The 115,343-nt window shown below is 43.4% G+C and carries 106 protein-coding genes, 2 tRNA genes, 3 rRNA genes and 2 pseudogenes (1 of these 113 running past the window's edge); 65 read left to right on the top strand and 48 right to left on the bottom strand.

The features are described 5' to 3' along the window. From FZ941_RS06650 to FZ941_RS06640, 3 genes are all read left to right on the top strand, one after another. Nucleotides 1-232: the final stretch of an AraC family transcriptional regulator gene (locus FZ941_RS06650; RefSeq protein ID WP_187418398.1), read on the top strand. The gene continues 713 nt to the left of window position 1, outside the view; 232 of the gene's 945 nt are visible here — the last part of the coding sequence; the start codon falls outside the window, past its left edge; the stop codon is at nucleotides 230-232. Nucleotides 233-340: 108 nt separating this feature from the next. Beyond that, nucleotides 341-2,578 (top strand): alpha-galactosidase, encoded by a 2,238-nt coding sequence (locus FZ941_RS06645; RefSeq protein ID WP_148887290.1) that lies wholly within the window; start codon nucleotides 341-343, stop codon nucleotides 2,576-2,578. Nucleotides 2,579-3,469: 891 nt separating this feature from the next. Further along, complete coding sequence (locus FZ941_RS06640; protein ID WP_148887289.1) at nucleotides 3,470-4,366, top strand: haloacid dehalogenase-like hydrolase; 897 nt, start codon at nucleotides 3,470-3,472, stop codon at nucleotides 4,364-4,366. 34 nt (nucleotides 4,367-4,400) lie between these two features. On the opposite strand, the gene FZ941_RS06635 is transcribed toward FZ941_RS06640, so the two are convergent. Continuing rightward, nucleotides 4,401-5,591, bottom strand: coding sequence for an ROK family transcriptional regulator (locus FZ941_RS06635; RefSeq protein WP_148887288.1), 1,191 nt, complete (start codon nucleotides 5,589-5,591; stop codon nucleotides 4,401-4,403). Between the two features lie 207 nt (nucleotides 5,592-5,798). On the opposite strand from FZ941_RS06635, the gene FZ941_RS06630 reads away from it, so the two are divergent. The 6 genes from FZ941_RS06630 (at nucleotide 5,799) to FZ941_RS06605 (ending at nucleotide 13,828) form a co-directional block, all read left to right on the top strand. Next, entirely contained in the window at nucleotides 5,799-6,110 is a 312-nt protein-coding gene (locus FZ941_RS06630; protein WP_148887287.1) for a PTS sugar transporter subunit IIB, read from the top strand. 8 nt (nucleotides 6,111-6,118) lie between these two features. After that, nucleotides 6,119-6,436: a PTS lactose/cellobiose transporter subunit IIA gene (locus FZ941_RS06625; RefSeq protein WP_148887286.1), complete on the top strand. Its 318-nt coding sequence runs from the start codon at nucleotides 6,119-6,121 to the stop codon at nucleotides 6,434-6,436. A gap of 13 nt (nucleotides 6,437-6,449) precedes the next feature. Continuing rightward, nucleotides 6,450-7,802, top strand: a complete 1,353-nt coding sequence (locus tag FZ941_RS06620) for a PTS sugar transporter subunit IIC (RefSeq protein ID WP_148887285.1) — start codon at nucleotides 6,450-6,452, stop codon at nucleotides 7,800-7,802. 1 nt (nucleotide 7,803) lies between these two features. Continuing rightward, on the top strand, nucleotides 7,804-9,591 hold the full coding sequence (locus FZ941_RS06615; protein WP_148887284.1) for a beta-galactosidase family protein: 1,788 nt from the start codon (nucleotides 7,804-7,806) through the stop codon (nucleotides 9,589-9,591). A gap of 4 nt (nucleotides 9,592-9,595) precedes the next feature. After that, complete coding sequence (locus FZ941_RS06610; protein ID WP_148887283.1) at nucleotides 9,596-10,525, top strand: aldo/keto reductase family oxidoreductase; 930 nt, start codon at nucleotides 9,596-9,598, stop codon at nucleotides 10,523-10,525. A 273-nt stretch (nucleotides 10,526-10,798) separates the two neighbouring features. Next, on the top strand, nucleotides 10,799-13,828 hold the full coding sequence (locus FZ941_RS06605; protein WP_148887282.1) for an AAA family ATPase: 3,030 nt from the start codon (nucleotides 10,799-10,801) through the stop codon (nucleotides 13,826-13,828). Nucleotides 13,829-13,906: 78 nt separating this feature from the next. Here FZ941_RS06605 and hutG read toward each other — a convergent pair whose 3' ends face one another. The 8 genes from hutG to FZ941_RS06565 form a co-directional block, all read right to left on the bottom strand. Beyond that, entirely contained in the window at nucleotides 13,907-14,896 is a 990-nt protein-coding gene (gene hutG, locus FZ941_RS06600) for a formimidoylglutamase (RefSeq protein WP_148887281.1), read from the bottom strand. A gap of 141 nt (nucleotides 14,897-15,037) precedes the next feature. Further along, nucleotides 15,038-16,579: a histidine ammonia-lyase gene (hutH, locus tag FZ941_RS06595; protein WP_187418392.1), complete on the bottom strand. Its 1,542-nt coding sequence runs from the start codon at nucleotides 16,577-16,579 to the stop codon at nucleotides 15,038-15,040. Nucleotides 16,580-16,584: 5 nt separating this feature from the next. Next, nucleotides 16,585-17,937, bottom strand: a complete 1,353-nt coding sequence (locus tag FZ941_RS06590; protein ID WP_148887279.1) for an APC family permease — start codon at nucleotides 17,935-17,937, stop codon at nucleotides 16,585-16,587. Nucleotides 17,938-18,012: 75 nt separating this feature from the next. Then, on the bottom strand, nucleotides 18,013-18,612 hold the full coding sequence (locus FZ941_RS06585) for a HutD family protein (RefSeq protein WP_148887278.1): 600 nt from the start codon (nucleotides 18,610-18,612) through the stop codon (nucleotides 18,013-18,015). A gap of 12 nt (nucleotides 18,613-18,624) precedes the next feature. Further along, nucleotides 18,625-20,298, bottom strand: a complete 1,674-nt coding sequence (locus FZ941_RS06580; protein WP_148887277.1) for a formate--tetrahydrofolate ligase — start codon at nucleotides 20,296-20,298, stop codon at nucleotides 18,625-18,627. Between the two features lie 66 nt (nucleotides 20,299-20,364). Further along, complete coding sequence (locus FZ941_RS06575; protein ID WP_148887276.1) at nucleotides 20,365-20,991, bottom strand: cyclodeaminase/cyclohydrolase family protein; 627 nt, start codon at nucleotides 20,989-20,991, stop codon at nucleotides 20,365-20,367. Between the two features lie 14 nt (nucleotides 20,992-21,005). Further along, nucleotides 21,006-21,905 (bottom strand): glutamate formimidoyltransferase, encoded by a 900-nt coding sequence (gene ftcD, locus FZ941_RS06570; protein ID WP_101771756.1) that lies wholly within the window; start codon nucleotides 21,903-21,905, stop codon nucleotides 21,006-21,008. Between the two features lie 114 nt (nucleotides 21,906-22,019). Continuing rightward, nucleotides 22,020-24,050 carry a urocanate hydratase gene (locus tag FZ941_RS06565; RefSeq protein WP_148887275.1) on the bottom strand — a complete coding sequence of 677 codons (2,031 nt, stop codon included), beginning with the start codon at nucleotides 24,048-24,050 and terminating at the stop codon, nucleotides 22,020-22,022. Between the two features lie 195 nt (nucleotides 24,051-24,245). Here FZ941_RS06565 and hutI point away from each other — a divergent pair, with 195 nt between their 5' ends. After that, nucleotides 24,246-25,511: an imidazolonepropionase gene (hutI, locus tag FZ941_RS06560; protein WP_148887274.1), complete on the top strand. Its 1,266-nt coding sequence runs from the start codon at nucleotides 24,246-24,248 to the stop codon at nucleotides 25,509-25,511. A 136-nt stretch (nucleotides 25,512-25,647) separates the two neighbouring features. Here the strand turns inward: hutI and FZ941_RS06555 are convergent, their stop codons facing one another. The 4 genes from FZ941_RS06555 to sstT form a co-directional block, all read right to left on the bottom strand. Further along, a complete protein-coding gene (locus FZ941_RS06555) occupies nucleotides 25,648-26,067 on the bottom strand; it encodes a hypothetical protein (RefSeq protein WP_148887273.1) in 420 nt (139 codons plus the stop codon). Beyond that, the gene (locus FZ941_RS06550; RefSeq protein ID WP_148887272.1) at nucleotides 26,048-26,956 is read right to left on the bottom strand and encodes a phosphodiester glycosidase family protein; all 909 of its coding nucleotides are present in this window, start codon (nucleotides 26,954-26,956) and stop codon (nucleotides 26,048-26,050) included. Before FZ941_RS06550 ends, FZ941_RS06555 begins: the two co-directional genes overlap by 20 nt. Further along, nucleotides 26,953-28,002, bottom strand: coding sequence for a bifunctional glycosyltransferase family 2/GtrA family protein (locus tag FZ941_RS06545; protein ID WP_148887271.1), 1,050 nt, complete (start codon nucleotides 28,000-28,002; stop codon nucleotides 26,953-26,955). The genes FZ941_RS06550 and FZ941_RS06545 overlap by 4 nt, the downstream gene beginning before the upstream one ends. A gap of 323 nt (nucleotides 28,003-28,325) precedes the next feature. Further along, nucleotides 28,326-29,543 carry a serine/threonine transporter SstT gene (sstT, locus tag FZ941_RS06535; protein ID WP_148887270.1) on the bottom strand — a complete coding sequence of 406 codons (1,218 nt, stop codon included), beginning with the start codon at nucleotides 29,541-29,543 and terminating at the stop codon, nucleotides 28,326-28,328. 163 nt (nucleotides 29,544-29,706) lie between these two features. On the opposite strand from sstT, the gene FZ941_RS06530 reads away from it, so the two are divergent. The 9 genes and pseudogenes from FZ941_RS06530 (at nucleotide 29,707) to FZ941_RS06485 (ending at nucleotide 38,950) form a co-directional block, all read left to right on the top strand. Continuing rightward, entirely contained in the window at nucleotides 29,707-30,579 is an 873-nt protein-coding gene (locus tag FZ941_RS06530) for a mechanosensitive ion channel family protein (RefSeq protein WP_148887269.1), read from the top strand. Nucleotides 30,580-30,907: 328 nt separating this feature from the next. Beyond that, complete coding sequence (locus FZ941_RS06520) at nucleotides 30,908-31,807, top strand: YafY family protein (protein WP_148887358.1); 900 nt, start codon at nucleotides 30,908-30,910, stop codon at nucleotides 31,805-31,807. A gap of 60 nt (nucleotides 31,808-31,867) precedes the next feature. Continuing rightward, nucleotides 31,868-32,481: pseudogene (locus FZ941_RS06515) on the top strand (GyrI-like domain-containing protein). 12 nt (nucleotides 32,482-32,493) lie between these two features. Continuing rightward, on the top strand, nucleotides 32,494-33,045 hold the full coding sequence (locus FZ941_RS06510) for a ClbS/DfsB family four-helix bundle protein (RefSeq protein ID WP_148887268.1): 552 nt from the start codon (nucleotides 32,494-32,496) through the stop codon (nucleotides 33,043-33,045). 195 nt (nucleotides 33,046-33,240) lie between these two features. Continuing rightward, entirely contained in the window at nucleotides 33,241-34,275 is a 1,035-nt protein-coding gene (hrcA, locus tag FZ941_RS06505; RefSeq protein WP_148887267.1) for a heat-inducible transcriptional repressor HrcA, read from the top strand. A gap of 38 nt (nucleotides 34,276-34,313) precedes the next feature. Beyond that, nucleotides 34,314-34,859 carry a nucleotide exchange factor GrpE gene (gene grpE / locus FZ941_RS06500; RefSeq protein WP_148887266.1) on the top strand — a complete coding sequence of 182 codons (546 nt, stop codon included), beginning with the start codon at nucleotides 34,314-34,316 and terminating at the stop codon, nucleotides 34,857-34,859. Nucleotides 34,860-35,201: 342 nt separating this feature from the next. Beyond that, a complete protein-coding gene (gene dnaK / locus FZ941_RS06495) occupies nucleotides 35,202-37,031 on the top strand; it encodes a molecular chaperone DnaK (RefSeq protein WP_148887265.1) in 1,830 nt (609 codons plus the stop codon). 334 nt (nucleotides 37,032-37,365) lie between these two features. Next, nucleotides 37,366-38,499 (top strand): molecular chaperone DnaJ, encoded by a 1,134-nt coding sequence (gene dnaJ / locus FZ941_RS06490; protein ID WP_148887264.1) that lies wholly within the window; start codon nucleotides 37,366-37,368, stop codon nucleotides 38,497-38,499. A 49-nt stretch (nucleotides 38,500-38,548) separates the two neighbouring features. Continuing rightward, nucleotides 38,549-38,950: a GNAT family N-acetyltransferase gene (locus FZ941_RS06485; RefSeq protein ID WP_148887263.1), complete on the top strand. Its 402-nt coding sequence runs from the start codon at nucleotides 38,549-38,551 to the stop codon at nucleotides 38,948-38,950. Between the two features lie 88 nt (nucleotides 38,951-39,038). Here FZ941_RS06485 and rnjA read toward each other — a convergent pair whose 3' ends face one another. Both rnjA and FZ941_RS06475 read right to left on the bottom strand, forming a co-directional pair. After that, nucleotides 39,039-40,721 (bottom strand): ribonuclease J1, encoded by a 1,683-nt coding sequence (rnjA, locus tag FZ941_RS06480; protein ID WP_148887262.1) that lies wholly within the window; start codon nucleotides 40,719-40,721, stop codon nucleotides 39,039-39,041. Nucleotides 40,722-40,724: 3 nt separating this feature from the next. Further along, a complete protein-coding gene (locus FZ941_RS06475; protein ID WP_045497905.1) occupies nucleotides 40,725-40,955 on the bottom strand; it encodes a DNA-dependent RNA polymerase subunit epsilon in 231 nt (76 codons plus the stop codon). A gap of 286 nt (nucleotides 40,956-41,241) precedes the next feature. Between FZ941_RS06475 and tsaB the strand changes: the two genes are divergently transcribed. The 7 genes from tsaB to FZ941_RS06440 all read left to right on the top strand — a co-directional run bounded on the left by tsaB (nucleotide 41,242) and on the right by FZ941_RS06440 (nucleotide 46,070). Beyond that, nucleotides 41,242-41,928, top strand: coding sequence for a tRNA (adenosine(37)-N6)-threonylcarbamoyltransferase complex dimerization subunit type 1 TsaB (tsaB, locus tag FZ941_RS06470; RefSeq protein WP_148887261.1), 687 nt, complete (start codon nucleotides 41,242-41,244; stop codon nucleotides 41,926-41,928). Then, the gene (gene rimI / locus FZ941_RS06465; RefSeq protein WP_148887357.1) at nucleotides 41,925-42,377 is read left to right on the top strand and encodes a ribosomal protein S18-alanine N-acetyltransferase; all 453 of its coding nucleotides are present in this window, start codon (nucleotides 41,925-41,927) and stop codon (nucleotides 42,375-42,377) included. The genes tsaB and rimI overlap by 4 nt, the downstream gene beginning before the upstream one ends. Continuing rightward, entirely contained in the window at nucleotides 42,367-43,377 is a 1,011-nt protein-coding gene (gene tsaD / locus FZ941_RS06460; RefSeq protein ID WP_148887260.1) for a tRNA (adenosine(37)-N6)-threonylcarbamoyltransferase complex transferase subunit TsaD, read from the top strand. The genes rimI and tsaD overlap by 11 nt, the downstream gene beginning before the upstream one ends. A gap of 9 nt (nucleotides 43,378-43,386) precedes the next feature. Further along, on the top strand, nucleotides 43,387-44,082 hold the full coding sequence (locus FZ941_RS06455; protein ID WP_148887259.1) for an AzlC family ABC transporter permease: 696 nt from the start codon (nucleotides 43,387-43,389) through the stop codon (nucleotides 44,080-44,082). Beyond that, entirely contained in the window at nucleotides 44,072-44,395 is a 324-nt protein-coding gene (locus FZ941_RS06450; protein WP_148887258.1) for an AzlD domain-containing protein, read from the top strand. Before FZ941_RS06455 ends, FZ941_RS06450 begins: the two co-directional genes overlap by 11 nt. Before the next feature lie 113 nt (nucleotides 44,396-44,508). Then, entirely contained in the window at nucleotides 44,509-45,225 is a 717-nt protein-coding gene (locus tag FZ941_RS06445; RefSeq protein ID WP_262366280.1) for a hypothetical protein, read from the top strand. A 104-nt stretch (nucleotides 45,226-45,329) separates the two neighbouring features. Beyond that, nucleotides 45,330-46,070 carry a MerR family transcriptional regulator gene (locus FZ941_RS06440; protein WP_148887257.1) on the top strand — a complete coding sequence of 247 codons (741 nt, stop codon included), beginning with the start codon at nucleotides 45,330-45,332 and terminating at the stop codon, nucleotides 46,068-46,070. Nucleotides 46,071-46,097: 27 nt separating this feature from the next. Here the strand turns inward: FZ941_RS06440 and FZ941_RS06435 are convergent, their stop codons facing one another. The 4 genes from FZ941_RS06435 to FZ941_RS06420 all read right to left on the bottom strand — a co-directional run bounded on the left by FZ941_RS06435 (nucleotide 46,098) and on the right by FZ941_RS06420 (nucleotide 49,366). Continuing rightward, nucleotides 46,098-46,553 (bottom strand): 8-oxo-dGTP diphosphatase, encoded by a 456-nt coding sequence (locus FZ941_RS06435; RefSeq protein WP_148887256.1) that lies wholly within the window; start codon nucleotides 46,551-46,553, stop codon nucleotides 46,098-46,100. A 9-nt stretch (nucleotides 46,554-46,562) separates the two neighbouring features. Next, the gene (locus tag FZ941_RS06430) at nucleotides 46,563-47,084 is read right to left on the bottom strand and encodes a DUF1697 domain-containing protein (protein ID WP_148887255.1); all 522 of its coding nucleotides are present in this window, start codon (nucleotides 47,082-47,084) and stop codon (nucleotides 46,563-46,565) included. A gap of 13 nt (nucleotides 47,085-47,097) precedes the next feature. Then, nucleotides 47,098-48,279, bottom strand: a complete 1,182-nt coding sequence (locus FZ941_RS06425; RefSeq protein WP_148887254.1) for an NAD(P)/FAD-dependent oxidoreductase — start codon at nucleotides 48,277-48,279, stop codon at nucleotides 47,098-47,100. A 160-nt stretch (nucleotides 48,280-48,439) separates the two neighbouring features. Further along, nucleotides 48,440-49,366, bottom strand: a complete 927-nt coding sequence (locus tag FZ941_RS06420) for an aldo/keto reductase family oxidoreductase (protein WP_148887253.1) — start codon at nucleotides 49,364-49,366, stop codon at nucleotides 48,440-48,442. Nucleotides 49,367-49,640: 274 nt separating this feature from the next. Here FZ941_RS06420 and rpsO point away from each other — a divergent pair, with 274 nt between their 5' ends. From rpsO to FZ941_RS06370, 9 genes are all read left to right on the top strand, one after another. Continuing rightward, nucleotides 49,641-49,910 carry a 30S ribosomal protein S15 gene (rpsO, locus tag FZ941_RS06410; protein ID WP_001018251.1) on the top strand — a complete coding sequence of 90 codons (270 nt, stop codon included), beginning with the start codon at nucleotides 49,641-49,643 and terminating at the stop codon, nucleotides 49,908-49,910. A gap of 487 nt (nucleotides 49,911-50,397) precedes the next feature. Next, on the top strand, nucleotides 50,398-50,811 hold the full coding sequence (locus tag FZ941_RS06405; RefSeq protein WP_148887252.1) for a YjdF family protein: 414 nt from the start codon (nucleotides 50,398-50,400) through the stop codon (nucleotides 50,809-50,811). A 221-nt stretch (nucleotides 50,812-51,032) separates the two neighbouring features. Beyond that, nucleotides 51,033-52,844, top strand: coding sequence for a glutamine--fructose-6-phosphate transaminase (isomerizing) (gene glmS, locus FZ941_RS06400; protein WP_148887251.1), 1,812 nt, complete (start codon nucleotides 51,033-51,035; stop codon nucleotides 52,842-52,844). A gap of 629 nt (nucleotides 52,845-53,473) precedes the next feature. Further along, complete coding sequence (locus tag FZ941_RS06395) at nucleotides 53,474-54,472, top strand: uroporphyrinogen decarboxylase family protein (RefSeq protein ID WP_148887250.1); 999 nt, start codon at nucleotides 53,474-53,476, stop codon at nucleotides 54,470-54,472. Between the two features lie 15 nt (nucleotides 54,473-54,487). Then, nucleotides 54,488-55,372 (top strand): transporter substrate-binding domain-containing protein, encoded by an 885-nt coding sequence (locus FZ941_RS06390; protein WP_148887249.1) that lies wholly within the window; start codon nucleotides 54,488-54,490, stop codon nucleotides 55,370-55,372. 21 nt (nucleotides 55,373-55,393) lie between these two features. After that, complete coding sequence (locus FZ941_RS06385) at nucleotides 55,394-56,086, top strand: amino acid ABC transporter permease (protein ID WP_148887248.1); 693 nt, start codon at nucleotides 55,394-55,396, stop codon at nucleotides 56,084-56,086. Between the two features lie 3 nt (nucleotides 56,087-56,089). Beyond that, entirely contained in the window at nucleotides 56,090-56,776 is a 687-nt protein-coding gene (locus FZ941_RS06380) for an amino acid ABC transporter permease (RefSeq protein WP_005591155.1), read from the top strand. Nucleotides 56,777-56,788: 12 nt separating this feature from the next. Further along, the gene (locus FZ941_RS06375) at nucleotides 56,789-57,553 is read left to right on the top strand and encodes an amino acid ABC transporter ATP-binding protein (RefSeq protein ID WP_005591154.1); all 765 of its coding nucleotides are present in this window, start codon (nucleotides 56,789-56,791) and stop codon (nucleotides 57,551-57,553) included. Between the two features lie 433 nt (nucleotides 57,554-57,986). Continuing rightward, nucleotides 57,987-60,098, top strand: coding sequence for an ATP-dependent Clp protease ATP-binding subunit (locus tag FZ941_RS06370; protein ID WP_148887355.1), 2,112 nt, complete (start codon nucleotides 57,987-57,989; stop codon nucleotides 60,096-60,098). A gap of 153 nt (nucleotides 60,099-60,251) precedes the next feature. Here FZ941_RS06370 and FZ941_RS06365 read toward each other — a convergent pair whose 3' ends face one another. From FZ941_RS06365 to FZ941_RS06355, 3 genes are all read right to left on the bottom strand, one after another. Beyond that, nucleotides 60,252-61,124 carry an AraC family transcriptional regulator gene (locus FZ941_RS06365; RefSeq protein WP_148887247.1) on the bottom strand — a complete coding sequence of 291 codons (873 nt, stop codon included), beginning with the start codon at nucleotides 61,122-61,124 and terminating at the stop codon, nucleotides 60,252-60,254. Between the two features lie 212 nt (nucleotides 61,125-61,336). After that, nucleotides 61,337-62,554: a tyrosine-type recombinase/integrase gene (locus tag FZ941_RS06360; RefSeq protein WP_001291569.1), complete on the bottom strand. Its 1,218-nt coding sequence runs from the start codon at nucleotides 62,552-62,554 to the stop codon at nucleotides 61,337-61,339. Between the two features lie 81 nt (nucleotides 62,555-62,635). Then, nucleotides 62,636-62,839 (bottom strand): excisionase, encoded by a 204-nt coding sequence (locus FZ941_RS06355; protein WP_075227091.1) that lies wholly within the window; start codon nucleotides 62,837-62,839, stop codon nucleotides 62,636-62,638. Between FZ941_RS06355 and FZ941_RS10775 the strand changes: the two genes are divergently transcribed. Next, a complete protein-coding gene (locus FZ941_RS10775; RefSeq protein WP_001845478.1) occupies nucleotides 62,823-63,074 on the top strand; it encodes a hypothetical protein in 252 nt (83 codons plus the stop codon). The genes FZ941_RS06355 and FZ941_RS10775 overlap by 17 nt on opposite strands. Before the next feature lie 225 nt (nucleotides 63,075-63,299). On the opposite strand, the gene FZ941_RS06345 is transcribed toward FZ941_RS10775, so the two are convergent. After that, a complete protein-coding gene (locus FZ941_RS06345; RefSeq protein WP_000857133.1) occupies nucleotides 63,300-63,530 on the bottom strand; it encodes a helix-turn-helix domain-containing protein in 231 nt (76 codons plus the stop codon). Next, a complete protein-coding gene (locus tag FZ941_RS06340; protein WP_000804885.1) occupies nucleotides 63,527-63,949 on the bottom strand; it encodes a sigma-70 family RNA polymerase sigma factor in 423 nt (140 codons plus the stop codon). Before FZ941_RS06340 ends, FZ941_RS06345 begins: the two co-directional genes overlap by 4 nt. A 504-nt stretch (nucleotides 63,950-64,453) precedes the next feature. Between FZ941_RS06340 and FZ941_RS06330 the strand changes: the two genes are divergently transcribed. Beyond that, entirely contained in the window at nucleotides 64,454-64,807 is a 354-nt protein-coding gene (locus tag FZ941_RS06330) for a helix-turn-helix transcriptional regulator (protein ID WP_001227347.1), read from the top strand. 59 nt (nucleotides 64,808-64,866) lie between these two features. Here FZ941_RS06330 and FZ941_RS06325 read toward each other — a convergent pair whose 3' ends face one another. The 10 genes and pseudogenes from FZ941_RS06325 to FZ941_RS06280 all read right to left on the bottom strand — a co-directional run bounded on the left by FZ941_RS06325 (nucleotide 64,867) and on the right by FZ941_RS06280 (nucleotide 75,306). After that, nucleotides 64,867-65,034 carry a cysteine-rich KTR domain-containing protein gene (locus tag FZ941_RS06325; protein ID WP_000336323.1) on the bottom strand — a complete coding sequence of 56 codons (168 nt, stop codon included), beginning with the start codon at nucleotides 65,032-65,034 and terminating at the stop codon, nucleotides 64,867-64,869. A 118-nt stretch (nucleotides 65,035-65,152) separates the two neighbouring features. Beyond that, entirely contained in the window at nucleotides 65,153-67,072 is a 1,920-nt protein-coding gene (tet(M), locus tag FZ941_RS06320) for a tetracycline resistance ribosomal protection protein Tet(M) (protein ID WP_000691736.1), read from the bottom strand. A 15-nt stretch (nucleotides 67,073-67,087) separates the two neighbouring features. Further along, nucleotides 67,088-67,135 (bottom strand): annotated as a pseudogene (locus FZ941_RS10900) (hypothetical protein); the annotation flags it as partial. Nucleotides 67,136-67,448: 313 nt separating this feature from the next. Then, nucleotides 67,449-68,384, bottom strand: a complete 936-nt coding sequence (locus tag FZ941_RS06310) for a conjugal transfer protein (RefSeq protein ID WP_001224320.1) — start codon at nucleotides 68,382-68,384, stop codon at nucleotides 67,449-67,451. After that, nucleotides 68,381-69,382, bottom strand: coding sequence for a lysozyme family protein (locus tag FZ941_RS06305; protein ID WP_000769868.1), 1,002 nt, complete (start codon nucleotides 69,380-69,382; stop codon nucleotides 68,381-68,383). The genes FZ941_RS06310 and FZ941_RS06305 overlap by 4 nt, the downstream gene beginning before the upstream one ends. Beyond that, nucleotides 69,379-71,556, bottom strand: coding sequence for a CD3337/EF1877 family mobilome membrane protein (locus tag FZ941_RS06300; protein ID WP_064276871.1), 2,178 nt, complete (start codon nucleotides 71,554-71,556; stop codon nucleotides 69,379-69,381). Before FZ941_RS06300 ends, FZ941_RS06305 begins: the two co-directional genes overlap by 4 nt. Before the next feature lie 2 nt (nucleotides 71,557-71,558). After that, entirely contained in the window at nucleotides 71,559-74,006 is a 2,448-nt protein-coding gene (locus FZ941_RS06295) for an ATP-binding protein (RefSeq protein WP_002368314.1), read from the bottom strand. Further along, nucleotides 73,990-74,382, bottom strand: a complete 393-nt coding sequence (locus tag FZ941_RS06290; protein WP_025186755.1) for a conjugal transfer protein — start codon at nucleotides 74,380-74,382, stop codon at nucleotides 73,990-73,992. Before FZ941_RS06290 ends, FZ941_RS06295 begins: the two co-directional genes overlap by 17 nt. An 88-nt stretch (nucleotides 74,383-74,470) precedes the next feature. Then, complete coding sequence (locus FZ941_RS06285; RefSeq protein ID WP_000342539.1) at nucleotides 74,471-74,968, bottom strand: antirestriction protein ArdA; 498 nt, start codon at nucleotides 74,966-74,968, stop codon at nucleotides 74,471-74,473. 116 nt (nucleotides 74,969-75,084) lie between these two features. Continuing rightward, the gene (locus FZ941_RS06280) at nucleotides 75,085-75,306 is read right to left on the bottom strand and encodes a hypothetical protein (RefSeq protein ID WP_001009056.1); all 222 of its coding nucleotides are present in this window, start codon (nucleotides 75,304-75,306) and stop codon (nucleotides 75,085-75,087) included. Between the two features lie 179 nt (nucleotides 75,307-75,485). Between FZ941_RS06280 and FZ941_RS06275 the strand changes: the two genes are divergently transcribed. After that, nucleotides 75,486-76,733 carry an ISL3 family transposase gene (locus FZ941_RS06275; RefSeq protein ID WP_000019067.1) on the top strand — a complete coding sequence of 416 codons (1,248 nt, stop codon included), beginning with the start codon at nucleotides 75,486-75,488 and terminating at the stop codon, nucleotides 76,731-76,733. A 256-nt stretch (nucleotides 76,734-76,989) separates the two neighbouring features. Here the strand turns inward: FZ941_RS06275 and erm(B) are convergent, their stop codons facing one another. The 9 genes from erm(B) to FZ941_RS06220 form a co-directional block, all read right to left on the bottom strand. Continuing rightward, on the bottom strand, nucleotides 76,990-77,727 hold the full coding sequence (gene erm(B), locus FZ941_RS06265) for a 23S rRNA (adenine(2058)-N(6))-methyltransferase Erm(B) (RefSeq protein WP_148887245.1): 738 nt from the start codon (nucleotides 77,725-77,727) through the stop codon (nucleotides 76,990-76,992). A gap of 124 nt (nucleotides 77,728-77,851) precedes the next feature. Further along, complete coding sequence (locus FZ941_RS06260; protein ID WP_001814874.1) at nucleotides 77,852-77,935, bottom strand: 23S rRNA methyltransferase attenuation leader peptide; 84 nt, start codon at nucleotides 77,933-77,935, stop codon at nucleotides 77,852-77,854. A gap of 48 nt (nucleotides 77,936-77,983) precedes the next feature. Further along, entirely contained in the window at nucleotides 77,984-78,151 is a 168-nt protein-coding gene (locus tag FZ941_RS06255; protein ID WP_000502600.1) for an MLS leader peptide, read from the bottom strand. Continuing rightward, entirely contained in the window at nucleotides 78,141-79,361 is a 1,221-nt protein-coding gene (gene mobT / locus FZ941_RS06250; protein WP_148887244.1) for a MobT family relaxase, read from the bottom strand. Before mobT ends, FZ941_RS06255 begins: the two co-directional genes overlap by 11 nt. A gap of 22 nt (nucleotides 79,362-79,383) precedes the next feature. Continuing rightward, nucleotides 79,384-79,536: a hypothetical protein gene (locus tag FZ941_RS06245; RefSeq protein WP_000879507.1), complete on the bottom strand. Its 153-nt coding sequence runs from the start codon at nucleotides 79,534-79,536 to the stop codon at nucleotides 79,384-79,386. 2 nt (nucleotides 79,537-79,538) lie between these two features. Next, entirely contained in the window at nucleotides 79,539-80,924 is a 1,386-nt protein-coding gene (locus FZ941_RS06240; protein WP_000813488.1) for an FtsK/SpoIIIE domain-containing protein, read from the bottom strand. A 28-nt stretch (nucleotides 80,925-80,952) separates the two neighbouring features. Further along, nucleotides 80,953-81,339: a YdcP family protein gene (locus FZ941_RS06235; protein WP_148876440.1), complete on the bottom strand. Its 387-nt coding sequence runs from the start codon at nucleotides 81,337-81,339 to the stop codon at nucleotides 80,953-80,955. A 15-nt stretch (nucleotides 81,340-81,354) separates the two neighbouring features. Next, nucleotides 81,355-81,669: a YdcP family protein gene (locus FZ941_RS06230; protein ID WP_071408137.1), complete on the bottom strand. Its 315-nt coding sequence runs from the start codon at nucleotides 81,667-81,669 to the stop codon at nucleotides 81,355-81,357. Nucleotides 81,670-82,244: 575 nt separating this feature from the next. Then, nucleotides 82,245-82,595, bottom strand: coding sequence for a hypothetical protein (locus tag FZ941_RS06220; protein ID WP_148887243.1), 351 nt, complete (start codon nucleotides 82,593-82,595; stop codon nucleotides 82,245-82,247). Nucleotides 82,596-82,883: 288 nt separating this feature from the next. On the opposite strand from FZ941_RS06220, the gene FZ941_RS06215 reads away from it, so the two are divergent. The 9 genes from FZ941_RS06215 to FZ941_RS06175 all read left to right on the top strand — a co-directional run bounded on the left by FZ941_RS06215 (nucleotide 82,884) and on the right by FZ941_RS06175 (nucleotide 91,100). Continuing rightward, complete coding sequence (locus tag FZ941_RS06215) at nucleotides 82,884-83,342, top strand: CtsR family transcriptional regulator (RefSeq protein WP_148887242.1); 459 nt, start codon at nucleotides 82,884-82,886, stop codon at nucleotides 83,340-83,342. A gap of 4 nt (nucleotides 83,343-83,346) precedes the next feature. Next, a complete protein-coding gene (locus tag FZ941_RS06210; RefSeq protein ID WP_148887241.1) occupies nucleotides 83,347-85,776 on the top strand; it encodes an ATP-dependent Clp protease ATP-binding subunit in 2,430 nt (809 codons plus the stop codon). 14 nt (nucleotides 85,777-85,790) lie between these two features. Next, nucleotides 85,791-86,231 carry a GNAT family N-acetyltransferase gene (locus tag FZ941_RS06205; RefSeq protein ID WP_005591148.1) on the top strand — a complete coding sequence of 147 codons (441 nt, stop codon included), beginning with the start codon at nucleotides 85,791-85,793 and terminating at the stop codon, nucleotides 86,229-86,231. A gap of 84 nt (nucleotides 86,232-86,315) precedes the next feature. Then, nucleotides 86,316-86,798, top strand: coding sequence for an ECF transporter S component (locus tag FZ941_RS06200; protein WP_148887240.1), 483 nt, complete (start codon nucleotides 86,316-86,318; stop codon nucleotides 86,796-86,798). Further along, nucleotides 86,782-87,183 carry a DUF4430 domain-containing protein gene (locus FZ941_RS06195; RefSeq protein WP_125383461.1) on the top strand — a complete coding sequence of 134 codons (402 nt, stop codon included), beginning with the start codon at nucleotides 86,782-86,784 and terminating at the stop codon, nucleotides 87,181-87,183. Before FZ941_RS06200 ends, FZ941_RS06195 begins: the two co-directional genes overlap by 17 nt. Before the next feature lie 178 nt (nucleotides 87,184-87,361). After that, nucleotides 87,362-88,420, top strand: coding sequence for an AAA family ATPase (locus FZ941_RS06190; RefSeq protein ID WP_005591145.1), 1,059 nt, complete (start codon nucleotides 87,362-87,364; stop codon nucleotides 88,418-88,420). Between the two features lie 21 nt (nucleotides 88,421-88,441). Continuing rightward, a complete protein-coding gene (pnuC, locus tag FZ941_RS06185; RefSeq protein ID WP_005591144.1) occupies nucleotides 88,442-89,257 on the top strand; it encodes a nicotinamide riboside transporter PnuC in 816 nt (271 codons plus the stop codon). A 57-nt stretch (nucleotides 89,258-89,314) separates the two neighbouring features. After that, nucleotides 89,315-90,103 carry an NUDIX hydrolase gene (locus FZ941_RS06180; protein WP_125383460.1) on the top strand — a complete coding sequence of 263 codons (789 nt, stop codon included), beginning with the start codon at nucleotides 89,315-89,317 and terminating at the stop codon, nucleotides 90,101-90,103. A 235-nt stretch (nucleotides 90,104-90,338) separates the two neighbouring features. Continuing rightward, entirely contained in the window at nucleotides 90,339-91,100 is a 762-nt protein-coding gene (locus FZ941_RS06175) for a hypothetical protein (protein ID WP_125383459.1), read from the top strand. Between the two features lie 55 nt (nucleotides 91,101-91,155). Here the strand turns inward: FZ941_RS06175 and dusB are convergent, their stop codons facing one another. Together dusB and hslO are read right to left on the bottom strand one after the other, a co-directional pair. Next, nucleotides 91,156-92,133, bottom strand: a complete 978-nt coding sequence (gene dusB, locus FZ941_RS06170) for a tRNA dihydrouridine synthase DusB (protein WP_148887239.1) — start codon at nucleotides 92,131-92,133, stop codon at nucleotides 91,156-91,158. After that, on the bottom strand, nucleotides 92,120-92,992 hold the full coding sequence (gene hslO, locus FZ941_RS06165) for an Hsp33 family molecular chaperone HslO (RefSeq protein ID WP_045497810.1): 873 nt from the start codon (nucleotides 92,990-92,992) through the stop codon (nucleotides 92,120-92,122). Before hslO ends, dusB begins: the two co-directional genes overlap by 14 nt. Nucleotides 92,993-93,218: 226 nt before the next feature. Between hslO and FZ941_RS06160 the strand changes: the two genes are divergently transcribed. Both FZ941_RS06160 and trxA read left to right on the top strand, forming a co-directional pair. Then, nucleotides 93,219-93,440 carry a DUF4649 family protein gene (locus FZ941_RS06160; RefSeq protein ID WP_125379903.1) on the top strand — a complete coding sequence of 74 codons (222 nt, stop codon included), beginning with the start codon at nucleotides 93,219-93,221 and terminating at the stop codon, nucleotides 93,438-93,440. A gap of 14 nt (nucleotides 93,441-93,454) precedes the next feature. Further along, nucleotides 93,455-93,769, top strand: coding sequence for a thioredoxin (gene trxA / locus FZ941_RS06155; protein ID WP_062006260.1), 315 nt, complete (start codon nucleotides 93,455-93,457; stop codon nucleotides 93,767-93,769). A gap of 89 nt (nucleotides 93,770-93,858) precedes the next feature. Here the strand turns inward: trxA and FZ941_RS06150 are convergent, their stop codons facing one another. Continuing rightward, nucleotides 93,859-94,527 (bottom strand): MIP/aquaporin family protein, encoded by a 669-nt coding sequence (locus FZ941_RS06150; RefSeq protein ID WP_148887238.1) that lies wholly within the window; start codon nucleotides 94,525-94,527, stop codon nucleotides 93,859-93,861. A 221-nt stretch (nucleotides 94,528-94,748) separates the two neighbouring features. Between FZ941_RS06150 and FZ941_RS10770 the strand changes: the two genes are divergently transcribed. Then, entirely contained in the window at nucleotides 94,749-95,093 is a 345-nt protein-coding gene (locus FZ941_RS10770) for a hypothetical protein (protein WP_148887237.1), read from the top strand. A gap of 86 nt (nucleotides 95,094-95,179) precedes the next feature. Here FZ941_RS10770 and pepF read toward each other — a convergent pair whose 3' ends face one another. Next, nucleotides 95,180-96,976, bottom strand: coding sequence for an oligoendopeptidase F (gene pepF, locus FZ941_RS06140; RefSeq protein ID WP_148887236.1), 1,797 nt, complete (start codon nucleotides 96,974-96,976; stop codon nucleotides 95,180-95,182). A gap of 212 nt (nucleotides 96,977-97,188) precedes the next feature. Between pepF and FZ941_RS06135 the strand changes: the two genes are divergently transcribed. The 8 genes from FZ941_RS06135 to FZ941_RS06100 all read left to right on the top strand — a co-directional run bounded on the left by FZ941_RS06135 (nucleotide 97,189) and on the right by FZ941_RS06100 (nucleotide 107,469). Continuing rightward, nucleotides 97,189-98,967 (top strand): SEC10/PgrA surface exclusion domain-containing protein, encoded by a 1,779-nt coding sequence (locus FZ941_RS06135; RefSeq protein WP_148887235.1) that lies wholly within the window; start codon nucleotides 97,189-97,191, stop codon nucleotides 98,965-98,967. Between the two features lie 295 nt (nucleotides 98,968-99,262). Then, the gene (gene pnp / locus FZ941_RS06130; RefSeq protein ID WP_148887234.1) at nucleotides 99,263-101,461 is read left to right on the top strand and encodes a polyribonucleotide nucleotidyltransferase; all 2,199 of its coding nucleotides are present in this window, start codon (nucleotides 99,263-99,265) and stop codon (nucleotides 101,459-101,461) included. Nucleotides 101,462-101,549: 88 nt separating this feature from the next. Continuing rightward, nucleotides 101,550-102,167 carry a serine O-acetyltransferase gene (gene cysE / locus FZ941_RS06125; protein ID WP_148887233.1) on the top strand — a complete coding sequence of 206 codons (618 nt, stop codon included), beginning with the start codon at nucleotides 101,550-101,552 and terminating at the stop codon, nucleotides 102,165-102,167. A 124-nt stretch (nucleotides 102,168-102,291) separates the two neighbouring features. Beyond that, nucleotides 102,292-103,056 carry a nucleoside phosphorylase gene (locus tag FZ941_RS06120; RefSeq protein ID WP_148887232.1) on the top strand — a complete coding sequence of 255 codons (765 nt, stop codon included), beginning with the start codon at nucleotides 102,292-102,294 and terminating at the stop codon, nucleotides 103,054-103,056. Nucleotides 103,057-103,064: 8 nt separating this feature from the next. Next, a complete protein-coding gene (locus FZ941_RS06115) occupies nucleotides 103,065-103,607 on the top strand; it encodes a dihydrofolate reductase family protein (RefSeq protein WP_148887231.1) in 543 nt (180 codons plus the stop codon). Continuing rightward, nucleotides 103,604-104,947, top strand: coding sequence for a cysteine--tRNA ligase (gene cysS / locus FZ941_RS06110; RefSeq protein ID WP_148887230.1), 1,344 nt, complete (start codon nucleotides 103,604-103,606; stop codon nucleotides 104,945-104,947). The genes FZ941_RS06115 and cysS overlap by 4 nt, the downstream gene beginning before the upstream one ends. Beyond that, nucleotides 104,940-105,332: a Mini-ribonuclease 3 gene (locus FZ941_RS06105; RefSeq protein WP_002905373.1), complete on the top strand. Its 393-nt coding sequence runs from the start codon at nucleotides 104,940-104,942 to the stop codon at nucleotides 105,330-105,332. The genes cysS and FZ941_RS06105 overlap by 8 nt, the downstream gene beginning before the upstream one ends. A gap of 289 nt (nucleotides 105,333-105,621) precedes the next feature. Beyond that, nucleotides 105,622-107,469: an APC family permease gene (locus FZ941_RS06100; protein WP_148887229.1), complete on the top strand. Its 1,848-nt coding sequence runs from the start codon at nucleotides 105,622-105,624 to the stop codon at nucleotides 107,467-107,469. A 79-nt stretch (nucleotides 107,470-107,548) separates the two neighbouring features. On the opposite strand, the gene FZ941_RS06095 is transcribed toward FZ941_RS06100, so the two are convergent. Further along, entirely contained in the window at nucleotides 107,549-108,514 is a 966-nt protein-coding gene (locus FZ941_RS06095) for an aromatic acid exporter family protein (protein ID WP_148887228.1), read from the bottom strand. Nucleotides 108,515-108,771: 257 nt separating this feature from the next. Between FZ941_RS06095 and rpoE the strand changes: the two genes are divergently transcribed. The 7 genes from rpoE (at nucleotide 108,772) to FZ941_RS06055 (ending at nucleotide 115,340) form a co-directional block, all read left to right on the top strand. After that, nucleotides 108,772-109,362: a DNA-directed RNA polymerase subunit delta gene (rpoE, locus tag FZ941_RS06090; protein WP_015604416.1), complete on the top strand. Its 591-nt coding sequence runs from the start codon at nucleotides 108,772-108,774 to the stop codon at nucleotides 109,360-109,362. A gap of 187 nt (nucleotides 109,363-109,549) precedes the next feature. After that, entirely contained in the window at nucleotides 109,550-110,032 is a 483-nt protein-coding gene (locus FZ941_RS06085; protein WP_148887227.1) for a sigma-70 family RNA polymerase sigma factor, read from the top strand. A 293-nt stretch (nucleotides 110,033-110,325) separates the two neighbouring features. After that, nucleotides 110,326-111,872 (top strand): 16S ribosomal RNA (locus tag FZ941_RS06075). A gap of 53 nt (nucleotides 111,873-111,925) precedes the next feature. Continuing rightward, a tRNA-Ala gene (locus FZ941_RS06070) sits at nucleotides 111,926-111,998 on the top strand. Nucleotides 111,999-112,124: 126 nt separating this feature from the next. Then, nucleotides 112,125-115,022: ribosomal RNA gene (locus FZ941_RS06065) — 23S ribosomal RNA — on the top strand. Between the two features lie 100 nt (nucleotides 115,023-115,122). Beyond that, a 5S ribosomal RNA gene (rrf, locus tag FZ941_RS06060) occupies nucleotides 115,123-115,238 on the top strand. The 16S, 23S and 5S rRNA genes sit together here with 2 tRNA genes alongside, the layout of an rRNA operon. A 29-nt stretch (nucleotides 115,239-115,267) precedes the next feature. After that, nucleotides 115,268-115,340: transfer RNA gene (locus FZ941_RS06055), tRNA-Val, on the top strand. The last annotated feature ends 3 nt before the right edge of the window (nucleotides 115,341-115,343 follow it).

Here is a 115,343-nt window from a genome sequence, read left to right as displayed (position 1 = left end):
ATCTCGGCTTTTCAAGGATGAAGTAGGCAAGGGAATTAAGGAGTACAGTAATGATTTGCGGCTCAATATGGCAGCTGATTTGCTGACGAGCAGCCAGCTTTCGGTGGAAGAGATTGCTAGTAAGACAGGCTTTGCCGGAACACAGAGCTTTTCAAAAGCTTTCAAGAAGGCGCGTGGCCAGTCGCCCTTGAATTTTCGCAAGGCTAGCTCTCATCTGGGGCAGGAGTTGTAAAAAGTCACATTTGGATAAATAATACTAGAGAGAAAGGCTTACCAAAAGGGAGAGCCTTTTTTATAATGAAAGGAGAAGCATTATTGCAGACTGCGAAAGGAGAAGGCTATGAACAAGGCGAGTATTTTGTTTAACGAAGAGTGCAGACAATTTCATCTGACTAACGATGAGATTTCTTATATCTTTCGGGTTTCGGAGGATGGTAAACTCTTGCAGCTTTACTACGGTGCGGCTGTACCGGAGCGGGATTATTCTTATTTGGTGGAGCTGCAGCATCGGCCCATGACAACCTATCGGAAAGAAGGGGATTTACGCTATTCTTTGGAGCATGTGCGGCAGGAATTTCCAGAATACGGCACGACAGATTTTCGTCATCCCGCTATCTGTCTGCGGCAGGAAAATGGCTCACGTATTACTGACTTTGTCTATGTCAGTCATCGGATGATAGATGGTAAGCCTGCTTTAGAGGGGCTGCCAGCTACTTATACTGAGGTTCAAATGGAGGCTAAGACTCTTATTCTAACTCTGCGAGATGCGGTGACAAAAGTAGAAGTTCAGCTGTTTTATACGATTTTTGCTGATTGGCCGGTTATCGCTCGCTCTAGCAAAGTGATTAATCAAGGCAGGGAAACCTGCTATTTGGAATCCCTAGCCAGTCTGTCGCTGGATCTGCCAGATGCTGATTATGACTGGTTGCAGCTATCAGGAGCATGGGCTCGGGAACGCCATATCAAGGAGCATCCGCTTCAGCAGGGGATTCAGTCCATTGAGTCAACTCGTGGTATTTCCAGTCCTCACCACAATCCCTTTGTGGCTCTTAAGCGACCGGAAACGACTGAGTTTTCAGGCCCAGTGCTAGGAGCGGCCTTGGTGTACTCAGGCAATTTTCTCATTCAGGCTGAGGTGGACACCTATGATGTGACACGGCTGCAGCTATGTATCAATCCTTTTGGTTTTGAGTGGAAGCTGGCTGCGGGCCATTCCTTTACCAGTCCAGAAGCTCTGCTGGTTTACTCTGATCAGGGGCTCAACGGCATGAGTCAAGTCTTTCATCAGCTATTTCGTCGACGTCTATCTAGGGGTTACTGGCGCGAGCGAGCGCGTCCTGTTCTCATCAATAACTGGGAAGCTACCTATTTTAACTTTAGTGAGGATAGGCTACTGGATCTTGCTGAAAGGGCTCAGGAAGTAGGAGTCGAGCTCTTTGTGCTAGATGACGGCTGGTTTGGCCAGCGGACTAATGACCGCGCTGGGCTGGGTGATTGGTTTGTCAATCCAGAAAAGCTGCCGCGGGGGCTGGGCTCGCTAGCAGAGCGAATTCACGGTTTGGGCATGCAGTTCGGTCTTTGGTTTGAGCCGGAAATGGTCAATAAGGATAGCCAACTCTATCGAGCTCATCCTGACTGGCTGCTGGCAGTGCCAGATAGACAGCCCCACCATGGTCGGAATCAGTTTGTTTTGGACTATTCTCGGCCGGAAGTAGTGGACGAGATATTTGAACGTCTATCAGCGGTTATCGAAGGAGCGCAGCTTGATTATATTAAATGGGATATGAATCGCCCTCTGACGGATGTCTTCTCAGCTGCCTGGCCAGCTGATCAGCAAGGAGAGATTTTTCACCGCTATGTCTTGGGTGTTTATGACTTGTATGAGCGTTTGATTAGACGGTATCCGAGACTGTTATTTGAGTCCTGTTCTTCAGGTGGAGGCCGCTTTGATCCAGGTATGCTCTACTATGCTCCTCAAGCTTGGACCAGCGATGACTCAGATGCGATTGAGCGCTTGAAAATCCAGTACGGGACCAGCCTTCTCTATCCGCTTTCGTCCATGGGGGCTCATGTCTCCATCGTGCCCAATCACCAGACCAATCGTCTGACTCCGTTGAAGACGCGGGGCAATGTCGCCTTTTTCGGTTCCTTTGGCTATGAGCTGGATCTTAATAAGCTAAGTCCAGAAGAATTGACTGAAGTCAGGAAACAGATAGCTTTTTACAAGTGCCATCGAGAGCTGATTCATAATGGAACTTTTTATCGACTGCAGTCGCCATTTAAGGAAGATGGGCAGACAGCTTGGATAGTTGTCAGTCAGGATCAGAACACTGCACTTTTAGGAACTTTCAAGATTCTCAATCAAGTCAATCGCTCTCATCAGCGTTTGCAACTGAAAGGACTGGCTGTGGATAAGGTCTATCGGCTAGAGGGGCGTAGCTATACTGGGGCTGAGCTTATGCGAGTTGGGCTAGTTACCACGGACGCTTCCAGCGGTCAGCTACTGGAGGATTCTGAGCAAGAGCCAAGCTATGACTTTGATTCCAAACTCTGGCTGTTTGAAGCAGAGGATGAGTAGATGGCACGATTAATTCTATCTAGAAGAGATCATTGGTCCATGATCTTAATATCTAGGAATAGAAATGAAAAATTTATATTTGTGTAGTATGGTCAGGCCTTTTTAACTTCAGATGCCTGATTCAGAAGCTCGTGGTCTTTTGGGAATACTGTTTACTAATAGACCAATTGAGTCTAGCATCGTGAATTGTTGAGTATCATTAGATAAGATTTGGTTCTAAACTTAACCGATTTGTGTATACTCTCCATACATCATCAGAGATTTTTAGTTGTTTTGTATTTATTATAATGACAAACTATAGCATAGGAAAATGAGCATCTCCAACTGCGGGAATGCTCATTTTTTAGTATTGGAAATTAGCATTTGCCCATTCCCTTTTGGATTAAAATTAACGATAGATTTTATAGCAGATTAGTTTTGTACTTTCTTTTTTGCGAAGTATCCGTTGTCTGCACTCAACACACTGCTAGTAAAGACCGTAGAGGGTAGAACTATAGCTACAAAGCCTGTTGCCACGTACTAGTCAGTTATACCCACTGTTGTGGAGTATCCAGATAGATTGATAATACCATAAATCTCACTCTTTCCTATTGAGGTTGGAAGATTGAACACACCGTCAACTATATTGATTACTACAATAAACGAATTAAAATCGAACTAAAAGGTTTAGTCTTGTATAGCGCTGAACAAAATCTTTGGTTTAAATAAAAAATCTGATTTTTTAGGGCTAGTACACTCTGTTTTAATTTTTTTATTCACTCAATAGTAAAACGTTTACATTCACAAATAAAAGTGTTATACTTAATTGGTAATAAAATATAAATAAAAAAGCTGTACAATGAGAATTAATCCATGATAATTAACATAATATAAATAAAAAGAGGTAGAAATATGGTAAAGAGATTTATTAGCTCTAATACATCAGAAATTTTAAGTATGACGGCCCTTGAACTGAAGCAAAGCATTAAAGCCAGCGAAGGACGTATCATTTTATCAGAAAATGTGGCTTTTAAGGAATCTTATATCGGAGATATTACGAATTCTGAGATGGCTAGAGCTTTTGGTGCAGACCTGATTTTGCTAAATGGTATCGATCTCTTCAATCCTTATGTGGATGGTTTGACTGGGAAAGGAAACTTTGTAGAGGAACTACATCACTTAGTCGGACGCCCTATCGGTGTCAATTTGGAACCAATTGATACACAGGCACAAATGGCTGAAGATCGCCAAGAAATTAACAAAGGTAGACAAGCTAGCGTTGCAACTATTCAGGCAGCAGAAAAATATGGTGTAGATTTTATTTGCTTGACAGGAAATCCAGGAACAGGGGTGACCAATCAGGCGATTATCGATACGATTCGAGTAGTGAAAGAGTATTTTTCAGGCTTGCTCATTGCTGGAAAAATGCATGGTGCAGGAGTAGATGAGCCAGTGGCGGACTTAGATGCTATTGATGAATTTATCGAGGCAGGAGCAGATATTATCCTAGCTCCAGCTGTGGGAAGTGTCCCAGGATTTGATGATGCAGATTTAAAGCAAATCGTTCAATTGGCACATAAAAAAGGTGCTCTTGTAATGAGCGCTATTGGAACGAGTCAAGAAAGTTCGGATACAGATATTGTTAAGCAAATGGCAATTCGAAATAAAATTTGTGGTGTAGATATTCAGCATATAGGGGATTCGGGGTACGGCTGCCTTGCCCCAGTAGAGAATATATTTGCCATGAGTAAAGCGCTTCGTGGTCAGCGTCATACTATTTCGATGATTGCTCGTTCGATCAATCGTTAAATATGTCAATTAAAAATGAGAGCTATAAAGGCTCTCATTTTTTTTTGTTAAGAAATGCTGCATTAATGCAAAGGCTGGTTGCAGCTCTGGCGACATTCAAATAAGAATATGGTTTGATGGTAATCTCAGGCTGTTTTTGATGTGGAAACAGCTGCACCATATGTTGCAAGTAAGAGAGAATCTGTTCTGCAATTATAGGATAAGAGAAGATTTCGCCATCTAAGTAAATACGCTCCATATCGATGAGTTGGCATAAATTAGAAATTGAAATAGCTAAATATTTACAGGCGGTATTGATCAACTCAATACTACCGAGATCTCCCAATTTGTAAGCTGTAAGAAGTATGTTGAGGTTGATGTCACTAGAATCAGCCACTAAGGTTCTAAGTAGAGAAACACGGGAAGAGTGATAGAGCAGACTTGCTTTGTTAATTAAGGCACTTTCGCTGGCATAGACTTGCAGGCAACCATTTTTGCCACAAGGACAACGTTCACCTTCAGGATTGATGATCGTATGCCCAACTTCTCCAATCAGGAAATTTTCTTGACTATAGATACTTCCATTATACATATACGAACAATGAATGCCTCGTGCAACATGATACACGATGAAATTACTATCTGTTGAATGATAGGTAAAGAGCCGCTCTGCCAAGGTGAGGCAATGAGATTTGTTGCCAAAGTACACGGGAACATCAAAAGTATCCTGTATTCTTTTTAAGTTGATATTTTCCCAAAGCGGATTTTTAGAGATGATTTGCTGGCTTTCATCTAATTTGACATGTCCAGGTAGGCCGATTCCAATTGCTGATATAGAAATATCCTTATGCTTTTGTAAAAAATGTTGGATAAGTTGAATGATTTTTATATCACTAGGGCCTTCTTGATGCTCCAGGTAGTGCGTATGCCATTCGCTAGCCAAAATCTCACCTATATTATCAGTAATCACTAAAGCAAGATACTTTTCAGAAATTTCAAAACCTAAATAGAAGTGTTGTCGAGAAGTGATGTCTAGTAGAGTTTTTTTACGTCCGACACTATCATCATCTAATTCTCCTAGTTCATGAACCAATCCTTCTTTGATGAGTTCGTTGATAATATTACCTGTCGTAGCAGGAGTAATATGTGTTTCTTTTGAAATATCGATACGAGAAATAGGTCGTTTTGCATATAACTGGTCTAAAATTGTTGCTCTAATTTCAGCTTGTTTTCGGGTTAATGTCATATTTTTTACCTCAGCTGATATATTATCAAAAAATAATTAAAAATTCAACATGAAAGCGTTGACATTTTTGGATCGTCGGTATATAATATTTATAGAAAATTAATAATAAACTTATAAAAACAAAAAAACAGCTTTTTTATTTACATATTACAAACAATGGGTTTGTTTTAATTTTTTAAATACCTAATTATTTAGGAGGAAAAACATATGGCTACAAAAGAAATTATGCTAGTCTGTGCTGCAGGTATGAGTACCAGTCTCATGGTAACTAGAATGCAAAAAGCAGCGGAAGAAAAAGGGTTACTGGTAAACATTTTTGCAGTTCCAGTGCCAGAAGCAGAGAGTTATCTAGCGGAACACCAAGTTGATGTTGTCTTATTAGGCCCTCAGGTGCGCTATCTATTGGATAGTTTTAGAGAAAAGTCAGCAGCTACTCCAGTAGATGTCATTCCCATGACAGATTACGGTATGATGAAGGGTGATAAAGTGTTAGAGCTAGCTGAGTCTTTGATGCAATAGGAGGATGTATGGACGGACAATCATCTTTAGAAGTTGCAATGCAGTTAATCATGTATGGCGGAGAGGCTAAATCTTGTGCTTTAGAGGCTATTACAGCAGCGAAAAAACAGGAATTTAATGAAGCTACAGAAAAACTCTCTCAAGCTCAGGCAGCGCTCTTAGAAGCGCATCATGCACAGATGGATATGCTGACTAGAGAGGCACGGGGAGAAAAAAATGAAATTAATTTATTTATGATTCACGGTCAAGATCACTTAATGACAAGCATCGCTTTTGTTGATTTAGCTAAGGAAATCGTTGCTCTATACCAAAAAATAGAAAAATAAGGAGAAGACTATTATGAGTAATTTTGTGGATAAATGGCAAGCACGCCTGATGCCGATTGCTAATAAAGTAGGGAATCAAAAGTTCCTCGTTGCTCTTAGAGATTCCTTTATTGGAACAATGCCAGTCATTATGACAGGTTCATTTGCTTTAATGTTAAATGCTTTTCTGTCAGATCTTCCAGGTCAATTTGGTTGGACTTGGATCACAAGTACTTTCCAGTGGTTGATTGACATCAACTGGTTAGTCTTCAAGGGAAGTATTCCAATTGTTGTTCTTTTGTTCTTGTTTACCTTTGGTGTGAACATTGCTCGAATCTACAAAACAGATAAGGTATCAGCTGGGCTGGTGGCGGTCGCTTCTTATGTTATTACGATTGGTGGTTCTATCACAAAGACATTTGAGTTGGCATCAAATAGCCAAGCAGTTGGCAAGGCAGTTGAGAAACTACCAGAGTTCAAATTAACTGGTAATAGTCTTGCAGTGACACTTAATAGTGTGATTCCGGGTGACCAAATTAGTGCCCGTGGGTATTTTACAGCAATTTTAATTGGTTTTGTTTCTGTTATCATTTTTTGTAAAGTCATGAATCGTAACTGGACAATCAAGCTTCCAGATTCTGTTCCACCTGCAATCATGAAGCCATTCTTGTCTATCATTCCAGCTGCGATTGCTATGTATGTCATCGGTATTGCGACTTATATCTTCAATACTGTGACTGGAGAGTTAATGATCAACTGGATCTATAAAGTCCTTCAAGCACCGCTTCTTAGCATGTCGCAAAGTTTCTGGGCTGTCTTGTTAATTGTATTTTTGAATAAGATTTTCTGGTTCTTTGGGCTTCATGGTGGTAATGTCCTAGCACCGGTCATGGCTAGTCTATTTGGTGTTACTATGCTTGCAAACTTAGAAGCTTTCCAAGCAGGACAAGCTATTCCATATATGTGGACAGATAACTCATTTGGTGCTTTTGTTTGGTTTGATGCGATTGGTGTTGCAATTGCAATTCTTTGGCAAGCTAAAAATAAACATTATCGCGAAGTAGCAAAATTGGGTATTTTCCCAATGATCTTCAATATCGGTGAGCCTGTGATGTATGGTCTGCCAATTGTACTGAATCCAATTATGTTCATTCCGTATGTAGTGACGCCACTTCTGATGGTGACTGTCTCTTACTGGGCAACTGCATGGGGACTTGTTGCGCCTGTTACTCAGAACGTAACGTGGGTAATGCCTCCTGTCTTGTATGGATTCTTTGCGACAGCCTTTGACTGGAGAGCAATCGTTCTATCACTCATTAATATCGCCGTCTCAACCATTGTTTACTTGCCATTTGTTAAGATGGCTGACAAACAACAGGAGCAATAATATGACAAATTTTGAAATACGTGATGAATTTTATCTTGATGGGGAGCCTTTTAAAATTTTATCAGGAGCTATTCAATATTTTCGTCTGCATCCTAATCAGTGGAGAGAAACACTTCATAACTTAAAAGCGCTAGGTTATAACACTGTTGAGACCTATATTCCTTGGAGTTTGCACGAACCACAAGAAGGGCAATTTGTAACAGACGGTCTACTTGATTTTGAAGCTTATTTTGATCTTGTACAGGAAATGGGCTTTCATCTAATTGTTCGTCCGACCCCATATATCTGTGCAGAGTTTGATTTTGGTGGAATGCCACCATGGCTACTCAATTATCCTGGTATGCGTTTCCGCGTAAATGATGTCTTGTTTTTAGAAAAAGTTAGTCGTTTTTACGATTGGCTCTTTCCAAAGCTCTTGCCTTATCAGTTTACAGAAGGCGGTCCTATTCTCATGATGCAAGTGGAGAATGAGTATGGTTCTTATGCGGAAGACAAGGAATATATGCGCAACATTGCGAAAATGATGCGAGATCGTGGAGTCAGTGTTCCTCTCTTTACATCAGATGGAACTTGGATCGAAGCCTTGGAATCAGGTACCTTGATTGAAGATGATATCTTTGTGACAGGGAATTTTGGATCACAAGCGAAGGAAAATACAGATAATTTACGTGCTTTTATGGAGCGTCATGGTAAAAAATGGCCGCTTATGTGTACAGAGTTCTGGGATGGTTGGTTCAGTCGTTGGGGCGAAGAAATTGTCCGCCGAGATGCTGAAGATCTCGCGCAGGATGTAAAAGAGATGATGCAGATCGGTAGTATGAATCTCTTCTTGCTACGTGGAGGAACAAACTTTGGATTTATCAGTGGCTGTTCTGCTCGGAAGACAAGAGATTTACCACAAATTACCTCCTATGATTTCGATGCACCGGTTACAGAATGGGGTGTGCCAACAGAGAAGTATTATGCTGTCCAACGAGTGACACATGAACTTTTTCCAGAATTGGAGCAAATGGATCCAATTATTCGTAATGCTAGAGCTTATGGAAGCTTTCCTGTCGAAGGAACAGCAGATCTTTTGGATGTAGCTCCACAGATCACAGAGGAAATTGTACACGATTATCCACAACCAATGGAGCGAATTGGACAGAATCATGGTTACATCCTTTATCGTTCAGATATTAAGAATCAATATCACGAAGAGCGACTGAAAGCATTAGAAACTCACGATCGTTGTCATTTCTATATCAATCAAGAGCACTTAGCTACTCAGTATAGAGAAGAGCTGGGAGATGAAATGCTCTTCTCTGCTGATACAGAGCGTATTCAAATCGATGTGTTGGTAGAAAATATGGGACGTGTCAACTATGGGTACAAGTTGAATGCACCTAGCCAGTCTAAAGGTGTAAAAGGTGGTATCATGATCAACCACCAATTCCGTAAAGGTTGGAAACACTATGCTTTGAAGTTTGATGAGGCTATGTTGTCTAAGCTAGAATGTACAAATCCTGTTCCACAAAAAGTAACATCACCTGTTTTCTATAAATTTAATGTAAAATTAGATGAGATAGCAGATACTTTTATTGACTGTTCACAGTATGGTAAAGGTTGTATCAGTGTCAACGGCTTTAATCTAGGACGCTATTGGAGTCAAGGTCCGATTCAATATCTGTATATTCCGTCAGGATTTCTGAAGGAAGAAAATGAGTTTATCGTCTTTGAGACGGAAAACGTAAAAGTTGAAGAACTGTCCTTGGTTGATCAGCCGGTATTTAAAGAAATGGGGTTGTAAAACAATGAAATATATCAGCGTTGGAAATGAACTGGAACAAGCTAGCCAATTGGTCTTTGGCTGTATGCGGATGGCTGAAAAGTCTTCAGATGAAATTGTAACTGTGTTGAAGACTGCTCAGGAAATCGGTATTAACTTCTATGATCACTCCGATGTTTATGCAGGTGGTGAGTCAGAAGCTAAATTTGCTAAAGGTTTGAAAGATGCGGGAATTTCACGTGATCAAGTGATCATTCAGTCAAAATGTGGCTTGCGAGATGTGCATACGAATTATCATTTTGATTTTTCAAAAGAGTATATCATTGACTCAGTAGAAGCCAGTTTGAAACGCCTACAGACCGATTATATGGATGTCTTACTCTTACATCGTCCAGATGCTCTGGTCGAGCCAGATGAAGTAGCAGGAGCATTTGATCGTTTGCATCAAGCTGGAAAAGTGCGTTACTTTGGAGTTAGCAATCAAAATCCTTACCAAATCGAGCTTTTACAAAAGAGTGTCAAGCAGCCATTGATTGTCAATCAGTTGCAGTTTGGCCCAGCTCATACGCCTATGATTGATCAAGGTCTTAATGCTAATATGCACAATTCTTTTGCCATCAATCGTGATGGAGGCGTCTTGGATTATTGTCGATTGAAGGATATTACTATCCAGCCATGGTCGCCATTCCAAGTTGATTTGGCACAGGGATTATTTATGGATCATCCTAAATATGTAGAATTGACAAAGACACTTAAACAGTTTGTAGAGCAGTATCAAGTTTCCTTTGAAGCGATTGTCCTTGCTTGGATTTTACGGCATCCAGCAAATATGCAACCAATCATCGGAAGTATGAATCCAGAGCGAATCCGTTCAAGTGCAGAAGCATTTAAAGTAGATTTGCCACGTGCAGAATGGTACAAAATTTATAAAAGTGCAGGGAATGCCTTGCCATAAATATTTCCCCCCATTTTAAAGAAGCGAATTGTGAAAATGGTTTGCTTCTTTTTATCTGTTAGAAAAATTAGCTCTTTGTTAACTATTCGGCGCTTCTTCTTTATTAAGGAAGTTTCAGCGACAGTTATTTTCCTACAAACTTTACGTAGCTCTTATGGAATTTTTTTCTACAGGGGTTTCCATTACAGAAATGACAGAGTCGTTCTTTTCTTGCTTGCTAAAATGTCTTATTTTGTTTATATTAGTTTTATAAGCTTTCTTGGAGGCGTTTACATGACTGAAGATCGTTTGAAGTTGAAATTGCTGGGAAGTCCGAGTGTCTTTCTCAATAAAGAGGAAGTCTTTTTTCCTTTTGCTAAAATCAATGCTTTGCTCTATTATCTCCATATCAATGGAGCAGTCAATCGGGAGGAGATTGCGGGGATCCTCTGGGAAAATAAGGATAATCAGACCGCCAAAAAGAATCTGCGGAATACCATTTATCAGGCTAACAAGCTATTGGGTGGAGAATGGATTGTCGCTCCCAACCGTACTGTGCTATCGCTTAATCCCGAGTGTGCGATTGAAAGCGATGTAGAACTTTTCACGGACCATCCAGCGGAGTATCTGTCGCTCTATCAGGGTGATTTTCTGCAGGGCTTCTATCTCAAGGACAGTGAAGCCTTTGACTATTGGGTGTCCAAGATGCGGACGCGATATGAGCAGCTCTATATCCAGGCTTGTTACCAAAAGTTGGAAAAAGATCCATCGAATTTGGAGGAATCAGAGCGAAATCTGCGCCGTATGATCAGCATCGATGAGTTTGATGAAAAGAATTATCATCTGCTGATGAAGCTCTATCAGGAGAATGATCGACCTGGTAAGGTAATTGAGACTTATTATAAATTGGTCAATCTCTTGGACAAGGAATTGGGCATTAGTCCGAATGAAGCAATTCAACAGCTGTATCATGAAGTGATGGCCAAGGATCGCAGTGAGCGTAAGATCAAGCAATTTTTACGTAATACAGACCACTTCTTTGGCCGAGTGGGTGAAATCAAGCATTTGGAATCTTATTTTTCTAAGATTTTAGAGAGGCAAGAACCTCGTGCGCTGCTCTTAGTCGGGGGTACTGGCATCGGTAAACGGACAGTAACTCGACAGGTACTGGCTAATCAGACTAAGTATTTCCAGATTGTTATGGCAGAGTGCTTCAAGGAAGAAATGACGGTTGGATTGCAGCCTTGGCGCAGTCTGCTAGATGGCTTGGGCGACTTAGTCATTCAGCATCAGATCCTTTCGACCAGCCAGTGGCAGGTTATTTTGGATAGTTATTTTCCGATGATGGCAGGTGAAGCTTCGGATCGTGAGCTGAATACGGATCGTCTGGCTCGGTTTGTGCTGGATATTTTGCAAAAGATTTCTAAGAAAAAGGCTTTGGTGATCTTGGTTGAGGACTGTCACTGGATGGATGAGGCTAGTGTGGCTGTTTTAGAGCAGGTTATGAACCATTTGAGGGATTATCCAGTAGCCTTTGTGTTGACTAAGCATCTGAGTACGCCACCTTATCTTGGACGTTTTTTCAATCGCTTATTGCTTCGTAGCCAGCTAGACTGCATTGAGCTGCAGCCGCTGGATTTTAAGTCTAGTGTGGCGTATTTGCAGGTCCAGACTGGACAGTTAACCATATCTGAAGAACGGCTTGAGGCTATTTATCGGGTCAGTCAGGGCATTCCTTTCTTTCTGTCGGAGTATGCGGAGCAGCTTTTGCGAGGTGAGAAATTCCAGCCATTGACCTCAGCTATTAAAGCAAAACTATCTCTGAAATTAGGCTATTTGAGTAGCCAGAAGGAGGAATTGGTTGACTATCTGGCTTGCTTTAGTTCCCCTGCTTCGGTGGCGCTCTTAGCTCAGTTGCTAGGCCTATCTGTGGAAGAAGTGGTTGAAATTGCGGAAGGTTTTGGGCAAAAACAGCTTTCAATAGAAGAGGAGCAGGAGGAATTGGCTTTACGATTCAGCCAGGAGCTTTTGCGGATTTATGTCTATGATCGCTTGCCGCTTGCTAAGAAGCGAATGCTACATCACCAGATTGCCCAAGGAATGGAAGACCAGCTGGGAGACTCTCTCTATCATGCTCAGCTGCTCAATGAAATCGCCTATCACTACAGGATGTCCAAGCAGCCGATTAAGTCTCTGGAGTACGAGCTGCATTATCTTGAGGATACCTTGCAGTTTCATCATGAGCTCTTTCCGATTTATTCACGGGAGTTTGGCTTTATCGAAAAGACGGATGATAGCAATCAGTCCGCAGTTTTGGACCAATTTGATCGTATCCGTCGGGAAATAGAAGGATTAGAGAGAAAACACCAGAATCACAAAGATTTTCAGTTATTGGTTCTCCGCTTTCTCTATCTGGAAGGGCGTTATGCTATCCGGACGGGGAATTACCAGCAGGGAATGGACAACATCCAGCAGGTGATTGCTTCTGCTAGAGAGTTGCAGCAGATGGAGTTTCTCCTAGAAGGCTATCGGCAGATGATCTACTATTGCATCCAGACGGAGAATATCCCTGAGATGCGCTATTATACGGAGTTGGCTCTAGATGCTTCAGTTCAGGCCAATAATCATGAAGCTATTGCGATGAATCTTCGACTTAAGGGACTGTATCATCTCATGATTGGAGATGAGGAGCAGTCACTCCGCCATCTTTACCAGTCTATCGATTGCTTTAGTTTGACGGCTTCGTTGCGCTCAAAGTATTCGATTCAGATTGCGGCGGCTCTAGATTATCTGGCAGAGATTGAACAGATTCGTGGGAATTTCACGACAGCGCTGGCTCATCAGAAAGAGGCGATTGAGTTGACGGAAAATAAAACAGCAGAGCCTTCGATTTTTGCTTTCTATATAGGCTTGGGTCTGACTTATTATCAGCTAAAAGATTATGAACAGGCGGAGCGAATCTTGCTGAAAGCGAAAGCAGCCCTGAGGTCGCTCAGCTTTCCTTGGAAGGAGACCCAGCTGGAAGTTTATTTGGCCTTGATTGGCTGCGAGAAGGGAGATTATCAGCCGGTGCTTGATCTGCTTCGGAAAAAGGATAGTCTCATCAGTCGCTATGGCAATCCGCGGGACAAGGGCTTGATCTACTATCTGATGGCTGTGATCAAGTATCGCCAGCTGGCTGGCAGCTTGCAAGAAGCTGGTTTTGAAAATTTATTAGCTCAGGACTTTGAAACTTATTATGAAACAGCCAAAAGTCAGCTCAATCCCTACCGGGATCGTCATCAACTAAAGGAATTAGAAAACTTACGCCGTACCTTGTCTTAAGAATTGAACACAAATAAAAGAGGATGAAAGCAATGTTCATCCTCTTTTGATGTTTGCAATGAAGTTTTTAAATGCCTATCAGTCATGGGCTTGCGCCCAGACTTGGGTCAGGTAAAAGACAAAACTGGCCGCTAGATTAGCCGTATGGTTGTCTATATCGTGAGGGGGAGAGACTTCGACGATGTCAAAGCCAATTAGTTTGCCTGACGCAGCGATGTGCTGGAAGACCAGCACAGCCAGATTGGGATCTACCCCCAGTGACTGGATGGCACTGACACCAGGAGCGGCGCCAACTGCAAAGCAGTCAATATCAATGGTTAAATAAACCTGCTCCTTATCGGCTAGAAAAGCATCAACTACCTTGCAGACTTCCTTGTAACTCATTTGGTAAATATCCATTCCAGTCAGGAACTGGATGGCCTTGGATTTGGCTACAAAGTCAAAGAGAAAGAGATTGTTATTGTGCTCCTGAATCCCTAGGATGAGGTAGTTAAAGATCTGTTTCTGAGCTAAGGTGTCATCGAACATTTGACGAAAACCGGTACCGGAGTTGGGACCCGTCTGATCGTAGGGGCGTAGGTCAAAATGGGCATCCATATTGATCACAGCTAAGTTTTGGTCAGGATTTAGTGACGACTTGAGCCCCAGATAGTTGCCGTAGGCTGTTTCGTGGCCGCCGCCTAGAACGATGGGTCGGAGATTAAGCTCTCGCAGGCGTTTGACTGCTCGTGCCAAGCTTTGCTGCAGTTGTTCCAGAGAGCGGTTAGGCCCGTCAATATCGCCAACGTCAAATACTCGAACGTTTCTACCTAGATGCCAAGGAAGTTTGGCCAGCTGAGTTCGGATAGCTTGTGGTCCTTCGACAGCCCCCACTCGGCCGTTATTGATATAGACACCCTTGTCGCTCTTGAAGCCAATCAGGGCAAAGTTCACCCCTTCAAAAGGAGTTAAGCTAAGATCATTTAAGTCCAGAAACTTAATGACCATGCCCCACTTAGCAGTATATAGATTGTCTTCTGGACCTCGCTGATAGTAACGGTTGTCTAGCTGATAGTAATCTTCTAACATAATTTTGTCCTTTTCCATAACGATACTTGCGACTTTATTATAAGAGTTTCCGCTAGGCCTGTCAATGGCTTTTGGCGGGAAAAGAAGCCCAGCTGCATGAGAGCGGGCTTCTTATGTTAGCTTTTTACAGAGGCATCAGCTTTAGAACTGAATGCTCAAGTCCACAGCCTTTTCAACAGCTGCTAGGAATTCATCGCTTTCAATCAGCTCAGAAGCCTTGTTGAGTTCTTCATAGATCTCGATGTCCTTATCAAACTCGATAAAGCGGATATGCTGACGGAAGAGGTCGTAGGCTGGCTTGGTTCCTTTACCAAGTTCATGGTTTTCTGGTTTCAGATCCAGAGCTTGGCAGGCTGCCATGATTTCTGTTGCCACGATGCGGCGAGAATTCTTGAGAATTTCAGCTGCCTTGCGTGCTGCAGTAGTTCCCATGCTGACAAAGTCTTCTTGGTTTTCACAAGATGGGATGGAGTCTACGCTGGCCGGATGAGACAAGACCTTGTTCTCAGAAGCAAGCGAAGCACAAGCATACTGAGTAATCATAAAGCCAGAGTTGAGTCCTGGATGTTTGACTAAGAAGGATGGAAGCTTGCTCAGTTGGCTGTTGACTAGACGTTCTACACGACGCTCGGATACATTGCCGATTTCAGAAATAGCGATGCCGAGGAAGTCAAATGGCTGAGCCATTGGTTCTCCGTGGAAGTTACCGCCTGAGATGACATGGCCTTCCTTGGTGATGATAGGGTTGTCTGTAACAGAGTTGATTTCAATCTCAACCTTGGTCTTGACATAAGCTATAGAGTCCTTGCTGGCACCATGAATCTGCGGAATACAACGCAGGGTATATGGGTCTTGGACCCGCTGTTGAGTGGCTACGGTTGTATTGCCACTGCCTTCTAGAAGGTTGCGGATATTGCGGGCTGTAGCCAGCTGTCCGCTTTGAGGACGGATGGTATGTAGGTCTTCTTCAAATGGACTGGTAATACCATTGTGGACCTCCATGGAAAGGGCACCAGCGACATCTGACAATTTAAGCAGCTGGATGGCATCGTAGGTAGCCAGAGCTCCGATACCTGTCAGGACAGTCGTTCCGTTAATCAGTGCCAGCCCTTCCTTGGCTGCTAGAGCAATTTTCTCGATGCCGGCCTTGTCCAAAGCTTCTTGTCCAGAGAGCAATTGGCCTTGATAGTAAGCGCGGCCCAGTCCTAACATAGGCAGAACCATGTGAGCCAGCGGTGCCAAGTCGCCAGAGGCACCGAGAGAGCCCTTTTCTGGAATAAATGGCACGACGCCTTTATTGAGCAATTCCAGAAGTTTTTCGACAGTAGAGAGACGGATACCAGAATAGCCCTTGACCAGAGAATTAATCCGAATTAACATGATAGCACGAACTGCATCTTCAGGAAGAGGATCGCCAAATCCTGAAGCATGGGTGCGAATCAAGTTTTCTTGCAGCTGAGTCGTATCTTCTGGCGAGATGCTGACATTGCAGAGGGAGCCAAATCCAGTCGTAACGCCGTAGACCACCCGCTTTTCGCGGACGATGTCATCTACGATTTTACGGGAAGCTTCTACAGCTTTCTTAGCTTCTTGGTTGATTTCGCAAGTGGCTCCATGACGAGCTACTGCAATGACATCTTCTAAAGTAAGGTGTTCGCCATCCAAATTGATTACATGTGTCATAAGATTCATTCTCCTTTTTGTTCAAGAACTTTATTTTTACAAATCAGTACTATGTAGATATAGTAGACTGCGCTGGCGACAAGGACACCGATGAGACCATAGACATAGTTCATTGGATTTTCACCCCAAATCATGACGAGGCTGACTAGAACTGCCAAAATTGGAATGACTGGACCAAATGGAACTCGGAAGACCACTTTCTTATCTGGATATTTCTTTCTCAATACCAATACGGCTAGAGCAGTTGGGATGTATTGGAAGAAGCGGAAGACTACGCTGAGAGCCGCTAATACTTCAAATGTTCCTGTAAAGAGTAGGGCGATGGCCAAAAGTCCGGAGATAATAATGGCAATTACAGGGGCGTTTTTAGCGTTGGTTTCGGCGATTTTTTTAGGCAACAAACCTTCATCTGCAATGGCTGCACCATAACGTGGGACCATGATAGATTCCCCAATGTTAAGTCCAGCAATAGAGATCAGCGCTCCGATAGAAACAATCCATGCTCCAGCAGGGCCAATCATTTCGACAAAGGCGTCTTGTACAGAGGCATCAGTTTGTAGGATTCGGCTGCCTAACATGGCGATAGTTCCTGAGATAATTAGCATATAGAGAACAGAGACAATACTGATAGAGCCCAAAATAGCCCGAGGCACATTCTTTTCTGGGTTGCGCATTTCACCAGCAACGATAGACATGGTTTCAAAACCGATGAAACCGTAGAAAATGTAGATAGCTGTACTAGAGATGGCTTTCATGATATCCACGCCAGGTTCTAGCTGAAGAAACGGAGTGAAGTTTCCTTTGTCAATTCCTCCTTTGATGAAGAAAATTGCACATAGACTGAAAGCGACAATTGGGATGAGCTTGGCTACGGTTGCGGTCAAGGTGAACATTTTGGAGGTCTTAAGACCTGAGATATTCATCAGACTGAGTAGGATAATCAGGCTCACACTGAGTAAAAGTTCATAGGGGGCAAAGGATTTAAAAGTAATGACAAAAAGTCTCGCAAATCCTGCTGCCATTGCTGACCAAGCGATGATGGTAACCGCCCAGCCTAGGAAGCCAACATTAAATCCGACAAAGTCCCCAAAGGCTGCTTTGGAATATTGGAAGGCTCCGCCGTTTTTATTAAAATAACCAGCAGTTTCTGCTAAGCAGACGGCTAAGAGAATAACGAGGAGGGCAGTTCCCAGCATGACAGCTAGAGAAGCAGGACCCAGTCCTTTATAAATCTTTTGAGGCAGGAGGAAAATTCCTGAACCGATAACAGCATTGATACCATAGAGAGTAGCGCCAGAAAAGCTGAATTTCGCATTTTCTCGCTCTTGTTCTTGTGCAGTGAGTTTAGTCGCATTCATAATAATGTTTCTCCTTTAGAGATGTGGGATCCTTTCCAAGTAAAGATAGAACGATGATAGGACATCCTTGTATCTTTACTTAGTAGGGATATGGGTCAAACCAGCCCATATAGCAAGGGGAGCACACTTTGGCTGGTTACTCGAAAACATTATTTGCAGCTCAGTTTCCTGAGCCTCTTTTTCCACTATCAGAAGTTGCCCTGTCTCTAGGTTAAGCGATGGCAGGCCTGTTCCTGTCACCATCAAATCACTCAAGGCATAGATAAATTGAATTGCTTCATCTTGACTAAGCTCTTCTCTATCTGAGATGGCAAGCATCTGTCCCTGATAATGGTCGCTGTAGATTAAGTTAAAGTCGGTACAAGTCCCACGACTTGTGATAGAATCACTCCCTTCGAAAAAATAGGGGGTAAAGGGAGCTAGAACCGTTTCCTCCTGCCGGCTGGCATTGTGGAGATGAAGTGTCTGGTCCAGGCTCATGAGAATGCGGTGAAAGCCGCTGAGGTCAGAAAACTGACTTTCAGCCAACTCCACAGTCGCTGTTGAGAGCCGATAGTCAAATTCCCGCTTGCCATAGTGGCCAGTTGGCGGGGAAAGATAAAGTTGTTTTGTCTTTCCCCCTGACCAATCGGAAACTTGAAAATCGTTTGCACTTAAAAGGGTTATATTTGTCATTTTTGGTATTTATTAGAACAAACCGCTGATATTGCCATCTTTGTCGACGTCAATCTTTTCGCTGGCTGGCACCTTAGGCAATCCTGGCATGGTCATGATTGCACCAGTCAGAGCAACTATGAAGCCTGCACCAGCAGAAACTTTAAGCTGGCTGATCGTCACGACAAAGTCTTTAGGAGCGCCCAGTTTCTTAGCGTCGTCTGAGAAAGAATACTGCGTCTTAGCCATGCAGATAGGATAGTTGGAGAAGCCTAGCTCTTCCAGTTGCTTGAGCTCGCGTTTAGCAGCAGGAGTCAGGCGAACGCCCTTGCCACCGTATACTTTGGTGACAATTTTGTTGAGCTTGGTCTCAATGGAATCCTCTTCATTATATACAAATTGGAAGTGATTGTCTCCTTCGGCCAGCTCCACGACTTTTTCAGCCAATTCTTTACCGCCAGCTCCGCCATTCGCCCAAACTTCGGAAATTACTACGTCAACTCCGCGTTTTTGGCAGGCGTCATAAACTGCTTGCAATTCTGCTTCGGTATCCAGCGGGAATTTATTAATAGCAACGACAGCTGGCAGTCCATAAACATCTTGAATGTTTTCCAGATGTTTTTCCAAGTTTGGCAGACCATCTACAACGGCTTGGACATTTTCTTCAGCTAGGTCGCTCTTAGCCACACCACCGTGCATCTTGAGAGCGCGGATGGTAGCAACCAGAACTACAGCTGATGGGCAAAGACCAGATGTACGGCATTTGATATCGATGAATTTTTCAGCACCGAGGTCAGCACCGAAACCAGCTTCTGTGACTGCATAGTCGGCATATTTGAGAGCCAGCTTGGTAGCTAGGACACTGTTACAGCCATGGGCAATATTGGCGAAAGGTCCGCCGTGAATCAAGGCTGGCGTGTGTTCCAGGGTTTGAACCAAGTTTGGATGGATAGCGTCTTTGAGCACAGCCGCCATAGCGCCACCAGCTTTCAGATCCTTAGCAGTTATTGGCTTACCTTCAAAGCTGTAACCAATAATGATTTTTTCCAAACGGTTCTTGAGGTCGGTAATATTTTCTGACAAACAGAGAATAGCCATAACCTCAGAAGCAACTGTAATGTCAAACCCATCTTCACGTGGAACACCATTGACCTTGCCCTGCAGGCCATCCACAATGTGGCGCAACTGCCGGTCATTCATATCCACTGCCCGCTTCCAAGTGATGCGGCGAGAATCAATGCCTAAGGCATTGCCATGGTGGATGTGGTTGTCAATGAGGGCTGCCAGCAGGTTGTTGGCAACACCGATGGCATGAAAGTCACCAGTGAAGTGGAGGTTGATATCCTCCATGGGCACAACTTGAGCGTGCCCACCGCCAGCAGCTCCGCCTTTGATACCAAAGACAGGTCCGAGTGAAGGTTCCCGCAGAGCGATAACGGCTTTTTTACCGATAGCAGCTAGAGCATCGACTAATCCGACAGAAGTCGTGGTCTTGCCTTCTCCGGCTGGTGTCGGAGAAATAGCTGTCACGAGAATCAGTTTGCCGTCTGGCTTGTCTTTTAAGGCTTCTAGTTGGCCGGCACTGATTTTTGCCTTGTAATTTCCATAAAGAGACAGGGCGTCTTCAGCAATTCCTAGCTTTTCTGCCACTTCTTTGATGGGCTTCATTTGAACCGAATTGGCAATTTCAATATCTGATAAAACCATATTGTTACCTCTTGAGAAGAGGAAGTCCATTCACAGGAAAGAGTGAGCTTCTCTTCCGTTTATTTATTAGACAATTTTCAAAATTTCTTGATAAATTTCATCGGCTAGAGCGCAGCCTTTTTGCAGGAGCTCTTCACCCTTGCTGCGGTAGTCTGCGACGAATGCTTCATCCTTGACGCCTGACAGGTTGATGAGGACATTGAGCCAAGCACCTTGCAGGCCAGCCTTAAGGTTGAGAGCTGCTACCCCCAAGTCGCTGGCAGCATTGGTATTGGACTTGCCGACGGCCTTTTGAGTTGTTTGCAAGGCAGCCAAAATATCTTCCATCATACCATAAGGTGACTTGGTCGCTTCCTTGAGGGCTTGTTGCATAGCTTCCCGACGGGCAGCCTTATCTTCCTCAGTTTCCTTAGGCATATCAAAGACAGCGGAGACTAGATTGAAGGCTTCAGTGTCCTTGTCGATAGCTGCGAGCAGGCCTTCTTGCAGGCGGGCACTTTCTGCATGGACTTGAGCAATTTCTGCTTCAAATTCTGCGTATTTTTTCTTGCCAAGGGTCAATTCACAGACCATCTTGGTCAGGGAAATTCCGTTCGCTGCGGAAAGAGCAGCGGCAGAGCCGCCTCCTGGTGCAGGAGCATCTGAGCCGAGTACTTGGGCAAATTCTGTCAAGCTTAAATCTACTAATTTCATGGATTTCTGTCCTCCTAGCCCAGCAAATGGTTTTCCAGAACTTGCTTGCCGTAGTCAAAGTCTTCGATTTGCAGATAGTATTCTGCTGCGTCAATCAGAGCCTTAGCTGGCGCCAAACCAATGACTTCTGAGCCGAGGATTCCAACTCCGTAGCGTTTGGCTTCAAAGCGAACAGTTTCAAAAACACGATAGAGTGGGAATTTTTCCAGATTGACCATGTTGATAGAAACCTGGGCAATGTTGCGGTCTTCCAGCATAACACCGATCGCTTTACAGTACTTGTAGCCACCGCTTGATCCACGGATAATTTTGGCAATATTGTTGGCAATTTCTAGATTGTCTGTATCCAAGTTGATGTTATAGGCGATGAGCGGCATTCTAGCTCCGACAGCAGTGACACCAGCAGTTGGGTGAATCTTTCTTTCACCGTAGTCAGGAGCCCAGTCAGCTTCCAAGAGTTTTTCTGGCATGCCTTCGAACTGCCCTTTACGAACCTTAGCCAAGTTCTTGCGCTCAGGACGAGTCGCTGCATCTTCATAGAGGAAGATTGGAATACCGAGCTCACGGTTGATCCGCTCAGATACAGTCTTCGCAATTTCTACGCATTCCTCACTTGTGATGTCCTTGATCGGTACAAAAGGCAGGACATCAGTTGCGCCCATACGAGGGTGTTCACCCTGGTGCTTGGTCAAGTCAATATTTTCAGAAGCGTATTTAACTAAACGGAAGGCAACTTCCTGAATGTTTTGATCATCACCGACCAAGGTAAAGACGCTGCGGTTGTGGCTGGCATCAGAAGAGTGGTCCAAAAGTGTCACTCCTGGTACGCTCTTAGCTGTTTCCACTAGACCGTCAATGACCGCTTGGTTGCGACCTTCAGAAAAGTTAGGAATACATTCAACAATTTTTGCCATAAGATATTACCTCGTGTTATATGTTATTAAAATTACAAAGTGAATAAAGTGGAACTTCCAGCTGAGCTAGATGTGAGATCTAGCTCAGTTCAGAAGTTGGGGGACAAGTTTTTTCTATTCGAACAACTTTTTAACAGATTCTTTGACCAAATCTTCGTCAGTCAGGTACGGAATGGTAATGTGATCTGTTCCTTGGTGGAGACGGTTGTACTCGATAGCCGTTTCGATAGCATGCTCATTACGTGCCCAGTTACGACGTGCAACTCCGCCGATTGTATCCCAAGCGATAGCAGATTTGATGATTTCATCAATGCGTTCGCTACCGTCTAGTACCAAGCCAAAGCCACCGTTGATTGCTTTACCGATACCAGTTCCGCCACCGTTGTGGAGAGCTACCAGACTCATACCACGAGCGGCATTACCAGCGTAACATTGCACAGCCATGTCACAGGTAACATTAGAACCGTCCTTAATATTGGAAGTTTCACGGAATGGAGAATCGGTACCAGATACGTCGTGGTGGTCACGGCCGATCATGACAGGACCAATCTTGCCTTCGCGTACTAATTCATTGAACTTGAGGGCGATATTGACGCGTCCCATACAGTCTTGGTAGAGAATCCGAGCCTGAGTTCCAACAACCAACTGGTTCTTTTCTGCATCGCGGATCCAGTTATAGTTATCGCGGTCTTGATAGCGGCGGTTAGGGTCGATCACTTCCATAGCTGCGTGGTCGGTAGCGACTAGGTCTTCGTGCTTGCCGCTCAGACATACCCAGCGGAAAGGACCATAACCATAGTCAAAGAGCATTGGCCCCATGATATCTTCTACATAAGATGGCCAGATGAAGCCATCTTTGTCGTCAAAGCCATTCTTAGAAATTTCCTTGATGCCAGAGTCATAGACTGCCTTCATAAAGGCATTACCATAGTCAAAGAAGTAGGTGCCGTTGTTAGTCAAGGTCTTGATTGCCTTGAAGTGACGTTCCAAGGTTTCGTCAACCAACTTAGCAAAGGTTTCCTTGTCTTCAGCTAGAAGACGAGTTCGCTCTTCAAAGCTGATACCAGCCGGACAGTAGCCGCCGTCATAGACATTGTGGCAAGAAGTTTGATCAGAAAGCAGATCTACATGGATATTGTTCTCGTTGACATATTCTAAGAGGTCTACAATGTTACCATGATAGGCGATAGAAGTGGATTCGCCAGCTTCCAGAGCTTTTTGAGCCAAGTCAATTGCTTCTTTTGGACTTTCGGCTAATTGGCTAATCCAGCCTTGGGAGTGACGAGTTTCAATCCGAGATTGGTCTACTTCAGCTATGATTGCCACAGCTTTAGCAATTTCAGCTGCTTTCCCTTGAGCTCCACTCATGCCACCCAGACCAGAAGAGATAAAGAGTTTACCAGTCAGGTCGCCGTCATCAGCTACACCTAGTTTCAAGCGCCCAGCATTGAGGAGGGTGTTGAAAGTACCATGGACGATACCTTGAGGGCCAATGTACATCCAGCCTCCGGCTGTCATTTGACCATAGTTGGTCACGCCCATTTCTTCCGCAATTTCCCAGTCCTTCATATTGTCGTATTCACCAACCAAGAGACCATTGGTGATGATGACACGCGGAGCTTCTGGTTTAGATTTGAAAAGTCCGAGCGGGTGGCCAGATTCCACGACCAAGGTTTGATGGTCTGTCATGACTTCCAAGTATTTCTTGATCAGGTTGTACTGCATCCAGTTAGCGCAGACAGATCCAGTTTCTCCATAGGTAACCAATTCATAAGGATAAAGGGCGATTTCAAAGCTCAGGTTATTGTCAATCATAACCTGCATAGCTTTGGCTGCAATACAGTTTCCTTTATACTCGTCAATTGGTTTGCCGTAGATGCGTTCTTTTGGACGCCAGCGGTAGCCATAAATCCGTCCGCGAGTTTTTAGCTCTTCCAAGAATTCTGGGATCACTTCCTCATGAAATCTCTTTGGAATATAGCGAAGGGCATTTTTTAGAGCAATTTCGGTTTGAGCTTGAGTCAAACGGAAGCCCCGGTCAGGTGCGCGACGGATACCTTCTTGGAAAACTGTTTTTTCAGGTAATACATCGTCTAATTTGACGGTCATTGCTGCCGCAATATCTTGTTCGCTGTAGAATGACATGTTTATTTCCTCCTTGTAAAATAACTTAAGATTTGACCTTATTTTATAACAGCGCCGTCAGTACAAAGTCAAGAAAATATTTCTAAAGATAAAAAATATCAATATATCTAATATATATTGGTTTTTGACTATAATTTGACGATAGTGTATTATGATGGAAAGCGAATAAGTTGGAAAATGAATGGAGGAACAAGCATGACTGCTGATTTACTATTAACTCACTTTAATCAAGTCTTCTGTCCCAAGGACCTCGGACATCCCCTTTTTGGTGAGGAGATGAAGGAGGCTCAGGTCTTGGAGGACGGTTACATTGCAGTCAAAGACGGAAAAATCCTAGCAGTTGGCAGTGGAGAGCCAGATGCCAGTCTGATTGGACCAGATACTAAGATTCAGTCTTATGAAGGCAAGATTGCCACACCTGGCTTGATTGATTGTCACACTCACTTGGTCTACGGTGGCAGCCGGGAACATGAATTTGCCAAGAAATTAGCCGGTGTCCCTTATCTGGAGATTCTTGCTCAAGGCGGCGGAATTCTCAGTACAGTCCGGGCGACAAGAGAAGCTTCTTTTGAGACTCTCTACGATAAGTCCAAGAGACTGCTGGACTATATGCTGCTGCATGGGGTGACGACTGTCGAGGCCAAGAGTGGCTATGGTCTGGACTGGGAAACAGAGAAGCGCCAGCTAGATGTCGTTGGGGCTCTGGACCGTGACCATGATATTGATTTAGTTTCAACCTTCATGGCTGCCCACGCCGTTCCACCAGAATATAAGGGACGCTCTCAGGAATATCTGGAGCTCATCGTCGAGGAAATGCTGCCTCGGGTAAAGGCAGAAAATCTAGCTGAATTCTGTGATATTTTCTGTGAAAAAGGGGTCTTTACAGCTGACGAGTCGCGCTACTTGCTTTCTAAGGCTAAGGAAATGGGCTTCAAGCTTCGTATCCATGCTGATGAAATCGAGTCTATCGGCGGAGTAGATGTAGCAGCTGAACTTGGGGCAACGAGTGCAGAGCACTTGATGGTAGCGACCGATGAAGGTATTCGCAAGATGGCGGAAGCTAAAGTTATCGGTAATCTCCTACCAGCAACTACCTTCAGTCTGATGGAAGATACCTATGCACCAGCTCGCAAGATGCTGGAAGCTGGTATGGCCATCACTCTGACTACCGACAGCAATCCAGGCTCCTGCCCAACAGCTAACCTGCAGTTCGTCATGCAGCTAGGCTGCTTTATGATGCGCCTGACGCCAGTGGAAGTCCTTAACGCTGTAACTATCAATGCGGCCTACTCAGTTAACCGCCAAGATAAGATTGGCAGCTTTGACACTGGCAAGCAGGCGGACATTACTATCCTAGACGCTAAGAATATCGACTATCCACTTTATTTCTTTGCTACCAACCTGACCCATCAGGTTTATAAAGCAGGTAAGTTGGTTGTTGATCAGGGTAGAATCGTCTAATCTTACAAGCCGATCCCATTTCCACTTGATGGCAAAGATTTTCTTAGAAGTTCTATTGTTGATTATAGAAAAAGCAGATTTGTGTTCAATAAAGGTCGTGGCTTAAACACCACGACCTTTCTGTTTTTTTATGAGATTAGGATATTGAGCTGGTCTCTTTATCTTCCCACACACTGCGCGTAAAGACCATGGAGAATAGTGCCAGAGACACAAAGCCTGCTCCTACGTACCAGTAGGGCATATCCAGTGTCGTGGATCGTCCAGATAGATTGACAATGCCACAAAAGAGCATGCCGGCTGTCATGGCGGCTACAGCTGAGTTCCAGAGGTTGAGGCTGAGCCGAGAGAGATTGGGAATTATTTTCATGAAGAGCAGGAGGAGGCTGCCTCCAACGAGAGGAAGGGCAAAGAGATAGTGCATATGGATAGATGTTTCCCCAAAGCTGAAGGATTCATAGATTCTGCTGAAAGCAAAGAAGAAAAGCGTTAGCAGCATGTAGGAAACAGCTGTTTTTTTGAAACGTTTTTTGCTGGGATTAGTAACCGATGTAGACAATGTCGCTCACCGCCCTTTCTGAAATATTTCCGTTGGTGGTAGGCTTGTTGATGACCTGACCGTTGAAGTACATAGTGGATGAGCCGCCGCCGTCAAGGTTATAGGCGGTCTTGACGCCATAAGATTTCATGACTTCAGCCATTTCATAGAGGGAAAGTCCCTGACTTTCTGAAGTGCGTCCGTCTGAAACGATGATGATATAGTGGTTTTCATCAATGATACTGATAGCTGTCCGTGGATTGGAAGCCATGGACTGGCCGACTTCGGACTTGGTATCAACGACAATCTCACTATTTTCTACAAGAGCTGGGCCGAAGGCTAGGAGATTGACCACACCGTCTTCGACCAGCTGGTTGGCAGAGATTTCATTTTCGTAAATAATTTTAAAAGAGCCGTCTTTGTAAATGGCCAAGTCCCCATTGCTGGCGTCCTCTCGGACGGTATCACGGTAGACAACACCATTACGGATGACATAGCCGGTAGAATTAGCCCCGTAGTAGTCGCCATTGACCGCTAGGATAGCATTGTTGTTGGCGGCTGTTTCCGAAGTTTTGGCGGTGACATTGGTTCCGTAGGTGTTGTTGGCGAGGGCTGTTTTCAAGTATTCAGCGGAGCTGACGGTTACATCGGCAACATAGACTTGAGTATTATTGACGGTCTTTTCAGTCAGGGTGATCGAGATGTTATCGTCTGAATAGCTGGTATCTGTCACTGTGGCTGTTTCAGTAGCCTTGCTGGCAGACTCGGCATTGGATGATGAAGCGGTGCTTGAGACTGTGGAAATAGTCTCTGCAATGACGAAGGTTTTCAGCATGGAGTAGCTGAAGGAAGCTGTCAGAAGCAGTCCGAAAATGGAGGCGTAGGCATAGCCTTTCTTTAAAAATTTCATGATGCGGTGTGTGTCCTTTCCTTAAAAATAAATCTCTTCTGTACCATCCAAGAGACGATGAAGAGCAGCAGTCCGACGATGATCTTGGCAAGCAGAAGATTGAGGCCAAAGACCGCGTAGAAGAGGCGGATCAGCAGTGTGTCTAGGATAAAGAGCACCAGAGCTAGGCTGAAATAGCCAGTTCCTGTCTTGAGTATACTGTCGTCATTCTTAAAGACCAGTTTTTTATTGGTCGAGTAGTTGAAGACCGAGCTGGTCACTCGGGCAACCCCGTTAGCTAAAAGAATTCTCAGGCTGGTTGGCACAGCAGCTAAAAACAAGAGAGCCAGTGCGTAGACCATATAGTCGACGACGAAGCTGCTGAGAGAGGTTAGGGCAAATTTGAAAATATTTTTATAAATCATGAGTCCGTCTCTAACAGGTCGGAAGTGCGAACCTTCATTATCATTGATATAGACTGTCTCAATGGGCACTTCCAAAATTGGATATTCCTTACTGGCCTCTAGGAGCATGTTCATTTCATACTCATAGCGCTGCCCCTCTACCTTTAGCATAAATGGAATCATATTGGTCGTAAAGGCCCGCAAGCCTGTCTGAGTATCGGAGACTCCCACCCCAGTCTGGAGCTTGAAGAGAGACCGAGTCAGGCTGTTGCCGAAGAGGCTGCGCAGAGGCACCTTGCCAGTAAAGGCGCGTGCGCCCAAAATCAGCTGGTTGGGATTTTCAGCAGCCTTGGTTGCTACACGGAAAATATCCCAGACCTTGTGCTGGCCGTCCGCATCTGCTGTGATGACCGTTCCGTATTGACCCAGAGACTGGATGTAGGTGAAGGCAGTTTTCAGCGCCTGCCCCTTGCCTTGATTGTTCTCGTGATGGAGGACAGTCGCATATTGTTCAGCCTTTTCAAAGACTGTCTGGCGCTTGGCTGAGCTACCGTCATCGATGACAATGATATGAAAATCGCTCTTGCTCTGAATTTTTTGAATCAGTTTAATCAAATTATAATCGGGCTCGTAAGCCGGAATCACTAGATAGTCCATATCCATACCTCTTTCTTAGATGATTTGTAGAAAGTATACAGATTGCAGCTTAAAAATTCCTAATATAAGTTAGTTTTAAGAAAATATTAACATTTCTTTAAGGAAAGAGTGAGGAAAGTATCTCGTAGGACAAAATAAAAAACTGAGAGTGGGACAGAAATCGGTCATTCGTTAGAATTCGATTTCGTCGTCCCACCTCCGCACAGTTGAGTAGGGCTGTAAAAGCTGATGAAATCAGCGTAGTAGAGCCTACTCAGCCACTGCATCTTGCTCGACAATCCAAAGACAATTGAGGAGCTAGGACTTTTGTCCCAGCCTCAGTGCTTTGTTTAATAACGTTTTTCTTTAGGCCAGGTGCTCATTTCAGCAACAGCTGTAAAAAGCACGTCTGTGGATGAGTTGAGGGCAGTTTCGCAAGAGTCTTGGATGGCGCCGATAACAAAACCAACGCTGACGACTTGCATGACCAGATCGTTTGGGATGCCAAAGAGGCTACAAGCCACAGGAATCAGGAGAAGCGAGCCTCCAGCCACTCCAGAAGCACCGCAGGCGGAAATGGCCGCAACGATACTGAGCACCAAGGCTGTTCCGAAGTCTACCTGAATGCCAAGAGTGTTGGCTGCTGCAAGGGTCAGTGTATTGATTGTCACCGCTGCTCCCGCCATGTTGATAGTTGAGCTGAGTGGGATAGAGACGGAGTAGGTCTCAGTATTGAGTCCCAAATCTCGACAAAGTTTCATATTAACAGGGATATTGGCAGCAGAACTACTGGTGAAAAAGGAAGTGACACCACTGACTTTTAGACAGCGCCAAACCAGTGGATAAGGATTTTTTCGAAGAACGATGGAGACGATCAAGGGATTGACGACCAGAGCGACCAGAGCCATGGAAGCCAATAGTAGGAGCAGGAGCATGCCGTAGCTCTTGAGCGCCTCAAATCCTTTGTCAGAAATGGTCGTGTACACCAGCCCTAAAATACCAAAGGGAGCCAGATTGATAATCCATTCGACAATCTTTGAAGTAATATCTGCCAGTGTTTTCAAGAGTTCTTTGCTATGCTGACTGGCCTCTCGCATGGCCACCCCAAAGACAACTGCCCAAGACAGAATCCTGATATAATTGGCCTTGGTCAGGGCGTTGATTGGATTATCGACAAGATTGAGGAGGAGATTGCTCAGAACCTGGCCGATGCCTTCTGGTGGACTGACTTCTGAGCTGGCAGCAGTCAGCTCGATGGTCACAGGAAAGACATAGTTGGTGAGGACAGCGACAAGGGCAGCTGCAAAAGTCCCTATTAGATAGAGGATAATGACGGTTTTCATATTGCTTTTCTGCCCTTTTTGGTGCTGAGAGAGGGCATTGGCAACGAGGGTAAAAACGAGCAGTGGTGCGATAGCTTTTAGGCCACCGACAAAGATTTGTCCTAGTAGGCTAATGGCGCTGGCTTGTGGGAAGATGAGGGCCAGCAGGGCGCCTGTGACAATTCCAATGGAAATCCGTTTGATAAGATTGGCGCGATTCCAAGCAGAAAGAATTCGATGAAACATAGGAGATCCCTTTCTAAAATAAACTGCTTTCCATTATACGCTAGAGGTCGTATAAAATTAATGTTTTTTGGTATACTCTATACAGAATAGGGCCGCTTTGATGATTATCCCCCGCCCTTTGTGGTATAATGAATAAAATTTTTGTATCTCATGGGAGGAAAGAATGACAGCTAATGGGAATGTTTTTACGCGCTATTTCCAGCAATTTGACTGGTCAGCTATTCTGGATGATGTGTTTTCGAAATTCGTCTCCTTGGTCTTTTTGTGTTTACTATTTTGGGTAGCTAAGAAAATTCTCCATCTCTTTGTGACTAGACTGATTGCGCCATCTTTGAAATTATCTCGGCAGGATGAGGCTCGGCAAAAGACCATTACACGTCTGATTGAGAATTTGCTCAATTATGCCCTTTATTTTCTTTTGTTCTACTGGATTTTATCCATTTTGGGCATGCCGGTCTCAAGTCTTTTGGCTGGGGCAGGGATTGCCGGTGTTGCCATTGGAATGGGGGCGCAGGGCTTTCTGTCCGATCTGGTCAATGGTTTCTTTATTCTCTTAGAGCATCAGTTGGATGTAGGGGACAATGTCCGCTTGACCAATGGTGCTATCAAGATTGCAGGAACAGTTGTCAGCGTCGGAATTCGGACTACCCAGGTCCGTGATGCGGACGGAACTCTTCACTTTGTGCCCAACCGAAATATTACCGTTGTCAGCAATCTTTCTCGTGGCGATATGCGGGTTTTGATTGATATTCCTATCTATGCTGAGACGGATTTGGATGAGATTTATCGGATTATTGCTGCTGTCAATCAGGAAGCCGTGCCAGAGCATCCAGAGATTATGAAGGAGCCTGATATTCTAGGACCGCAGATGACTGCTAACGGCCAGTTTAATTTTCGGGTCAGCTTGACAGTAGAGGGCGGCATGCAAACCAGTATCTACCATATTTTTTATAGGCTCTACCATGAAGCCCTGCTAAAAGAAGGAGTGGCTCTGCCAACCTTGGCCCCAGTTACAGGAAATAATGGCAAAGTTTAGCAGTGATCATGGAAACAAAAACAAACAACATCTATTAAAAATAAGATTTCTAATCACTAAAAGAGGCTGGGACGAAAGTCCTAGCCTCTCAATTGTCTTTGGATTGTCGAGCAAGACGCAGTGGTTGAGTGGGCTCTACTAGGCTGATTTCATCAGCTTTTATAGCCCTACTCAACTGTGCGGAGGTGGGGCGACGAAATCGAATTTTAACGAATGACCGATTTCTGTTCCACTCTCTTTTTCATTACAGCTTATCCGAGGTCTAACCTGTCTAAATATGACATGCTATGGCAAGTATTGTATAATAGGAAGAGGAGAAGGAGCAAGCATACAGAATAATAGACTATTTCGGATATTGTACTACATTTTGGAGAGAGGGAAAGTGACTGCAACGAAGCTGGCTGAGAAATTCGAAGTTTCGGTTCGGACCATTTATAGAGATGTGGACTCTCTAAGTAGCGCTGGGATTCCGATTTATACCACGCAAGGAAAGGGTGGCGGCATAGAAATCGCAGAGGATTTTGTCTTGCGGAAGTCCTTACTGACAGCGGAGGAGAAAGAGCAAATCATGGCGGCTCTGCAAGGTTTGGACAGCACCAGTCAGCTTTACCAGAGTGACCTTCTCACAAAACTTTCAGCGCTATTTCAAGTCAAAAATCCCAACTGGATCGAAATCGATTTTAATCACTGGCAAAATGATAAAGCATATGAAGAAACCTTTCATCAATTAAAAACTGCGATTCTAGGCAAGTACCTTGTTTCTTTTTCTTACTTGGCTAGCGATGGACAGGAGACAAATCGCCGTGTCAAGCCTGTCCGTTTGTTCTTTAAAAGTCAGAATTGGTACCTCTATGCTTTTTGCCTCTTGCGACAGGAATTCAGGTATTTTAAGTTATCTCGGATGAAAAATCTGGAGCGGCTGGAGGAAAGGTTTGAGGACAGCTTTGAAGATCTCGTCTTGGAAAAAGAACTGACCTATGAAAATACCATTAAGCTGGCAGTCAAGTTTGATCGCAAAGTGGCCTTCAGGGTTTATGATGAACTAAGCGGAGACATTCGGACAGATGCCGAAGGAAATTTATATACAGAAATAGACATTCCCAACGACCAGCGTCTATATAGTTATATCCTGTCCTTTGGAGACGCTGTGGAGGTCTTAGATCCGCCTGAAATCCGAGTGAAAATGAAGGAAATGATTCAACAGCTGGCAGAAAAATATAAAACTTGACATAAGGTGTCAGGTATCTTCTTGTATACTAATGGTAAGAAGAGAAAAGGAGGCAGCAAGATGAAATATGAATGGAGAAAGAGCGAGAAAGTCCTTTATGGAGCCAAGCAAAAGCCAGAGCTGGTAGAGGTGCCGAGTCAACAGTTCATTGTGATCGAAGGAGCGGGCGACCCCAATGAAGCAGATTTCTCTGAGCGGGTATCTGCCCTTTATTCACTGGCCTATTCCATAAAAATGCTCTTTAAATCCAAGCTGAAAGATGAGGTGGAGGATAAGGTGACGGATTTCACGGTCTATCCTTTGGAAGGAATCTGGGAAAAAGCTGCTGGGGAAGGCTTCGATAAAAGTCAGCTTCGCTATCAGCTCATGATTCAGCAGCCCAATGTCATCACTCAAGACATGTATACAGCGGCGCTTGAGAATGTCCGCAAGAAAAAGCCCAATCCCCTCTACGACGACATCCGTTGGCAAAGCTTGCCAGAGGAGCGGGCCATTCAGGTATTACACATAGGAAGTTATGACAGTGAGCCTACCTCTTTTGAGAAAATGGACAAGCTAGCAAGCAGCTTGGGACTAGAGAGATGCGACCAAGTCCACAGAGAGATTTACTTGAGCAACAAAATAGGACACCAGAAGAAAAATTGAAAACCATCTTAAGGTATTCCGTCAGATAGGAGGAATGTGTCATGCCAAGACCTGCAACAAAAAACGATTTGCTGGCTGTAGCTACAGAAAATTACGAAAAACTCAATCTGCTCATTTCGAACATGACAGCAGAAGAGTTGGCAAGGCCCTTTGATTTTTCAAAGGATGAGAAAAAGAAAGAAGCTCACTGGGAGCGCGATCGGAACCTGAGGGATGTCTTAATCCATCTTTATGAGTGGCACCAACTGCTGCTCAACTGGGTAGAGGCCAATAATCAAAGGGGAAAAGAGAAGTCCTTCCTGCCTGCTCCCTACAATTGGAGAACTTATGGGGATATGAATGTCGCATTTTGGGAAAAGCACCAGCAAACCTCTCTTGAGGAGGCAAGTTCTTTGCTGGTTAGTTCACATAGAGCTGTCCTAGACCTAGCCGCAACCTTTACGAATGAAGAATTATTTTCTAAAGGAGTTTATAAATGGACGGGTGGAACGACTTTGGGCTCCTATTTTGTCAGCGCCACATCCAGCCACTATGAATGGGCTATGAAAAAGCTTAAAGCTCATCAAAAGAATTGCAAAATGAATCCTATCTAATAAAGTTTTCTAGGACTTGAGACTGATTTTTAGCACTCTTGCAAAAAGAGTGCTAATTTTTTGGTTTTTTGTCTTGACATTCATTTTCAAGAGTGTATAATAGAATCATGATTTAGCACTCGAGGTGTTAGAGTGCTAAATATAAAAAATAAAATCTCGCCAGTGGCTGGAATTTTCTAAAGAGAGGTGAGGTCCTTGGTAACAGAACGCCAAAATGAGATTTTAAATCTAATCATTGATATCTTTACCAAGACGCAGGAGCCTGTAGGTTCTAAAGCCTTGCAAGAGTCTATCCAGTCTTCGAGTGCCACCATCCGTAATGACATGGCAGCCTTGGAAAAGGAAGGACTGCTGGAAAAGGCCCATACATCGAGTGGCCGCAAGCCCAGTGTCGCTGGTTTCCAGTATTTCGTCCGGCATTCCTTGTCCTTTGATCAGTTGGCGGAAAATGAGCTCTACGAGGTCGTCAAGGCCTTCGATCAAGAGTTTTTCAAGCTGGAGGATATCCTACAGCGGGCGGCAGATGTCTTGGCAGAGTTGAGTGATTGCACGGTTGTAGCTCTGGATGTCGAGCCTAGTCGGCAGCGACTGACAGCTTTTGATATCGTGGTTCTCAGTCAGCATGCAGCCTTAGCGGTCTTTACTCTGGATGAGTCCAATACCCTGACCAGTCAGTTCATGATTCCTAGGAATTTTCTCCAGGAAGACCTACTGCGCTTGAGGGATATGATTCAGGAGCGCTTTCTGGGACAGACGGTCTTAGATATTCACTATAAGATTCGGACGGAGATCCCGCAGATTATCCAGCGTTACTTTACGACGACGGACAATGTTCTCGATCTCTTTGAGCATATTTTTGCTCAGATGTTTTCGGAAAAAGTAGCTGTAGCTGGTAAGGTCCAGTTGTTACGTTTTGCGGATCTTGAGGTCTATCAGTTCTTTGATGATCGGCAGAAGGTCGCCTTTGAAATCCGTGACAGCTTAGCCGAGGATCAAATGCAAAATGTCCGAGTCGCAGCTAGCCAAGAGGACTGTCTGGCTAATCTAACCTTGATTTCCAGCAAATTCCTGATTCCCTATCGGGGCTTTGGTATGCTGGCAGTGGTTGGTCCAGTCAATCTGGATTACCAAAAGGTGGTTAGTCAACTCAATGTTGTCAATCGAGTCCTAACTATGAAACTCATCGATTTCTACCGATATTTGAGTAGTAATCATTATGAGGTGAGTTGAACATGAAATTACATAAATTCCTAAAAAGGAGGCGAAAAATGTCTGAGGAAATAAAAAACGAAGAAGTAAAAGAAGAGGAAGTGGTAGAAACTGCTGAAGAGGCTGTAGAAACCGCTGAAGAAGCTGATGAAACTACTCCTGAAAAATCAGAACTAGAACTAGCCAATGAGCGTGCAGAAGACTTTGAAAATAAATACCTTCGCGCTCATGCAGAAATGCAAAATATCCAACGTCGTGCGAATGAAGAGCGCCAACTCTTGCAACGCTATCGTAGCCAAGATTTGGCAAAAGCGATTCTCCCTTCTTTGGATAACCTTGAGCGTGCGCTTGCCGTTGAAGGTTTGACAGATGATGTTAAAAAAGGTCTGGAAATGGTACAAGAAAGCTTGGTTCATGCCCTTAAAGAAGAAGGAATTGAGGAAATCGCAGCTGACGGATCATTTGACCATAACTATCACATGGCCATCCAAACCGTTCCAGCAGACGACGAACATCCAGCAGATACCATTGCCCAAGTCTTCCAAAAAGGCTACAAACTCCATGACCGCATCCTAAGACCAGCAATGGTGGTAGTGTATAACTAGGTGGTAAGTCAGAAATCTGTGGTTTCGTTGACGCACCCTCGCAAGGGTGATTAGGTTGGTCACGAGCGTTTGCGAAGTGAACTGCCAATCAGCTACTGCGTAAACCTTGTCCGAAATGACAATAAACTATGAAAGAATGATAAACAATGGTTCAGCTTTACTAACAGTGAGCGAAGCGAACCGAAGGCGATACTCTTCGCCGTGGCGCTATTTACGCAAACTTTGAGACTTTAGGCTCAAAATTTAGTCAAAGAGATTGACGAAGTCAAGCTCTGACGGCGTCGCCACTTAAGAAGAGTATTAAAAAGAAAAATAGAAAATAAAATTTAAGGAGAAAAACACATGTCTAAAATTATCGGTATTGACTTAGGTACAACAAACTCAGCAGTTGCAGTTCTTGAAGGAACTGAAAGTAAAATCATCGCAAATCCAGAAGGAAACCGCACAACTCCGTCTGTAGTGTCATTCAAAAATGGTGAAATCATCGTTGGTGATGCTGCAAAACGTCAAGCAGTGACAAACCCAGATACTGTTATCTCTATCAAATCTAAGATGGGGACTTCTGAAAAAGTTTCTGCTAACGGCAAAGAATACACTCCACAAGAAATCTCAGCTATGATCCTTCAATACTTGAAAGGTTATGCTGAAGAATACCTTGGTGAAAAAGTAACAAAGGCTGTTATCACAGTTCCAGCTTACTTTAACGATGCCCAACGTCAAGCAACAAAAGACGCTGGTAAAATCGCTGGTCTTGAAGTAGAACGTATCGTTAACGAACCAACAGCAGCAGCGCTTGCTTATGGTTTGGACAAGACTGACAAAGAAGAAAAAATCTTGGTATTTGACCTTGGTGGTGGTACATTCGACGTGTCTATCCTTGAACTCGGTGACGGTGTCTTCGATGTATTGGCAACTGCAGGGGACAACAAACTCGGTGGTGACGACTTTGACCAAAAGATTATCGACCACTTGGTAGCAGAATTCAAGAAAGAGAACGGTATCGACTTGTCAACAGACAAGATGGCTCTTCAACGTTTGAAAGATGCAGCTGAAAAAGCTAAGAAAGACCTTTCAGGTGTGACTTCAACTCAAATCAGCTTGCCATTTATCACTGCGGGTGCTGCTGGACCTCTTCACTTGGAAATGACTTTGACTCGTGCCAAATTCGACGACTTGACTCGTGACCTTGTAGAACGTACAAAAGTTCCAGTTCGTCAAGCCCTTTCAGATGCAGGTTTGAGCTTGTCAGAAATCGACGAAGTGATCCTTGTTGGTGGTTCAACTCGTATCCCAGCCGTTGTAGAAGCTGTGAAAGCTGAAACTGGTAAAGAGCCAAACAAATCAGTGAATCCTGACGAAGTAGTTGCTATGGGTGCGGCTATCCAAGGTGGTGTCATCACTGGTGATGTTAAAGACGTTGTCCTTCTTGACGTAACACCATTGTCACTTGGTATCGAAACAATGGGTGGAGTATTTACAAAACTCATCGAGCGCAACACAACGATTCCAACATCTAAATCACAAGTCTTCTCAACAGCAGCAGACAACCAACCAGCCGTTGATATTCATGTTCTTCAAGGTGAACGCCCAATGGCAGCAGACAACAAGACTCTTGGACGTTTCCAATTGACTGATATTCCAGCTGCACCACGTGGAATTCCTCAAATCGAAGTAACATTTGACATCGACAAGAACGGTATCGTGTCTGTTAAAGCTAAAGACCTTGGAACTCAAAAAGAACAAACAATTGTCATCCAATCTAACTCAGGTTTGACTGACGAAGAAATCGACCGCATGATGAAAGATGCAGAAGCAAACGCTGAAGCAGATAAGAAACGTAAAGAAGAAGTAGACCTTCGTAACGAAGTTGACCAAGCAATCTTTGCGACTGAAAAGACTATCAAGGAAACTGAAGGAAAAGGCTTTGATGCAGAACGTGACACTGCTCAAGCTGCACTTGATGACCTTAAGAAAGCCCAAGAAGACAATAACTTGGACGACATGAAAGCAAAACTAGAAGCTCTCAACGAAAAAGCACAAGCTTTGGCAGTTAAACTCTACGAACAAGCTGCAGCAGCTCAACAGGCTCAAGCACAAGCAGGAGCAGAAGGCGCACAAGCAACAGGAAATGCAGGCGATGATGTCGTAGACGGAGAGTTTACGGAGAAGTAATTCGTTAAGAATGACGAATCACTAAAGTGATTGTCATTCTACGGCAATCGCTATGGCGACTTGCTTAAACGCCTTACTAGTTCAAAAACAAAGTATAATCGACTTTGTTTTTGAACGTCGTAACAATAAGAAGAAATCCAGAGGTTGCAACCCAGCCTCTGTTTTTCGGTAAGAAAAGAGTTAGAATGCAAATTTTTGGTTCTTCTTTAAACTAAGTTAGAAAGGAACTGAACCCGACTTAAATTCTAGGAAAAAAGAGAAATCAGTCTGGGAGCATCGCTCCGTCGCCTGATTTCCTATTTTTCAGTCGAATTTTACGGTCTTGGTATCTTAAATGAACAATACTGAATTTTATGATCGTTTAGGTGTCTCTAAGAATGCTTCTCAGGATGAGATTAAGAGAGCCTATCGGAAATTATCTAAAAAATATCACCCAGATATTAATAAGGAGCCTGGGGCGGAAGATAAATATAAGGAAGTCCAGGAGGCTTATGAAACGCTGAGCGATGAGCAAAAGCGGGCTGCCTATGACCAATATGGCGCGGCGGGTGCCAATGGTGGCTTTGGCGGCGGTGCAGGCGGCTTCGGAGGCTTTGATGGCTCTGGTTTTGGTGGCTTCGAAGATATCTTTTCTAGCTTCTTTGGCGGTGGTGCGACTCGTAATCCAAACGCTCCGCGTCAAGGAGACGATCTCCAGTATCGGGTAAATCTCCGCTTTGAAGAGGCTGTTTTCGGTACAGAAAAAGAAGTTAAATACAATCGTGAAGCTAGCTGTCGGACTTGTCATGGTTCAGGTGCTAAGCCAGGAACTAGCCCGGTAACTTGTGGCCGCTGTCATGGTTCTGGTGTCATCAATGTTGATACTCAGACACCGCTGGGCATGATGCGTCGACAAGTGACTTGTGATGTCTGTCATGGTCGCGGACAAGAAATCAAAAGTCCATGTGAAACTTGCCATGGAACAGGACATGAAAAGCAAGCGCATAGCGTTCATGTAAAAATCCCTGCTGGTGTGGAAACAGGTCAACGAGTTCGCTTGGCGGGTCAAGGTGAGGCAGGCTTTAATGGCGGTCCTTACGGTGACTTGTATGTAGTGGTGAACGTTGAGCCAAGCGATAAATTTGAGCGAGACGGTTCTACCATTTACTACAAGCTCAACCTCAACTTTGTGCAAGCAGCTCTGGGTGACAGTGTGGAAATTCCGACTGTCCATGGAAATGTTGAATTGACAATCCCAGAAGGAACTCAGACTGGCAAACGTTTCCGCCTGCGTGGTAAAGGAGCACCAAATCTACGCGATGGAAGTGTCGGTGACCAATATGTCACTGTCAATGTCGTAACGCCGACAGGACTCAATGATCGTCAAAAGGCGGCTCTTAAGGATTTTGCGGCGGCTGGAGACATCACAGTGAGCCCTAAAAAGAAAGGCTTCTTTGATAAGATGAAAGATGTCTTTGAAGGGGAATAAAGAAGGAAAAAGCAGAGTTATTATTCTGCTTTTTCGTTAGGAGCAAGAAATGACAGAATTTCATGACTTTATCAAGCAAGTTTTCAAGGAGCAATATGAGGCTTCTTTTGGGCCGGCTAGGCTTGAAGAACTTGAGCCCAAGGATTATTATCTGATACGGGAAGAGGAAGGAAACTTGATCGCCTTGCTCCATGCCCAGCAGGTGTTGGAAAACATCCATATCAAGGCCTTAGTGGTAGATAAGGAACACCAGAAAAAGGGATTGGGAGCTAGTCTGCTGGCAGAAGAAGAAAAGGCTGAGAAAGCGGGAGTCAGCAGCATCACCTTGTCCACCAAATCTTATCAGGCCAGGGATTTTTACATCAAGCAAGGATATGAAATCTACGCCAGTCTGGAAGATGTGCCTCAAAAAGGTGTGACCAAATATCATTTCATCAAGTGGTTAAAGTGAGCTACTCTCAAGTAGATAGAAGTCAATTGCCAATTACCATTAAAGTTTACAAAAAATAAGCTTTGCTAGTCTAGCAAAGCTTATTTTTTTAGTTGTCTTCGTCTGGTGTAAGCACCATCGGAATGATAATAGGTTCGCGCTCGGTACTTTCGTAGAGGAAAGGACGCAAGGCGTTGACGATAGCGCCGCTGACAGATTGGACGCTGGCATCTTTATTCTTAAGGGCAATGCGAATGGCATTGAAGAGGATGCGCTGGCTTTGGCGGATGAGGTCACCTGATTCACGCATGTAGATAAAGCCACGGCTGAGAATATCTGGACCGGCCAAAATCATCTGGGACTCAAAGTCAACTGTCGCAACAGCAAGGACAACACCGTCTTCTGATAAGTCTTTCCGGTCGCGCAGAACAGCAGCACCGATTTCCCCGATGCGGTTCCCATCGACATAGATATCTTGAGCGTTGAAGCTGCCAGCAATACGAGCTGAGTCAGCTGTTAGAGCCAGCACGTCACCATTGCTCATGATGAAGATATTATCTTTTGGCACTCCAGTATCAACGGCCAGGCCTGCATGGATTTTCTGCATGCGGTATTCACCATGAACTGGCATGAAATATTTAGGCTTAATCAAGCGAAGCATGAGCTTTTGCTCTTGCTGGCCACCGTGTCCAGAGGTGTGGATGTTGTTAATCTTACCGTGAATGACTTCTACACCAGCTTCAGAAATGATGTTAATCAGCTTGTTAACGCTGGTCGTATTACCAGGGATAGGGCTGGATGAGAAGATGACTGTATCTCCAGGTTGCAACTGCACCTGACGGTGGGTACCATTGGCAATCCGAGACAGGGCTGCCATAGGCTCACCCTGACTTCCAGTACACATAATCAGCACTTCGCCAGCTGGATAGTCTTTGAGCTCGTTTGGCTCGATGAAGGTATCTTTGGGAACCTTGATGTAGCCTAGCTCAATCCCGTTTACAATGGCCTTTTCCATAGAGCGGCCAAAGACGGCAATCTTGCGACCGGTCTTGACAGCAGCCTCAGCAGCCTGCTGGAGCCGGAAGATGTTTGAGGCAAAGGAGGCGAAAATAATCCGTCCATGAATGCCTTCGATAATCTTCAAAATAGACTGTCCAACTACTTTTTCGGAATTAGTAAAGGTCGGAACTTCAGCATTGGTCGAGTCGGATAGGAGACAGAGCACACCTTCCTCGCCCAGAGCGGCCATACGGTGCAGGTCTGCTGGCTCACCGACTGGTGTAAAGTCAAACTTGAAGTCACCGGTACAGACAATCTTACCTTGCGGCGTATGAATGACAATCCCCAAGGGCTCTGGAATAGAGTGGGTTGTGCGGAAGAAGGTAGCCTTTAGATTTTTAAAGGTCAACTCTGTGTTTTGATTGATTTCATAGAGCTTGGCATCACGCAAAAGTCCATGCTCTTCTAGCTTGCCCCGAATGAGAGCCAGAGCCAAAGGACCAGCATAGATGGGAACATTGGCTTGCTTGAGCAGGAAAGGAATACCGCCGATATGGTCCTCGTGCCCGTGGGTGATGAGGACGGCTTTCACGCGATCAATATTTTCTACGATATAAGAGTAGTCGGGAATAACATAGTCGATACCCAAGAGGTCGTCTTCGGGAAATTTAATCCCAGCATCGACGATGATAATCTCATCTTGATACTCAATTCCGTAGGTATTTTTACCGATTTCGCCCAGACCGCCGATGGCGAAAACACCAACTTCTTCTTTCTTTAAGTTATATGCCATAGGTTACAACTCCGTTAATTCGAAGGCGCCTGACTCTTTTTCGTATTCCAAATGTTTGTCAGACAAGAGCTCGATAAATTCGATATTGTAAGGAGTCTTTTCTTCGACCAATTTGCGGGCTTTGATGCGGCCTTCTAATTCATCGGTTGCTTCTATATCTAAGTAAAGGGCGCGTGTTTGTTCACGGCGTGGGCTGCGTTCTTTTGTTTCTTGATAAAAAACTTTGTAAATCATTTTGTTTCCTTCCATTTTTCATGATCAAGCTACAGAAAACGACAGCTAATCAGCTGTTTTCTTTTATTCAGTTTTATGAGTAGTAGATTGACCTTGATTCGATATAATTCTAACCAATTATATCATAAAACCAGCTTTTAGTAAAAGACATAGCCGAGAAAATATTGTGGAGATTTTCAGAAAAGCTTTTAAGAGGAAATCTGGGTAGTCAAATGACTGCTTCTCTACCCTTGTGGTCACTTTTGTAGTATAATAAGAAGCAAACACTCGAGTAAGGAAGAGAATAATGAAAATTTTAGCGATGGATACGTCAAATAAGGCTCTGTCTCTAGCGATTTTAGAGAATAAGGAGACCTTGGGGCAGGTGACGCTCAATATCAAGAAAAATCATAGCATTACCCTTATGCCGGCTATTGATTTTCTGATGAATAGTCTGGATATGAAACCGACGGATTTGGATCGGATCGCGGTGGCGCAGGGGCCGGGTAGCTACACAGGTCTGAGAATTGCGGTGGCGACAGCCAAGACCCTAGCGCATACCCTCAAGATTGAGCTGGTCGGTGTGTCTAGTCTGCAGGCTCTGATTCCAGAGCAGGTGGAGGGCTTGATCATTCCTGTCATGGATGCCCGCCGCAATAATGTCTATGCTGGCTTTTACCAGTCTGGTCAGGTTGTGCGACCGGAAGCTCATCTGCCTTTGGCAGAGGTTTTGGATATAGCTGGCGCTGCTAACCAGCCAGTCACCTTTGTCGGAGAGACGGTAGCTTTTGCGGAGCAGATTGAAGAGGCTCTTCCTCAAGCTGCCATTCAGCCGACTTTACCAGACGCAGCAGCTATTGGTTGTCTCGGTTTAGACCTGCCAGCCCAGTCCATTCATGACTTTGTTCCAAACTATCTCAAGCGGGTAGAGGCTGAGGAAAATTGGCTCAAGACCCATCAGGAATCCAGCGATTCTTACATTCAGCGCCTATGATTGAGATGAGAAAATGGAGCGACAGCTCGGATGTGGACGCGGTAGCTCTCGCAGAAGAGCTGGAACAGCTCTTACTTGCAGTCTATGAGGTCAGCCCTTGGACTGTGGGGCAATTGGCAGAGGTCCTGCGTTCGGATGTGAACAGTTGTGCACTAGCAGCAGATGAGAGTCGGCTTGTCGGCTTTTTAGTCTGGCAGGAGACAGACTTTGAAGCAGAAGTTCTGCAGATTGCAGTATTGCCTAGCTATCAGGGGCAGAAAATCGCGACAGCCTTGTTCGACTTTTTGCCAGCAGACAAAGAAATTTTCCTCGAAGTGAGGGAGTCGAATAAGCCAGCTCTGCTATTTTACAAAAAAGAAAAATTTGAAGAAATCGCGCGGCGGAAGGCCTACTACCATGCGCCGGTGGAAGATGCGATTGTTATGAAAAGAGAGATTCATGAAAGATAGATATATTTTAGCTTTTGAGACGTCTTGTGACGAGACCAGTGTGGCGGTTCTGAAGAATGAGACGGAGCTTTTGAGCAATGTCATTGCTAGCCAGATTGAGAGCCACAAGCGTTTTGGTGGAGTGGTACCAGAAGTGGCCAGCCGTCATCATGTAGAGGTCATTACGGTTTGCATTGAGGAGGCCTTGGCAGAAGCAGGGATTACTGAGGAGCAAGTCTCAGCGGTGGCCGTCACCTACGGTCCTGGTCTAGTTGGGGCGCTTTTAGTCGGTCTGGCAGCAGCCAAGTCTTTTGCCTGGGCTCATGGGCTTCCCTTGATTCCAGTCAATCACATGGCTGGACACCTGATGGCAGCCCAGAGCGTGGAGCCCTTGGAATTTCCCTTGCTGGCTCTCTTGGTCAGTGGCGGCCATACTGAGCTGGTCTATGTCAGTCAGGCTGGCGATTATAAAATTGTGGGGGAGACCCGCGATGATGCAGTCGGTGAAGCCTATGATAAGGTCGGTCGAGTTATGGGCCTGACCTATCCAGCAGGTCGGGAGATTGATCAGCTGGCTCATGAAGGACAGGATATTTATGATTTTCCGCGGGCTATGATCAAGGAAGACAATCTGGAATTTTCTTTTTCCGGCCTCAAGTCGGCCTTTATCAACCTGCACCACAATGCCCAGCAAAAAGGAGAGGTCTTGTCTAATCAAGACCTGTCAGCAAGCTTTCAGGCAGCGGTCATGGATATTCTCATGGCCAAGACTAAGAAAGCGCTGGAAAAATATCCAGTCAAGACTCTGGTTGTGGCGGGCGGTGTTGCGGCCAATCAAGGTCTGAGAGAACGCTTGGCTGCTGAGATTCAGGATGTTAAGGTGATCATTCCGCCTCTTCGCCTTTGCGGTGACAATGCTGGCATGATTGCTTATGCTAGCGTTAGCGAGTGGAACAAGGGAAATTTTGCAAGTTTAGATCTGAATGCTAAGCCAAGTCTAGCTTTTGAAACCATGGAGTAAAGGAGAAGAATGCGCGGACAGACATTTAAACAGGGGGCACAAGCAGCAGTGCCAACGGCTCTAGGCTATGTCGGAATCGGTCTAGCCTGTGGCATTATGGCGGCGCCCTATATGAATCCTCTGGAAATGGGCCTGATGAGCCTCTTGGTTTATGCAGGCAGTGCCCAGTTTGCTATGATAGGTTTGATTGCGCAAGGTGCTCCAATTTTGGCCATTGCCTTGACTGTCTTTTTGATCAATCTGCGTTTTTTCTTGCTAGGGCTACATGCCTCTAGCATTTTTAGAGACTTCAGCATGGGGCAAAATATTGCGATGGGGAGTCTCCTTACCGATGAGTCCTACGGTGTTTTGATGGGAGAACAGATTCACTCGAAGGTGATTTTGCCACAGTGGATGCATGGAAATAATCTGCTGAGCTACGGCGCTTGGTTCCTTGGAACGGTGCTGGGAACAGCTCTAGGTGGGCTCTTACCCAATCCTGAAAGCTTTGGTCTAGATTTTGCTTTGGTTGCAATGTTTATTGGAATTTTTTCTTCTCAGTTTCTGATTATGCTCCGGCGGATTGACATGAAGAAGCTGCTGTCTGTTTTGTTGGTCGTTGGGGTTTCCTATTTGGCATTGACAATCTTGATTCAAAATTCACTGGCGGTACTCTTTGCGACTCTTCTAGGCTGTACGGTGGGGGTGTTCTTAGATGATAAGTAAGTATATTTTGCTGGCTATCCTTTGCTCAGCCCTAGTCACATGGCTTCCACGGGTCCTACCTTTTATCTTGGTAAAATATAAAGGACTTCCGCCTATTGTTGAGCGCTTTCTAAAATTTTTGCCAGTGTCTATTATCTTTGCCCTGATTTTGTCCAGCGTCACCACTGCCCAGTCTGGGCATCTCCCTAGCTTCAAATGGCTGGATTTGCTGGCTGTTTTTCCGACGACTTATGTGGCTTTTAAGTATCGAAATCTGATCGCGACCGTTATTTTCGGTGTCGTTTTGGTTGCCCTCTTGCGCCTTGTTTTTTAGCGGCTACTTTATTAGAGGAAAAGTTTTAAGAGAGTAGATTTACCAAAATATTTCAAAAAAGTTACAAAATATTACAAAAGCTCTTGATTTTTGTAATATAAAGGACTATAATAATGGCAGAGAATAGAAAAGAGGTCATTGTGATGGCTAAATTGTCCTTATCCAAGTGGATTTATTCTTCTTTATTTCTGTCTTTAACTCTGTCTCTAGCTGCTTGTGGTTCACCAAAAACTGAAGCACCAAAGACTTCCTCGAGTGCCAAGGTTAGCCAAACGACGAGCACTAGTAGCTCAACCAAGGCTTCTGCAAGTCAAGCTTCCTCCAGTCAAGTTGTAACAAGCCAAGCTTCATCTTCTGCTAAGGAGGAAGTGCCAAGCTCCAGTCAAGCAAGTACAGCTGATTCCAGTCAGGTAAGCGCACCAAAGCCGAGTGGCGCTGACTCTCAAACAGAGGACACCCCTATTCCAGCAGCCTTGGTCGGCGTCTGGCAAGGAAGCAGTCCTCAATCCGACTCCGTAACCTTGACCGTAAGTTCAGACGGTAGCCTGCGTGCGCAAGCCAATTTTGGCAGCTTCGAAGATATGAATGATGTCAAAGCTGTAGCAAGAGCTGTTAAAGTTAGCCAAAATCTTTATCGCTGGGAGCTGATTTCCGGTGATTATCGGGCCTTGCTACCAGGGATAACAGGGCTTGGTGGCGTTGGAAGGGCAGAAGCAGGCTTTCTCCTAGAAAATGGCCAATACACATCTGTTTTATTTACCGGGCCTGTTGATCAGCCGATGGATTACTCTAACTATCATGCTTTTGGCTTTTCTTTGACCAAAAAATAATCAGGATAACTCCCTCATGATTTATCAGGGAGTTCATTTTTTTATAAAAAAGCTTGACTCTGCCCTAAGGTCAGGGATTATACTATAAGGGTAAGGAGGTTTTTATGTATCATATCAAAGAAGCTGCGCAGCTTTCGGGTGTCTCTGTCAAAACCCTGCATCACTACGACAAAATCGGACTTTTAGTTCCTCAAAAATCAGATAATGGCTATCGGACATACAGTCAAGCTGATCTAGAGCGCCTGCAGGTCATCCTTTACTATAAGTATCTGGGCTTTTCTTTGGAGAAAATAGCAGAGCTGCTGAGCCAGGATGATCAGAACTTATTGCCGCATCTGCTGAGGCAGTTGGAGTATTTACAGCAGGAAAGAGACCGCTTGGATACCTTGATTTCCACCTTACAAAAAACCATTCAAGAAGAAAAAGGAGAAAGAAAGATGACAATGAAAGAAAAATTTGCAGGCTTTGCCTACGAAGACAATCAAAAATACCATCAAAAAGCTGTAGAAGAATATGGTCAAGAAGTCATGGCGGAAGCACTAGCTCGTCAAAATGGACGGGAAGAAGAATCTGTTGAAGCCTTCAATCAAGTTTTTCAAAGTCTGGCAGAGAATATGCAGCAAGGCTTGTCAATTGACGCAGCAGAAAATCAAGAACAGGCAGCGCATCTCTTACAAGCCATCCGCACTTATGGCTTTGACTGCTCTATTGAGGTATTCGGCTATATCGGTAAAGGCTATGTCTATAACCCAGAGTTTAAGGAAAACATTGACAAATTTGGGGCAGGAACTGCCCAGTACACAGCAGATGTCATTGCAGCTTATGTTCGGACAAATACAGAATAAATAGGCTAGGAAATCCTAGCCTATTTTTTACTTCAAATCATAAAGCCAGTCGTCGCCGTCTTTATAGTAAAAGAATTCACTTAAATCGTCCTCTAAAAAAACACGCAGCATATCTGACATATCTTCGGTTGCAAGTTTCAGATGAGACAGATTTTGTAAATCTTCCCACCAGACCTTTCCTTCGTCTGAGGATTGTAGCACACCAGAATGGTGCTTTGTCTTGTAGAGTAGAACGACATAGCGGTAATCCTCGTCATCGTACCAATCCTTGATGCCGCAAAGTTGAGGTTTGGAGATGGTTAGTCCAGTTTCTTCTTTTACTTCTCTGATAACTGCATCGGTAAAAGACTCCCCGCGCTCTACATGCCCACCGGGAAAGGTGATGCCAGGCCAGTCGGGACTAACTCGGTCCTGGACAAGAACTTTTTCTCCGTCATAAATCATGCACATGTTGACAAATTCGACTAATTCTCGTCTGTTCATTTTGTTCTCCTATTTTGTTAGTAATTTTTCTACTACGTTTAACTTTCTCATAGTTAGATCCACGCCAAAAAGTTTTTCAAGATAGTTGGTATTGAGCTTTTTTCGTTTGGCAGTTCTAGGGAGATAGAGGTAGAGACAGTGATCGCCTAGACAAATTTCTTCCTCGTCATAGTCAGCTTTCAATTTTTCTAGTGGTAGACTTTGGATAAAACCTTGATAAAGAATCACATGTACACGATCATGAAGATAGCCTTCTTTAAATGGATTCTCATGAACAATCTTTTCAAAATCGTCCTTATTCTTGATAACCATTTTTAAGTCGGCCCCAATTTTTTCCTTTATCAGAGTATGAACGTGTTCTCGTATTTCTTCTAAATCTAAGTCACTTTCAAGAATGATATTCCCGCTTTGAATATAGGTTCGAACGTGTTGAAAACCAGCTTCTGTCAAAATATCTACTAAATAAGACATTTTCGGGATAGCATTTTTTCCATTAGGAGTAACGCCTCTTAGTAAAATAATATGTTCCAAAGGACTTCCTTCCTTATTTGGTATTTATTGGATTTGAGCCTGCCACCCATCCGGTGCAGAGGGCAGATGTGATGTTGAAGCCACCCGTGTGGGCATTGATGTCTAGGACTTCGCCGGCAAAGTGGAGACCGGGAACGAGCTTGCTTTCCAGAGTTTTAGGATTGATTTCCTTGAGACTAACGCCACCCTTGGTGACAAAGGACTTGGCCAGAGACATTTTGCCAGTGACTGGGATAGGCAGTTCTTTGATTTGTTGGATGAGAGCCTCTTTTTCACTGAGATTGAGTTGTTTTACTTTCTCGGGAAAGGGCTGGGCAAAAAAGTCTGCTAGGCGCTCGGGCAGGAGCATTTCCAGGCAGTTCTTCAGCGATTTTTCCCGATGTTCTTCTAAAAAGTCTGCCAAATCCTGCTGGCTCATCTGAGGCAAGACATCTAGATAGATGGTCTCGCCGCCCTTGACAAAGCTAGACAAGCGCAGAGCAGCCGGACCGGATAGGCCAAAGTGGGTAAAGAGCAGGTCGTGGGTAATGACATGCTTGCCATAGCTGAGTGTCACATTGTCCAGCGAAATCCCCTGAAGCGCCTTGTGAGGAAAGTCAGTCAGAAGAGGACTTTCAGCAGCCTCTAGGTCGGTTACTGTGTGCCTGAAGTGTCGGGCAATATCGTGGCCGAAGCCTGTCGAGCCAGTTGAAGGGTAGGACTTGCCGCCAGTCGTCACAATCAATTTTTGACAGGTCCAAGCCTGGTCGCTGGATCTGACAGTGAAAAGATCATCAGTTTTTTTGACGGAGACGATTTCAGTATTGGTGATGACAGTGCCGCCCAGCTCTGCAATTTTCTTTTCCAAAGCTTCGATAATGGTGCGGGACTTGTCTGTCACTGGGAAAACACGGCCGTGGTCTTCCACCTTGAGTTTGACGCCATTTTCCGTAAAAAAGTTGATGATATCATGGTTGTCAAACTGGGAAAAAACGCTGTAAAGAAAGCGCCCATTGCCAGGAATGCCGGCCATGAGGTCATCTAGGTTTCCGTTGTTGGTCACATTGCAGCGCCCGCCGCCTGTACCAGCTAGCTTCTTGCCCAATCGTTTATTTTTCTCAAGGAGCAAGGTCTTTTGCCCGTAGAAAGAACTGGAAATGGCAGCCATCATGCCGGCTGGTCCTCCGCCGATGATGATTGTGTCGAAATGGTTCATATATCTTTTCCTTTCGTGAAATAGGAATTTTATGTGCTAGTTAAGCTTGTGCAAGATGATTTTGTCCTTTAAGCCATACAGTGGATATGCTTTGGACAGCTTTTCTGCCAGTCCGTCAGCCAGCACTAGGTAGAAAATTAATCGGCTTTTAGGCTCATTTTTAAGGAAGATCTTTTCCAGAGGCCCAATAGATTTCGTACCATTCTTTTCTAGTCAGTTCAATATCTGCTGCCTTGGCTGCTTCGATGATGCGGCTAGCCTTGGTCGTGCCGATGACCGCCTGCATGTGGGCTGGATAGCGTAGCACCCAAGCAATAGCCACTGCCGATGGTGATATTTGGTATTTGTCGGCTAGTCGGTTTAGGACGGTATTGAGCTTGGGGTATTTATCCGAACCGACAAAAACGCCCTCGAAATAGCCGTGCTGGAGGACAGACCAGGCCTGAATTACGACGTCGTTCAGGCGGCAGTATTCGAAAATACTACCGTCGCGCATATTTGCGGCTGCTCCCTCCATGTTAACGTGGAAGCCAGCTTCAAAAGCAGGTGAGAAAGCTGCGCTCAATTGGAGCTGATTTGCCACCAAAGGCTGCTTGACCTCTTTTTTGAGTAGCTCCATCATCATAGGATTCTGGTTGGACACTCCAAAATCAAGGACCTTTCCTTGAGATTTGAGTAGATCAAAAGCCTCAGCGATTGCACTAGGCTCCATCAGAGCATCTGGTCGATGCAAGAGCAGAGAGTCCAGATGGTCTACACCTAGACGCTGTAAAATACCATCCGTTGCTTCGAGGATATAGTCTTTGGAAAAGTCGAAGTAGGTGAATTCTTCTATGCGGATTCCCACCTTGGACTGAATCCACATCTTAGCCCGCAGGTCAGGCCGGTTTTTGAGCACTTGTCCCAGAATTTCTTCGCACTGGCCTCCACCATAGATATCGGCGAGATCGAAAGCATTGATCCCGACTGACAAGGCTGTTTCGATCAGTTCTTCCACCTCTTTGGGTGTCATTTGGGCAATTCGCATCAGCCCTATGATAATCTGGGAAATTTCTCGCTTGCTTTCTCCAAACTCAAGATATTTCATAAACTCTTCTCCTCGTGTCATCTTAATCTCAGTATAAGCTAAACCCGCTCCAAAGTCAAAAAGAGACTAGCTAGATCGAGTCTTGGAGCAAATGTGTAGAAAATCCTTGTTTTGGCCAATGAAATTCACCTAACCTTGTCGGAAAATTAGAAGATTTGACAAAAACTTGCCTTCTTGATAAAATAAGAATGTCTTAAAGACAAATAACTTCTTCTTGGTTGCAGGAATTGCCAAGCCTGCCACTCGGATGAAGCGTAAAGAAAAGGAGCTTATCATGGCAATCTCAAAAGAGAAAAAAAATGAAATCATTGCACAATACGCACGTCACGAAGGTGACACTGGTTCAGTAGAGGTTCAAGTTGCTGTCCTTACTTGGGAAATCAACCACCTTAACGAACACATCAAACAACACAAAAAAGACCACGCTACTTACCGTGGTTTGATGAAGAAAATCGGTCGCCGTCGTAACTTGCTTGCATACTTGCGTAAAAACGACGTTAACCGTTACCGTGAGTTGATCAACTCTCTAGGACTTCGTCGCTAATCTTGCGTCTAAAATGTTTCTATACTTCGTTGACTTCGCCTCGATGTACCATTAGTACAATCTTCGGCTCGTCGCCTTGTCTAGAAACATTTTATCCTGCAAGAATAAAGCTCTCTGATCTCAGAGGGCTTTTTATGTTGTCACCTTACCTCGATATACTCAAGTATGATCTTCGGTTACGGTTCCTCGCACTATAAGGTAAAATAAACCAGATCTTCTCCCTTCGGGGAGATTTTTTGTTTTCACTAGAATTTTAGACCAAGCTCAAATTAGATCTCTGAATTTATAGGTTTTCGTTAGCCTTACTTTGCCTTCTATCAGTACAATTTTTAGCTCTCCTTGAATTTTTTAGAAAATCTTGCTAAACTGTAGCTACTAAGATAAAAACACAGTTCTGGTTGGTAGTCCAGACGCAAAAAAACATTTTTTGTCAGTAACCTTCCTCCTTGGTTGTCCATTCTTAGGGGTTTTTAAAGGAGGTGCTGTCATGGATAAGATTTCAATGACGCTGACAGTTTATTTTGAAGAGGGATTTTGGCACGGTGTTTTCGAGCAGGAACATGCTCAATCTTATAGAGCTTGCCGAGTCACCTTTGGTGCAGAGCCTAGCACGCAGGAATTGTTGGATTTTCTAAACCGTTATTATCATCGGTTGCAGTTTAGTCCTAGCATCAGGGTGAGAGAGAAGACTAAGTCGGTCAGTCCTAAACGCCTGCAGAGACAGGCTAAAAAAGAACAGATCGCTTCACGTTCTTCAAAGTCTCAGGAAGCGCTGAAGCTGCAATTTGAAGAGCAAAAGCAAATCGCTCGCATCAAGCGCAAGCAGCAGAAAGAACTGGTTAAGCAAAGGAAATTCGAACTCAAACAGCAAAAAAGATTGGAAAAGCACAAGGGGCATTGAGCCTGTTTTTTCTGATTGCTATGAAAAGTCTTCTGTCGGGAGGCTTTTTTGTTTCTTAAACAAATCTTTCTTGTCTCGAAACTATACCAATTTTATGTTGACAAATATCAAATTGCTGTGTATAATGTTTTCGTTTCTTAATAAAAACACAAATAAGACTATACCAATTTTGAATAAAGGAGGAACTAGCTTTTTGCCAGCAAAAGGCTAGAAATAAATCTATGTGTGGAATCGTCGGAGTTGTGGGAAACCGCAATGCAACAGATATTTTGATGCAAGGACTTGAAAAGTTAGAATACCGAGGCTATGATTCGGCTGGAATTTTTGTGACAACAGGAGAAAAATCTAGCCTGGTCAAGTCTGTTGGTCGGATTGCAGATCTTCGTGCCAAGATTGGCATGGATGTAGCGGGTTCAACAGGTATTGGGCATACGCGCTGGGCAACCCACGGAAAACCAAGTGAGAATAACGCCCATCCTCACACTTCTCAGACAGGGCGTTTTGTTTTGGTTCACAACGGTGTGATTGAAAATTACCTGGATATCAAAAATAACTATCTTGCTGGCCATGATTTTAAAGGGCAGACAGATACAGAAATTACGGTTCATCTGATTGGGAAATTCGCGGAAGAAGACGGTCTCTCTGTTCTTGACGCTTTCCGCAAGGCCCTTCACATTATCGAAGGTTCCTACGCTTTTGCCTTGGTAGATGCCAAAGATCCTTCTACGATCTACGTTGCCAAAAACAAATCGCCGCTTTTGATCGGCTTGGGCGAAGGCTACAACATGGTCTGCTCCGATGCTATGGCTATGATTCGCGAGACTAGCGAATACATGGAAATCCATGATAAAGAGCTGGTTATCGTGACGGCTAATAGCGTAGAAGTGCAAGACTACGAAGGCAATGTTCTTGAACGCGGTAGCTATACTGCTGAGCTAGACCTGTCTGATATCGGCAAAGGCACTTATCCTTACTACATGCTGAAGGAAATTGATGAGCAGCCGACCGTGATGCGTAAGCTGATCAGCACTTATGCGGATGAAAATAATAAGATACTGATTGATCCTGCTATCATCAAGACAGTCCAAGAAGCGGATCGCATTTATATCATTGCTGCTGGAACTTCTTATCATGCTGGTTACGCTTCTAAACGAATGCTGGAAGAGTTGACGGATACGCCAGTTGAGCTGGGTATTTCTTCAGAATGGGGCTATGCCATGCCGCTCCTCAGCAAGAAGCCACTCTTTATCTTCATCAGCCAATCTGGTGAGACAGCTGATAGTCGTCAGGTCTTGGTCAAGGCTAATGAACTGGGCATTCCAAGTCTGACAGTGACCAATGTGCCAGGCTCAACCTTGTCTCGTGAAGCCAAGCATACCCTGCTTCTCCATGCTGGACCAGAAATTGCCGTGGCTTCAACCAAAGCCTACACCGCGCAAATCGCTGCCCTAGCTTTCTTGGCCAAAGCGGTCGGTGATGCTAATGGCAATGAAAAAGCTAAGAAGTTTGATTTGGTTCATGAGCTGTCTATCGTAGCCCAGTCTATCGAGTCTACCCTTTCTGAGAAAGAATTGATCGAAAGCAAGGTCCGTGACTTGTTGGCGGAAACTCGCAGCGCCTTTTATATCGGTCGTGGTCAGGACTATTATGTGGCAATGGAAGCTAGCCTTAAGCTTAAGGAAATTTCCTACATTCAGTGTGAAGGCTTTGCGGCGGGAGAGCTTAAGCATGGTACTATTTCTCTGATTGAAGAGGGAACACCTGTCCTAGCTCTGCTTTCAGACGAGGTATTGGCTAGCCATACTCGCGGAAATGTTTCTGAAGTTGTAGCGCGTGGAGCTAAGGTGTTGACCATTGCGGAGGAAAATGTGGCTAAAGATGGAGACGATATTGTCTTGAACCAAGTACACCCTTACCTGTCACCAATTTCGATGGTGGTACCGACTCAATTGATTGCTTATTTTGCAACCTTGCACCGCGGTTTGGATGTAGATAAACCACGCAATCTCGCTAAATCTGTAACGGTAGAATAAAAAATAATACAATGATCAATAGGAGAGTGAGACAGAAATCGGTAATTCGTTAGAATGTGATTTCGTCGTCCCACCTCCGCACAGTTGAGTAGGGCTGTAAAAGCTGATGAAATCAGCGTAATAGAGCCCACTCAACCACTGCGTCTTGCTCGATAATCCAAAGACAATTGAGAGGCTAGGACTTTTGTCCCAGACTTACTTTTTGTGGCGCAGTAGCTGTACTGTTAGCAAGCCTGCGGAATAGAGTCCATCTGATGACTTTTCATTTAGCCCTTAAATCCTGTAAAAGCCTGTTAATTCAGGCTTTTTTGCATTGAGAAATGTTTTAGTTTACAGTTTGTATAAGACACAAAGAATTTATCAGCTGTTAGTTGGAAGATCCTTGTCGCTTTGAAACAGGGGTAGAAACTAGAGGAGTTTTGAGCTTTGTCACTAACAAATCCAGTCTTAAAAGAAAACTGGAATTCTTTAGTATTGGATAGGGAGAACCCCAGCAGTAGCGCCGTTTTAGCATCTTTATTTTTTCTATTGTGATAAAAAATACTAATCATCTTGATAGAAAAAATATATTTTTAAAGATTGATATTCAGTGATATGATAATAGCAATCAAAATGAAAAGGAGCAAGATATGTCTAAAAGAGAGTTGGTTTTAAAAGCCTTTAAGGGGGAAAAAGTTGATCGAGTGCCAGTTGGTTTCTGGCATCATTTTACCAGCGAGGATGAGTGGCTGGCTGGTTTTGGCAATCAGACTATTATTGAGAAAAATCTGGCAGGTCATCAAGCATTTCTATCAGAAGTCAAGCCAGACTTTGTCAAACTGATGAGCGATGGTTATTTTGCCTATCCGAATGAGCGCTTGAAAAAAGTCCAATCTATCAAGGACTTGGCAGATATCGAGCCGCTAGGCGCTGACCATCCTTGGATCAGTGAGCAGGTGGAGTTGGTTCAAAAGATTAGGGCTAGCTTCACAGAGGACTTGGTTGCTATTTACAATATTTTTGCGCCGGTAACCTATTTCAAATGGCTGGTTGGCAAGGTCGCTGGAGGGGATGACATCATTGCAGATTTTCTAGCAGAGGATGCGGAAGTGACAAAGCGGGTGCTGGATGTAATTGCTCAAGATATTGCGGCTCTGACAGAACGCATTATCAAGGAAGCTGGTGCGGATGGAATCTACCTCAGCGTTCAGAGCATTCAGGATGCGCGGGTGTCGGCTGAAGACTATAAGACTTTTATTGCTCCTAGTGAATTGGCGGTGCTGGAAGCAGCCAATGCAGCTGGCGGAGTAAATATTCTGCATATTTGTGGCTACGAAGGCGCGCGAAATGACGTTCATCTTTTCACAGATTATCCAGCTCAGGTTATTAACTGGGCAGTGGGGCCAGAAGGCATCAGTTTGGCAGAAGGTCGCAAATTATTCGGCGGTCGGACTGTTCTTGGTGGCTTTGAAAATGGCAAGACTGGTTTGCTCTACACAGGTAGCCAAGAAGCCATTCAAAATGAAACCAAGCGCTTGATAGCAGAGGCTGGCAAGGATGCTTTGATTATTGGGGCTGATTGCACCATCCCAAGCGATATTGATCCAGAGCGGATTGAGTGGGTTCGCCAAGCAGCGAGTTTAGCATAAGAAGGAGACGAAAGAATGAGTAAGAAAAAATGGATTATTGGTGGAGTAGCTGTGCTTGCTATTGTCACTGCGACTTATTTGGGACGGACCTTGACGGGGGCTTCATCCAGCAAGGCGAGTAGTTCGACATCAGGCAGTGATAAGGTCACGACTTTAAAAGTAGCTCATACGCAAAACTATGTTCCTTACGACTTTTTGGACGAAAAAGGCAAGTCAGATGGGTATGAAGTAGCAGTACTCAAGGCCATTGATGAAAAATTGCCAGATTATCAGTTTGAATATACTGGCACCAGTGATGAAGATCTTTTGATTGGTTTGGAATCTGGGAAATATGATATCGGAACCAAGGGAGCTTGGTACACCGAAGAGCGGGCTAAGAAGTTTATCATTCCAGAAAGTCCTATCGGAGCTAGTATCATCGGCTTCACCATTCGAAAAGCGGATGCAAATAAATTTAAAAATATTGATGATTTTGCCAAAGAAAAAGGGAAATTGGTGCCGATTTCGCCACAGAATGCTCAATGGACGGTGATTGAAGAGTACAACAAAAAGCACAGTGCTAGTCCAATTGAGTTGACCGCAGCAGAGTCTTTTCAGATAGCGGATGCCTATGCTTGGGTCTTGGAAGGACGCTATGATGCCTTCTTTGATATCAAATTGTCCTTTGAAAAAGCTGTCACAGACAAGGCAGGTTCCTACCATCAGTATGCGGACCAGTTGAGCTGGTTCCCTTATAAGGGTATCCCTACCTATCCACTCATTCATAAAGATAAAAAGAATGAAGAGTTTGCCAAAGCCTATGAAAAGGCTATTAAAGAGCTAGAAAAAGATGGGACACTCTCTAAATTATCGGAAAAATACTTTGGTGAAGATGTCTTTTCTTATGTAGATAAAGACTAAAAGCTGGAGAAAGGAGACCGTATGGTCGCTTATGATTTGTCCCGTGTTTTTGGCCTACTGCCTGGTTTGTTACAGGCCTTGCCGACTACTTTATGGATTATGTTCGTGACGGTTTTAATTGGCTCCTTGCTAGGTGGCCTGTTGGCCTGGGCTCAGATTGCGGAGGAGCCGACTTTTGCTGGTCTAGCTAGAGGATATATATTTATCCTTAGGTGTACACCGCCTATTGTCTTGCTCTTCTTGGTCTTCTATGGCATTCCAGAGTTTTTAAAATGGTGGTTGGGACTGGATATCAACAATTGGTCACGGACCGTATTTGTCATTATTACCATGATTCTGCTCTTTGCGGCCATGATTGCAGAAGTCTTCAAGGCAGCCTATCTAGCTGTTCCCAAGGGACAGACCGAGGCGGGTCTCAGTATTGGTTTGACACCCGTGCAGACATTTCTGCGTATTGTCCTGCCACAGGCTTTTCGCATCGCCCTGCCTAATCTGACTACCGCCTTTCTTAATCTCATGCGAGATGCTGCGCTGGCCTATACGATTGGGGCAGTGGATGTTATGGGAGCGGGGCAAAATCTCATCAGCCGGAATCTGGGCAATTATTCCCTCGAAACCTATACAGCGGTGGCCTTGATTTACTGGGGGATTGCCCTAGTGGTCTCGCTGGCTTCCCAGCTTCTGGAAAAAAGTCTGACAGTCAAGGAGAGGTAAAGCATGGATTTGAATTATATTGTAAATACCTTTCTGGTTACTTTGAAGGGCATACCGGTCACACTGATTATCATGATAGTGGCTATTCTGCTCAGCTTTATTCCAGCCCTTCTCTTAGCTCTAGGTCAGATTTATAAAGTTCGAGGTGTGCGAACCTTTTCGGTGGTTTATCTGGCCTTCATTCGGGCGACGCCGCCCATTTTACTTATCCTCTTTTTCTACAGTCTATTTCCTAGCTTGCTGAATCAATTTTTCAAAAGTCTAGGCAGTCAGGTAGACGTCTTTAAGTTCAATCCGCTTTACTATGCTTTCATCATCTATAGCTTGATGACAACAGGGAGTTTATCGGAAATCTTGCGCTCTGCTATTTTGACAGTGGATAAAGGGCAGTTGGAGGCGGCTCAAGCGATTGGTTTAACGAATTTTCAAGCTTATCGGAGAATTGTTTTTCCTCAGGCTCTGCGTTCTGCCCTGCCCAATCTCGCCAATCTGGTTATCAATTTGGTTAAGGGGACCTCACTGGTATTTGTCATGACGGTCAAGGATATTACAGCTTTGGCTAAGGTCGAAGCCTCTCATTCTTACCAGTATTCAGAGTCTTACTTAGTGATTTTTGTTATTTATCTCATTATCTGCGGCTTGATTCAGTGGATGTTTAGAAGCTTGGAAAAGCGCTACGCTCTTGCTTAGGAAGGAAAGATTATGTTAGAAGTAAAACATATCTCCAAACGATTTGGAGAGCACCAGGTGCTGGCAGATGTCAGTCTCAGGGTCAATCAAGGCGACGTTGTGGTAATTCTTGGTCCCTCAGGCTCTGGGAAAACAACATTTCTGCGCTGTCTGAATCACTTAGAAAAGGCGGATGGCGGCCAGCTGACTTTGGCTGGTAAGGACTATGATTTGGCCAAACTTAGCAAAAAGGAGATTTTGGAAATACGCAGAAAGACGGCCTTTGTCTTCCAACATTATAATCTCTTTGCCAATAAAACAGCCCTTGAAAATATCTTAGAGGGCTTAGTGATCGCTCGTAAGATACCGAGAGAAGAAGCGCTTGAGATTGCGGAAGATGCCTTGAAGCGCGTGGGCCTTTTAGCCTACAAGGACTACTATCCTTCTCAACTATCAGGCGGCCAGCAGCAGCGGATTGGGATTGCCCGCGCCATTGCTGTCAAGCCAGATGTCATCCTGCTGGATGAGCCAACTTCGGCTCTAGATCCGGAACTGGTCGGTGAAGTGCTCAGTGTCATGAAGCAGCTGGCTCAGGAGGGAGTGACCATGGTCGTTGTGACCCACGAGATGAGCTTTGCCCGTGATGTGGCCAACCATGTCATCTTTATGGACGGAGGTCACATCATCGAAGAAAATCCTCCACAGGAATTCTTCACCAGTCCCAAGGAGGAGCGGACCAAACAGTTTCTGTCCCGCATTCTGTCGGATGCCAGTTATAGTGTAGAGTATATGATTTAACTTGTATCAAAATAGAGAAGCTTTCTTCACATTTCTATGTGGGGGAAGTTTTTTGACTTTTAAAAAATTATGTAATTTTTTTGTTAAAACCTATTGACAAGGGAGTAAAAAGGATGTATAATTACAACTGTAAACAAAAAGTTTACACAGAATTTATTCAGAAGATGAGGATGTAGCCAGTAGGCGATTATTTTTGGGAGGATTAAAAATTATGTAACATTATATTCTTCTGAAATAGATCCAACTCATCCATAAAGTAAGAGACTGAAGGGGTCTTAATTTTTGGAAATAGAATAAGTTATGTAAAATAATAGATAGGAGAAGATCTCCGATATGAACATAAATGTACAGTAGGTAAGAAAGAGATTTCTTATCTGAAACTTTAGTAAATGAAAAAAATGATATAAAAACGTATAAAAAGTGAGGAAAAATGATGAACAACAATTACAACAATTTTAACAGTATGGACGACCTTTTCAACCAACTCATGGGGCGCATGGGCGGCTACAACAGCGAACACCGGCGCTACTTGATCAATGGTAGAGAGGTCACACCGGAAGAGTTTGCTCAGTACCGAGCTACTGGCAAGCTCCCTGGTCAAGTAGTTGGCGAACAGGATGTGCAAGCTGGAGCGCATGGGCCTAAGCAAGATGGCATTCTGGCTAAGCTAGGTCGCAATTTGACTCAAGAAGCGCGTGATGGTAAGTTAGATCCAGTCATTGGACGCAATAAGGAAATCCAAGAAACAGCTGAAATTCTTTCTCGCCGGACTAAGAATAATCCAGTTCTGGTCGGTGATGCCGGAGTTGGTAAGACAGCTGTCGTAGAAGGATTGGCTCAGGCTATTGTCAATGGTGATGTGCCAGCGGCCATCAAGAATAAAGAAATTATTTCTGTCGATATTTCCGGTCTGGAAGCTGGTACTCAATATCGTGGTAGCTTTGAAGAAAATATCCAAAACTTGGTCAATGAAGTCAAGGAAGCCGGCAACATCATCCTCTTCTTTGACGAAATCCATCAAATTCTGGGGGCTGGCTCTACTGGCGGAGATAGTGGCTCTAAGGGCTTGGCAGATATTCTCAAACCAGCGCTTTCTCGCGGTGAGTTGACCGTTATCGGGGCTACTACTCAAGACGAGTACCGCAATACCATTCTCAAAAATGCAGCTCTGGCTCGTCGTTTCAATGAAGTTAAGGTCAATGCACCATCTGCCGAAGATACCTATCAGATCCTTCGAGGCATTCGGGACTTGTACGAAAAGCACCACAATGTCATCCTGCCGGATGAAGTGCTGAAAGCGGCTGTGGATTACTCTGTTCAGTATATTCCACAACGAAGCCTGCCAGACAAGGCGATTGACCTAGTCGACGTGACTGCTGCCCACTTGGCAGCCCAGCATCCAGTGACTGATGTTCATGCAGTTGAAAATGAGATTGCTGAACAGAAAGACAAACAGGAAGCAGCTGTTGAAAAAGAAGACTATGAAGCAGCTTTGAATGCTAAGACCCGCATTGAAGAGCTGGAAAAGAAGATCCAAAATCACACTGAGGATATGAAGGTGACGGCGACAGTCAATGATGTGGCAGAGTCTGTTGAACGAATGACTGGTGTGCCGGTATCTCAAATGGGCGCTAGCGATATTGAGCGCCTTAAGGGCATGAATGACCGTCTCAAAGCCAAGGTGATTGGCCAAGACAAGGCTGTAGAAGCTGTGGCTAGGGCTATCCGCCGTAACCGTGCAGGATTTGATGAAGGCAACCGTCCAATCGGAAGCTTCCTCTTTGTAGGTCCAACTGGGGTTGGTAAGACCGAACTTGCTAAACAATTGGCGCTTGATATGTTTGGAACCAAGGATGCGATTATCCGTTTGGATATGTCTGAATACAGTGACCGCACAGCGGTTTCCAAGCTGATTGGTACGACTGCGGGCTATGTCGGCTATGATGATAACAACAACACCCTGACCGAGCGTGTCCGTCGCAATCCATATTCTATCATTCTCTTGGATGAGATTGAAAAGGCGGATCCACAGGTGATTACCCTTCTCCTTCAAGTTCTGGATGATGGTCGTTTGACGGATGGTCAAGGAAACACAGTCAACTTCAAGAACACGGTCATCATTGCGACTTCCAATGCCGGATTTGGCTATGAAGCAGGCTTGGAAGAGGATGCTGAAAAGCCTGATCTGATGGATCGACTCAAAGCTTATTTCCGTCCAGAGTTCCTCAATCGTTTCAATGCAGTGATTGAGTTCTCTCATCTCAAGAAAGAAGATTTGATGGAAATTGTTAATCTCATGCTGGTTGAAGTAAATCAAACCTTGAGCAAGAAGGAAATTGATCTGGCTGTATCTGATGCAGCTAAGGAATTCCTACGTGATGCTGGTTATGACCAAGTCATGGGTGTTCGTCCACTCCGCCGTGTCATTGAGCAGCAAATTCGTGACAAGGTGACCGACTTCCACTTGGATAATCTAGATGCTAAGCACCTGACTGCAGATATGGAAGATGGAACTTTGGTGATCCGTGAAAAATCAGCAGAATAAACATCTATCACTATTAAAATCTCGTAAAACGAACAGATATTTAGTCTGTTCGTTTTTTTAGTCAAACCTGTCTAAGGCATTGCTTTGTTAGCAGGAGTATTTTTGGTCTTGGTGTCTAGAAAAAAATCTCCAATCACCTGACTGGAGATTTTCTTACTTTCTTCTATATTGACTTGGAGTCATTTGATAGTATTTTTTAAATTGTCGGTTGAAATTAGAAAGGTTATTAAAACCAGACTGGCTTGAGATTTCTAGAACCGACAGAGTGGAGTGCTGGAGGAGCTCGGCAGCCTTGCGCAGGCGAAATTGAATCAGGTACTCAATGCAGGAAACGCCCAGATGTTTTTTGAAGAAATTCATGAAGTGCGTCGGACTGTAGCCGCAGATGCCAGACAGCTGATCAATAGAGAGTTCTTCCTGATAATGTTCATTGATATAGTCGATGATAGACCGAATTTTCTCTTCCTTGCGGTAGCCCTCGGCAGACAGCTCCTTAGAAACGATATAGTCATTCTCAAAGAGCAAGTAGAAGAGCTGGTTAAGCTGGGCCTTGAGTTGGAATTCGTAGTAGTTCTTTTGGCAATAACCCGTTTCCATAGTAGCCAGCAGGCATTGACGAATTTCCTCATAGGCTTGATCAGTCGGCTTGATGACATGGACAAAGTCCAGTTGACCATTGTAGAGAGGCTGTAGGTAGTGGATACTAGCATGATCCATGGCTGAATAGCCCATTAAATCCAAATGAAAGTTAATGGCATCCATGTAGTGGCGCTGCTGTTCAATCGGATGAATGGAGTGGAGGGCATTGGGACGAATCAGGACAATATCGCCTTTATTACTATTAAAATAATGATAGTCGATATGAAATTGGGCGCTTCCTTCGTGGACATAAATGATTTCAACATCTGTGTGCCAGTGGAAGAGGATGTCAGGTTGGCCGTTTTCCGTAATGGTTCGCGTCAGGGAATAGGGGGTCCCTTGATTCTTATATTCAGTAGTTTTGTGCAACTGCCCCAAATCCATCATAGTGCCCTCCTTTGTAGAATACTATCATTTTTTATTCTAAACAAAACATAGATTTCTAATTATCCTTTTAAATCTCATTAAATGCTCGCAAATCCTTATTCTAAAGGGCTTCGAGCATTTTTACTGTTGGAAGATACTTCACGTTTCCTTATATATTTCCTCATGAATTGACTGTCAGAAGTGGTAAATTAGTAGTAAATTCATCTGTACTACTAAGCAACAAGACGTTCCTGCTGTTTCTTTTTTTCCAAGCGGTTCATCTCTGCCATAGCAGAATCGAATGTAGCATGTGCGTAATAGTTCAGCGTCATGTTTATATTCGCATGCCCCATAATGTACTGCAATGCTTTTGGGTTCATTCCTGCATTTGCATAGTTAGTGCAGAACGTATGACGCAAAATGTGTGGAGTGATATGGGGTAGCTTATCCTCATGATATTTATTGTATTTCTTGACAAGGTTTTTCAACATACCATTGTAATCACTTGCCACTTTAGGATAGTCTTTCCCATTGAGAAAAAGGAAATTACTATAACCATCAATCACAACACATTTACGGTTCTTCCGATTCGCCAGCACTCGCTGAAACGCTTGATAGGCTTCTTCAACCATAGGAACTTGTCGTTCGCCACTTTTAGTCTTGGGAGTTTCAATGTAGTATCCATTTTCAGTATCTCGTAGTAACTGATGGTCTACCTTGACAAGACGATTTTCAAAATCCAAATCTGGAAGTGTCAGACCGCCAAACTCTGAAATACGAAGACCCGTTTTTAAGAGTATCAGGATTTCATCATAATTCTTGCTGTAGGTCTTATCAGCTTTCGCAAAGGATAACAGCTTTTCTTCCTGCTCCGTTGTCAATGCGACTTTAGGAACAGTATCATCATCAATGACGGTATTTAGCTGGAAGTCAAAGGGATTCTTCCGAACACAATCGTCTTCAATCGCAATATAGAATGAAGCCCTTAAAGAACGCTTATAGTTATTGATGGTTTGATAAGCATATCCATCTTCACTCATTCTAATCGCCCATTCTTTAGCGTCAGACGGTTTAATGCTGTCTATGCTCCTTGCACCTAACTTGTCCTTTGTCAAAATATCCATCAGATATTTCCGTCCAGTTTGCGTGCCTTTCTTCACATTGGGTCTTTGAGCATTCTGCTTTGCGTAAAGCTGACAAAGTGTCATTTTCTTTCCTACAACATCAATGCCATCATGAATGTCTTTCAGTAGCTCCGCAACTTTTTCCCGAAGAGGAACACAATCACGCTTTCCTGCTGGTACTCTGTCTGTAGCCACCAGTTTCCATGAGTAGATAAATTGCGGTTCTCCAAATGAATCTACATATTTATATAAGTATCTTCCGTCTTTTCGTTGGCTCTCCCCAGTCTTTAAAATGCGACCTTTATTGTCACGTCTTTTCTCTGACATGGCTTTCGCTCCTTTCCAAAATGGAAAGAGCCTTGATACGACTTAATGCTATTTTATCATATCCAAGACCCTTTGGCGACGCTAGATTGCGTCCAATTTATCAATAATTTTTTCAAACTGTTTTCGCTTTATCTGAATACGATTGCCATTCATAATCAGCCAATTTGCATTTTTATTTTCCTCTGCCAAGCGTCGTAGCTTGTTTTCGCCAATACGAAAATATTTTGACGCTTCTTCAATGGTTAGGGTATAACGTTCCCAAATAGGAATGTCAGTCTGCTTCATAAAATCCTCCTTTCCAAATCACTTATTTGGATTTCATAAAAGTTGTTTTACCAGCAATCGAACAGCTTTAGCAAAGCTCACGGGAGTTCCACCCCTGCATGGTTCTCATGTAGCCATACTCATTGCCTGCGACGGTTTTATCACGCTCGGACTATTGACTGTATGGGAGTATCATTATCACGATAAGAATGTCGTTGCAGGCAATCCTGCTAAAGATTGCTTCTCGGATCACTAACATGAATCGCTCGCTATCTTTATAAGATAGGTCATGGCGGTTAGTTCCGTTGGCTCTTTTCTTATCGAAACGTATTCGATTACTTTTATTCAGTTTTCAAAGAACAATGGCTCGTTAGCCTATCAAAACACATTGAAAGCTCAATATGCTTTGGTGGAATAACAAACCTCCCTGTTCGGGAAGCGTGGAATGGTTTAGCACGCTTCCACGAAAGGAGAGAGGATATTACTTAATTTCAAATGACAAAATCTTTGTAATCAGTCTGGTTTCCATTCTTCCACGTAAGACTTCATCAACGACCATACTTTGATTGCCATATTCATCTTTCATAAGTCGTAGGGAACGCTTCGTTATGTACCCTCTGTAATGATGTAGAATCTGGTTAATCGCTTCGGTATCGCCATCTGTTGCCTTTACAATGAGAGGAAAGGGAATCATAGGATATTGTGTTTTCATTCTTCAAATTCCTCCATAAACTTTTTAATTAAGGCTAGTCCACTGGTTCTATGCCGATAGACAGTAGAACGGTTCAATTTCAACAGGTCTGCAATTTCTGAATCGCTCATGTCCATAAAGTAAAACAGCAGTAGAATTTCACGTTTCTTGTCTGGCAACTCACGTAATGCTTCACTCAACAAATCATTTTCAACGCCTACTGATAACCCATTGAGTGTAAAAATCTGAAAGTCAGTTGAATAGTTATCTGTTGTCGCAAACTGGCTAACAAGATAATCGCCAACATCCGAAAAGGACACCTCACGCTTTGCAATCCTTGAAAGATAAAGCATATAATTCTTTCGCTCGTCTTCCATAGCACGTTTACAGATATAGTCAAACTGATTTTCTATTGTGGTCTGAAAAGAAGATGGTTTCATGTTTCTCACCCCCTTTCTGTCTAGGAAAGGAAGTGAGCCTTGCTCGTTTATCTCCTTTCACTCTTAGTCCCAATGTGAAAGGGGGATTTGTTGCATTACTGATAAATAAACTTTGTAAAAAAGTTCTGAATAGCCAAAAAAGCATATAAACAGATTTATTTCTCTGTTTACATGCTTCTGTTATTCTATCTATATGATTTATAAAACCACATTGGTGGACGTACTTATCTATTGCAGATAGACGACTTTTTTTGACAAGAACCCAATGTAAGGAAATTTATTGTATATGATGTACTTCATGGCGACGTTGACCTCCAACAAACCGCCATTTGGAAGTAATATACAATATTTTAACAGCGTAAATAGCACTACCATATAACGGTTTTTTTTATTGGCGTTTAGTAGTGCTTTTTATTAAATATAAACCTATAAACCATATAACACGTTTTTCTATACCTGTTTTTAATTCAGTAGGAACAATAAAATGTATAGAGGTGGTCTACTATGCGTAAAAAAGAAGATAAATATGATTTTAGAGCCTTTGGTTTAGCCATTAAAGAAGCTCGATTGAAACGAGGTTTAACTCGTGAACAAGTGGGAGCATTGATTGAAATTGACCCACGGTACTTAACTAATATTGAAAATAAAGGGCAACACCCCAGCATACAAGTTCTTTATGACCTTGTATCGTTACTTCATGTTTCCGTTGATGAATTTTTCTTACCTGCTAATAACTTGGTAAAAAGCACCCGACGATTACAGATAGAGAAATACATGGATAGCTTTACAGACAAAGAACTATCCTTAATGGAATCTTTAGCCAGCGGTATCAACGAAGCAAGAAACATCGAAGACTAATTAAAAGAATCCATACATAACGGAAAGAGCCGATAAAATGAGATTGTATTAATCTCATTTTATCGGCTCTGCGTCTTTGCGTCTGGCTCTGTAATCACAGTTACTTTGAACTGCTTTATTTCAATTAAATTTTCTTGTCTGCATTTCGGACAATAGAGGGGGAATTTTTTTAATTCAGTATCTTCCCTTATCTTTAATCGTGTTTTATTTCCACATACAGGACACAATATCCACTTGTAGTTTATAATAACTATCTCCTCCTTTACACTTTAATTCAAATCTTTATTAAAAAATATTTCATCTTATTTAACAAGAAACCATATTTATATAACAACATAAAATACACTAAGTTATTTTATTGAACATATATCGTACTTTATCTATCCGACTATTTGGACGACGGGGCTGGCAAACAGGTTCACCGGTAGTAACATGGTACCCTTTTAACTCTGTTAAACAAACACTACGTCCATTTGTAAAGAAAGTTAAATCACTACGATATTCTTGAATACACCGAGCAGGGATTTCTCCACTAAGAATGACCTCATTATTTTTCAATTGAGTGTCTACGATGTTCGCACAATATTTAGGAGCATCGTTGTATGCTCGTGAAAGATATTCCTGTGGCGCATAAATTTTAAAACTAAGATATGGCTCTAACAATTCTGTTCCAGCTTTTTTTAAGACTTGTTCCAATACAATAGGAGCAAGCATCCGAAAATCTGCTGGGGTACTAACAGGGCTATAGTATAAGCCATACTTAAAACAGATTTTACAGTCCGTCACATTCCAACCATATAATCCTTGTTCGCAACCATAGCGTATCCCTTCCATAACTGCATTTTGAAATGATTGATTTAAGTATCCAAGAGAAACCGAGCTCTCATACTGCATTCCACTTCCCAACGGAAGCGGTGATACAGATAAACCAATGGAAGCCCAGAAAGGATTTGGCGGCACTTCGATGTGAATGGTATATTCTGCATTTTTTAACGGTCTCTCCATATAAATGACTGTAGGCTCTTTTAGTTCTATCTCCACATGATACTTTTCTTGCAACAGTGCACTAATCACTTCCATTTGTACTTTCCCTAAGAAAGAAAGTATAATTTCATGTGTCGTAGAATCCACGTAATATCGTAGAAGCGGATCACTATCTGAGATTTCCAAAAGGGCATCAAGCAACATTTCTCTCTGTTCAGGTTTACTCGGTTCAACAGTTGTTTGTAGTAGAGGGTGCGGATTTTCAATCTTTTTTCTCTGTGGCAATAGTTTTGTATCTCCAAGAACACTATTTAACTTCAAAAACTCATTTTGCAAAATAACAATTTCTCCAGAATAAGCTCTATCAATCTTACATAATTCACCATTTATTGAAGTATACATTTCTGTAACTTTTATTTTTTCTTTTTCTGATACTCTAACCGAATCTCGTAAATGTAGTACTCCACTATAAAGGCGTATATATGCAAGACGTTGTCTTTTTTTTGTATATTCAATTTTGAAAACATTTCCGCAAAGTTCAGACGGACCTCGATGTGTTGATGAATAAAATTTATTAGTAATAACTTCTATAAGGTTATCAATCCCTATATTACTTTTTGCACTTCCATGATAAAGAGGGAACAGAGAACAATTCTGAAATCTTATGCTTTCCTCTTGTTCGAGTTCCAATGCTTCTAATGATTTACCGGACATATATTTCTCTAAAAGGTCATCGTTTCCCTCTATTACCGTATCCCATTGTTCAGATTCGGTAAAGTTCGTCACACACATATTAGGATACAGTTCTACCTTCTGTTTGATTACAATTTCGGCAGAAAGTTTCTCTTTAATATCCTGATAAACCGTTGATAAATCAATTCCATTTTGGTCAATCTTATTGATAAAAAAGATTGTGGGAATCCCCATTTTCCTAAGTGCATGAAATAATATACGAGTTTGTGCTTGTACGCCATCTTTTGCAGAAATCAGTAGAATTGCCCCATCTAAAACTGATAATGAACGATATACTTCTGCTAAGAAATCCATATGTCCTGGCGTGTCTATGATGTTCACCTTCGTATTTTCCCACTGAAAAGAGGTTATTCCTGTCTGAATTGTAATTCCTCTCTGACGTTCTAAAAGCGTATTATCCGTCCTCGTTGTACCTTTGTCCACGCTTCCTAATTCTGTAATCGCTCCACTGTTATATAATAAGCTTTCTGTTAAGGTAGTTTTTCCTGCATCAACATGAGCTAAAACTCCAATATTAATAATTTTCATGTGATTTTCCTCCATTCAAAAACCCAAAAGGGCATAAAAATCCCAGTGATAAATACTTTTATCACTGGGATTTTTATGCATAACCATAGGTATACAAAGCATACAGATATTCTCTGGATACTTTAGAATCACATGATAAAGGTATTCTTAAACTGGGTACAAAAAACTAAGCCCTCCTAAAAAAGGACATCCAATTATTTGTTCCCACTATCAAATTGACAGTTTATTTAAGAATACCTTGCCGCATATTTATTAACTCCTTTTAAATAGATACTTAAATAATAGCACGTAAGAGCATATTTGTAAAGGAATCTCCAATTTTTTATCAAAGAGAGTACGTGATTACAAAATAGCTGTAATAATGTACCAATATTTGTTATTCTATAATCTTCCAATTACTCCCGTTCTTTTCAAGTACCAAATCAAATTGAGATACCTGCGTTGCTTTGGTCTGCTGGTCGATATACTCCACTGTCAGCGATACCGTGACTTGATTATCCTTACGATTGTGAATAGGATTTACCAGTTCTTGAAAGATGTACTCTTTTCCGATTGGTTTTAATATCCCGTCATTCACATAGTAGGAAAGTTCACTGGCTGTCGCTGTAGGATAGAGCTTGAAGAACGTCGTTAAAAACTCATTGATTTCATTGGTTGTAATGGAATCAACCGTCCCCTCACTTTCAATGGCTTTTGGTTTATAACTTGATTTCTTAGGTATGTTGGTAATGGTCGGATTCTTAACCAGTACCATATTTCCAGAACCATCTACATAGACACTCACTATATAAGCAGAGTGGACGGTCTTTGTATTTTCTCCCTCTGTAATGAGCTGGTCTACACTGTAGGTTACATTAAACTCATTGTCGCCAGTTGGCTCTACCGTCCATATCTGAAATCCTCTTACAGAAGACGATACAGGAATATCTTTGCGTACTGTATCAACATTGAGAGCTTGAAGTTCATCTGTCAGATAGCCTTTTAGACTTTCCATTCGATTATCAATGGACTTATCGGATTGCTCCCATGAATAGTAGACTTTCGCAAAGTTCTCTACAAAATTTTCTACATGATGAGTATCAACGTATTCCTTTTCTATGATAGTTGTTTCGTGAATAGTATGAGTATCTATAGCTGTAAAGTGCTTGAATATCGCAAAGCTGAAACTAAGCCCTAAAAGTACCCACAAGGCAATCACAACCTTTTTATGAGGATTGACCTTATAGTAGACACGAGGTTTCTTTTCCTTTGGTATCTGTTTTTCTTTATTCTGATTTTTTCTAAATTTCATCATTAAATCTTCCTTTCTCATTGTTTGATTCGTCCTGCTCCCACTAAATGCTGTTGCCAGTAGGGGCTTGTTAAGTCGGCATAACCGATTGGGTCGCCTGCATGAAACATACGGTTATTGCCAAGGTATATCCCAACATGAGTAATATAAGAGCCAGCGTTATAGGTAGAATGAAAGAAAACCAAATCGCCAGCTTGTGCTTCCGATAGTGGGATATGCTGGGTCACATCATATTGCTGTTGTGCGGTTCGTGGTAAGTTAATTCCAGCTTTTCCATACGTCCATTGTGTCAGTCCGCTACAATCAAAAGAAGTAGTCGGGGAAGCTCCACCGTAAACGTATCGCCAGCCCTCATATTTCAGTGCTTCGTCCATGATGGCTTGTACCGTATCATCATCAAACTCTGTTGTGACAAGATACTGCGTTACCAGTTGCACATAAAACATATTGCCATAGTTGTATCGCCAGCCCCCATTGATAGGTATGGCTATGGGATTGGGGTAAGACACTTTTTCGCCACCTGAATACTCTTTTGAGAAACTTTGAGCCAGTTCAAAGGTATATTTATTTCCACGATTAGCCACATACCCTAAGAAACCACCACCATAATTGTAGGACTGGATAACCGATTCTAAATCTACACTGAGCCTTTCGCTACTGGCTAATAATTCACTGAAATACTTCACACCTTGCTTAATGGATTCTTCTGTACTCAATGAATTAGGTGGAAGACCGAGGGATTCCGAGGACTGCATAACATCTTCCGCAGTACCGCCCGATTCCACCTGTATAATCGCAAGAAGTATGTTGACATATTCTTCAACGCCATATTCTTTGGCATATTTTTCTACCATAGGCTTATGAGCCAGCACTTCTGCGGAAACATTCACACCTCCATAATGAATATTGGAAATTCCGCTGTCCTGTTCATCTGAAAATAAAATGGCAACAAACAGAAGCAGTGAGAAGACCATCAAGAATAATCCAGAACCACCAATCACTAAAGTTTTCAACTTCATGGTTTCTTACCGACTTTCTTAATGGTGGCGGTTTTGATTGGTGGTCTACTTCTTGTATTTTGTAGTGGTACTCTTTGAACAGTAGACGGACGTTCTTTTGTGATTGGACGTTGTGAAGTTCTATCTGCTGTAGTGGTTGAAGTTGCTGGCTTTTGAACGGTTTTTTCTTGAACGGTATTGCCTTGGCGTTCCACTTTTGGACTTGAAAAATCGGACTTAACTGCTGGACGCTCTTGTTTGGCTTGTTGAGATTCCTTATATGAAGTCTGAATATTAGACTGTTTTGAGGTCTGTTCATCATGATATTGTTCTTGTCTTGTAGTCGGTCTTTCATGAACAGAAGAAGCAGGCTGTTTTTTCTGTTTGACCTGTTCCATTTCAGAGCGACGCTTCGCAATGGTTTTTCGCCTTTGTTCCTGCTGTTCCTTGCGTCCACTGGCTCTGTCCGCTTTGGTTTGAGAAATACTACTGGTTAAATCACGGACATTCTCTTTTACTTTGGATTTTCCTTGATATACTGCATATCTTGCATTGGTCGGCAAATCTTTAACCTGTTCTTTCAAACCACTAGCAGTGTCTACCATTCTGTCTTTGGTATCAGCTACTGTACCGATGGTTTGACCGATACGTTTTCCAAGTGTTGATTTTTCCTTTCCGTCTGGTCGGGAGTGATCTGCTTGTGTCCTTGCAGAACTCCCCGAACCCGACTGTCCTTTTTTACCTGTAACAATGGCAGACCCAGCCCCTAGAGTAGTCATGGAACGTCCAAGTTTCCGCTGTAGACGGTGCATGTGAGCGTGCATAAGCATACGAGGTTTTCTCATCACACGACTTCCCACACTTTGAGAATCGTTACTCTGTAGAGAAAACATACTCATTAAATCGCCCAGCTTGAAGTAGATTCCTGCAAAGGTCACAATCTGTAGAAAAGCAATCAAAAAGAACGGATAACCAGCCGATAAGGTATAGAGCATGGTTGAAATACTAAATGCTGTCGTAATAATCAATGTGATTCCAGCTCGTGTCAAAATGGTATTAAAGAGCTTTGTTATGGCTCGTTTTGACATACCATCAAATGATGGAATCATGCTTAAAATAAAGCTCACAGGCAGAAACATAGCATAGATGATAAAAAGTACCTGCGAGAAAATCATGATTCCTGTTAATAGGAATACAAATATGGAAATCCCAATATTGAAGACAAATAGGAAGAAGACTGTACCTAAACGGTTAATGGTCTTTGTAATGGTTAGATTGGTATTGCTTCTGTCTTCAATTTCTTCCGCAACAATTTTTTCTCTGTCTTCGCCATTGTTGGAATCTGGGCTGGTGGAGAGCAGGCTTTCCACACGGTCAATACCGATACTTTCAATGTCTGAACTGTTGTATTGAAGCAGTAGCCACGGTTGCTGAACCTGTATGGAAAACAGGCTATCTCTGATTAAGTCCACGCTGTCCTTGCCTTGACTATCGGAATGGGGCATGACAATCTTCGTGCCAAGTGATAAACTGGCATTACTGATGTCTGATGAAAAATCATTGATTTTTTTAATGTAGTCGGGAGCGTAGGCAATAAAGGAAGCTGATAGGATAAATACCATGACAAAGTTCACAATGGCATGAATCGCTTTTGTAGTTTCTCTTTTTATCAGTCCTGTATAGGCAACATAAACCCCAAGAACCAAAATCAAGAGTAAGAGGAATCCAACATAGAATCCCTCTGTTGATAGTCCGCTAGGCGTAACTCCTGCAAGGGTCTGCATATTCTTGCCAATGGAATCTGCTGTAGCAGAAATGAAGTCAAGGGAATAGGCTTCTTGAACTAAGTAGCCAGTCGCATTGGAAACATAAAGACTGATTGTCCAAATAAAATTGGTAATGGCATATAAGCCATACATGACTTGTTTTCCAATTCCGTCCGACCAGTTCCACGGTAGCCAGCCCCAGCTATTATCAACATAAAAATCCAGTTGATAGTTTTCAAGTGGGTATCGGCTGTACTCATTTGCCACATTGATTGTATCATCTACCAAGCCCGCAGCTTGAACCACTGTTCCCATCATGGCTAAAAGAAAAATGGCAATCACAAGTGTGAAAGCCACTGTCATTGCCACTTTACCTAGACGCTTCAGCGTCCAGTTTGATTTTATTCTGTTTAATATTGATGGTTTCACATTTACACCTCTTTTCGCACAGGCGGTCTGGTATCAAAGGCATGGAGCAGTTCTTCAAATACAGGGTGGAACTGTATCACACCGACACGACCATATAAATCACTGATAAGGCACTGTCCATTTTCCAAATCACGCAATCGCTTCTGATTATTTTCGTCCTCTGGGTCAACGCCGAAAAAGGCAAGGGTCTTTTTAATCTCGTTAAGGTCAGTAGAGCGGAACGCAAATTTCAAACCAAGATTATTTTTCAGCTTTTCATCTAAAAGGTCATCTGTATTCTGGGTCACGAAATATACCCCAGCGTTCATAGCACGTCCAGCACGAACCAGTTTCATAGACAGTGTTTTACCTTGTGCCACCTGTAAGAAGCTCCACGCTTCGTCTAAGTCAACAATTTTAAAAATGCTTCTGTCTGTATGGATAAAGTCTAACGCAAAGGTACTAATGACAATCAGCATTGCCACCGATAGTAACTCCATTGTGGTATATTCCTCAAAGGAGGTTTCTTTATCGGGAAGTACCAAGTCGGCAACCTGTATGATGTTCAGTTGTTTTTCAAGACTGATAGACTGCTCCACATATCCATCACTAAAGAGCAGATGTGCAAAGTCATAGTCTGTAAAACTTTCGATATGGTCGGCTATGCTGGTGCTTATTTGAGTTCCCTCAACCCGTAATTCCTCAATCACTTTCAGAAGACCTCGCACTTCACTATTAGTTACAGCACGAATGGCTTTTCGTAGAACAGGGAAACGGTCAGAATCTCGTGATGAAATCCCCGTAAGGAACGTCAAAATGTCGATTGCCAGTGATTCAGAATCTTTGGGATTTTTCATAATCACGTAAGGGTCAAGTAAGCCTTTATTTTTCTCATCAGAAGTCAGATTGACAATATTAATTTCGTGAGCGATTTCTGGCAAGGTTTCTTTCCATCTGCCACGTTCCGCTTTCGGGTCAACAATCACTGCTTGTGCCCCATAAAGCACTGCATAATAGACGATAAGGTTATTCGCAAAGGATTTTCCACCGCCTAGCGAACCTACAAAGGCAGACGCTAATGCATTGGTTACTGAACCCTTAACCCCTTGACTGGCAAGAGCAGGTTTGAGGTAGACATTGCGTCCTGTATCTAAGCTATAGCCAACATAAATACCCTCATTTTCGCCAAGCATTTGAGTAGCACCGAAACCAAGTCCAGCTAAGAAATCAGAGGTTACATACTGAATATAGTCATTCATATAACGCTTGCTTGATGGTAAAAATTCTTCATGTAAGCCCAGCATATCTCCAAATGGTCGTACCAACTTGACACTTAAATCGTCATAAAAATCTTTCACTTCATTACAACGACGTTTCAATTCGTCCAAGTCATTTGCGGAAACACGCACCACATAAGAGAGCTTATACATGGATTCCTTGCTTTGGTCTAAATTATTTTCCAGCTCATTGACACTTTCCAGAGCTTCCGCCACATTAGAGCTGGTTTCGTTATCACTTTGCCATGCGTGGTTATCTAGGTCTTTTAGTTCTTTCTTTTTATTACGAACGGTGCTTAGTGCTTTACGGTTTGCCACGATTTCCACATTCATAGAAGTATCAATCGGGAATGTAAATTGCTGTTGCTGGTAGTAGAAGATTTCAGAGGACGGAAAGTCCAATTCGCCGACAATGCTGTTGATGGTAAAGTACGCCACATAGACGGTTTCGTCTTCCTGTTGAATTTTTAGGTATCGCTGTTTTTCTTCCACCAGACAACGGGTCGGTTTAATAAGGTCATAATATTTAATCAGCGTTTCATTATCCAGCTTCTTCTTTGATAGATGGTACTCATAATCTTCATAAGCTGTACCTGTCTGTCCATAAAGATGTTCAATCAGATAGCCGAAGTCGTCCTTATCCAGTCTACGGATTTTGAAACGACGAGAGATTTTATTTTCCAAGAGCTTTTCCATCTTCTGAAAACGCAGGATTTCATCATTACTCATGCTGACAAAATCGCCCATTAGCTTATGGTTCACATCATAGACAAAATCAGACAAAGCATTTTTGGCTTCAACGGTAAGACTTTTCATAGAAAACTCTTGATCGTTGAGAAGCAACTTAAAGCCGATAAAGAAGCGGTAGTCCACTTGATTTTCGCCAATCATGGATATTAAAGCGTCTGTCTGTTGGTCGATTTTGTCATAGGCAATTACTTTGAGTTTGCCAGTTACTTCCTCTTTGGAACGTTCTTGTGCAGAACGTATGCTGGATTCTGTACTGATTTGTAGAGCATGAATCTTGCCATCACGATTTTGTGCGATAAGCTGTCTGAAAGAATCATGCACTTGTATTTTCTGTTCTGGACTTAGGAATGAGTAATTGTAAGGAATAAGCTCATAATAGGCGTAACATTCGCCATCTTTATTCCAGACCAGATTATTTTCAATGTATTTAATTGGATATGCCATAAAATTCACTCCTAACTGTCGTAATGGCTTCTTGTGGCTGGTTTCTGCCAAGGGTTACTTTTTTCCCTGCATAGGTCAGCTTTGGTCGCAGTGCATAAGCAATGACAGACTTCAAAAATCCATAAGGCTTTTTACCATCAAAGGTTTTTGTAGACATAAACCATGTGAAAGCCACAGGAATTCCAAAATATTTGAGAAATGCTCCCTCAATCATGGAAAGAGGTGGCAAGTTGCCAAGTATCATAACCGCAAACAGTGACACGACAAACCACGTCATTTGCGTAAAGGTTATGGGAAACGGAAGTCTAAAATCATTGATAGAATACAGTACCTTTTCCACAGACCAGATACTGGTATAGCTTCGTATTTTCTTCATGTAATCAATCCTTTCATAAAAAATAGGGGTAGCTGATTGAGCCACCCCGTAAAATAGAAAATCTGCCAGTAGTAATGTACCGACAGATTTAATAGACGATTTCAAAAATCCCATGATTGGTTGAGATAAACGTTCCTGAAAGGTCTAAATCCCGACCATAGGCTTGATAATCAATATAGTTTTGAAGACTAGCTGGTACTTCGCCTAAAGCACCCGTTTCTTCAATGTAGTAGCGTGCCACGTCATACATATCATCACAATCGGAATGAATGATAATATCCTCTTGATGTTCGCTTAGTTCTTCAATGCTTGAAAAATGAGTGAGCAGAGCAGATAGCTCCGATTGTAATTCTTCGGGTAATTCCGATACCATTTCCCATAGTCGATTGAGTTCGCCAATGGAAGTGTATTCGTCAACCGTAAAGGGTAACTCGTAGTCATGAATGGCGTATTCCTCATATTCATCATTCAAGCCGATTTTCTCTTTGACTTCCTCAAAGTCAATGGGAAAGGTAAACCACGCACCGACCAATTCGCCCTCATTGTATTTGCCTAAATTCGCAATATAGACTTGCATATCGTCCATATATTCACGTCCTTTCTTTGTAGAGATTCAAAAATCCCTACCGCACTTCGTTTGGTGTACCATTCCTTTGCGGAACATAAGAAAACCACTTATATTCCACAAAAGAACGGTTTTATTTAAGCACCAATAATGCGATTGAATAGCTCTAGTAAAATGTCTTTTACTCCAGCAGCGTTGAAGACTAAGCCAACCGCAATAATCGCAATAATTAAAAAGCCAATCAGTTTGCTAAACTCACGCTTGAAGCCAAGATACAAGCCAATCACAACGATTGCTAAAAGCACCAGTGATTGAGCGTTTGATAGAAACCAGTTATAAAGGTTTTGTCCAAAATTCATAAAAATGTTCTCCTCTCTATATTCAATGAATTTGTATTTGAGTTATTTTTTTGGGGTATACACTTTCTGGTATGGATAGAGATTCCATGCCAGATTTTTTTATACAAAAAAGAGGACATTTGCTGTCCCCTCGTTATACAATCAATTCACCACAAAAATCATGAAAGAAGGTTAAACAAATGTCCCATAATGATTCTATCCTAAATATTCTTGGAATTAAAGATAAAAATATTAAAATTATTTCTGTTGAAGAAGCTGAACACAACAACGATTCTGTTAAAGAGTATATAACGCTAATAACAGCTACTCTTTCTTATCCGATTAATCGTTGTCGTAACTGTGGCTTTCCCACAGTTAATAAGGATGGCTTTCGCAAAACTCATGTACGACTGGCAAGTTTAAATGGGAGAAGATATGAACTAGAGCTTCGTAAACAACGCTATAAATGTAAATCATGCCATACTACTTTTGGTGCTATTACTAATTTAACCAAAGAAAATCAAACCTTATCCAGTGATCTCAAAAATCAAATCATGCTTTTAGCTCGTAAAGGCTTATCTGGTCAGCTTATTGCTGAAATGTGTCACTGCTCTCCTAGCAGTGTTCGTCGAACAATCTTAGAGCGCATGGAACCACACTATCGTGTGGCTAAGTTGCCTAAGCATCTATGTTTTGACGAGTTTCGTTCAATTAAGTCTGTGATGTCCTTTATCTGTTGTGACGCTGAAACCCACCAAATTGTCACAAAGTTACAGGATCGTCTATCACCTACCATTGTTGATTATTTTGAAAGTCGTTATTCAAAAGCCGAACGCGAATGCGTTCAATCAGTTGTAATTGATTTAAATGCTCAATATCAAAGTTTTATCTATCGCCTTTTCCCTAATGCCAATATCATTATTGATCGCTTCCACCTTGTACAATTAGCTGGTCGCGCTTTGGACAATTGTCGTATCTCTATCCTAAAGCAACTTGATAAACAGAGCCAAGAATATAAAATTATGAAGTCACATTGGAAGCTATTCCATAAAAAAGCTGAAGATCTTCACCCTGAAGAAGTAGTTTTTCTTCGCGGCGTTAAACAATATATGACTCGCCAAAATGCTGTTGATCTCATTACTAGTAAATTTTCCAAGTTCGCTGAAGTATACCAAACTTACCAAGATATCACGAAAGCCCTAAACGAGCGCAATAGTGAATTACTAGAGTCAACCATCTTAGACTACCAAAAAACCAATACAGAAATGGATACTGCTATTCAAACCCTTCGTCAAAACAGAAAATATGTCTTAAATAGCGCTAAATTTGAATACTCTAATGGTCCTTTAGAAGGCATCAATCGCAAAATCAAAACCCTAAAACGAACTTGTTATGGTTTTGCCAATCAAAAATTTTTCTTTTTAAGAATCGATTGTATTTTTTCGTAAAAAAATACCCCCTACATTTTCGTAGGAAGTATTTTTAGTCAACCATACCAGTTGACAGATATCCCACTTAGGACATTTTCCTACAAGGGGTCCCGAGCGCTTAGTGGGAATTTGTACCCCTTATCGATACAAATTCCCCGTAGGCGCTAGGGACCTCTTTAGCTTCTTGGAAGCTGTCAGTAGTATATCTAATAATTTATCTCCATTCCCTTTAGTAACGTGTAACTTTCCAAATTTAAAAAAGCGACTCATAGAATTATTTCCTCCCGTTAAATAATAGATAACTATTAAAAATAGACAATACTTGCTCATAAGTAATGGTACTTAAATTGTTTACTTTGGCGTGTTTCATTGCTTGATGAAACTGATTTTTAGTAAACAGTTGACGATATTCTCGATTGACCCATTTTGAAACAAAGTACGTATATAGCTTCCAATATTTATCTGGAACATCTGTGGTATGGCGGGTAAGTTTTATTAAGACACTGTTTACTTTTGGTTTAGGATGAAAGCATTCCGCTGGCAGCTTAAGCAATTGCTGAATCGAGACTTGAGTGTGCAAGAGCAACCCTAGTGTTCGGTGAATATCCAAGGTACGCTTGTAGAATCCTTCTTCAACAATCAGATAGATGTCAGACGCACGGCTTTCAAAAACCACTTTTTTAATAATTTGTGTGCTTAAATGGTAAGGAATATTCCCAACAATTTTATACCTCTGTTTGTTAGGGAATTGAAACTGTAGAATATCTTGGTGAATTAAAGTGGCACGAGTATTCAGTTTTAATTTTTCTGACGATAAGTTGAATAGATGACTGTCTAATTCAATAGACGTTACCTGTTTACTTATTTTAGCCAGTTTCGTCGTTAAATGCCCTTTACCTGTTCCAATTTCGTAAACGGTATCGGTTTCTTTTAAATTCAATTGTTTTATTATTTGGTTGAGTACTTTTTCACTCGTTAAAAAGTTTTGAGAATATTTTATATTTTTGTTCATGTAATCTCTCCTGAAGTGATTACATCTATAAACAAATACAGAAGTTAAACGATTTGTTTGTAATTTTAGTTATCTGTTTAAAAAGTCATAAGATTAGTCACTGGTAGGAATTAATCTAACGTATTTATTTATCTGCGTAATCACTGTTTTTAGTCTGTTTCAAAACAGTAGATGTTTTATCTACATTACGCATTTGGAATACCAACATGACGAATCCCTCCTTCTTAATTACAAATTTTTAGCATCTAATTTAACTTCAATTCCTATTATACAAAATTTTAAGATAATGCACTATCAACACACTCTTAAGTTTGCTTCTAAGTCTTATTTCCATAACTTCTTTTACGTTTCCGCCATTCTTTGCTGTTTCGATTTTTATGATATGGTGCAAGTCAGCACGAACACGAACCGTCTTATCTCCCATTATATCCTTTTTTTGTTGTTATCACGTCCTGTTCTTTTACTGACTGTTGCTTCAAAATCTGCTTGTGTCGGTCTGTCAGTTTCGCATGGTCGAGAATGTCTTTTACAACCTGCGTCTGGTTGATTTCATCAAGTTTAATCGCAACCTTTAAGGTCGGGGCAACTTGATGAGATAGCCAGTTCAGCGTCCTTTGGAAGGAGTAAGGCTCTGGTTTTGTGGTTAGTTTTAATCGTTCACGATTGTTCCCAATAAACCAAGCCCATTCTTCATTCAGTTTCCAATCAGAACGAGGTTTGGAATCGTCTTTATCTACAAAACGGATATACCGATTGATAATTTTAAAGGCGGTATGCTCTGGATTGTCATAGACGAGTAAATCACGGACTGCATAATAGGCACGCTCATTTTTCAATCGAATCTCAAAACGGTTTTTTACTTCTGCGTCTTCAATGGGAATATCATTTTTCTTGTACTGCTCGTAGTCCTTTTCATAGATACAGAAATAAACTTCACTTTGTAATGAACCGATATAGAGGGTGTTTCCCATACATTCCTTTTCCTCTTTGCGTACCAGTTCGCCACTGCGATAGCTTTTAAAACTGCGGAAGACGGAGATACATTCTTCCTGTTGGCACTTTTCAGTGAGTACAGGGATATTCAAAATCCCTGTCTTATCGTTAATGGCAAGGTCAAGGCGTTTCATCACACCGCCAGCCACCAAAACGTCCATAAAGAACTCATACCAGCTTCTTTGTTGTGCCAGAAGATAGCTTTCAAATTGTCTGCACCCACGACCTTTCAATTCCACCAGAACTCCTTTGTCCAGTTCATGGGAGCAAAGGACGAATATGTCGCCTAAAGCATAATGCTCTGAATAAGAATAGAAACCATAGTCCTCATGAAGAAAATAGGACAGTTTCAGTTGTAAGATGTTTTCGACCACCTGCTGTACGTCTGTTGTCGGAAAGCGAATCCTTACATAATCAAACAGCATTTCAAGGGGAGCGTCGGGATTGAAGCGTTCCAGAGCTTCCCAAAGGGACTGCTGTAAATCCTCTGATGGCTTGACTTTTCCTGTTTCAATATCGCTTAGATACTGCCTTGTAATACCAGTCGCAACAGCTAAACGGTTTTGAGATAGTCTATAAGCCAAGCGTTTTTCTTTTAAATGCTGTAACCAAGTTTGTTCATTCAGTAAAAATCCCTCCAATCAAAAAGGCGTATGTCAACTTTTAAAGCCCATTTGACATACGCTGAAATTTTGTAAATCCCTTGTAACCAAAGGATTTTCTAATGTTTTTTTGACTGTTTCCTGTCGATTTGTACCCCCCTGTTAGATACGGGGGGTTAAGTGCTGGCGTGGCTATTGCCACACCAGCCAGCAAGATCAGTCCACACCTGCGACTTCCGCTTCGCACGTCGCCTGCGTGGACTGTCTGCTGTTGGATAACTTTTTAATTTCCTCCAAGAAATCATATCCTTTTGGTACAAGGGGAGTATAAAACTCTGATATGACACTTGTTCCTACATCAACATAGCCACGACCTTTGATTCGCTTTAAGAAGAAATCCTTTTGTACGTCACTGCCAAACATCATGCCATAGCCCATTTCAGACATACGACCTAAAGCCACTCTGAAATTAAACTGATCACGGATTCCGTCGCCTAAATATTTTGCGTCTGGACGTTGACAAGCCAGTATTAGAAAGAAGCCAGCTTGACGACCTAACATGACAATCTGTTTCAGCTTATTCATAACTGCGGTGTTTTCTTTTGTTCCCAGCATTTCCATGAAAGCGACGTATTCATCAAAGATTAAGAAGTGTGCCGGGAGACCTAAGTAAGCATAATTTTTGCCAGTCTTATAGTTCTTCATCTGCTTCATTTCCTCACTACGTTTCATCATTTCTTCATAGAATGTTTCAATGCAAGAAAGCAAGTCTTCTTTTCTATAGTAGACATTTGCCATCACAGAACCTAAGTCCGCAAGGTCAGCATTTTTCGGGTCAAGAATATACAGTTTTGAATCTGTATGAAGCAAGGCTTCAATCAGTGTCAGTATAAAGTAAGTTTTACCGCCACCTGTACCACCAGCAATCAACATATGAGGGAGCTTATCATATTCCCACCATACGTTTTTCATTAAGCGAAGTTTACCATCTTTAGCTTCTACTTCATCAATAGAAATACGACTGGCTATGGTGTCATAGAGCAAAGTATATTCCACATAGGAATCCTTTAACTCTTTATCCGTCAGCTCACAGTACAAGCCACTCTCTAATTTCTTTTCCAAGTGTAAGAGTTGGTCTTGATATTTTCCCAGCGTGATTTCCACCCGTATCTGTATCAAGCCATTTTTAAGTCGATAATACATTTTAGGGAAGTAGGTTATCTTTTCCTTTGTACGACCAGCACTATCTTTAAAGAAACCCTCTGTTTTGACCTGTTCAGATTCATACCACTTGTTTTCAAGTATCATCTTTGCCAGTTTTTGACGGTGGTAAAGTTGTTTAACCGTATCATAGCGAACCCGTTTGAATACAAACGCTACCAGCAAGCAGATAAGAATTGCGACACTGAAACTGATAATTAAATAGGGAATGTCAATCTTATCTGCTTGTGATAGGTTAAAATCCTGCCAGTTGATCTGCTGGATTGTCTTCACATGAAACAGTCCGACAACCAGCAGGAAAACAGGCAGGAGTGACGCTATCGTAAAATGAAAGACTAAATCTTTACCAGATGGGCGAATCCTTTTACCACGCTGTTTCATGCGAAAAAGTCTCCTTTCTACCTAGCGACTATTTGTCTTGTGTCGGTTCTTTCTTTGCTTGTGGTTGAGCTTTGAATGAACTAGAATCCTTTGTCAGCACAATATCGTCTGCCTTGATATACCAGTCAACATCTGCTCCTTGATAGGTGGCAGTAGCAACGGTGTCCGCAATGGGATTGATAAGTTCCACCCGTGCGTTATAATCAAACTCTTTCAAAGGCAAGCTGGCAGGAATACTTACTTGAATCATGCGTCCTTGTCCTTTGGATTTTAAGTCATAGGTACGTTCCTTGATTTCATCTGAAACCGACCCGTCTTCATTTTGGATTCTCACTTCACGACGTAGAGCAGAGAATTTCAATTCTCCAAAAGTCGTGTCTTTATCTAATACAATGCCATTTGCTAATCTCATCATTTTTCCTCTCTTTCTTTATTCTTTTATCATGTCGTCAGCATGTAAAAGGTAATTTGTAAAACCACGAGTGCCGATTTTGTAGCCCTCTGCGGTAATACGTGGATTGACTAACTTCACACGTTCCTCAAAGCCGAAATGTTTTTCTCCAGCTTCAGCAGGAAGCACCACCACAATATCATCTGCTCTTTGAACGTCAGAATAGAGGTTGTAGCTTCGAGATAAGACAGTTAATTGTCCGTTGATTCTTCGCTGTTCTACTTTATCCTCGCCAGCAAATTCTAAATTGCCAAATGTTTTTTCCATGTTGGGAATCACAAATTTAAGTTCCATATTTTTACCTATCCTTTCTTTTTATTGTTTGATAAATCTTGTTTGTTTGATGGTCTTAAAGGGAGGGGAGCGACCTTTTGATTCTTGATTTTCTGTTTTCATAAGTTCACTTCCTTTCAAATATTGGGTAAAAAAATAGACACCTCATTTTTTGAAGTGTCTACCTATTAAATATTCAATTTTATTGGAAGTATCTTTGTATCTTCACTTTTCAAGGATAAATCGTCGTATCAAAGCTCATTCATAAGTAGTAAATTAGTAGTAAATTGAGTGGTTTTGACCTTGATAAAGTGTGATAAGTCCAGTGTTTATGCGGATAATTAGATTTTTATACTGTTTTTTAAGATAATAATAGTAGAAAATGTGTTTGCCAACTATTATAATATAATTAAAAAGAAAATGAAAGTGGGAAAATAAAGAGAAGAAAATTTTCTGAAAGTCTAGTTTGGACCGGCAGCTTGAACGAACCATTTAAGAATTTGTGGATACCATCCAGCTCCTGATAAAATAAGAAAAGTGTGAAATCCATGGCTTTTCTGAGCTCATGTTGCTTCCACACTTTTTATTGGGCTGTTTTATCTAGCAGCCTTTTGTTCTTTATGTTTGTGAAGAATAAAGGAGTTTGAAAAACTCAGGCTTGCTAGTACAAAAAGAAGAAGGGTTGTAGCTGGATAGCTAAGAGAGATATGATTGGTTTTGATGATAAAGAGAAGGGCAAAGGCAAGAATAGCAAAGAAAATGCTGAGGCCCCAAGTCATTCGGCGACTGAATAAGTGCTGCTCAAAGAGCAGAGGAATGAGGAGACAGCCTAGAAGAAGGCTCGTTGGGAAAACGACATACTCGGCGGAAAAAATAGTCAAGATACTCAGAGTGACAAACAGGCAGCTAAGCACATGATGGGTATAGTTGAGCCAATTTATTTTCATTGGAAAACCTCCTTTTGATGATAATTGTTTGGATACGGTTGATGGTGTAAACACCACACTTTCACACCTTTATTATAAGTCTTTAAAAGTAAAAAGCAAGCGTTTACAATCATATTTACTCAGTCTATCAATCTTTTTCATTACTCTGAATTATCAGATATTTTCAAGCTTTCTGGTACTTCTTTTTCTTTCAAAAAATAGATTTTTTCGGTATAATAGTCAAAGATAGTCAATGTTAGAGAAGACTTGAATGCTTATTTTTAGATATAACAGATAGAAAGGTATATCATGGGCATCAAAAACACCTCGGATAGTATAGAAGAATATATCAAAACAATTTTGGCGCAGGCGGGCATGGTCGAGCTGAAGCGCAGTGAGTTAGCTAATGTTTTTCAGGTGGTTCCGAGTCAGATCAATTATGTGATTAAGACACGCTTTACGGAGAGTCGGGGTTATATCGTCGAAAGCAAGCGCGGTGGCGGGGGCTATATCAGGATTGGTAAGATTGAATTTTCCGATCGGCACCAGATGTTGTCGGATTTGTTGACCAATGTCGGTGAGTCGCTCAGCCAGCCAGTTTTTTCAGATATTTTGCAGTGGCTCTTTGATGAAAAAATTATCAGTCAGCGTGAGGGAGATCTGCTTCTGGCTAGTGCCAGCGATGCTGTCTTGGGGGCAGAGGCTCCGAGGATTCGAGCCAGAATGTTACGGAAAATTTTGCAGCAATTAGATAGAAAAGGAAATTAAGAATATGAACTATTCAAAAGCTTTAGTAGAAAGCTTAGAAGCGGCTCAGCTTTTAGCTGGTCATTTTGCTACAGATTATTTAGAATCGTGGCAGATGCTGATGGCTCTAGCTAATAATCCCTACAGCGTTGCAGGCTCGGCTCTAAATGAATTCCCTATTGAAGTGGATAAACTGGAAGAAGCAGCCTTTGACATTACTGGAAAAGAGTATCAAAAACAAGGCGGTTTTGACTTATTGCCTTTCTCTCACCGTTTGGAGGAGCTCTTTACTCAAGCAGGGCAGATTGCGGAAGCCGTCCACGCTAAAAGCCTAGGGACAGAACATCTTCTCCTAGCCATACTATTTGATCGTGGGATCTTGGCAGCTCGTGTGCTAGAAGCTGCAGGTTTCGGCTATGATGATAAGAGTTCAGCCCCTCGGTTCAGTGATTTACGAAAGGTTTTAGAGCAGCGTGCTGGCTGGGGCAGAGAGGAAATCAAATCGATCCGCTCGCTAAATAAAAACACGGCCTCTGCCAAGCAAACCATGGCAAATATGATGGGTATGCCTCCTTCAACTAGTGGCGGTCTGGAAGACTATACTCGGGATTTGACAGAGCTGGCTCGGGCTGGTCGTCTGGAACCAGTTATCGGTCGGGATGAGGAAATTTCTCGGATGATTCAGATCCTCAGCCGCAAGACAAAGAATAATCCAGTGCTAGTTGGTGATGCGGGGGTTGGTAAGACAGCTCTGGCGCTAGGTTTGGCTCAACGCGTAGCAGCTGGTCAGGTTCCAGCAGAACTTGCCAAGATGCGCGTCTTGGAACTAGACTTGATGAATGTTGTCGCTGGGACTCGTTTCCGCGGAGACTTTGAAGAGCGGATGAACAATATCATCAATGACATCGAAGAAGACGGCCATGTCATCCTCTTTATCGATGAGCTGCATACCATCATGGGTTCTGGCAGCGGGATTGATTCGACCTTGGATGCGGCCAATATCCTGAAACCTGCTCTGGCTCGGGGAACCTTGCGGACAGTTGGTGCTACGACGCAGGAAGAGTATCAGAAACATATCGAAAAAGATGCTGCTCTGTCTCGGCGTTTTGCCAAGGTCACTATTGAAGAACCTACTGTGGCCGACAGCATTGCTATTCTGCAGGGTTTGAGAAAGAGCTATGAGAATCATCACAAGGTGCAGATTAGTGATCAGGCCATTGAAACAGCAGTCAAGTATGCACATCGCTATCTGACCAGCAAGCATTTGCCAGACTCTGCCATTGACCTTTTGGATGAAGCTAGTGCAACGGTGCAGAATAAAGGACCGCAGAATTATAAACAGTCGGATTTGACGCCTGTGGATCAGGCTTTGATGGCTGGAAAGTTGAAAAAAGTCGGTCAGCTACTCGCAAAAGAGCAGGAACCAACTGTTTACAAGCTGAAAGTGGAAGCAGAGGATATCTTAGAGACTCTCAGTCGCTTGTCTGGTATTCCTGTGCAGAAATTAACTCAGACAGATGCCAAAAAATATCTCAACTTGGAAAAAGAACTACACAAGCGAGTTATCGGGCAGGATGCAGCAGTTTCGGCTGTCAGCCGAGCTATTCGTCGCAATCAATCGGGCATTCGCACTGGTAAACGCCCAATTGGTTCTTTTATGTTCCTAGGGCCAACGGGTGTCGGAAAGACAGAGCTGGCTAAGGCCTTGGCAGAAGTTCTCTTTGATGATGAATCCGCCCTGATTCGCTTTGACATGAGTGAATATATGGAGAAATTCGCAGCCAGTCGTCTTAACGGGGCGCCTCCAGGCTATGTAGGCTATGAGGAAGGCGGCGAATTGACGGAAAAGGTTCGCAACCGTCCATATTCAGTTCTTCTCTTTGACGAGGTAGAAAAGGCTCATCCAGATATTTTCAATGTCCTCTTGCAGGTCTTGGATGATGGTCAGCTGACCGATAGCAAGGGCCGCAAGGTGGACTTCTCCAATACGATCATTATCATGACCAGCAATCTGGGGGCAACAGCCCTGCGGGATGATAAGACGGTTGGTTTTGGGGCGCGTGACATCCGCTTTGATCAGGCTAATATGGAAAAACGTATTCTGGAAGAATTGAAGAAGACCTACCGGCCTGAATTTATCAACCGGATTGATGAAAAGGTGGTCTTCCACAGTCTGTCTGCTGAGGATATGCAGGAAGTGGTCAAGATTATGGTGCAACCGTTGATTAGGAGTCTGGCAGAGCAAGGCATCGTGCTTAAATTCCAAGCTAGTGCCCTGAAATTGCTGGCTCAGGAAGGTTACGTTCCAGAAATGGGAGCGCGGCCGCTGCGCCGTACCCTGCAGACGCAGGTGGAGGACAAGCTATCTGAGTTGCTCCTGACTGGAGATTTGGCAGCTGGTCAAACGCTTAAAGTTGGTGTCAAAGGTGGCCAACTCAAATTTGAAATGGCTTAGGGAGGATGTGTGCAATGGAAATTCGTGTGATGACAGAAAAGGATTATGCCTCTGTTTACCAGCTGTGGCTCTCTTGCGCTGGTATGGGGCTCAATAACTTAGATGACTCTGAAGAAGGGATTGCCCGCTTTTTGAAGCGCAATCCTGAGACCTGTCTGGTTGCCTTGGAAGGGGAGAGCTTTATAGGTGCTATTCTAGTTGGCACAGATGGACGTAGAGCGTACATTTATCATACAGCTGTCCATCCATATTTTCGTAGAAAAGGAGTAGGCAGAGCTCTGGTCGAACAGGCCTTGTCAGCAGTGAAAAGACTTGGTATCCATAAAGTATCGCTGGTCGTTTTTGAAAGAAATGAACTGGGCAACCGTTTTTGGCAGGAGCTGGGATTTTCAGTTAGAAATGATCTGCTTTACCGAGATCAAGGACTAACGGAGATGATTCGACAGGATACGTAAAAAGCTGATTTACTTAGCATTCTTGCTAGGCTAGTCAGAACCGTGTTATCCTACTGAAGAATATCGTTTAGAAAGGCAGAAACTGTGTCTCTTCGTTATCTTGCTCGAATAGCTCTTCTGGCGGCTGTCTGCGTCGTGCTTCGTTATGCTTTTGCTGGTCTGCCCAATATCAAGCCGATTACAGCGCTGTATTTTCTCTTGGTGGATTTTGAGGACTTGAAGGGCTCTCTTCTAGTCATGTCTATCAGTATCTTTGTATCTTCTTTCCTCTTTGGAATGGGACAATGGGTTCTTTTCCAGATCTTATCCTTTACGGTGGTTATTTTCCTATGGTACCTACTGTATCGGCGACTAGGCTTGTTTGGCCAGAGTATGTTGGCCTTGCTTTTAGCCTTTAGCTATGGTCTTGTGATTGATGGTATCACAGCCTTGCTTTATCAAATGCCTTGGTGGACCTATGTGGCAGCGGGAGTGGGCTTCAATCTAGCCCACGCCTGGTCCACGATGCTCTTCTATCCTATTTTGTATTTTATTTTAAGGAGACTTTATCATGAAAAAAATCTTTAGTTTACTTACGCTTGCCTTTGCTCTCTTTTTAGTGGGCTGTAGCAATAATCAAACAAAAAACGATACCAGCTCTAGTTCTGCTGCTTCTTCCGTCAAAAAGGAACTGAAAATCAGCATCAGTATTGCACCAGAAGGTCAGGAGAAGAGCGAGAAAACGGTGGCTGTTGCAGAAGGAAAGACAGCGATGGATGCTTTGAAGAAGGCCTATAAGGTCGAAGAAAAAGATGGTTTTATCACTTCGATTGACGGTCATGCTCAGGATGAAGCAAAGGGCCTCTACTGGATGTTTAAGGTCAACGGAGAAATGGCTCCTAAGGGTGCCAATCAAATCACGCTCAAGGATGGAGACAAGCTGGAATTCTACCAAGAAGTCTATCAGCAATAAATCTTGTAGAAAAAGAATCTGATGCTTAAGACATTAGGTTCTTTTTTTGCGCTTAATGCAGTTTTAAAGTGTCTGAAAAATATTTTTATAAAATTTTATAAAAAACTATTGACAAAAGAAAAATATAGTTTATAATAAAACCATAGAAATAATAAAATATAATAAAAAGGTTAAGCGTATGAAAGAAAAAATTGCAATCGTCTTTGGAACCTTTGCTCCCTTGCATCAGGGGCATATCGATTTGATTCAGAAGGCGAAGCGTTCTTACGACAAGGTGCGCGTGGTGGTTTCTGGTTATCAGGAAGACCGTGGAGAGGAAGCAGGTCTGTCTCTGCAGAAGCGATTCCGTTATACTCGTGAGACCTTCGCAGATGATGAACTGACTCAGGTTTATAAACTAGACGAAACGTCTTTTCCCCGCTATCCTCTGGGTTGGGACAAGTGGCTGTCGACTTTATTAGAGTTGGTGGGCTATGATGCAGAAGGTGAAGAGCTGATTTTCTTTGTCGGAGAGGCTGATTATCAGGCCGAGTTGGAAAAGCGTGGCTTCAAAACTTCTTTTGAGGAGCGACAGTTTGGGATTTCAGCTACGATGATTCGGGAAAATCCTAGCCTTTATTGGAAATATATCGCCCAACCTTTCCGCCGTCACTTTACCAAGAAAGTGCTGATTATGGGTAGCGCCAGTAATGGTAAAACGACCTTGGCTAAGGATTTGGCTCGCTACTATGATGCTCCAGTTAGTCTAGAATATGCTCGAGAATACCAGATTCAAAATAACGTACGAGACGATGAGTTGACACCTAAGGATTACTATTATCTACTTCTGGGGCAATACGCTCAGACTTCTCGCCTCATTGACAGCAACGCAAACCGTGGTCTGGTCGTGGCCGATACAAATTCGCTAGTAACCAAGGCCTACTATGACTACTATCTGAAAGAAAGTCCCGTTCAAGACGAGGAGACAGATACCTTTGACAATCTCTTTGCCAGCATTTTGTCTAAGGAAAAATGGGATTTGATTCTCTTTGCTGAGCCGGTCGGAGCCTATGTCAACGATGGCTTTCGCGATATGAGCATGGCAGACGAGGCTATCCGCAGTGATTTTTCTAGCTATTTGAAAAGGCTGAAAGAGGAGTGTTTAGCTCATATTCCGACGGTCTATCTGGCTGGCAGTTATTTTGACAATTATCAGGCGGCTAAAGAAGCGATCGACATGATTTATCAAGCAGATTAAAAAAGAAAGTGGTAAAATAGAATGGTAGTAAAAAATCAAAAACTCTCACCTGCAGCTCTCTCCGCAGGACTAAAACAAAAATCTCAAACCTTTGCTCGGAATTTTCAGAATGTCTGTGCAGCAGCTAAAGAACAGGGCTTTAGCGGTATTGCCAAATTGCTCTGGCAGGATTTATTTGGCGGGCGTAGCTTGTCTCAATGGCTCTACTTGATTGCTCTTTCCAGTCTGCCCTTCATTCTGGAGTTTACCAGTGGGCAGGAGCAGCATGACTGGTTGGGACTCTTTGCTTCCTGGACAGGCATCGTCTGCGTCATCCTAGTAGCTGAGGGGCGGGCCAGCAATTACCTCTTTGGAGCTGTTAATTCGGCGATTTATCTCATTTTGTCCTTCCAGGCTAGCTTTTATGGAGAAGTGCTGACTACGGTTTACTTCTTTATCATGCAGCCGATTGGCCTTTATACTTGGCTGTCCAACCGAGTCAATGAACAAGATAAGACAGAGCCTTCTCATTTTGAAGCTAAGAAGTTAGACTGGCGTGGCTGGCTTAAATATTTGGCCTTGACTGCCTTGATTTGGATTGGCATGGGCTTTGCTTATAAGAGCATTCACAGTCACCGGCCTTTCCGCGATAGTGTGACAGATGCGACCAATGGAATCGGCCAGCTTCTCATGACGGGGCTCTATCGCGAGCAATGGATTTTCTGGATTGCGACCAATCTCTTCAGTATCTACCTCTGGTGGGGTAGCAACCTTCATATCCAGGCCATGTACTGGGTCTATACCCTCAATAGTATCGTCGGCTGGTATCAGTGGACCAAGGCAGTGAAGAAAGCTTAGAGCAAGATTTGGAGGATTTTTGATAGAAAAAATAGCTTAGGAAAGGAAGAAAAATTCATGACCAAACAGGATATCCCAGCGGGAATGTCGGAAAAAGAGTATTACGAAACAATGGCGGATGAGTCCGCCTTTTTAGCATGGTACAAGACACAGGATTTGCCCAAGTATGAGACACCTAGCGTAACAGCAGATATGGTGGCTTATTGTTTTGTGGAAGGCCAGATAAAACTCTTGGTTATTAAGCGCAAGGCCCATCCTTATCAGAATAAATATGCTCTGGTCGGAGGTTTTGTGGACAAAAATGAGGATGCCTATCAAGCCTGCATTCGGGAGGTCAAGGAAGAAGTAGACCTCGAGATACCGCTGGAAAAGGTGGAGCAGCTGATGACGGTTTCCACTCCAGGACGCGATCCGCGTGGTTGGGTTATCACCATTGCCCATCTGGTCTATCTGCCGGCAATCGCTATCAACCAAGTCAAGGCTGGTGATGATGCTAAGGAAGTCACCTTCCTTAATGTGGACTTTAAGACAAGGAGTTTTAGAGATGGCGAGCGGCTTCTAACAGCAGAGGACTTTGCCTTTGACCACTACCAAATCCTGCTGGAGTCTATCAAGCGGATTCAGGGGCGACTGGACTGGAATCCAACTTTTCTTCATTTGCTAGAATCGCCGTTTACTGTTTATGAAGGGACTGAGTTGGTCAATCTCATCACGCCTAGACGCCCCATCGTCAGCAATAATTTTCTCGTAAAATTTGGAGAATATTTGGAAGAGGCTGGCGTTAAGCGCGTGCCAAAGAAGAAACCAAGAAAAGTTTATAAACTGAAGACAGAAAAATCAGATTAAAAGAAAATTGATGATATAGTTTACTTGCAGGACAAAGATGTTCTGCTTTTTTTATTTTTATTACGAATATAAAAGTAGCGACATATCTGCTGAAGAAGAGAGGAGGCCTAAGTTCCGGATGCTATTTGCTTCAAAAATTTTTGAAAAATTCCATTTATCTAGTTGACATACTTTATTGCAAGTGTTACAATAATATTACAAAAAGATTTCCGAATGTTACAAAGGAGAAGAAAAAATGAAAACTAAGACTTATACAAAATTGATGGCTGCTACTGTTCTAGCTTCTAGCTTACTTTTAGGGGCTTGTGGTCACAAAGAAGAAACCAAGACTAGCGCAAGTGCTAATAAGACAGTACAAACTTCTTCTAGCTCTAAAGTTACTTCATCTAGCAAAGCTAGCAGCGCTCCAAAAGCCAGCAGCAATGCTTCTTCAAACAAAACAGTAGGACAAGCAGAACAAGTACAGAAAGCCGTGGAATCCGTTCAACCTTCACAAAATCAAACTCAACAAGGAGTGGATCAGCAAGTTCAAGCTCAACAAAATACACGGGCTCAACCAAGCCAATCTCAACAAGCTCCTAGTCAACAAGCTACGCCGACTCAACCAACTAAACCAAATCAAGCAACTCAGCCAGCCCAACCGAGTCAACCAGCTCAAAATCCAGCAACTGATCGTCAGCTTCAAAACAAGCAGGCAGAAACAAATGCTCGCTATAAAGGCGTTTTGAATATGGTGGATGGAGATTTCTCTGCAGCTGCTGGTAGTTGGACAGATGCAGGAGGTAGTACAGTGACTGTTTCAGCAGGCGGACAATTTAGCGTCAAGTCAGCGAATGGAACTGTCAATACTTACCATGTTGCTTCATATGCCTATACTTTGGATGATGGTCGCTATACAGCTCAGCTGGGTTCTGCTGAGTCATCTGCTCCTAAATTGGGCATCCAAATCACTACTGGCGCTGATGGTAAAGTAGCTAGTGTTCAATTGATCAAATAAGAAAAAAGAAATAAAAAAGGAGGCACCTTTGTAGATGCTTCCTTTTTTTATTTCTTTAATCTTGGAGTTGCAAGAGTTCTTCAATCTCTGCCAATGTGCTGGCCTGTGAAATGGCACCGCGAAGTTTAGCTGCACCAGATGTTCCACGAAGGTAGTGAGGAGCGAGTCCGCGGAATTCACGAACGGCTACGTTTTCTCCTTTGAGGTTAATCAAGCGTTTGAGATGTTCATAAGCAATCTTCATCTTATCTTCAAAGGTCAAGTCTGGCAGGATTTCGCCTGTTTCAAAATAGTGATTGATTTGGTTGAAGAGGTAGGGATTTCCCATAGCTGCACGGCCAATCATGACAGCGTCAGCACCAACCTCTTCGATACGTTGTTTGGCTTCTTGCACGCTGCGGATATCACCGTTAGCGATGAAAGGAATCTTGGTCAGGGCTTGGGCTACGTCGTGCAAGGTCTCGAGGTCTGCGTGACCTGTATACATTTGCTCACGGGTGCGACCGTGCATGGCTAAAGCTGAAACACCAGCCGCTTCGGCTGCCAGAGCATTTTCTACAGCCAGTGAGCTGTCGGACCAACCTGTCCGCATCTTGACTGTCAGAGGGATATCCAAAACGGACTGAACCTTGTTGATAATTTTATAGATTTTCTCAGGATCCTTGAGCCACATAGCGCCAGCTTCGTTTTTGACGATTTTGTTAACAGGGCAGCCCATGTTGATATCGACGATATCCGTCTTGGTATTTTCTTGGATAAATTCCGCTGCGCGGGCTAAACTGTCCTCGTCGCTACCGAAAAGCTGGATAGAAACGGGATTTTCTCCCTCATCAATATGGAGCATATGGAGAGTTTTCTCGTTGTTATACTGGATGCCCTTGTCAGAGACCATTTCCATCACGACCAGGCCTGCCCCCAGCTCTTTGGCAATGGTCCGGAAAGCAGAGTTGGTTACACCAGCCATAGGCGCCAGAACCGTACGGTTGGGAATTTCAACATTTCCAATCATAAAAGGGGTATTAAGATTTGTCACGAATCAGTTCCTCCAAGTCATTTTGGTCAAAGTGGTAGGCTGTCTGGCAGAATTGACAGATGATTTCAGCCCCGTGGTCTTGGTCACGCATCTCTTCTAAGTCAGCCTTTGGCAGGGTAGCCAAGGCATTCATGAAGCGCTCTTTGCTGCAGTCGCACTGGAAGCGAATTTCCTCTTCAGACAGGCGTTTGTAGGGTTCATCTCCATAGATGGCAGCCAGCAGAGCTTCGATGTGATCATCGGATTCTAACAGCTTAGAGATGGCAGGCATTTCTTGGATCCGCTTCTCGAAGCGAGCGATATCAGCTTCTTTAGCACCAGGCAGAGCTTGTACCAAGAAACCACCAGCAACCTTAACTTTATCATGCTCATCCAAGAGAACATTGAGGCCAACGGCAGAAGGAGTTTGCTGGCTTTCAGTCAAGTAGAAGGCTAGGTCTTCGCCGATTTCACCAGAAATGAGTGGTGTCATAGAATTGTAGGGATTGCCAGTACCGTAGTCCGTGATAACCAAAAATTGACCAGAGCCGACAAAGGGACCGACCAGAACTTCGCCAGTAGCTGTCTTTTTAATATCGACACCGGGATTTTGCACATAGCCTTTGACATTACCCTCGGTATCTGCCACGGTGATGATTGCGCCTAGCGAGCTAGTACCAAGAACCTTGACGGTGATTTTGGTCTGGCCCTTTTCATTAGCCGCCAAAATCTGGCTGGCAATCAGTGTGCGACCAAGTGCAACGGTAGAGCTTGCTTGAGTTTGATGTTTTTCTTGAGCGGTCCGAACCGTCTCTGTGCTGTCCAGCACATAAGCACGAAAAGAACCGTTTTCTGAGATAGTTTTGATAATTTTGTCCATACCTTTTATTTTAACATAAAAATAAAAACAAACGTAGCCTTTGTGCTTGTTTTGTCAAAGATTTCTTCTTTAGATTGTGCTAGAATCAAGTCAAACAAAAAGGAGAAGATGATTAATCATAATTTAGAGGCGATCTAGCAGTGGCGGATGCGTCTGATTTGACAAATGTAACATTTTTGGTTACAATTAAATCATAAATTACGAATGGAATCAAAAAGGAGAGCTTATGATTGAAATTACTTATCTAGATGCAGCTAAGTCAGAACGGAAGATAACTTTCGAGTCTTATGAGGAGTTTGAACTATCCCAGCAAGCCTGCCTGATCGGGGTGGCGGATTATCATCCAGTTAAAAAGTTAGTTTATAATGGTCATGATTTGGACTACCATGGGACTTATGGAGATGTGTACTTCTTCCTGATGAAACAGGATTTGAGCCAATATAACTAAAAAGGAGAAATACAATGGCAAAAGCAATTACAGATGCAACATTTGAACAAGAAACAAGAGACGGTTTGGTCTTGGTAGACTTCTGGGCAACTTGGTGTGGTCCATGTCGTATGCAAGGTCCAATCTTGGATAAATTGTCTGAAGAGCTTTCAGAAGATGTCTTGAAAATCGTCAAAATGGATGTTGATGAAAATCCAAACACAGCTCGTGCCTTTGGAATCATGTCTATCCCAACCCTTCTCTTTAAGAAGGATGGTCAAGTGGTCAAGCAAGTCGCTGGTGTTCACACTGCAGAACAAATCAAGGCGATTGTTGCGGAATTGAGTTAAAAGCAAAGCACTCCCATTCGAAACGGGGAGTGTTTTTTCATAGAAAAAGCCCTGTTCCTCAAACTGAGGACAGGACTCTTTTTTGTTTCTTATTCTTCTGTTCCAAGGCAGTTTTTAGCAACAAGAGCTGCAAGAACACCACCTACGATTGGTGCAAGAATGAAAATCCATACTTGTTGAAGGGCCGCGCCACCTACCAATACAGCAGGCGCTAAGCTACGAGCTGGATTCACTGAAAGTCCAGTGATGTTCAATCCCACAAGGATCATAGCTGTCAAGGACAAACCAATGACCAAACCAGCAATCGCACCATTTCCCTTGCTTTCTGAAGTCACGGTCATGATCACCAAAACAAACAAGAAAGTTGCGATGACTTCAAACAGGAAACCACCAAAGACAGTTACACCGTTTGCCAAGGCATTTTCACCAAGACTAGCAGTTGACATGCCTGAGTTTGCCAAGAGGAAGAAGACCGCGCCTGACGCAAGGAAAGCTCCAACCACTTGTCCAAGGATGTAGTTGACAAGGTCTTTTGACGATAAGCGTTTGTTTACAAACATAGCGATTGAAACAGCTGGGTTCAGGTGAGCGCCTGAAACAGTTCCGATTGAGAAAGCTGCGACTACGATTGCCAAGCCAAATGCCAAAGCAATTCCTAGGTGTCCAAGACCTTCAACACCATTTCCAAAAACAACAGCTCCTGTTCCGATGAACACAAGCATGAAAGTACCGATTAATTCAGCAACAAATTTTTTCATTTTCTATCTCCTTTTTTAAAAAATCTATGTATTAGTCTATCAAAACAGACAGGTGGATTCAAGAAAAGTGCTCTGAACACACATTTTGGTTGGAATATACTTGGTTATTATAGGTGATAATAGAGGAAATAGCCTGACTCTCAGTTTTTTTGTTGGAAAATATAGTTTTTAGGTTATAATAGGAAGAAGGTAAATTACAAGGTATAGAAAGGGCGCTGTTTATGCTTGAGTCATTATCGCAGTTTGGCTTTATTTTGATGGTTTTTACTCCGTTTATTGCGGTGCCGATTTTCTGTTTCTTTGTGGGCTGGATGATTCCTAGGTCGCAGATAACAGAAAAAAGTATCATGCTCGTACTCAGTTTAGTCCTTTTTAGTTTAGTTTTGATTTCTTACTATGCTCCTCAACTGCTGGGAATGTTTTTTTGGGGGCTTATCTGGTTCTTTATTGGCCTCCTACGTGCTAAAAATTATAGCAAGTCACAGTTCTGGATAAGGTGGCTTATATTTAGCGTCTGTTTTACAATCTATATTTTGGTTTATCTATATTTCTTTAAACTTTTTTAAAAATTTGGCTTCAAATTTCATTTTAGGGACAGATTTATTGAATTATGTAAAAACAGACTGAGACAAAAATGTCTCAGTCTGTTTTTTTACTCCCCCAACTCCTCGCTGTAAGCAATAATCTGATCAACTGTGTCTGACAAGAACTGAATGGTGTCGCGGAGTGGTTTATCCGTCGAAATATCTGCTCCGATAATCATAGCTGACTCAAGCGGCGTTTTGCTGCCGCCAGATTTGAGCAGCTCCAGCCAGTCACGGGCACCATTTTCGTCATTTTTCAAATGTAGGTAGCCGGCGGTAGAGATGACCAAGCCTGCGGAGTAAGTGTAGCTGTACAGTCCCATGTAGTAGTGGGCTTGGCGCATCCAAGTCAGGGCAGCATCATCGTCAATCTCAACGGCATCGCCCCAGAAGTCCGTCAAGACATCTTTCATGATAGCGTTGAGTTTGCTTGCGCCGAAGGTTCCGCCTTCTTCAATCAAAGTATAGACCTTGCGTTGGAAGGCAGCTTCCAGCAAGTGAGTAATGAAGTTGTGGAAGTAAGTATCCGTCAGACGGTGAGCCAGGGCAAAGCGTTTCTGGCGTGGGTTATCAAACTGGCGTTCCAGATAGTCACTGAGCAGGAGCTCGTTAAAGGTAGACGGTGCTTCCACATAGTAGGTGGACATGTGGGCGTTGAAGTAGCTTTGGTGATTGTCAGAGAAGATAAACTGACCAGAGTGGCCAATCTCGTGAATCAGAGTATAGACATCACTCATACGTCCAGTCCAGCTCATGAGGACATAAGGGTGAACCCGATAAGGATCCGCAGCATAGCCGCCAGAATCCTTTCCAGCATTGGCCGCAAAGTCGACCCAGCGTTCTTCCTTATAGCGGGCAACTTCTTGACAATACTCTTGTCCAAGTGGCTCGACTGACTTCATGACGAGGTCATAGGCATCGTCAATGCTGACTTCAGGATTGAGCTCGCTGTCCAAGTCCAGCTTCCAGTCGGCAAAGGTCATTTTTTCAAGTCCGTTGACCTTAGCTACATGCTTGAGGTATTTCTGAGCTACTGGAGCAAATTCGCTCATAATCAAGTCAATCTGCCGGTCAAACATAGAGCGATCAACTTCTTGCTCAGCTAGTAAGTAGTCAAAGACAGAGTCATAGCCCTTCATGTCAGCCAGTAATTTTTCAGACTTGACTTGAGCCAGATAGGCAGCTGCAGCAGCGTTTTGATGCTGACGAAGTCCTTCTGAGAAAGAGCGGAAAGCTTTTTCGCGGATTTCTGCATTTTCATGGTTTTGATAGAAATTCTCATAGGTGACAAAGCTGTTTTTGTAAACTTTGCCATCTACTTCAAAGTCAGCCATGGCAAAGTCGCCGGCCCGCATCTTAGTGTAAATATCCTGTGGGCTATAAAAGACTTCACCTAGATTGGTCAGGGCTTTTTCGACATCCGCTCCCAGATAGTGGGCTTTTTTAATTTTAGCTTGGCGAATGGCTGAGGTCAGATGGGGCTCTTGGCCTAGTCTCTCTAGGACAGCCCCATCTGCACCGACCAGAGCGTCGTCAAAGAAGCTGAGGGCGACATTGGCCTCAGTCTCAAAGTCCATGGCTGCTTGGGCAATCTGCGCAAAGCTCTCGTCGCCAAAGTCAGTGGTCTGTGGCATAAAGCCGTAGTTGCCGATGTGGCTGATTTGGATATAAATCTGCTCTAACTCAGCAAATGCCCGCTCAAAATCTTCGAAAGTGCTGAGCTTGTCTTGGTAATCACGGACGAATTTTTGGATGTCCTCTCTGGCCTTTTCGATGGCCCGCAGGAAGTCCTCTTGGTCTTGGTAAAGGGCCGTTAGGTCCCAGAGTTCATTTTCCGGAAATTCAGAACGATGTTTTTGTTCCATAGTTTACTCCTTTTGATTAAATAGCTATATTCAGTATAGCAAAAAATCCTTCAGAATACCTTGCTCATAGGAAAAAATTAAGGAAATATGACTTTAGCTGTCTGCTTAGAAAAAAGGAGTCAACTTGTTGAGAATAGCTAGAAACAGTTGATAGTTCTGAAATTTATGATGAGGTTATGTTGATACAAAATTATTGACAGTATAGATTTTCTTTGATATGTTACGACCTTGTTCTTAAAAAATTTGAACAAGATCGTAAATTACGTCAAATCGTTATTCCAAAAGACTATGCGCAACATGACATCAATGATATCGAATGGTTTAAAGCCAACACAAACAAATTCCTGGATGCACAACCGAAAAACAATGCATCTGACTACGATATGCCCCCAATCGGTTCAAACGCCGATAAAGTTGATCTTGCAAATATGACCGATGCTCAACGTCGCGAAATTGCTGAATTCACTGTCCAAATGATGAATGACATCCAACATCAATATTGGGCACATCGCGACCCAAGCAAGACACTTTCAACAATCAAATTGACAGATCAAGGTCAAACCTTAGCTCAAAAAGTTGCTGACGAATACAGCGCCTTTTACGCTGCAAATGGAGGCACTCCCGACAAGTTCAACTTTGCGAAAAACTGGGGCCACCAATACGATGTTCTTAGCAAATACAAAGTTAGTGAATCACTTGGTGGATTATTACCCGTATGGCATCAAGAAAACCGTAACGGTTATACCATGATGACTCTAAAACAAGACATCGCAGACAACATTCGCAAAATGATGCTTGAAGATACGGAGTCTGCTAACGGTCACGCAAAACACTTGATTGATCCAAATGTAAAAGGTGCCGGTACAGGTGTTGCTGTCAGCACAGGTTCTGTCAACATCATCAAAATTCCAAAATACGTTTTGGATACAGCTCCTCTTACATCAAACTACAAGAACACCGATCAAGATGCTGAAACTACTTTGAAACAAAACACAGGCCTTTCTGTGGCGGAAAAAGCTCTTGAAAAAGCTAAATCAAAGAAAGACCAAATAGCATTAGCTGTTAAAGATGGTAAAACAGCATTAGTAGCTGCTCAAAAAGCTCAAGAAAATGCGCAGACAGCACTTAACGCTGCAAATAACGCCATTGCAAAAGCTCAAAAAACTTATAATGATGCACTTGCTGTTAAGGAACAAAGCCCGTCTGCTCAAGCAAAGGTTGATGAAACGGCGGAAGCTCTTGAAAAAGCCAAAGCTGAACTAGTAACTACTAAATCAAATCTTAACAACTTGCAACAAATTCGTGAGCAGCGCGAAGTTGAATTAAAAAATGCTAAATCTAGATTAATTGCTCAAGAAGGAGCTTTAAAAACAGCTCTTAAAGAAGCAACTAATGCAGAAAATGATTTGACAGAAAAGGGACTTGCGATTGTAGAAACCAAACAAAGAGTTGAACGTATCAAAGAAGTAGTTAAAGAAGCAGAACAAGCGGTTAAAGAAGCGAAAGCTTATCTGGAATTGCTTAAAAATGCACCTATGAAACTTGAAGAAGCTGAAAAAATCTTGACAGAAGCTAAAGTAAAAACGACCGAAGCAAAAGTAAAATTAGAAGCTGAAATCGCTAAATTAGAGATTTTAAAATCAAAAAATAAAGTTGCTCAAGAAGACTACAAACGCGTTTTAGAATCCTATAAAAAAATTGTTAGATCGAAAGAATTGGAATATTCAATCCGCTGGGAACAAGAACATATTCATCATGAAGAAGGCAACCATCGTAATGAAGTTATTCGCCATGAAACATTCCACAGCAAAGTGGAAGTTCCGATTGTAACTAAGAGAGCAACGACGCCAATTGCTACTCATGTAAAACAAACAGATACTAAAAAATTACCTTCTACTGGTGATTCTGTAAGCACTCTTGGGCTTATGGGCATTGCAATGGCGGTTTTAGGTTTTGTAGGATTGAAGCGTAAGCGAGAATCAAAATATTAAAATTAGGCAACTCAGTAATAAATGATTTGAATAAAAGCAAATATAAATGTTTCAAGAAAAAGGCTCTCAAAGCCTTTTTCTTTTGACTGAAATTGTGGTAAAATAGGGTCTGTACGTGCTTGATACAAAGAAGAGGATATAATAAACTACTAAGACCATGATATCAAAGCTAGAATGCTAAGAAGGTTAGTTGTCAGCTGTGATTATGCTATGAGCTTTTGATGGTCTTAATATCTTGATCTTTGTAGCCAAGGCGTATGAAAAAATTTGAGCATATGCTCGGCAAGGAGTCTTTATGACAAAACAAGTTTTTAAAACCGTTTTTGCAGGCCGTGAGTTGGTAGTTGAAACCGGTCAGGTTGCAAAGCAGGCAAATGGCAGCGCCGTTGTTCGATATGGAGAAAGTACCGTCTTAACTGCGGCAACCATGTCCAAAAAGATGGCTACGGGTGACTTTTTCCCATTGCAGGTCAACTATGAGGAAAAAATGTATGCGGCTGGGAAATACCCTGGCGGCTTTATGAAGCGTGAAGGTCGTCCTTCAACAGATGCGACTTTGACGGCTCGTTTGATTGACCGTCCGATTCGTCCAATGTTTGCGGAAGGTTTCCGTAATGAAGTTCAGGTTATCAATACCGTTCTTTCTTATGACGAAGATGCTTCTCCTCAAATGGCAGCGATGTTCGGTAGCTCTCTGGCTCTCTCTATCTCAGATATTCCTTTTAATGGCCCTATCGCAGGAGTTCAGGTCGGCTATATAGACGGTGAATTCATCATCAACCCTAGCAAGGAACAAAAAGAAGTTTCACTTTTGGAACTGACAGTGGCTGGTACTAAAGAAGCTATCAACATGGTAGAGTCTGGAGCCAAGGAACTTTCTGAAGCTATCATGCTGGAAGCTCTTCTCAAAGGGCACGAAGCGGTCAAAGAATTGATTGCCTTCCAAGAAGAAATTGTTGCAGCGGTCGGTAAGGAGAAAGCAGAAGTAGAATTGCTTCATGTCGATGAAGAGCTGCAGGCAGAGATTGTCGCAACCTACAACAGTGACTTGCAAAAGGCTGTTCAGGTGGAAGAAAAGCTGGCGCGTGAAGCAGCAACTCAGGCTGTCAAAGACCAAGTCACAGCAGTCTATGAAGAAAAATATGCAGACCACGAAGAATTCGACCGTATCATGCGTGATGTGGCTGAAATCTTGGAGCAAATGGAACACACAGAAGTGCGTCGTTTGATTACCGAAGATAAGGTTCGCCCTGACGGTCGTAAGGTCGATGAAATCCGTCCTTTGGATGCGGTTGTTGACTTCCTTCCTCGTGTACACGGTTCTGGTCTCTTTACTCGCGGGCAAACCCAAGCCTTGTCTATCCTGACTCTGGCACCAATGGGCGAAACCCAAATTATCGATGGTTTGGATCCAGAATACAAGAAACGCTTCATGCACCACTATAACTTCCCGCAATACTCTGTCGGGGAAACAGGTCGTTACGGTGCGCCGGGTCGTCGTGAAATTGGACACGGTGCTCTTGGGGAACGTGCCTTGGAGCAAGTTTTGCCAAGCTTGGAAGAATTCCCATATGCTATCCGTCTGGTAGCAGAAGTCTTGGAATCAAATGGTTCTTCATCTCAGGCTTCTATCTGTGCGGGCACTTTGGCTCTGATGGCTGGTGGTGTGCCAATCAAGGCGCCAGTTGCCGGAATTGCCATGGGCTTGATTTCAGACGGCAGCAACTACACAGTTCTGACCGATATTCAAGGTTTGGAAGACCACTTTGGCGATATGGACTTTAAGGTGGCTGGTACTCGCGAAGGGATTACAGCTCTGCAGATGGATATCAAGATTGAAGGAATTACAGCGGAAATCCTGACAGAAGCTTTGGCTCAGGCTAAGAAAGCCCGCTTTGAAATTCTTGATGTGATTGAAGCGACGATTCCAGCTCCACGTCCTGAGTTAGCTCCAACTGCTCCGAAAATTGACACCATCAAGATTGATGTGGACAAGATCAAGATTGTAATCGGTAAAGGCGGAGAAACTATCGACAAGATTATCGCTGAGACTGGCGTTAAGATTGATATTGACGAAGAAGGAAATGTATCCATCTACTCTAGCGATCAAGCGGCTATTAACCGTGCCAAAGAAATCATTGCTGGTTTGGTTCGTGAAGCTAAAGTGGATGAAGTTTACCACGCCAAGGTTGTTCGGATTGAGAAATTCGGTGCCTTTGTCAACCTCTTTGACAAGACCGATGCCTTGGTTCACATTTCTGAAATGGCTTGGACTCGAACCAACAATGTCGAAGACTTGGTACAAATTGGTGATTTTGTTGATGTTAAGGTCATTAAGATTGACGAAAAAGGCCGTGTAGATGCCTCTATGAAAGCTCTCTTGCCACGTCCGCCTAAGCCTGACAAGCCAAAGAGAGACCATGACAAACATCAGGAAAAAGGGCATTCTCATAAGAAACATGAAGAAGCCCCAAAAACTAAATCGGAAGAATAATGAAAAGGGAGTGATCAGGCTCAATTACCTTGCAAAGTTCTTTGTATGGAGCCTACTCCCTTATTTTACCTAATGAAAGGAGAAGAAGATGGGCTGGTGGAAAGAAGCCATTGAGATTGTAAAAGAAAATGATCCGGCTGCTCGTACTTCGCTGGAGGTTATCCTGACCTATCCAGGTGTCAAGGCCTTGGCAGCCCACCGTCTTTCTCATTTCCTCTGGAAGAGAGGCTTTAAGCTGCTGGCGCGCATGCATAGTCAATTCTGGCGTTTCTGGACCCAGATTGAGATTCATCCTGGCGCTCAGATTGAGTCTGGAGTCTTCATTGACCATGGTGGCGGGCTTGTTATTGGTGAAACGGCAATCGTTGAAAAGGGAGTGCTCTTGTATCATGGGGTGACCCTAGGAGGGACTGGTAAGGATACTGGAAAACGCCACCCAACTGTCCGTCGAGGAGCGCTCATCTCTGCTCATGCTCAAGTTATTGGCCCAGTGGAAATTGGCGAAAATGCCAAAGTTGGAGCGGGGGCAGTTGTCGTGGCGGATGTGCCTAGTGATGTGACCGTAGTTGGAATTCCGGCCAAGATTGTGCGTGTCCATGGTCAGAAAGACGAGCCGACCATTCACGAGGTAGAGGAGAAACGGGAATACTATCTGGACAAGCTGGAGCATGCCCGCGAAGCCAGCCACCATTCGTCGGAGCTCTAAGAAAGACTTGTTTTGAACAGTAACAAGATACTTTAGGAGGTCTTGCCAAGGAGTAATTTGGCAAACTGTAACTCAATAGAAAAGATGAAAGAGGCTTTGCTGAAGTCCTAAAGAAAGAGAAGTTATGTTATTAGAGGAATTTGAAGATGTAGCTGGAGTTATTGAACCGACAGATAGGCAGATGATGGACAAGGGTGAGATTTGTGAAACTATCATCCTGTCCTTTAACGGAGAAATTCTACAACGTTTGATTGAGTCAGAAGATGCCTATCAAGGAGGCTATTTAAAAAATCTTAACGGACAATTTCCATGGTATGTATATAAATGTGATGGAAATCAAGTTGCGGTTATGACGGCACTTATTGGAGCTCCATCAGTGATTGGCCAACTGGAGGAATTAGCGGCTAGAGGCTTCAAGAATTTCATCATTCTAGGTTCTTGCGGAGTTCTAGATCAGTCTATTCAGGCAGATAAAATAATCCTACCAAGTTCAGCTCTACGTGATGAAGGTACAAGTTACCATTATGCTCCTGCTAGTGATGAGATAACTTATGATGAATCCCTGTTGATTAAGCTGGAATCCATCTTTGACAAGCACGATATAGAGCATATCCGCACCAAGTCTTGGACGACTGATGCCTTTTATCGGGAAACGCCTGATAAGGTCAATCGTCGCTTGGCTGCTGGTGCCCAAGTGGTGGACATGGAAGCTTCGGCTATCATGGCATGGAGTCAATTCCGCAAGAGCAAGGTCTATCAATTCTTCTACACAGCTGACTATGTGGATCATCATAACCGAATCTGGGATGCCCGCCATGAAGAGCGGACAGCTGATGCCATGACTTTTTTCACTATCGCTTTGACAATAGCAAAGGAACTAGAAAGGTAACTACAAGAATGGCAGTATATTTTTACGGCTGTATCACCATGGATGGCTACTTGGCAGACAGCCAGCACAGGATAGACTGGCTGCATCAGCTTGGTTCTGTAGAGGATACAGGCTATGATGACTTTTACAGGCAAATGGATATCACCATCATGGGCAAGCGGACCTTTGAGGAAATCCAAGATTTGCAAGATGTAGAAAGCTTTTATCAAGCTACGGAAAACTATGTCTTTACGCATGATAGGCACCTGCCTGTCAGCAATTACCAGCCAGTAGCTGGGGATGTGGTGGACTTTGTTCACCAGATTGACAAGGGCAAAAATGTCTTTGTGATTGGTGGTAATTCCTTGGTAGGACCGCTCTTGGAGGCGGATCTTTTCGACCACCTCATTATTCAGATAGCGCCCCTTATCCTGGGAAAGGGGGTTCCCCTCTTTACCCAAGAGGAAGAGCAGCGCTTTTACCAACTGGATAGCCTCAGACAATTTGGCCCTTTTGCAGAGCTGGTTTTCAGCCGAAAAAATCAGAAACAGAGAAGGGAGTGGACCGCATGATTAAAATTTACGACACCATGACCCGCAGCTTGCGTGAATTTGTGCCCATTGAAGAGGGCAAGGTTCGCATGTATGTCTGCGGTCCGACGGTTTATAACTATATCCATGTCGGCAATGCCCGCTCAACAGTAGCTTTTGACACAGTTCGTCGCTATTTTGAGTATCGGGGATTTGAGGTTAACTATATTTCCAATTTTACAGATGTAGATGATAAGATTATCAATCGGGCCAAGGAAGAAGGCATTACACCTCAAGAAGTGGCTGACAAGTATATCGCTGCTTTTCGTGAGGATGTGACTGCTTTAGGTGTAAAACCTGCAACTCGTCATCCGCGGGTGGTGGAGTTTATGGCTGACATCATCCGTTTTGTTGAGGACTTGGTTGACAAAGGCTACGCCTATGAGTCAGAGGGCGATGTCTATTTCCGAGTGGAAAAGTCTCACAATTATGCCAAATTAGCCAATAAAACCTTGGCAGACTTGGAGTTGGGTGCTTCTGGCCGGACAGATGAGGAGACTGCTCGTAAGGAAAATCCAGTGGACTTTGCTCTCTGGAAGGTAGCTAAGCCAGGTGAGATTTCCTGGGACAGCCCTTGGGGAGCAGGCCGTCCGGGCTGGCATATCGAGTGTTCGGTCATGTCGACGGAGATTTTAGGCGATACTATCGATATCCACGGTGGCGGGGCAGACCTAGAGTTTCCTCACCATACCAATGAAATCGCCCAGTCAGAGGCCAAGACTGGTCAGACTTTTGCCAACTACTGGATGCATAATGGCTTTGTCAACATTGACGATGTTAAGATGTCCAAGTCTTTAGGCAATTTTATCACTGTTCATGATGCCCTCAAGACTATTGATGGTCAAGTGCTGCGTTTCTTCTTTGCTACCCAGCATTACCGCAAGCCCATTAATTTCACGGAAAAAACAGTTCATGATGCAGCGACCAATCTTAAGTATTTGAAGAATACCTATGAGCAGCCTTTCACGGGTAAGGCAGACTCTGATCAGCTGCAAGCCTTTCTGGATAAATTCACCGCTGCTATGGACGAAGATTTCAATGCAGCCAATGGTATCACGGTTGTCTTCGAGTTAGCCAAGTGGATCAATTCTGGCAATTACACCGCTGAAGTTAAGACAGCCTTTGCCAAGCTCTTAGAAGTTTTTGGTATCGTCTTTGTAGAAGAAGTCCTGGATGCGGACATTGAGCGCTTGATTGAGGAACGCCAAAAAGCGCGTGCTAATCGAGACTTTGCGACTGCAGACCGTATTCGGGATGAATTGGCTACTCAGGGTATCAAGCTTTTGGATACCAAGGACGGAGTGAGGTGGACACGTGACTGATGTCAACCTGATTAACGGCATTGCCCTCGCCTTTGAGGGAGATGCTGTCTACTCCATGTATATAAGACGTCACCTGATTTTTCAGGGGCTGACCAAGCCCAATCAGCTGCACAGGGAAGCGACCAAGTACGTCTCTGCCAAGGCTCAGGCCAATCTCATCTCTCTCATGCTGGAAGAAGGAATTCTGACGGAAAAGGAAGAGGATATTTACAAGCGCGGCCGCAATGCCAACAGCCACACCAAGGCTAAGAATACGGACATCGTCACCTACCGTATGTCTACCGGCTTTGAGGCGGTTATGGGCTACCTGCACATGACCGAATCCATTGAGCGACTGGAAGAGCTGATTGACTGGTGTATTCGGAAGATAGAGGCTTCGTTCTGATTCATTGTCGTCTTGTTTATTCTGAAATAGAACTCTTTTATGAACAATCACTAGAATTTAAGAAATTTAAATATCAAAAACGAGCTTGGCATAAAGCTCGTTTTTTTATAAACAAACATGCTGTTTCCAGAAAAACTGGAAAATTTTATAGAAGATCGAGTTTGAAACTTTAAATGTATTATTGGATAAAAAGTAGGAGACTGAAATTTACGAAAATTTATTTTTAGAAAAGTATTGACATGTTTTCTGAAAAATAGTAGAATGGCTCATGTTTTTAAAGGAGGAACTTATGTTTTCCAAGTTAAAAGGTTTTTTTATTGGACGCCCATTAAAATCTGGGGAAGAGGGCGAGGATGGTCATTTACTGACCAAGATGCAAGCCTTGGCCATGCTCTCCAGTGACGCTTTATCTTCTATTGCTTATGGACCAGAGCAGGTTGTTTTGGTCTTGACGTCTATTTCTATTGGTGCCATTTGGTGGTCGCTTCCCATAGGAATTGTCGTATTGGTTTTATTAGCGAGTTTAACGATTTCTTACCGTCAGGTTATCCATGCTTACCCTCAAGGAGGAGGAGCTTATATGGTGACGACGGAAAATCTATCTCCAATGGCGGGTTTGATCGCTGGCGGAAGCTTGCTGGTAGATTACATGTTGACCGTAGCCGTTTCAGTCGCTTCTGGAGCGGACGCAATTACCTCTGCAATTCCCATCTTACATCCTTACAATTTACATATTTCCATTTTCCTAGTTCTCTTGTTGATGCTAATGAATCTCCGAGGATTAAAAGAATCGGCCACTTCCTTGATGATTCCTGTCTATCTTTTTATTGTCAGCACCTTATTGTTGATTGGTTTTGGTTTTGTGCAAATCCTGACAGGAAATTTAGACTATCACGCAACCGCGCGGATTGGTAGTCCGATTGCTGGAGTAAGTTTGATCTTACTGCTTCGTGCTTTCACCAGCGGCTCTGCTTCCTTGACAGGAGTGGAAGCTATTTCCAATTCGGTTCCCTTTTTCAAGAAACCAAAAGCCCATAATGCTGCAGCTACCCTCTCGATTATGGCTTTAATCCTAGGCATCATGTTTGCGGGCATTACCTTTTTGAATTATTGGATTGGCATCGTGCCTGTCAAAGGTGTGACGACTCTGGCTCAAATGGCGCAAGCAATTTTGGGGACTTCTCCTCTTGGTCGTATCTTGTTCTATGTTTTCCAATTGTCAACTGCTTTGATCTTAGCAGTGGCGGCCAATACAGGCTTTTCAGCCTTTCCGATGCTCTCTTACAATATGGCGAAGAATAAATACATGCCACATATGTACATGGAAAAAGGAGATCGGCTCAGCTATTCTAATGGCATTTTCACTTTGGCTTTTGGCGCCATTACTCTTTTGTTCATCTTTAAGGGAAATACAGAACGCTTGATTCCCCTGTACACGATTGGTGTGTTCGTACCCTTTGCCCTCTCCCAGACCGGTATGGTTGTCCATTGGAAGAAAAAATATGGAAATAATTTCTTTAAGCATTCGATTGCGAATATCCTTGGAGCGATCATTTGTTACGGGATTGTCCTTATCTTGCTCTTGTTCCGTCTTCAAGATATTTGGCCTTTCTTCCCTATTATCATTGTCTTGACTTGGCTGTTTTTGTCTATCAAGCAGCACTATAATAGAGTCGCTAAACAGTTGAGATTGCATGACCACATTGAGCGTCAGAACTACACTGGTAATACAGTAATTGTCCTAGTCGGGAATGTCACCCGAGTCAGTGTTGGTGCGATGAGCTATGCTCGCAGTATCGGGGATGAAGTCGTGGCAATGCACGTTTCAACAGCAGAAACTGCTGAAAAAGATGCTGAAGTTGCCGAGGAATTTGCTGACTACTTCCCAGATATTCGCTTTGAGACAGTCACGACTAGCTATCGCAATATCATTAGTCCGACAGTTCAGTATGTGATTAAAGTGGCCAAGAGAGCCAAAAAAGAAGGACGAACAGTGACAGTCCTAGTACCTCAGTTTATACCTAAAAAGAGGTGGCAGAATATTCTGCATAACCAGATGAGTTTAAAATTAAAATACTATTTGAAATGGTATGAGGATGTCGTGGTTGCAAGTTATTCATATCACTTAAAAGAATGAGCGAACGCCTCTACTGCATGAGAAAAAGGAGTTGAAGAATTTTCAACTCCTTTTATTATCTATTGGAAATGGCACAGAGCTAATTTACTTGCACCTTTTGGTAATTTTGATAAAATTCTACTTTAAGTTTAATAAAGGTCTCTAAATCTCGTAAAAGTTGTAGGAGAGTGGCACGAGTTTCAAATTCTTGCCGAGTCTTAGGAAGTGGGCGTTCGCGAAAGACAGCCAAGCAGGTTTCGATTTCTTCAACTAGTTCGTGAGCAGGATTTTCTTGACTAAGCTGTTGGGCTGTCTTGGAGAAAAGACGTGCTAAAATCAAGCTCTCACTGGCTGCCAATTGGCAATTATTGATATTTCCTGCCATGTCTTCTAGAATGCGATTTTGTGCCTGCCGCATTTCAAAATAATGAATATGGTAGTTGGTCTGATGAAAGAGGTGGTTGGAATGGTCCAGATAGACCAGTGCTAAGGCTTCTTGAAGGATAGTATCCAGTTCCTTGATTAGAGTTGCATCGTTTCGACCGTCTCCTGCTTTCAAAAAATATTCAAAACGCAGTAGGATTTTCCTCAGTTGCTCTTCGACTTGAATACGATAGTTATCAATATCTTGCTGGTTCGAAGCCATATAAAGGTTGGCTAGGAGAGCAAATCCCGTTCCGATAAGGAAGACAGCCATTTCATTGGCCAAAAGAGACCAAGAAACAGAATGGGCTAGCAGCAGATGAGTGACCAAAACTGTACTGGGGGTGATGCCTATTTCCCAGCCAAAGAGATAAGCCAAGGGAACGTAGAGTAGGATATAAATCCCTAAGCTCCAAAGGTTAAACCCCAAAAGGATGAAAGCTAAGCTCCCGATGGCTAGTGCTAAAATAGTAGACAAGAGGCGGTTGCGGGCTAGTTTGATAGTGCTTCTGCGGGGGTCGGAAACGCTGAGGATGGCAATGATACCGGCTGATATAGCATTGCTTAGACCTAAAAAAGCAGCTAGAGCCGCAGCAAGACATGTTGCAAGAGCTAGTTTGATGGTACGTTGGAGGAGAGGCATAAGCTTCTTTCTATTAAATAAAGTTTTTTCTATTATATCATGATTAGTCGAAGACTTGTGAGAACAAATATGTCAATGTGTAAATTGAAGGAAGGTGCTGTTTTATAGATGGTCAAAAGCATAGTAGGAAGGCTGGACTTGAAAGGTCGGGTTGCCTAGGTGAATTTTTTTTGACTAGACGGCAAATTTATCGTACAATAGAAAGTAGCGAAAAAAATGCCTGGCTAAATGCCTGTGTAATCTTAAGGAGAATAACTTTGGAATTAGAAGTATTTGCAGGACAAGAAAAAAGTGAGCTTTCGATGATTGAGGTAGCACGTGCCATCTTAGAATTGCGCGGGCGTGACCATGAAATGTATTTCGATGAGCTTGTTAATGAAATTCAAAATTATCTGGAGAAATCAAATAGCGAAATCCGAGAAGCACTGCCTCTATTTTATACAGAACTGAATGTAGATGGCAGTTTCATCCCACTTGGTGACAATAAATGGGGTCTTCGTTCTTGGTATGCGATTGACGAAGTCGATGAAGAAATCATCGCTTTGGAAGAAACAGACGAGGAAGATGAGCCTAAGAAACGCAAGAAAAAACGTGTTAATGCCTTTATGGATGGCGACGAAGATGCGATTGATTACAGCGATGATGATCCTGAAGATGAGGACTCTTATGAAGAGGATCCAGCTCTTTCATATGACGAAGATAATCCAGATGATGAAAAGAGCGAGGTTGAAGCCTACGATGCTGAAATTAATGAAATAGCTCCAGATGATCTCGGCGAAGAAGTTGAGTTAAATGAAGAAGACGATGAATATTCTGACGATGATCAGGATGTTGAAGACGAAGAATAATATCTATAAAACAACTGCTTTTAAAGCGGTTGTTTTTGTGTACCGATATGTCATAAAAAGCCCCTGAGATGTCTCAAATTTTTTTGTTAGGTACCAGTTGGGGCATAAAATAGACAGGATAGGGACAGGAGGCCTGAGAGAAGATTTTTTCTTGTAGAATCATATTATCAAAGAAAAAGGAGATAACATGAACTTCAAGGAACGCTATGAGAAAGTGCAGTGGATCGTCCGGCGCTGTGCACGGGATTATTATGTACATTTATGGGAGAGTAGTGACTGGGAACAAGAGGGTATGCTGGTTTATCACCAGCTGGAAGAAAGTCATCCAGATATCAGTCAAGATGAAAGCCGCCTCTATCGCTACTTCAAGACAAAATTTAGGAATCATATTCATGACATACTTCGCAAGCAAGAGAGCCAAAAACGCCGCTTCGATCGTCAGTCTTATGAAGAAGTTGGAACCATTAGTCATAGACTGAGTAAGCGCGAACTAGGCTTAGATGATTTAGTCGCTCTTCGAAGTTCGTTAGCAGCCTACACTTCTCAGTTAGATAAAGAACAACTAGAGTTATACCACCGCTTACTAGGCGACGAACGGTTTAAGGGGCGTAAGAGTTTGTTGCGCGACTTGGAGGCATACTTATCAGATTTTTCTGAGATAATTATCTAAGAACAGAGTAAAAGGGAGAGTTAATCTTTCCCTTTTAAGCTATTAAGTTATGGGTGGTTTTAGAGGTGTTAGGAAGAAAAGATGAAAAAAAGATAAAAAAGTTTAAAAAAAGTGTTGACAAGGGGATGGATAGGTGATATACTAATATAGTTGTCGCTTGAGAGAGCGATAAAGACCTTTGAAAACTGAACAAGACGAACCAATGTGCAGGGCACTACAACATAAGTTGTAGTACTGAACAAAGAAAAAAACAATAAATCTGTCAGTGACAGAAATGAGTGAGAACTCAAACTTTTAATGAGAGTTTGATCCTGGCTCAGGACGAACGCTGGCGGCGTGCCTAATACATGCAAGTAGAACGCTGAAGGGAGAGCTTGCTCTTCTGGATGAGTTGCGAACGGGTGAGTAACGCGTAGGTAACCTGCCTGGTAGCGGGGGATAACTATTGGAAACGATAGCTAATACCGCATAACATTGACTATTGCATGATAGTCAATTGAAAGGTGCAAATGCACCACTACCAGATGGACCTGCGTTGTATTAGCTAGTTGGTGGGGTAACGGCTCACCAAGGCGACGATACATAGCCGACCTGAGAGGGTGATCGGCCACACTGGGACTGAGACACGGCCCAGACTCCTACGGGAGGCAGCAGTAGGGAATCTTCGGCAATGGACGGAAGTCTGACCGAGCAACGCCGCGTGAGTGAAGAAGGTTTTCGGATCGTAAAGCTCTGTTGTAAGAGAAGAACGAGTGTGAGAGTGGAAAGTTCACACTGTGACGGTATCTTACCAGAAAGGGACGGCTAACTACGTGCCAGCAGCCGCGGTAATACGTAGGTCCCGAGCGTTGTCCGGATTTATTGGGCGTAAAGCGAGCGCAGGCGGTTAGATAAGTCTGAAGTTAAAGGCTGTGGCTTAACCATAGTACGCTTTGGAAACTGTTTAACTTGAGTGCAGAAGGGGAGAGTGGAATTCCATGTGTAGCGGTGAAATGCGTAGATATATGGAGGAACACCGGTGGCGAAAGCGGCTCTCTGGTCTGTAACTGACGCTGAGGCTCGAAAGCGTGGGGAGCAAACAGGATTAGATACCCTGGTAGTCCACGCCGTAAACGATGAGTGCTAGGTGTTGGGTCCTTTCCGGGACTCAGTGCCGCAGCTAACGCATTAAGCACTCCGCCTGGGGAGTACGACCGCAAGGTTGAAACTCAAAGGAATTGACGGGGGCCCGCACAAGCGGTGGAGCATGTGGTTTAATTCGAAGCAACGCGAAGAACCTTACCAGGTCTTGACATCCCGGTGCCCGTCCTAGAGATAGGATTTTGCTTCGGCACACCGGTGACAGGTGGTGCATGGTTGTCGTCAGCTCGTGTCGTGAGATGTTGGGTTAAGTCCCGCAACGAGCGCAACCCTTATTGTTAGTTGCCATCATTTAGTTGGGCACTCTAGCGAGACTGCCGGTAATAAACCGGAGGAAGGTGGGGATGACGTCAAATCATCATGCCCCTTATGACCTGGGCTACACACGTGCTACAATGGCTGGTACAACGAGTCGCAAGTCGGTGACGGCAAGCTAATCTCTTAAAGCCAGTCTCAGTTCGGATTGTAGGCTGCAACTCGCCTACATGAAGTCGGAATCGCTAGTAATCGCGGATCAGCACGCCGCGGTGAATACGTTCCCGGGCCTTGTACACACCGCCCGTCACACCACGAGAGTTTGTAACACCCGAAGTCGGTGAGGTAACCTTTTAGGAGCCAGCCGCCTAAGGTGGGATAGATGATTGGGGTGAAGTCGTAACAAGGTAGCCGTATCGGAAGGTGCGGCTGGATCACCTCCTTTCTAAGGAAAAACGGAAGCCATTGGTCGTCATGTTTAGTTTTGAGAGGTCTTGTGGGGCCTTAGCTCAGCTGGGAGAGCGCCTGCTTTGCACGCAGGAGGTCAGCGGTTCGATCCCGCTAGGCTCCATTAGGATAGTGATAACTATTCTAAACTTGTCCATTGAAAATTGAATAACTATATCAAATAGTAACAAGAAAATAAACCGAAACGCTGTGAATATTAATGAGTTTAAGACTGAGAGGTCAAAAATAAGGTTAAGTTAGTAAGGGCGCACGGTGGATGCCTTGGCACTAGGAGCCGATGAAGGACGTGACAAACGACGAAATGCCTCGGGGAGCTGTAAGTAAGCGCAGATCCGGGGATGTCCGAATGGGGGAACCCAACAGGTACTACCTGTTACCCATCTCTGTTAAGGAGATGAGGAGGAAGACGCAGTGAACTGAAACATCTAAGTAGCTGCAGGAAGAGAAAGCAAAAGCGATTGCCTTAGTAGCGGCGAGCGAAACGGCAGAAGGGCAAACCGAAGAGTTTACTCTTCGGGGTTGTAGGACTGCAATGTGGACTCAGATTTTATAGAAGAATGACATGGGAAGGTCAGCCAAAGAGAGTAATAGCCTCGTATTTTAAATAGAATCTGTACCTAGCAGAATCCTGAGTACGGCGGGACACGAGAAATCCCGTCGGAATCTGGGAGGACCATCTCCCAACCCTAAATACTCCCTAGTGACCGATAGTGAACCAGTACCGTGAGGGAAAGGTGAAAAGTACCCCGGAAGGGGAGTGAAATAGAACCTGAAACCGTGTGCCTACAACAAGTTCGAGCCCGTTAATGGGTGAGAGCGTGCCTTTTGTAGAATGAACCGGCGAGTTACGTTATGATGCGAGGTTAAGTTGAAGAGACGGAGCCGTAGGGAAACCGAGTCTGAATAGGGCGTCTTAGTATCATGATGTAGACCCGAAACCATGTGACCTACCCATGAGCAGGTTGAAGGTGCGGTAAAACGCACTGGAGGACCGAACCAGGGCACGTTGAAAAGTGCTTGGATGACTTGTGGGTAGCGGAGAAATTCCAAACGAACTTGGAGATAGCTGGTTCTCTCCGAAATAGCTTTAGGGCTAGCGTCGACATAAAGATTCTTGGAGGTAGAGCACTGTTTGGGTGAGGGGTCCATCCCGGATTACCAATCTCAGATAAACTCCGAATGCCAATGAATTATGGTCGGCAGTCAGACTGCGAGTGCTAAGATCCGTAGTCGAAAGGGAAACAGCCCAGACCACCAGCTAAGGTCCCAAAATAATTGTTAAGTGGAAAAGGATGTGGGGTTGCACAGACAACTAGGATGTTAGCTTAGAAGCAGCTATTCATTCAAAGAGTGCGTAATAGCTCACTAGTCGAGTGACCCTGCGCCGAAAATGTACCGGGGCTAAAACAATTTACCGAAGCTGTGGATACCTTTATAGGTATGGTAGGAGAGCGTTCTATGTGTGGAGAAGGTGTACCGTGAGGAGCGCTGGAACGCATAGAAGTGAGAATGCCGGTATGAGTAGCGAAAGATGGGTGAGAATCCCATCCACCGTAAGACTAAGGTTTCCAGGGGAAGGCTCGTCCGCCCTGGGTTAGTCGGGACCTAAGGAGAGACCGAAAGGTGTATCCGATGGACAACAGGTTGATATTCCTGTACTAGAGTATGAAGTGATGGAGGGACGCAGTAGGCTAACTCGTGCGTACGAATGGATGTACGTCTAAGCAGTGAGGCGTGGTATGAGTCAAATGCTTATACCTCTAACGTTGAGCTGTGATGGGGAGCGAAGTTTAGTAGCGAGTGAGTGATGTCACACTGCCAAGAAAAGCTTCTAGCGTTGTATCATACTCTACCCGTACCGCAAACCGACACAGGTAGTCGAGGCGAGTAGCCTCAGGTGAGCGAGAGAACTCTCGTTAAGGAACTCGGCAAAATGACCCCGTAACTTCGGGAGAAGGGGTGCTGACTGATGTCAGCCGCAGTGAATAGGCCCAAGCAACTGTTTATCAAAAACACAGCTCTCTGCTAAATCGTAAGATGATGTATAGGGGGTGACGCCTGCCCGGTGCTGGAAGGTTAAGAGGAGTGCTTAGCGGTAACGCGAAGGTATGAATTGAAGCCCCAGTAAACGGCGGCCGTAACTATAACGGTCCTAAGGTAGCGAAATTCCTTGTCGGGTAAGTTCCGACCCGCACGAAAGGCGTAATGATTTGGGCACTGTCTCAACGAGAGACTCGGTGAAATTTTAGTACCTGTGAAGATGCAGGTTACCCGCGACAGGACGGAAAGACCCCATGGAGCTTTACTGCAGTTTGATATTGAGTGTCTGTGCCACATGTACAGGATAGGTAGGAGCCTAAGAGATCGGGACGCCAGTTTCGATGGAGGCGTTGTTGGGATACTACCCTTGTGTTATGGCCACTCTAACCCGGATAGGTGATCCCTATCGGAGACAGTGTCTGACGGGCAGTTTGACTGGGGCGGTCGCCTCCTAAAAGGTAACGGAGGCGCCCAAAGGTTCCCTCAGACTGGTTGGAAATCAGTCGCAGAGTGTAAAGGTATAAGGGAGCTTGACTGCGAGAGCTACAACTCGAGCAGGGACGAAAGTCGGGCTTAGTGATCCGGTGGTTCCGCATGGAAGGGCCATCGCTCAACGGATAAAAGCTACCCTGGGGATAACAGGCTTATCTCCCCCAAGAGTTCACATCGACGGGGAGGTTTGGCACCTCGATGTCGGCTCGTCGCATCCTGGGGCTGTAGTCGGTCCCAAGGGTTGGGCTGTTCGCCCATTAAAGCGGCACGCGAGCTGGGTTCAGAACGTCGTGAGACAGTTCGGTCCCTATCCGTCGCGGGCGTAGGAAATTTGAGAGGATCTGCTCCTAGTACGAGAGGACCAGAGTGGACTTACCGCTGGTGTACCAGTTGTCTCGCCAGAGGCATCGCTGGGTAGCTATGTAGGGAAGGGATAAACGCTGAAAGCATCTAAGTGTGAAACCCACCTCAAGATGAGATTTCCCATAACGCAAGTTAGTAAGAGCCCTGAGAGAAGATCAGGTAGATAGGTTAGGAGTGGAAGTGTGGCGACACATGTAGCGGACTAATACTAATAGCTCGAGGACTTATCCAATTTTCATTGAGCGCAGCGTTCGATAAGACTTGTTAGGATTGAGTAGTTATTCAATTTTGAGTTGACAAGGCAATGTAAGATTGCAAGTTAATTCAGAAAGTTAAGTGACGATAGCCTAGGAGATACACCTGTACCCATGCCGAACACAGAAGTTAAGCCCTAGAACGCCGGAAGTAGTTGGGGGTTGCCCCCTGTGAGATATGGTAGTCGCTTAGCAGGATAGGAAGTCGGAGTACTTCCTTTTTGGGAGTTTAGCTCAGCTGGGAGAGCATCTGCCTTACAAGCAGAGGGTCAGCGGTTCGATCCCGTTAACTCCCATAT

The sequence above is a fragment of the Streptococcus sp. Marseille-P6264 genome, assembly GCF_902460355.1.
Lineage (GTDB): Bacteria > Bacillota > Bacilli > Lactobacillales > Streptococcaceae > Streptococcus.
This window is presented reverse-complemented; position numbering and strand designations above follow the sequence as displayed.

Bases quoted from the DNA above. Each gene is read 5' to 3' on its own strand.
- FZ941_RS06575 (WP_148887276.1), bottom strand. From the start codon at position 20,991: ATGAAATTAGTAGATTTAAGCTTGACAGAATTTGCCCAAGTACTCGGC.
- FZ941_RS06345 (WP_000857133.1), bottom strand. From the start codon at position 63,530: ATGAAAACACAATATCCTATGATTCCCTTTCCTCTCATTGTAAAGGCA.
- FZ941_RS06615 (WP_148887284.1), top strand. From the start codon at position 7,804: ATGACAAATTTTGAAATACGTGATGAATTTTATCTTGATGGGGAGCCT.
- hutG (WP_148887281.1), bottom strand. From the start codon at position 14,896: ATGTTAGAAGATTACTATCAGCTAGACAACCGTTACTATCAGCGAGGT.
- FZ941_RS06435 (WP_148887256.1), bottom strand. From the start codon at position 46,553: ATGAACAGACGAGAATTAGTCGAATTTGTCAACATGTGCATGATTTAT.
- FZ941_RS06210 (WP_148887241.1), top strand. From the start codon at position 83,347: ATGAACTATTCAAAAGCTTTAGTAGAAAGCTTAGAAGCGGCTCAGCTT.
- FZ941_RS06365 (WP_148887247.1), bottom strand. From the start codon at position 61,124: ATGATGGATTTGGGGCAGTTGCACAAAACTACTGAATATAAGAATCAA.
- tsaB (WP_148887261.1), top strand. From the start codon at position 41,242: ATGAAAATTTTAGCGATGGATACGTCAAATAAGGCTCTGTCTCTAGCG.
- FZ941_RS06550 (WP_148887272.1), bottom strand. From the start codon at position 26,956: ATGAAATTTTTAAAGAAAGGCTATGCCTACGCCTCCATTTTCGGACTG.
- FZ941_RS06240 (WP_000813488.1), bottom strand. From the start codon at position 80,924: ATGAAACAGCGTGGTAAAAGGATTCGCCCATCTGGTAAAGATTTAGTC.
- FZ941_RS06630 (WP_148887287.1), top strand. From the start codon at position 5,799: ATGGCTACAAAAGAAATTATGCTAGTCTGTGCTGCAGGTATGAGTACC.
- FZ941_RS06255 (WP_000502600.1), bottom strand. From the start codon at position 78,151: ATGGGAGATAAGACGGTTCGTGTTCGTGCTGACTTGCACCATATCATA.
- FZ941_RS06160 (WP_125379903.1), top strand. From the start codon at position 93,219: ATGATTGAAATTACTTATCTAGATGCAGCTAAGTCAGAACGGAAGATA.
- FZ941_RS06380 (WP_005591155.1), top strand. From the start codon at position 56,090: ATGGATTTGAATTATATTGTAAATACCTTTCTGGTTACTTTGAAGGGC.
- FZ941_RS06285 (WP_000342539.1), bottom strand. From the start codon at position 74,968: ATGGACGATATGCAAGTCTATATTGCGAATTTAGGCAAATACAATGAG.
- FZ941_RS06485 (WP_148887263.1), top strand. From the start codon at position 38,549: ATGACAGAATTTCATGACTTTATCAAGCAAGTTTTCAAGGAGCAATAT.
- FZ941_RS06260 (WP_001814874.1), bottom strand. From the start codon at position 77,935: ATGTTGGTATTCCAAATGCGTAATGTAGATAAAACATCTACTGTTTTG.
- FZ941_RS06095 (WP_148887228.1), bottom strand. From the start codon at position 108,514: ATGCCTCTCCTCCAACGTACCATCAAACTAGCTCTTGCAACATGTCTT.
- sstT (WP_148887270.1), bottom strand. From the start codon at position 29,543: ATGTTTCATCGAATTCTTTCTGCTTGGAATCGCGCCAATCTTATCAAA.
- grpE (WP_148887266.1), top strand. From the start codon at position 34,314: ATGTCTGAGGAAATAAAAAACGAAGAAGTAAAAGAAGAGGAAGTGGTA.
- FZ941_RS06290 (WP_025186755.1), bottom strand. From the start codon at position 74,382: ATGAAGAAAATACGAAGCTATACCAGTATCTGGTCTGTGGAAAAGGTA.
- tsaD (WP_148887260.1), top strand. From the start codon at position 42,367: ATGAAAGATAGATATATTTTAGCTTTTGAGACGTCTTGTGACGAGACC.
- FZ941_RS06450 (WP_148887258.1), top strand. From the start codon at position 44,072: ATGATAAGTAAGTATATTTTGCTGGCTATCCTTTGCTCAGCCCTAGTC.
- FZ941_RS06585 (WP_148887278.1), bottom strand. From the start codon at position 18,612: ATGACAAATATAACCCTTTTAAGTGCAAACGATTTTCAAGTTTCCGAT.
- FZ941_RS06375 (WP_005591154.1), top strand. From the start codon at position 56,789: ATGTTAGAAGTAAAACATATCTCCAAACGATTTGGAGAGCACCAGGTG.
- trxA (WP_062006260.1), top strand. From the start codon at position 93,455: ATGGCAAAAGCAATTACAGATGCAACATTTGAACAAGAAACAAGAGAC.
- FZ941_RS06305 (WP_000769868.1), bottom strand. From the start codon at position 69,382: ATGAAGTTGAAAACTTTAGTGATTGGTGGTTCTGGATTATTCTTGATG.
- glmS (WP_148887251.1), top strand. From the start codon at position 51,033: ATGTGTGGAATCGTCGGAGTTGTGGGAAACCGCAATGCAACAGATATT.
- FZ941_RS06360 (WP_001291569.1), bottom strand. From the start codon at position 62,554: ATGTCAGAGAAAAGACGTGACAATAAAGGTCGCATTTTAAAGACTGGG.
- FZ941_RS06640 (WP_148887289.1), top strand. From the start codon at position 3,470: ATGGTAAAGAGATTTATTAGCTCTAATACATCAGAAATTTTAAGTATG.
- FZ941_RS06530 (WP_148887269.1), top strand. From the start codon at position 29,707: ATGACAGCTAATGGGAATGTTTTTACGCGCTATTTCCAGCAATTTGAC.
- FZ941_RS06205 (WP_005591148.1), top strand. From the start codon at position 85,791: ATGGAAATTCGTGTGATGACAGAAAAGGATTATGCCTCTGTTTACCAG.
- FZ941_RS06355 (WP_075227091.1), bottom strand. From the start codon at position 62,839: ATGAAGCAGACTGACATTCCTATTTGGGAACGTTATACCCTAACCATT.
- FZ941_RS06235 (WP_148876440.1), bottom strand. From the start codon at position 81,339: ATGATGAGATTAGCAAATGGCATTGTATTAGATAAAGACACGACTTTT.
- FZ941_RS06565 (WP_148887275.1), bottom strand. From the start codon at position 24,050: ATGTCATTCTACAGCGAACAAGATATTGCGGCAGCAATGACCGTCAAA.
- pepF (WP_148887236.1), bottom strand. From the start codon at position 96,976: ATGGAACAAAAACATCGTTCTGAATTTCCGGAAAATGAACTCTGGGAC.
- FZ941_RS06475 (WP_045497905.1), bottom strand. From the start codon at position 40,955: ATGATTTACAAAGTTTTTTATCAAGAAACAAAAGAACGCAGCCCACGC.
- FZ941_RS06610 (WP_148887283.1), top strand. From the start codon at position 9,596: ATGAAATATATCAGCGTTGGAAATGAACTGGAACAAGCTAGCCAATTG.
- FZ941_RS06625 (WP_148887286.1), top strand. From the start codon at position 6,119: ATGGACGGACAATCATCTTTAGAAGTTGCAATGCAGTTAATCATGTAT.
- FZ941_RS10775 (WP_001845478.1), top strand. From the start codon at position 62,823: ATGTCAGTCTGCTTCATAAAATCCTCCTTTCCAAATCACTTATTTGGA.
- FZ941_RS06150 (WP_148887238.1), bottom strand. From the start codon at position 94,527: ATGAAAAAATTTGTTGCTGAATTAATCGGTACTTTCATGCTTGTGTTC.
- FZ941_RS06180 (WP_125383460.1), top strand. From the start codon at position 89,315: ATGACCAAACAGGATATCCCAGCGGGAATGTCGGAAAAAGAGTATTAC.
- dnaJ (WP_148887264.1), top strand. From the start codon at position 37,366: ATGAACAATACTGAATTTTATGATCGTTTAGGTGTCTCTAAGAATGCT.
- FZ941_RS06190 (WP_005591145.1), top strand. From the start codon at position 87,362: ATGAAAGAAAAAATTGCAATCGTCTTTGGAACCTTTGCTCCCTTGCAT.
- FZ941_RS06620 (WP_148887285.1), top strand. From the start codon at position 6,450: ATGAGTAATTTTGTGGATAAATGGCAAGCACGCCTGATGCCGATTGCT.
- rpsO (WP_001018251.1), top strand. From the start codon at position 49,641: ATGGCAATCTCAAAAGAGAAAAAAAATGAAATCATTGCACAATACGCA.
- FZ941_RS06195 (WP_125383461.1), top strand. From the start codon at position 86,782: ATGAAAAAAATCTTTAGTTTACTTACGCTTGCCTTTGCTCTCTTTTTA.
- FZ941_RS06120 (WP_148887232.1), top strand. From the start codon at position 102,292: ATGTTATTAGAGGAATTTGAAGATGTAGCTGGAGTTATTGAACCGACA.
- hutI (WP_148887274.1), top strand. From the start codon at position 24,246: ATGACTGCTGATTTACTATTAACTCACTTTAATCAAGTCTTCTGTCCC.
- hutH (WP_187418392.1), bottom strand. From the start codon at position 16,579: ATGACACATGTAATCAATTTGGATGGCGAACACCTTACTTTAGAAGAT.
- cysS (WP_148887230.1), top strand. From the start codon at position 103,604: ATGATTAAAATTTACGACACCATGACCCGCAGCTTGCGTGAATTTGTG.
- dnaK (WP_148887265.1), top strand. From the start codon at position 35,202: ATGTCTAAAATTATCGGTATTGACTTAGGTACAACAAACTCAGCAGTT.
- FZ941_RS06115 (WP_148887231.1), top strand. From the start codon at position 103,065: ATGGCAGTATATTTTTACGGCTGTATCACCATGGATGGCTACTTGGCA.
- FZ941_RS06425 (WP_148887254.1), bottom strand. From the start codon at position 48,279: ATGAACCATTTCGACACAATCATCATCGGCGGAGGACCAGCCGGCATG.
- rnjA (WP_148887262.1), bottom strand. From the start codon at position 40,721: ATGGCATATAACTTAAAGAAAGAAGAAGTTGGTGTTTTCGCCATCGGC.
- FZ941_RS06230 (WP_071408137.1), bottom strand. From the start codon at position 81,669: ATGGAACTTAAATTTGTGATTCCCAACATGGAAAAAACATTTGGCAAT.
- pnp (WP_148887234.1), top strand. From the start codon at position 99,263: ATGACAAAACAAGTTTTTAAAACCGTTTTTGCAGGCCGTGAGTTGGTA.
- FZ941_RS06545 (WP_148887271.1), bottom strand. From the start codon at position 28,002: ATGGATATGGACTATCTAGTGATTCCGGCTTACGAGCCCGATTATAAT.
- FZ941_RS06340 (WP_000804885.1), bottom strand. From the start codon at position 63,949: ATGAAACCATCTTCTTTTCAGACCACAATAGAAAATCAGTTTGACTAT.
- FZ941_RS10770 (WP_148887237.1), top strand. From the start codon at position 94,749: ATGCTTGAGTCATTATCGCAGTTTGGCTTTATTTTGATGGTTTTTACT.
- cysE (WP_148887233.1), top strand. From the start codon at position 101,550: ATGGGCTGGTGGAAAGAAGCCATTGAGATTGTAAAAGAAAATGATCCG.
- FZ941_RS06310 (WP_001224320.1), bottom strand. From the start codon at position 68,384: ATGAGAAAGGAAGATTTAATGATGAAATTTAGAAAAAATCAGAATAAA.
- pnuC (WP_005591144.1), top strand. From the start codon at position 88,442: ATGGTAGTAAAAAATCAAAAACTCTCACCTGCAGCTCTCTCCGCAGGA.
- FZ941_RS06085 (WP_148887227.1), top strand. From the start codon at position 109,550: ATGAACTTCAAGGAACGCTATGAGAAAGTGCAGTGGATCGTCCGGCGC.
- FZ941_RS06100 (WP_148887229.1), top strand. From the start codon at position 105,622: ATGTTTTCCAAGTTAAAAGGTTTTTTTATTGGACGCCCATTAAAATCT.
- FZ941_RS06275 (WP_000019067.1), top strand. From the start codon at position 75,486: ATGTCCCATAATGATTCTATCCTAAATATTCTTGGAATTAAAGATAAA.
- FZ941_RS06405 (WP_148887252.1), top strand. From the start codon at position 50,398: ATGGATAAGATTTCAATGACGCTGACAGTTTATTTTGAAGAGGGATTT.
- FZ941_RS06390 (WP_148887249.1), top strand. From the start codon at position 54,488: ATGAGTAAGAAAAAATGGATTATTGGTGGAGTAGCTGTGCTTGCTATT.
- FZ941_RS06590 (WP_148887279.1), bottom strand. From the start codon at position 17,937: ATGAATGCGACTAAACTCACTGCACAAGAACAAGAGCGAGAAAATGCG.
- FZ941_RS06385 (WP_148887248.1), top strand. From the start codon at position 55,394: ATGGTCGCTTATGATTTGTCCCGTGTTTTTGGCCTACTGCCTGGTTTG.
- hslO (WP_045497810.1), bottom strand. From the start codon at position 92,992: ATGGACAAAATTATCAAAACTATCTCAGAAAACGGTTCTTTTCGTGCT.
- rimI (WP_148887357.1), top strand. From the start codon at position 41,925: ATGATTGAGATGAGAAAATGGAGCGACAGCTCGGATGTGGACGCGGTA.
- FZ941_RS06280 (WP_001009056.1), bottom strand. From the start codon at position 75,306: ATGAATTTTGGACAAAACCTTTATAACTGGTTTCTATCAAACGCTCAA.
- FZ941_RS06440 (WP_148887257.1), top strand. From the start codon at position 45,330: ATGTATCATATCAAAGAAGCTGCGCAGCTTTCGGGTGTCTCTGTCAAA.
- ftcD (WP_101771756.1), bottom strand. From the start codon at position 21,905: ATGGCAAAAATTGTTGAATGTATTCCTAACTTTTCTGAAGGTCGCAAC.
- FZ941_RS06445 (WP_262366280.1), top strand. From the start codon at position 44,509: ATGGCAGAGAATAGAAAAGAGGTCATTGTGATGGCTAAATTGTCCTTA.
- FZ941_RS06635 (WP_148887288.1), bottom strand. From the start codon at position 5,591: ATGACATTAACCCGAAAACAAGCTGAAATTAGAGCAACAATTTTAGAC.
- FZ941_RS06175 (WP_125383459.1), top strand. From the start codon at position 90,339: ATGAAAACTAAGACTTATACAAAATTGATGGCTGCTACTGTTCTAGCT.
- FZ941_RS06580 (WP_148887277.1), bottom strand. From the start codon at position 20,298: ATGGTTTTATCAGATATTGAAATTGCCAATTCGGTTCAAATGAAGCCC.
- FZ941_RS06510 (WP_148887268.1), top strand. From the start codon at position 32,494: ATGCCAAGACCTGCAACAAAAAACGATTTGCTGGCTGTAGCTACAGAA.
- FZ941_RS06455 (WP_148887259.1), top strand. From the start codon at position 43,387: ATGCGCGGACAGACATTTAAACAGGGGGCACAAGCAGCAGTGCCAACG.
- FZ941_RS06645 (WP_148887290.1), top strand. From the start codon at position 341: ATGAACAAGGCGAGTATTTTGTTTAACGAAGAGTGCAGACAATTTCAT.
- FZ941_RS06295 (WP_002368314.1), bottom strand. From the start codon at position 74,006: ATGGCATATCCAATTAAATACATTGAAAATAATCTGGTCTGGAATAAA.
- FZ941_RS06215 (WP_148887242.1), top strand. From the start codon at position 82,884: ATGGGCATCAAAAACACCTCGGATAGTATAGAAGAATATATCAAAACA.
- FZ941_RS06330 (WP_001227347.1), top strand. From the start codon at position 64,454: ATGCGTAAAAAAGAAGATAAATATGATTTTAGAGCCTTTGGTTTAGCC.
- FZ941_RS06220 (WP_148887243.1), bottom strand. From the start codon at position 82,595: ATGAAAATAAATTGGCTCAACTATACCCATCATGTGCTTAGCTGCCTG.
- FZ941_RS06420 (WP_148887253.1), bottom strand. From the start codon at position 49,366: ATGAAATATCTTGAGTTTGGAGAAAGCAAGCGAGAAATTTCCCAGATT.
- FZ941_RS06370 (WP_148887355.1), top strand. From the start codon at position 57,987: ATGAACAACAATTACAACAATTTTAACAGTATGGACGACCTTTTCAAC.
- FZ941_RS06395 (WP_148887250.1), top strand. From the start codon at position 53,474: ATGTCTAAAAGAGAGTTGGTTTTAAAAGCCTTTAAGGGGGAAAAAGTT.
- FZ941_RS06605 (WP_148887282.1), top strand. From the start codon at position 10,799: ATGACTGAAGATCGTTTGAAGTTGAAATTGCTGGGAAGTCCGAGTGTC.